Source organism: Leucobacter komagatae (assembly GCF_006716085.1).
In the GTDB taxonomy this organism is placed as follows: Bacteria; Actinomycetota; Actinomycetes; order Actinomycetales; family Microbacteriaceae; genus Leucobacter; species Leucobacter komagatae.
In genome coordinates this window covers 3,046,679-3,162,021 of record NZ_VFON01000001.1, presented here as the reverse complement: position 1 = coordinate 3,162,021, position 115,343 = coordinate 3,046,679, and the positions used below count along the sequence as shown (strand labels likewise).

Annotated in this window: 105 protein-coding genes, 1 tRNA gene and 3 pseudogenes (2 of these 109 running past the window's edge); 56 read left to right on the top strand and 53 right to left on the bottom strand. The window is 64.9% G+C overall.

Annotated elements, in window-relative coordinates; genetic code table 11:
• On the top strand, positions 1-592 hold the 3' portion of the coding sequence (locus tag FB468_RS14290) for a helix-turn-helix domain-containing protein (RefSeq protein WP_170219747.1). 23 nt of this gene lie to the left of the window's left edge; only the last 592 of its 615 coding nucleotides appear in the window; its start codon lies beyond the left edge, outside the window; it ends in the stop codon at positions 590-592.
• Positions 585-1,025, top strand: coding sequence for a RidA family protein (locus FB468_RS14285; protein ID WP_170219746.1), 441 nt, complete (start codon positions 585-587; stop codon positions 1,023-1,025). Before FB468_RS14290 ends, FB468_RS14285 begins: the two co-directional genes overlap by 8 nt.
• A gap of 26 nt (positions 1,026-1,051) precedes the next feature.
• On the opposite strand, the gene FB468_RS14280 is transcribed toward FB468_RS14285, so the two are convergent.
• Positions 1,052-2,668: a serine hydrolase domain-containing protein gene (locus FB468_RS14280; RefSeq protein WP_141887923.1), complete on the bottom strand. Its 1,617-nt coding sequence runs from the start codon at positions 2,666-2,668 to the stop codon at positions 1,052-1,054.
• Entirely contained in the window at positions 2,661-3,386 is a 726-nt protein-coding gene (locus FB468_RS14275; protein WP_141887922.1) for a GNAT family N-acetyltransferase, read from the bottom strand. The genes FB468_RS14280 and FB468_RS14275 overlap by 8 nt, the downstream gene beginning before the upstream one ends.
• 329 nt (positions 3,387-3,715) lie before the next feature.
• On the opposite strand from FB468_RS14275, the gene FB468_RS14270 reads away from it, so the two are divergent.
• The gene (locus FB468_RS14270) at positions 3,716-3,970 is read left to right on the top strand and encodes a hypothetical protein (protein WP_141887921.1); all 255 of its coding nucleotides are present in this window, start codon (positions 3,716-3,718) and stop codon (positions 3,968-3,970) included.
• Positions 3,957-4,328, top strand: a complete 372-nt coding sequence (locus tag FB468_RS14265) for a hypothetical protein (RefSeq protein WP_141887920.1) — start codon at positions 3,957-3,959, stop codon at positions 4,326-4,328. The genes FB468_RS14270 and FB468_RS14265 overlap by 14 nt, the downstream gene beginning before the upstream one ends.
• Here FB468_RS14265 and map read toward each other — a convergent pair.
• Positions 4,325-5,098 (bottom strand): type I methionyl aminopeptidase, encoded by a 774-nt coding sequence (map, locus tag FB468_RS14260; protein ID WP_141887919.1) that lies wholly within the window; start codon positions 5,096-5,098, stop codon positions 4,325-4,327. The genes FB468_RS14265 and map overlap by 4 nt on opposite strands.
• A gap of 66 nt (positions 5,099-5,164) precedes the next feature.
• On the opposite strand from map, the gene FB468_RS14255 reads away from it, so the two are divergent.
• The gene (locus tag FB468_RS14255) at positions 5,165-5,464 is read left to right on the top strand and encodes a helix-turn-helix domain-containing protein (RefSeq protein WP_141887918.1); all 300 of its coding nucleotides are present in this window, start codon (positions 5,165-5,167) and stop codon (positions 5,462-5,464) included.
• Here FB468_RS14255 and FB468_RS14250 read toward each other — a convergent pair.
• The 10 genes from FB468_RS14250 to FB468_RS14205 all read right to left on the bottom strand — a co-directional run bounded on the left by FB468_RS14250 (position 5,461) and on the right by FB468_RS14205 (position 12,467).
• Positions 5,461-5,826: a hypothetical protein gene (locus FB468_RS14250; protein WP_141887917.1), complete on the bottom strand. Its 366-nt coding sequence runs from the start codon at positions 5,824-5,826 to the stop codon at positions 5,461-5,463. The genes FB468_RS14255 and FB468_RS14250 overlap by 4 nt on opposite strands.
• Before the next feature lie 151 nt (positions 5,827-5,977).
• Entirely contained in the window at positions 5,978-6,601 is a 624-nt protein-coding gene (locus FB468_RS14245; protein ID WP_170219745.1) for a class I SAM-dependent methyltransferase, read from the bottom strand.
• A 162-nt stretch (positions 6,602-6,763) separates the two neighbouring features.
• A complete protein-coding gene (locus FB468_RS14240) occupies positions 6,764-7,105 on the bottom strand; it encodes a hypothetical protein (protein WP_141887915.1) in 342 nt (113 codons plus the stop codon).
• Positions 7,106-7,141: 36 nt separating this feature from the next.
• A complete protein-coding gene (locus FB468_RS14235) occupies positions 7,142-7,438 on the bottom strand; it encodes a hypothetical protein (RefSeq protein ID WP_141887914.1) in 297 nt (98 codons plus the stop codon).
• A 280-nt stretch (positions 7,439-7,718) separates the two neighbouring features.
• On the bottom strand, positions 7,719-8,597 hold the full coding sequence (locus tag FB468_RS14230) for a hypothetical protein (protein ID WP_141887913.1): 879 nt from the start codon (positions 8,595-8,597) through the stop codon (positions 7,719-7,721).
• A gap of 318 nt (positions 8,598-8,915) precedes the next feature.
• Complete coding sequence (locus tag FB468_RS14225; protein WP_170219744.1) at positions 8,916-9,104, bottom strand: hypothetical protein; 189 nt, start codon at positions 9,102-9,104, stop codon at positions 8,916-8,918.
• A gap of 218 nt (positions 9,105-9,322) precedes the next feature.
• The gene (locus FB468_RS14220; RefSeq protein ID WP_141887911.1) at positions 9,323-9,691 is read right to left on the bottom strand and encodes a hypothetical protein; all 369 of its coding nucleotides are present in this window, start codon (positions 9,689-9,691) and stop codon (positions 9,323-9,325) included.
• A gap of 287 nt (positions 9,692-9,978) precedes the next feature.
• A complete protein-coding gene (locus FB468_RS14215; RefSeq protein WP_141887910.1) occupies positions 9,979-10,335 on the bottom strand; it encodes a hypothetical protein in 357 nt (118 codons plus the stop codon).
• 169 nt (positions 10,336-10,504) lie between these two features.
• A complete protein-coding gene (locus FB468_RS14210) occupies positions 10,505-11,440 on the bottom strand; it encodes an MBL fold metallo-hydrolase (protein WP_141887909.1) in 936 nt (311 codons plus the stop codon).
• Positions 11,441-11,486: 46 nt separating this feature from the next.
• A complete protein-coding gene (locus tag FB468_RS14205) occupies positions 11,487-12,467 on the bottom strand; it encodes a fumarylacetoacetate hydrolase family protein (RefSeq protein WP_141887908.1) in 981 nt (326 codons plus the stop codon).
• 195 nt (positions 12,468-12,662) lie between these two features.
• On the opposite strand from FB468_RS14205, the gene FB468_RS14200 reads away from it, so the two are divergent.
• The gene (locus FB468_RS14200; protein WP_141887907.1) at positions 12,663-13,424 is read left to right on the top strand and encodes a GntR family transcriptional regulator; all 762 of its coding nucleotides are present in this window, start codon (positions 12,663-12,665) and stop codon (positions 13,422-13,424) included.
• Between the two features lie 165 nt (positions 13,425-13,589).
• Here FB468_RS14200 and FB468_RS14195 read toward each other — a convergent pair.
• A pseudogene (locus FB468_RS14195) lies at positions 13,590-14,707 on the bottom strand (IS3 family transposase).
• Between FB468_RS14195 and FB468_RS17590 the strand changes: the two are divergent.
• The 3 genes and pseudogenes from FB468_RS17590 to FB468_RS17705 all read left to right on the top strand — a co-directional run.
• Positions 14,648-14,779 carry a hypothetical protein gene (locus FB468_RS17590; RefSeq protein ID WP_281290293.1) on the top strand — a complete coding sequence of 44 codons (132 nt, stop codon included), beginning with the start codon at positions 14,648-14,650 and terminating at the stop codon, positions 14,777-14,779. The pseudogene FB468_RS14195 and the gene FB468_RS17590 sit on opposite strands and share 60 nt — an antisense overlap.
• An 826-nt stretch (positions 14,780-15,605) precedes the next feature.
• A complete protein-coding gene (locus tag FB468_RS14185; protein ID WP_141887905.1) occupies positions 15,606-17,090 on the top strand; it encodes an FtsK/SpoIIIE domain-containing protein in 1,485 nt (494 codons plus the stop codon).
• A 342-nt stretch (positions 17,091-17,432) separates the two neighbouring features.
• A pseudogene (locus tag FB468_RS17705) lies at positions 17,433-17,513 on the top strand (hypothetical protein); the annotation flags it as partial.
• A 354-nt stretch (positions 17,514-17,867) separates the two neighbouring features.
• On the opposite strand, the gene FB468_RS14175 reads toward FB468_RS17705, so the two are convergent.
• Positions 17,868-19,547, bottom strand: a complete 1,680-nt coding sequence (locus tag FB468_RS14175) for a DUF262 domain-containing protein (RefSeq protein WP_170219743.1) — start codon at positions 19,545-19,547, stop codon at positions 17,868-17,870.
• 341 nt (positions 19,548-19,888) lie between these two features.
• Here FB468_RS14175 and FB468_RS14170 point away from each other — a divergent pair, with 341 nt between their 5' ends.
• Positions 19,889-20,446: a hypothetical protein gene (locus FB468_RS14170; protein WP_141887903.1), complete on the top strand. Its 558-nt coding sequence runs from the start codon at positions 19,889-19,891 to the stop codon at positions 20,444-20,446.
• A gap of 121 nt (positions 20,447-20,567) precedes the next feature.
• Here the strand turns inward: FB468_RS14170 and FB468_RS14165 are convergent, their stop codons facing one another.
• From FB468_RS14165 to FB468_RS14135, 7 genes and pseudogenes are all read right to left on the bottom strand, one after another.
• Positions 20,568-23,108, bottom strand: coding sequence for a DEAD/DEAH box helicase (locus FB468_RS14165; RefSeq protein WP_141887902.1), 2,541 nt, complete (start codon positions 23,106-23,108; stop codon positions 20,568-20,570).
• Complete coding sequence (locus tag FB468_RS14160; protein WP_170219742.1) at positions 23,105-24,031, bottom strand: HamA C-terminal domain-containing protein; 927 nt, start codon at positions 24,029-24,031, stop codon at positions 23,105-23,107. Before FB468_RS14160 ends, FB468_RS14165 begins: the two co-directional genes overlap by 4 nt.
• A gap of 181 nt (positions 24,032-24,212) precedes the next feature.
• Positions 24,213-25,025, bottom strand: coding sequence for a GIY-YIG nuclease family protein (locus FB468_RS14155; RefSeq protein ID WP_141887900.1), 813 nt, complete (start codon positions 25,023-25,025; stop codon positions 24,213-24,215).
• Entirely contained in the window at positions 25,018-26,181 is a 1,164-nt protein-coding gene (locus FB468_RS14150) for a DNA cytosine methyltransferase (RefSeq protein ID WP_141887899.1), read from the bottom strand. Before FB468_RS14150 ends, FB468_RS14155 begins: the two co-directional genes overlap by 8 nt.
• A 152-nt stretch (positions 26,182-26,333) precedes the next feature.
• Positions 26,334-26,747, bottom strand: a pseudogene (locus FB468_RS14145) (very short patch repair endonuclease); the annotation flags it as partial.
• A 122-nt stretch (positions 26,748-26,869) separates the two neighbouring features.
• The gene (locus FB468_RS14140; RefSeq protein ID WP_141887897.1) at positions 26,870-27,694 is read right to left on the bottom strand and encodes a helix-turn-helix domain-containing protein; all 825 of its coding nucleotides are present in this window, start codon (positions 27,692-27,694) and stop codon (positions 26,870-26,872) included.
• A 24-nt stretch (positions 27,695-27,718) separates the two neighbouring features.
• Positions 27,719-27,922, bottom strand: coding sequence for a hypothetical protein (locus FB468_RS14135; protein ID WP_141887896.1), 204 nt, complete (start codon positions 27,920-27,922; stop codon positions 27,719-27,721).
• A gap of 427 nt (positions 27,923-28,349) precedes the next feature.
• On the opposite strand from FB468_RS14135, the gene FB468_RS14130 reads away from it, so the two are divergent.
• Positions 28,350-29,501 (top strand): IS1249 family transposase, encoded by a 1,152-nt coding sequence (locus FB468_RS14130; protein ID WP_141885794.1) that lies wholly within the window; start codon positions 28,350-28,352, stop codon positions 29,499-29,501.
• Positions 29,502-29,887: 386 nt separating this feature from the next.
• Here FB468_RS14130 and FB468_RS14125 read toward each other — a convergent pair whose 3' ends face one another.
• The 6 genes from FB468_RS14125 to FB468_RS14100 form a co-directional block, all read right to left on the bottom strand.
• Positions 29,888-31,825 carry an ATP-binding protein gene (locus FB468_RS14125; protein WP_125099268.1) on the bottom strand — a complete coding sequence of 646 codons (1,938 nt, stop codon included), beginning with the start codon at positions 31,823-31,825 and terminating at the stop codon, positions 29,888-29,890.
• A complete protein-coding gene (locus FB468_RS14120) occupies positions 31,818-33,062 on the bottom strand; it encodes an SIR2 family protein (RefSeq protein WP_125099267.1) in 1,245 nt (414 codons plus the stop codon). The genes FB468_RS14125 and FB468_RS14120 overlap by 8 nt, the downstream gene beginning before the upstream one ends.
• Before the next feature lie 98 nt (positions 33,063-33,160).
• Positions 33,161-35,575, bottom strand: a complete 2,415-nt coding sequence (locus FB468_RS14115; RefSeq protein ID WP_125099266.1) for a S8 family peptidase — start codon at positions 35,573-35,575, stop codon at positions 33,161-33,163.
• On the bottom strand, positions 35,523-36,680 hold the full coding sequence (locus FB468_RS14110) for an AAA family ATPase (RefSeq protein ID WP_125099265.1): 1,158 nt from the start codon (positions 36,678-36,680) through the stop codon (positions 35,523-35,525). The genes FB468_RS14115 and FB468_RS14110 overlap by 53 nt, the downstream gene beginning before the upstream one ends.
• Positions 36,681-36,812: 132 nt before the next feature.
• Complete coding sequence (locus FB468_RS14105) at positions 36,813-37,994, bottom strand: tyrosine-type recombinase/integrase (RefSeq protein WP_125099264.1); 1,182 nt, start codon at positions 37,992-37,994, stop codon at positions 36,813-36,815.
• 75 nt (positions 37,995-38,069) lie between these two features.
• Entirely contained in the window at positions 38,070-38,315 is a 246-nt protein-coding gene (locus FB468_RS14100; RefSeq protein WP_125099263.1) for a hypothetical protein, read from the bottom strand.
• Between the two features lie 226 nt (positions 38,316-38,541).
• Between FB468_RS14100 and FB468_RS14095 the strand changes: the two genes are divergently transcribed.
• Positions 38,542-39,003, top strand: a complete 462-nt coding sequence (locus tag FB468_RS14095) for a hypothetical protein (protein ID WP_125099262.1) — start codon at positions 38,542-38,544, stop codon at positions 39,001-39,003.
• A 14-nt stretch (positions 39,004-39,017) separates the two neighbouring features.
• Here FB468_RS14095 and FB468_RS14090 read toward each other — a convergent pair whose 3' ends face one another.
• Together FB468_RS14090 and FB468_RS14085 are read right to left on the bottom strand one after the other, a co-directional pair.
• Positions 39,018-41,417: a winged helix-turn-helix domain-containing protein gene (locus tag FB468_RS14090; protein WP_170219741.1), complete on the bottom strand. Its 2,400-nt coding sequence runs from the start codon at positions 41,415-41,417 to the stop codon at positions 39,018-39,020.
• A gap of 278 nt (positions 41,418-41,695) precedes the next feature.
• Positions 41,696-44,863 (bottom strand): DUF5979 domain-containing protein, encoded by a 3,168-nt coding sequence (locus FB468_RS14085; RefSeq protein WP_141887894.1) that lies wholly within the window; start codon positions 44,861-44,863, stop codon positions 41,696-41,698.
• 851 nt (positions 44,864-45,714) lie between these two features.
• Here FB468_RS14085 and FB468_RS14080 point away from each other — a divergent pair.
• Positions 45,715-45,957: a hypothetical protein gene (locus tag FB468_RS14080; protein ID WP_141887893.1), complete on the top strand. Its 243-nt coding sequence runs from the start codon at positions 45,715-45,717 to the stop codon at positions 45,955-45,957.
• Positions 45,958-46,062: 105 nt separating this feature from the next.
• On the opposite strand, the gene FB468_RS14075 is transcribed toward FB468_RS14080, so the two are convergent.
• Both FB468_RS14075 and mobF read right to left on the bottom strand, forming a co-directional pair.
• Complete coding sequence (locus tag FB468_RS14075) at positions 46,063-46,467, bottom strand: hypothetical protein (RefSeq protein ID WP_246055904.1); 405 nt, start codon at positions 46,465-46,467, stop codon at positions 46,063-46,065.
• Positions 46,468-46,617: 150 nt separating this feature from the next.
• The gene (mobF, locus tag FB468_RS14070) at positions 46,618-50,178 is read right to left on the bottom strand and encodes a MobF family relaxase (protein ID WP_141887892.1); all 3,561 of its coding nucleotides are present in this window, start codon (positions 50,176-50,178) and stop codon (positions 46,618-46,620) included.
• Between the two features lie 135 nt (positions 50,179-50,313).
• On the opposite strand from mobF, the gene FB468_RS14065 reads away from it, so the two are divergent.
• From FB468_RS14065 to FB468_RS14055, 3 genes are all read left to right on the top strand, one after another.
• Complete coding sequence (locus FB468_RS14065; protein WP_141887891.1) at positions 50,314-51,915, top strand: ATP-dependent nuclease; 1,602 nt, start codon at positions 50,314-50,316, stop codon at positions 51,913-51,915.
• Entirely contained in the window at positions 51,899-52,933 is a 1,035-nt protein-coding gene (locus FB468_RS14060; RefSeq protein WP_141887890.1) for a UvrD-helicase domain-containing protein, read from the top strand. The genes FB468_RS14065 and FB468_RS14060 overlap by 17 nt, the downstream gene beginning before the upstream one ends.
• A 597-nt stretch (positions 52,934-53,530) precedes the next feature.
• On the top strand, positions 53,531-54,130 hold the full coding sequence (locus FB468_RS14055; protein WP_141887889.1) for a DUF2627 family protein: 600 nt from the start codon (positions 53,531-53,533) through the stop codon (positions 54,128-54,130).
• 194 nt (positions 54,131-54,324) lie between these two features.
• On the opposite strand, the gene FB468_RS14050 is transcribed toward FB468_RS14055, so the two are convergent.
• Entirely contained in the window at positions 54,325-55,014 is a 690-nt protein-coding gene (locus FB468_RS14050) for a hypothetical protein (protein ID WP_141887888.1), read from the bottom strand.
• A gap of 272 nt (positions 55,015-55,286) precedes the next feature.
• On the opposite strand from FB468_RS14050, the gene FB468_RS14045 reads away from it, so the two are divergent.
• From FB468_RS14045 to FB468_RS14035, 3 genes are all read left to right on the top strand, one after another.
• Positions 55,287-56,471, top strand: a complete 1,185-nt coding sequence (locus FB468_RS14045; protein ID WP_246055903.1) for a DNA cytosine methyltransferase — start codon at positions 55,287-55,289, stop codon at positions 56,469-56,471.
• A gap of 139 nt (positions 56,472-56,610) precedes the next feature.
• On the top strand, positions 56,611-57,123 hold the full coding sequence (locus FB468_RS14040) for a hypothetical protein (RefSeq protein ID WP_141887887.1): 513 nt from the start codon (positions 56,611-56,613) through the stop codon (positions 57,121-57,123).
• 203 nt (positions 57,124-57,326) lie between these two features.
• The gene (locus tag FB468_RS14035; protein ID WP_170219740.1) at positions 57,327-58,484 is read left to right on the top strand and encodes a YibE/F family protein; all 1,158 of its coding nucleotides are present in this window, start codon (positions 57,327-57,329) and stop codon (positions 58,482-58,484) included.
• 71 nt (positions 58,485-58,555) lie between these two features.
• Here FB468_RS14035 and FB468_RS14030 read toward each other — a convergent pair whose 3' ends face one another.
• Positions 58,556-58,813, bottom strand: coding sequence for a helix-turn-helix domain-containing protein (locus FB468_RS14030; RefSeq protein WP_141887885.1), 258 nt, complete (start codon positions 58,811-58,813; stop codon positions 58,556-58,558).
• Positions 58,814-59,062: 249 nt separating this feature from the next.
• On the opposite strand from FB468_RS14030, the gene FB468_RS14025 reads away from it, so the two are divergent.
• The 20 genes from FB468_RS14025 (at position 59,063) to FB468_RS13930 (ending at position 80,895) form a co-directional block, all read left to right on the top strand.
• Positions 59,063-59,980 carry a helix-turn-helix domain-containing protein gene (locus FB468_RS14025; RefSeq protein WP_141887884.1) on the top strand — a complete coding sequence of 306 codons (918 nt, stop codon included), beginning with the start codon at positions 59,063-59,065 and terminating at the stop codon, positions 59,978-59,980.
• Between the two features lie 139 nt (positions 59,981-60,119).
• Complete coding sequence (locus FB468_RS14020) at positions 60,120-60,308, top strand: hypothetical protein (RefSeq protein WP_141887883.1); 189 nt, start codon at positions 60,120-60,122, stop codon at positions 60,306-60,308.
• Positions 60,301-63,399 carry a DUF7927 domain-containing protein gene (locus tag FB468_RS14015; protein WP_141887882.1) on the top strand — a complete coding sequence of 1,033 codons (3,099 nt, stop codon included), beginning with the start codon at positions 60,301-60,303 and terminating at the stop codon, positions 63,397-63,399. Before FB468_RS14020 ends, FB468_RS14015 begins: the two co-directional genes overlap by 8 nt.
• A 62-nt stretch (positions 63,400-63,461) precedes the next feature.
• Positions 63,462-65,033, top strand: coding sequence for a SpaH/EbpB family LPXTG-anchored major pilin (locus FB468_RS14010; protein WP_170219739.1), 1,572 nt, complete (start codon positions 63,462-63,464; stop codon positions 65,031-65,033).
• A 286-nt stretch (positions 65,034-65,319) separates the two neighbouring features.
• The gene (locus tag FB468_RS14005; RefSeq protein WP_246055902.1) at positions 65,320-66,261 is read left to right on the top strand and encodes a class C sortase; all 942 of its coding nucleotides are present in this window, start codon (positions 65,320-65,322) and stop codon (positions 66,259-66,261) included.
• A gap of 423 nt (positions 66,262-66,684) precedes the next feature.
• A complete protein-coding gene (locus FB468_RS14000) occupies positions 66,685-67,527 on the top strand; it encodes a helix-turn-helix transcriptional regulator (protein WP_246055901.1) in 843 nt (280 codons plus the stop codon).
• A 217-nt stretch (positions 67,528-67,744) separates the two neighbouring features.
• Positions 67,745-68,851, top strand: coding sequence for an ArdC family protein (locus FB468_RS13995; protein ID WP_141887879.1), 1,107 nt, complete (start codon positions 67,745-67,747; stop codon positions 68,849-68,851).
• Entirely contained in the window at positions 68,851-69,756 is a 906-nt protein-coding gene (locus FB468_RS13990) for a bifunctional DNA primase/polymerase (protein WP_170219788.1), read from the top strand. The genes FB468_RS13995 and FB468_RS13990 overlap by 1 nt, the downstream gene beginning before the upstream one ends.
• On the top strand, positions 69,753-70,595 hold the full coding sequence (locus FB468_RS13985) for a DUF2637 domain-containing protein (RefSeq protein WP_211359140.1): 843 nt from the start codon (positions 69,753-69,755) through the stop codon (positions 70,593-70,595). The genes FB468_RS13990 and FB468_RS13985 overlap by 4 nt, the downstream gene beginning before the upstream one ends.
• On the top strand, positions 70,592-71,077 hold the full coding sequence (locus FB468_RS13980; protein ID WP_246055900.1) for a hypothetical protein: 486 nt from the start codon (positions 70,592-70,594) through the stop codon (positions 71,075-71,077). Before FB468_RS13985 ends, FB468_RS13980 begins: the two co-directional genes overlap by 4 nt.
• A 93-nt stretch (positions 71,078-71,170) precedes the next feature.
• Positions 71,171-72,049, top strand: coding sequence for a hypothetical protein (locus FB468_RS13975; protein ID WP_141888381.1), 879 nt, complete (start codon positions 71,171-71,173; stop codon positions 72,047-72,049).
• Positions 72,036-73,136: a ParB N-terminal domain-containing protein gene (locus FB468_RS13970; RefSeq protein WP_141887877.1), complete on the top strand. Its 1,101-nt coding sequence runs from the start codon at positions 72,036-72,038 to the stop codon at positions 73,134-73,136. The genes FB468_RS13975 and FB468_RS13970 overlap by 14 nt, the downstream gene beginning before the upstream one ends.
• Before the next feature lie 90 nt (positions 73,137-73,226).
• Positions 73,227-73,889, top strand: a complete 663-nt coding sequence (locus tag FB468_RS13965; RefSeq protein WP_141887876.1) for a hypothetical protein — start codon at positions 73,227-73,229, stop codon at positions 73,887-73,889.
• Positions 73,890-73,906: 17 nt separating this feature from the next.
• Positions 73,907-75,082: a M23 family metallopeptidase gene (locus FB468_RS13960; protein ID WP_141888379.1), complete on the top strand. Its 1,176-nt coding sequence runs from the start codon at positions 73,907-73,909 to the stop codon at positions 75,080-75,082.
• The gene (locus FB468_RS13955; RefSeq protein WP_141887875.1) at positions 75,079-75,345 is read left to right on the top strand and encodes a DUF6112 family protein; all 267 of its coding nucleotides are present in this window, start codon (positions 75,079-75,081) and stop codon (positions 75,343-75,345) included. Before FB468_RS13960 ends, FB468_RS13955 begins: the two co-directional genes overlap by 4 nt.
• A gap of 83 nt (positions 75,346-75,428) precedes the next feature.
• Positions 75,429-75,701: a DUF6112 family protein gene (locus FB468_RS13950; RefSeq protein ID WP_053385960.1), complete on the top strand. Its 273-nt coding sequence runs from the start codon at positions 75,429-75,431 to the stop codon at positions 75,699-75,701.
• A 17-nt stretch (positions 75,702-75,718) separates the two neighbouring features.
• Positions 75,719-77,032, top strand: a complete 1,314-nt coding sequence (locus tag FB468_RS13945; protein ID WP_141887874.1) for a TrbL/VirB6 family protein — start codon at positions 75,719-75,721, stop codon at positions 77,030-77,032.
• Between the two features lie 4 nt (positions 77,033-77,036).
• Positions 77,037-78,500 (top strand): SCO6880 family protein, encoded by a 1,464-nt coding sequence (locus tag FB468_RS13940; RefSeq protein WP_141887873.1) that lies wholly within the window; start codon positions 77,037-77,039, stop codon positions 78,498-78,500.
• Positions 78,501-78,559: 59 nt separating this feature from the next.
• Positions 78,560-79,414 (top strand): hypothetical protein, encoded by an 855-nt coding sequence (locus FB468_RS13935; RefSeq protein WP_141887872.1) that lies wholly within the window; start codon positions 78,560-78,562, stop codon positions 79,412-79,414.
• Positions 79,411-80,895, top strand: a complete 1,485-nt coding sequence (locus FB468_RS13930; protein WP_141887871.1) for an ATP-binding protein — start codon at positions 79,411-79,413, stop codon at positions 80,893-80,895. Before FB468_RS13935 ends, FB468_RS13930 begins: the two co-directional genes overlap by 4 nt.
• A 13-nt stretch (positions 80,896-80,908) precedes the next feature.
• On the opposite strand, the gene FB468_RS13925 is transcribed toward FB468_RS13930, so the two are convergent.
• Together FB468_RS13925 and FB468_RS13920 are read right to left on the bottom strand one after the other, a co-directional pair.
• Positions 80,909-81,529 (bottom strand): GNAT family N-acetyltransferase, encoded by a 621-nt coding sequence (locus FB468_RS13925; protein ID WP_141887870.1) that lies wholly within the window; start codon positions 81,527-81,529, stop codon positions 80,909-80,911.
• Positions 81,529-81,882: an ArsR/SmtB family transcription factor gene (locus FB468_RS13920; RefSeq protein WP_130109620.1), complete on the bottom strand. Its 354-nt coding sequence runs from the start codon at positions 81,880-81,882 to the stop codon at positions 81,529-81,531. Before FB468_RS13920 ends, FB468_RS13925 begins: the two co-directional genes overlap by 1 nt.
• A 74-nt stretch (positions 81,883-81,956) precedes the next feature.
• Between FB468_RS13920 and FB468_RS13915 the strand changes: the two genes are divergently transcribed.
• From FB468_RS13915 to FB468_RS13900, 4 genes are read left to right on the top strand one after another with little or no spacing between them, the layout of a single operon-like run.
• Positions 81,957-83,291, top strand: coding sequence for an NAD(P)-binding domain-containing protein (locus FB468_RS13915; protein ID WP_141887869.1), 1,335 nt, complete (start codon positions 81,957-81,959; stop codon positions 83,289-83,291).
• A 36-nt stretch (positions 83,292-83,327) separates the two neighbouring features.
• A complete protein-coding gene (gene cmtR, locus FB468_RS13910) occupies positions 83,328-83,687 on the top strand; it encodes a Cd(II)/Pb(II)-sensing metalloregulatory transcriptional regulator CmtR (protein WP_130109622.1) in 360 nt (119 codons plus the stop codon).
• Positions 83,684-85,603 (top strand): heavy metal translocating P-type ATPase, encoded by a 1,920-nt coding sequence (locus tag FB468_RS13905; protein WP_211359139.1) that lies wholly within the window; start codon positions 83,684-83,686, stop codon positions 85,601-85,603. Before cmtR ends, FB468_RS13905 begins: the two co-directional genes overlap by 4 nt.
• Positions 85,600-85,908: a hypothetical protein gene (locus FB468_RS13900; RefSeq protein ID WP_141887867.1), complete on the top strand. Its 309-nt coding sequence runs from the start codon at positions 85,600-85,602 to the stop codon at positions 85,906-85,908. Before FB468_RS13905 ends, FB468_RS13900 begins: the two co-directional genes overlap by 4 nt.
• A 138-nt stretch (positions 85,909-86,046) precedes the next feature.
• Here the strand turns inward: FB468_RS13900 and FB468_RS13895 are convergent, their stop codons facing one another.
• The 9 genes from FB468_RS13895 to FB468_RS13855 form a co-directional block, all read right to left on the bottom strand.
• A complete protein-coding gene (locus tag FB468_RS13895; RefSeq protein ID WP_130109624.1) occupies positions 86,047-86,451 on the bottom strand; it encodes an arsenate reductase ArsC in 405 nt (134 codons plus the stop codon).
• A 14-nt stretch (positions 86,452-86,465) separates the two neighbouring features.
• Complete coding sequence (locus FB468_RS13890) at positions 86,466-87,470, bottom strand: metalloregulator ArsR/SmtB family transcription factor (protein WP_141887866.1); 1,005 nt, start codon at positions 87,468-87,470, stop codon at positions 86,466-86,468.
• Positions 87,467-88,555 carry an ACR3 family arsenite efflux transporter gene (arsB, locus tag FB468_RS13885; protein WP_141887865.1) on the bottom strand — a complete coding sequence of 363 codons (1,089 nt, stop codon included), beginning with the start codon at positions 88,553-88,555 and terminating at the stop codon, positions 87,467-87,469. Before arsB ends, FB468_RS13890 begins: the two co-directional genes overlap by 4 nt.
• Complete coding sequence (gene trxA / locus FB468_RS13880; RefSeq protein WP_130109627.1) at positions 88,552-88,878, bottom strand: thioredoxin; 327 nt, start codon at positions 88,876-88,878, stop codon at positions 88,552-88,554. The genes arsB and trxA overlap by 4 nt, the downstream gene beginning before the upstream one ends.
• Entirely contained in the window at positions 88,875-89,849 is a 975-nt protein-coding gene (trxB, locus tag FB468_RS13875) for a thioredoxin-disulfide reductase (RefSeq protein WP_141887864.1), read from the bottom strand. The genes trxA and trxB overlap by 4 nt, the downstream gene beginning before the upstream one ends.
• Positions 89,850-89,938: 89 nt before the next feature.
• A complete protein-coding gene (locus tag FB468_RS13870; protein ID WP_141887863.1) occupies positions 89,939-91,693 on the bottom strand; it encodes a hypothetical protein in 1,755 nt (584 codons plus the stop codon).
• Complete coding sequence (locus FB468_RS13865; protein WP_130109630.1) at positions 91,690-92,019, bottom strand: helix-turn-helix domain-containing protein; 330 nt, start codon at positions 92,017-92,019, stop codon at positions 91,690-91,692. The genes FB468_RS13870 and FB468_RS13865 overlap by 4 nt, the downstream gene beginning before the upstream one ends.
• Positions 92,016-93,104, bottom strand: a complete 1,089-nt coding sequence (locus FB468_RS13860) for a tyrosine-type recombinase/integrase (RefSeq protein ID WP_130109631.1) — start codon at positions 93,102-93,104, stop codon at positions 92,016-92,018. The genes FB468_RS13865 and FB468_RS13860 overlap by 4 nt, the downstream gene beginning before the upstream one ends.
• 190 nt (positions 93,105-93,294) lie before the next feature.
• Complete coding sequence (locus FB468_RS13855; RefSeq protein WP_141887862.1) at positions 93,295-94,287, bottom strand: hypothetical protein; 993 nt, start codon at positions 94,285-94,287, stop codon at positions 93,295-93,297.
• Positions 94,288-94,408: 121 nt separating this feature from the next.
• On the opposite strand from FB468_RS13855, the gene FB468_RS17170 reads away from it, so the two are divergent.
• From FB468_RS17170 to FB468_RS13815, 9 genes are all read left to right on the top strand, one after another.
• Entirely contained in the window at positions 94,409-94,552 is a 144-nt protein-coding gene (locus tag FB468_RS17170; protein ID WP_170219738.1) for a hypothetical protein, read from the top strand.
• A 4-nt stretch (positions 94,553-94,556) separates the two neighbouring features.
• On the top strand, positions 94,557-97,199 hold the full coding sequence (locus FB468_RS13850) for a hypothetical protein (protein WP_246055899.1): 2,643 nt from the start codon (positions 94,557-94,559) through the stop codon (positions 97,197-97,199).
• 120 nt (positions 97,200-97,319) lie between these two features.
• Positions 97,320-98,327, top strand: coding sequence for a DNA-processing protein DprA (locus FB468_RS13845; protein ID WP_141887861.1), 1,008 nt, complete (start codon positions 97,320-97,322; stop codon positions 98,325-98,327).
• A gap of 121 nt (positions 98,328-98,448) precedes the next feature.
• The gene (locus tag FB468_RS13840) at positions 98,449-98,988 is read left to right on the top strand and encodes a hypothetical protein (RefSeq protein ID WP_141887860.1); all 540 of its coding nucleotides are present in this window, start codon (positions 98,449-98,451) and stop codon (positions 98,986-98,988) included.
• The gene (locus FB468_RS13835; RefSeq protein ID WP_141887859.1) at positions 98,985-100,817 is read left to right on the top strand and encodes a type IV secretory system conjugative DNA transfer family protein; all 1,833 of its coding nucleotides are present in this window, start codon (positions 98,985-98,987) and stop codon (positions 100,815-100,817) included. The genes FB468_RS13840 and FB468_RS13835 overlap by 4 nt, the downstream gene beginning before the upstream one ends.
• Before the next feature lie 24 nt (positions 100,818-100,841).
• Positions 100,842-101,318: a hypothetical protein gene (locus FB468_RS13830; RefSeq protein WP_141887858.1), complete on the top strand. Its 477-nt coding sequence runs from the start codon at positions 100,842-100,844 to the stop codon at positions 101,316-101,318.
• A 5-nt stretch (positions 101,319-101,323) separates the two neighbouring features.
• Positions 101,324-101,938 carry a hypothetical protein gene (locus FB468_RS13825; protein WP_141888374.1) on the top strand — a complete coding sequence of 205 codons (615 nt, stop codon included), beginning with the start codon at positions 101,324-101,326 and terminating at the stop codon, positions 101,936-101,938.
• A complete protein-coding gene (locus FB468_RS13820; RefSeq protein WP_141887857.1) occupies positions 101,913-102,113 on the top strand; it encodes a helix-turn-helix domain-containing protein in 201 nt (66 codons plus the stop codon). The genes FB468_RS13825 and FB468_RS13820 overlap by 26 nt, the downstream gene beginning before the upstream one ends.
• Positions 102,106-103,305: a tyrosine-type recombinase/integrase gene (locus FB468_RS13815; RefSeq protein ID WP_141887856.1), complete on the top strand. Its 1,200-nt coding sequence runs from the start codon at positions 102,106-102,108 to the stop codon at positions 103,303-103,305. Before FB468_RS13820 ends, FB468_RS13815 begins: the two co-directional genes overlap by 8 nt.
• Before the next feature lie 230 nt (positions 103,306-103,535).
• Here FB468_RS13815 and FB468_RS13810 read toward each other — a convergent pair.
• From FB468_RS13810 to FB468_RS13795, 4 genes are all read right to left on the bottom strand, one after another.
• Positions 103,536-103,609: transfer RNA gene (locus tag FB468_RS13810), tRNA-Pro, on the bottom strand.
• Positions 103,610-103,919: 310 nt separating this feature from the next.
• Positions 103,920-105,122, bottom strand: a complete 1,203-nt coding sequence (locus FB468_RS13805) for an acyl-CoA dehydrogenase family protein (protein WP_141887855.1) — start codon at positions 105,120-105,122, stop codon at positions 103,920-103,922.
• A 40-nt stretch (positions 105,123-105,162) separates the two neighbouring features.
• Positions 105,163-106,440, bottom strand: coding sequence for a beta-ketoacyl-[acyl-carrier-protein] synthase family protein (locus tag FB468_RS13800; protein ID WP_141887854.1), 1,278 nt, complete (start codon positions 106,438-106,440; stop codon positions 105,163-105,165).
• The gene (locus tag FB468_RS13795; RefSeq protein WP_141887853.1) at positions 106,437-107,978 is read right to left on the bottom strand and encodes a class I adenylate-forming enzyme family protein; all 1,542 of its coding nucleotides are present in this window, start codon (positions 107,976-107,978) and stop codon (positions 106,437-106,439) included. The genes FB468_RS13800 and FB468_RS13795 overlap by 4 nt, the downstream gene beginning before the upstream one ends.
• A gap of 151 nt (positions 107,979-108,129) precedes the next feature.
• Here FB468_RS13795 and FB468_RS13790 point away from each other — a divergent pair, with 151 nt between their 5' ends.
• Positions 108,130-108,501 carry a DUF2200 domain-containing protein gene (locus tag FB468_RS13790; protein ID WP_141887852.1) on the top strand — a complete coding sequence of 124 codons (372 nt, stop codon included), beginning with the start codon at positions 108,130-108,132 and terminating at the stop codon, positions 108,499-108,501.
• Between the two features lie 187 nt (positions 108,502-108,688).
• Here the strand turns inward: FB468_RS13790 and arfB are convergent, their stop codons facing one another.
• Both arfB and FB468_RS13780 read right to left on the bottom strand, forming a co-directional pair.
• Positions 108,689-109,111, bottom strand: coding sequence for an alternative ribosome rescue aminoacyl-tRNA hydrolase ArfB (arfB, locus tag FB468_RS13785; RefSeq protein ID WP_141887851.1), 423 nt, complete (start codon positions 109,109-109,111; stop codon positions 108,689-108,691).
• A gap of 45 nt (positions 109,112-109,156) precedes the next feature.
• A complete protein-coding gene (locus tag FB468_RS13780; protein ID WP_170219737.1) occupies positions 109,157-110,269 on the bottom strand; it encodes an acyltransferase family protein in 1,113 nt (370 codons plus the stop codon).
• A 280-nt stretch (positions 110,270-110,549) separates the two neighbouring features.
• On the opposite strand from FB468_RS13780, the gene FB468_RS13775 reads away from it, so the two are divergent.
• Positions 110,550-112,607 carry a hypothetical protein gene (locus FB468_RS13775; RefSeq protein WP_170219736.1) on the top strand — a complete coding sequence of 686 codons (2,058 nt, stop codon included), beginning with the start codon at positions 110,550-110,552 and terminating at the stop codon, positions 112,605-112,607.
• Between the two features lie 47 nt (positions 112,608-112,654).
• Entirely contained in the window at positions 112,655-113,551 is an 897-nt protein-coding gene (locus FB468_RS13770; protein WP_141887848.1) for an NUDIX domain-containing protein, read from the top strand.
• Here FB468_RS13770 and FB468_RS13765 read toward each other — a convergent pair.
• Both FB468_RS13765 and rraA read right to left on the bottom strand, forming a co-directional pair.
• A complete protein-coding gene (locus FB468_RS13765; protein WP_246055898.1) occupies positions 113,528-114,307 on the bottom strand; it encodes a lysoplasmalogenase family protein in 780 nt (259 codons plus the stop codon). The genes FB468_RS13770 and FB468_RS13765 overlap by 24 nt on opposite strands.
• Positions 114,304-114,774 (bottom strand): ribonuclease E activity regulator RraA, encoded by a 471-nt coding sequence (gene rraA, locus FB468_RS13760; RefSeq protein WP_141888372.1) that lies wholly within the window; start codon positions 114,772-114,774, stop codon positions 114,304-114,306. Before rraA ends, FB468_RS13765 begins: the two co-directional genes overlap by 4 nt.
• Before the next feature lie 145 nt (positions 114,775-114,919).
• Between rraA and FB468_RS13755 the strand changes: the two genes are divergently transcribed.
• A protein-coding gene (locus FB468_RS13755; protein ID WP_141887847.1) for a TetR/AcrR family transcriptional regulator crosses the window boundary here: on the top strand, positions 114,920-115,343 show its 5' portion. The gene runs 188 nt beyond the window's last position; 424 of the gene's 612 nt are visible here — the first part of the coding sequence; its start codon is at positions 114,920-114,922; its stop codon lies beyond the right edge, outside the window.

The following is a 115,343-nucleotide window of genomic DNA, read 5'->3' as shown; positions in this document are numbered from 1 at the left end:
CGGAGACGAAGACGCTCAGCTGGGCGCGCGAATCCGTGAGATACGAAAGCTTCGGCGACTGTCACTGACCCAGCTGGGTGAGATGTCGGGCGTCAGCGCGAGCTTCCTCAGCCAGCTCGAGCGGGGAACGTGCCGCGCGAGCTTCGGAACGCTGCGAGACGTGACGGAGGCGCTCGGTACCACCCTCGCGGAGCTGTTCAACGCCGACCAGCCGCCAGGCCCCCGTATCGTCAGGCATGCCGAACGCCCCCAGTTGATCCACGGCGGCGCACGCAAGTTCATGCTGAGCCCGCGCCCGCTGTCGCACATCGAGATGTTTGCCGGCGAGTTCGATCCCGGCGAATCGACCGGAGAAGACCCCTACAGCCACGGCGACTCGCAGGAGTTTCTGACCGTGATTCGCGGATCGGTTGACGTGCAGATCGACGGCAGATCACACCTGCTCGACGCCGGAGACACGATCGAGTACCGAAGCTCCCAACTCCACCGCACCGTCAACGTTGGCGACGGCATTGCCGAGGTGCACTGGATCGTCAGCCCGGTCACCGTGCCGAGCACCACCGGATCGACTGAAGGAACCAATGATGAATAGCACCCGCGACGCCCTCGCTCTCAGCCTCGGCGCGACCGACGGCCCGAGCTCCCCCACCATGGCGCAGTGCGTGAATGCAAACGGCCTGATCTTCACCTCCGGGCACACGAGCTTGACGCTCGGCAAGGTGGGCGCAGATCTCTCTGTCGAGCAGGGTGCGCAGGCCGCGCGCGAAGCCGCACTGCGACTCCTGCATTCGGTGCGCGAGCACTACGGAACACTCGACGGGCTCGTCCTCGCTCAGCTGAACGTATGCGTGAACACCACCCCTGATTTCACGCAGCACGGCGCCGTCGCCGAGGGCGCGAGCAGCCTGCTTCGTGAGGTCTTTGGCGGCAGCGACCTGCCGACCCGAAAAGCCCTCGGCATGGCTTCGCTGCCCCGAGGCGTCGCCGTCGAGATCGACGCAGTCTTCGCCGCTACCGACGCCTAATCACTACAGCGCGTCAAGCAGCCGCGCTACCGCCGCACCAGCTCCGCCGAGAACGTGCCGAGCCCCACGCGCACGCGCCCGCCGGCTTCAAGGTCTGCGATCACCCAGCCGAGCGTCGTCTCGCCGATCCACTCGGCATCGCGTCGCCCAAACGGCTTGACCCGTTCAGGCTCGCGCCCCGGCGGCACGAGCCAGAGTTCGCTGCCGCGTTCCTCGAACACGAACGCCCTGCCGAACGCCCGCTCTGCATACTCGCCGGGGAGGTGCGCGGGGTGCCCGCCTGCGGGGTCCAGGCGCTCGTAGCGCTCCGCGATCCCGAACCACGACGTGACCTCTAGATCGCGGCCGCGCGGCTCGATGCGCGCGAAGTCGTCGTCGCCTTCCCAGACGCGGCCTCCCCGCCAGGTCGCGGTCTCGGGTTCCTCGCCCAGCCCCGTTCTGGCGGCGAGGTCGCCGGCTGACAAGACCTCGATACGGGCCCCCATGAGCGACTGGGTCGCGAACCAGTCGCCGGCGATGTCCCCGAACCCCGACGCAAGGTGCATCGCTTTCCACGCGGCCTCCGAGGCTCTGTACCCGCCGCGGTTCGCGAAGCAGGCGACGCTGAGCCCCGACTTCTCATCGACGATGGAGTACGCCGAGAACGCCCACATCCCGCCGCTGTGCACGTAGCCCGCGGTCTCGGCCTTCGTCTCGTGTTCGATGCCGAAGCCGTACGTCGTTTTGGTGCCGTCGGTGAGCGTCGTTCGCGCGAGCAGTTGGCTACGAATGTCTTCGCCGAGCACGCGCCCGTCGAGCAAGAACGCCTGCCACACACCGAACTCGTTGAGCGATGTGATGACCTCGCCGTCGCCGTTCACGCCACGCACGGGCTCGACTTCGCCGACGCCCATCGTCTCTTTCACGAACTCGCCGGGCCCCTCCTGCGAGAAGCTGAACGCCATCCCAGCGCTGAACTCGCCGAGCACCGTCGTACTGAATGACTTTGTCATCCCGAGCGGCACGAGCACCGATTCGGCGAGCACCTCGGGGAACGGCCGCCCCACCGCGCGCTCCAGGGCCAGGGCAGCGAGCACGTACCCGGTATTCGAGTAAGACTGCCGCTGCCCCGGCGCGAACTCGAGCCCGTCGAGCGTCGTGACCCAGTCGAGAAAGACGCTGAGCGCGGCGATCTCGATCTCGGGCATACCGACCGTGTACGCGACCGCCAGGTAGTCGGGCAGCCCGGCGGTGTGGTTCAGGCAGTTGCGCAGCGTCACCCCCGGCACCCGGAGCTCGGGCACCAGGCCACGCAGGTCAGCGTCGAGGTCGAGCGCACCGTCGCGAGCGGCGATCAGGATCGCGGCAGCAGCCATCTGCTTACTGATCGAGGCGATGTTCATGAGCGTGTCGGCGGTCAGGGCATCGTGGTCCGCCGAGCCGGGGCCCGAGCTTTGGTCCTGGTCTTGGCCTGCGCTCTGGTCTTGGCCCCGGATATCGGCAACGCCCGCGCAGGCGCTCGCGACGAGTACGCCGTCGCGGTAGACGGCGATGACGGCCCCCGGTTCACCCTCTCCGACCTGCCCGTCGAACAGCGCCGCCCGCAGGCGGGCGCTGAGGTCGGGGCGGGCTGGTGCGGGTATGCCGGCCAAGAGGTCACTCATCAGCGTCGTCCGGGAGCGGCAGGTCCCAGGTGCCGATCGAGACGAAGCCCGAGCCCTGAGCGAGCTTTACCGACGCGGTGTTGTCGGTCTGGCAGCGGTACTGGGGCTCGTGGTCGACGGCGAGCGCGCCGCGCGACAGCGCATAGATCACGCTGCGGGCGTGGCCCTTGCCGCGATGCTCGGGGTGCGTCACGACCCCCATGTCGGCGAGCGCAACGTCGTCGGCGAACGGGTAGGAGCTGCCAACGGCCACGAGCGCATCGCCCTCGAAGGCGCCGAAGACCATCCAGTGGTCGAGTTCGACGGAGGCGCCGTCGAGATCCTCCTCCGACACCCCCGCTTCGAAGGCATCGAACGCCGCCCGGTCGGCATCGGTGAGCGCTCGCACGCTGCTCGGGTTCTCCGTGTCGCGCAGCCGCTGCTTGGTAGCGTCGTCGAGAAAGAACAGGTGGTCGGGCCCGTTGAGCGTGATGCCGCCCGCGGTGAGCGCGGCCCGCAGCTCAACCTCGTCACGTGCGTCGCTCACGCCCGGCAGGTCGCGCACCGCGGGCGCCGCGAGCACATACGTGCGGTCGGGGCGGGTGAGAATCTGCACGCGCTCGTCATCGTCGAGCTCGTCGGCAACGGCGAGTCTGTACGCCTCCGCCTCGCGCACGGTTTCGCCGCCCTCGAATGGTGCGATCCACTGCTTGTAGATCTCTGGGTTCATGTCGTCCATCACGTCATTCTCGTTTCATCGCTTCGTGAGCTGGGTCGCGGGCTACGAGCCGCGGGCCGTGAGCCCTGCAGCAGCCCCGGTTTCCACCAGCGCCCTCGCGAATACTGGCACCCAGGAGCACGATAGTCCACGAACCTTGCCGCTTCAGCAATGCGTCCGTTCGGGCAACGACGGCGTTCGAACGAAATATCCGAACCCCGAACTCCGCCGTGACGATTGCGGCGCCCACGGGAGGGCTGTCACAGTTCGTGGACGAGGCGATTGCGTGGGCCGAAGTGGCCGCCCGTCGCACCGCACGTGAACCGCCGAGAGCGAAGGAGCGCACCGCCATGAAGCCCAAGTCTGCAGTACCCGGATACCTCGTCGCGGGCATCGGGCTGGCGCTCATTGCCGTCGGTCTGTACTGGGGCGTCGTCATCGGCTACACCTCGGGCGAGCTTCCGGTACTCCTCGGGCTGCTCGGAGGTGGGGCGCTCATCGCCTGGCTCGGGCAGCGCATGCTCGAGGCCGCGAAACACGACAAGATCGAACGCCGCATCGCCGAACGCGATGCCCAGAGTGAGGAACGAAATGGCAACCATTGATGACAAGGTGAACGCGCTCAATTTCACGGCGCAGACCACGAAGACGGCCGAGCAGATCGCGCAGCTGCTCTCAGACGCGGCCGAGATCGGGGCCGCGGTCGGAGGGAAGATCGCGATCACTCAGGCGGGCCCCGGCGCGTACCGGGGTTCGGTGAAGAACTTCGTGCGCGTCGAACACGCCCAGTTCACGGTGAAGCTCTCGGAGGCCGCGGGCGGATCGGGGCACGACGTCCGTTTCACCGTCGACGACTACCTGCGCACCCGCGACACAGTCGCGTTCATCCCAGTCTCGCCGTGGAGTGCGCCGGCCTACAAGCCGCTGCGCGCCTTCGCGGAGCGGCTGCAGAGCGGGCTCTAAGGGCGCGGCAGGGTCAGGATCTCTGCACCCGCCTCCGTGATCGCGATCGTGTGCTCGCTGTGCGCGGCACGCGATCCGGTCGCGCTCTTCAGCGTCCAGCCGTCGGCGGCCACGACGAGCTCGGCGGTGTCACGCATCACCCAGGGTTCGAGCGCGAGCAGCAACCCCGGTCGTAGCTTGTAGCCGCGGCCGGGCCTGCCGGCGTTCGAGACGTGCGGATCCTGATGCATCGTCGACCCGATCCCGTGACCGCCGAATTCCAGGTTGATCGGGAAGCCCGCGGCCGTGAGCACCCGCTCGATCGCGTGCGAGATGTCGCCGATCCGGGCCCCCGGCCCGGCCGCCTCGATCCCGGCGGCGAGCGCCCGCTCTGTGGCCGCGATCATTTCGACGTCGGCGGGATCCTGATCGTCACCGACTACGAAGCTAATCGCGGCGTCCGCCGAGATGCCGCCCAGCGTGACCGCGAGATCGAGCGTCAGCAGGTCGCCGTCGGCGAGGCTGTAGTCGTGGGGCATGCCGTGCAGCACGGCATCGTTCACGGCCGTGCAGATGTAGTGGCCGAACGGGCCGCTACCGAATGAGGGCGCGTAGTCGACGTAGCAGGAGGTCGCGCCGGCAGCCACGATCATCTCCCGCGCCCACCCGTCGATCGTGAGCAGGTTCACGCCGGGCCGGCACCTGCCCTTGATCGTGTGCAGAATCGTGCCGACGAGCTGCCCCGCCTCGCGAGCCCGGGTCAGCTGAGCCTCGTTCAGAATCTCGATCATTGCGCCCCTCCCATTCTTTCCAATAACTATACCGGCCAAACTATACCGGCAGGGTACGCTTAGGGCATGGTCAGACTTCCCCTCAACCCCGAAGAGAGAGCTCGGGGCGAACGGCTCGGCGCCCTGCTGCGGGAGGCCCGGGGCAACCGCTCGATGCTTGATGTCGCGGTCGCGGCTGGCATCTCCCCCGAGACGCTACGGAAGATCGAGACCGGCAGGGTCGCGACGCCCGCGTTCTCGACCGTGGCGCTCGTGGCCTGCGAGCTCGGGCTGTCGCTTGATGCGGTCTGGGGCGACGTGGGCCGCAGTACGCGGCGCGCCGGGGCAGGGGCTGCGGCTGGGGCTGGGGCAGCCCTGCAGCGCTAAGACAGGGCGATGCCGAGCAAGGCCGCGCCTGCGGCCGCAGCGAACACGCCCACGCCGATGAGCACAGCACCGTTCCTTCGCAGTTGAGCCGGCTTCGACACCCAGGGGCTCTCGGGGTCGTATGCGACGACGCAGGCGCCGCCATAGGGCGGCCGCCACATCACTTTCACGGCGGTCTCCCCCGAGCGGTCGAAGCCGTCGGGCGTGCGGTAACGGTACTGGTGCGGCGAGAACTGAAGCGCGGGGCCGGCCCACTCCCCGCGCACGGTCGGCCAGTGCTTGGGCACGCTACGCAGCACGCGCGCACCCGCGAGCACCACGAACCCCGCGGCGACGATCAGTACGATGCATGCGATGTACATGACGCCTCCCCCTGGCCTCAGTTCGTGTGAGCAAGAGTCACAGCATACCGAGGGAACGCGGCGCGCTACTCGCAGAGCGAGTTTGGCCAGCCCGGCAGCGGAACCGCCCACTCTGCGGGGATCGGCTACCGCGGCGACTGCCGCAAACGGGCTACGCGTGCTGAAGCACCAGGAACTCCTGGCAGCCGGCGATGACCCGGGGGCCGGCGCCTGCCGTGAGACCGCTCGACTGCGCGAGTCGTTGCAGGCCAGCCCCTCGCCCCGTCCTGCGTCCCCGCCCAACGGCCGTGAACGTGGCGATGATTCCGACCGCCGTTCTTGCGCAGTGCGCCGCCAGCGAGGCCACGATGCCGCGCCCGTGCGCCCGGTCGATCCCGTACATGCGGGCTGGTGAGATTCCGTCGGCGGGCCAGCTGAGCACCAGCGTGCCCCCTGGGCGCAGGAGCCGGATCGCCTCCTGTAGAACGTCCTGCGGTTCAGGATGCGCGTGCAGGAGGTTCGTCATCACGACCGCATCGACGGACGCGCTGTCCAGGGGCACCTGCGTCGCGGTACAGTGGACCGCGCTCGAGACTCGGCCGAGCGCGAGCGCCCGGCGAAGCATGTTCTTCGACGCGTCGACGCCCACGACGCTCACGCCCGAAGCGACGAGCCCGTCGACCATGAAGCCCGTCCCGCAGCCGATGTCAGCAACAGAGTCGGCGCCAGCAAGCGCCCTCGCGACCTCCCACCGCAACTGCTCCGTCACCGGCCCCGACCACATCAACTCGTACACCGGGGCTACGAGTTCCCAAAACCAAGAGTCACTGGCCCCGCTGGTCGTCATCCCGCTGATTCGCTTCTCTGGCCCGCTTCGCGATGTATTCACGCAGCATCGACCACGCCACCGGCACCCCGAAGAAGATCAGCACCACGACGACGGGCCCCACCCATTCCACTACCAGATCACCCACTTCTCACCGGGCAGCAGCAGGTAGAGGCCATACGCGGCGACAAGGATCGCAGCCCACCAACTCGACGGGGCGATAACGAGCAGGGCGATTCCGCCCACGAGCAGCAGCAGACCCCACAGCTTCGTGAGCACCAACCCGATCCCTGTCCCGATATCCCCCGCAACATCGGCTGCCTTATCGATGCCAGAGGCGACCTTGTCGGCGGCGTTCCACGCCGAAGCCTGCCGGCCGCCCGACGCCGCGCTCGACCCGACGGCGTTCTCTCGAGGGGTGTGCTCGCTCGCGCCCGCGTCCGGGTTCTCGCCCGGGGGTGTTGCATCAGTCATGACTCGCCTCTCTTCATCGCCAAGCCCTCGCACGGCTCAGCCATCGATGTTCTTGATCGGGTCTGAGTCAGACCCGACGGTGGAGCAGTAGAGCGAGGCAGAGGCCACGTTCAGCAGGATCACGCCGTTCGCTGGCTCATCGCCGTTCTTCGATTTCAAGAACGACGCGATGGCGTCGCTCTTGCCCTGCTGAGAGAGCTTCGAGAACTCCCCGCAGGTGGTGTCGCCGCCCTTGTTTGCGCTGCAGCCCGTCAGCGTGCTCAGCAGCACGATTGACAGCCCAGCGATGCACGCCGCACGCAACACAGCGTTGCCGCCGTTCCTCTTCTTCATCGGGTACCTCTTCCCTGTCAGGCAGTATCGAAGGCTCGACGTCGCCGGTTCAGTCCATGTCCACGGAATGCTCGCACCCCTCTCAGCGGCCGCACCAGGGCCGGGAGGGTTTTCGAGCTTCGGATATTCCGTTCTGACCAAGACAGAACTCGAAAGCACGGTGAACGCGGCTATGCGGCGGCGTTCCCGCGGTTCCGGTGAACATTGTCGGGCGCTACCGTGAAGCCTCCCCGTCGAATGTCGCGGCCCACCACATCTCTAAGCTGCGGCAAGCCACACATCAACGAGCTGCAGGAAGTTGCTTCTCGGCGTTCCAGTTGAGAATCATCCACCGGAGGAATGACTGGGATGGAATTGCGACACGGAGCGAGACCATCACGACGATGCCGTAGAAGAACCAACCCACAGGGTCTCCGCTGGGCCCACTCTCCCAGTTCCACGGCGCGGTCACCCACAAGATCACTACGGCGAGGGTGAGGTACCCGGCTCGCAAGAGCATCATCACACTCCGCCACACCCTCCCGCTGCTCAGATATTCCTCCGGATACTGGCGGGCACCACCGGGCAACCCCGGCATCGCGGTGCTCGAAAAAATACTGTCGCCGACACGGTAATCTGCCTTGATCTGCACCCGGACGAACTGGGAGAAGAACCAGACCCGAAGTATCTCGCCCAGCGCCCCAGCCCCCGCCCGGTGATTGCCCTCGGCGGCCGTAGTGGGTCGTTGCCCTCGTGTTCGACCTCGCTGGCGTCTCTCGCGACTGCGTGGAGCGAGCGTGCGCGTGTTCCAGTTCCGCACCATCCACCGCAGCCACGAATGCGCTTTCATCAACGACCACAGGCTCACAAGCAGGCAAGGTGCCACTATCACTGCGGTAAATAATGTCCCAGGGGGAATCACTCCCTCAAATGCCATCCCGACGAATGCGATAACTAATGCCGCGAAAGCGATCGTGAACAACGCGGCATCGAAGCACCCTCGGACACGATGCGCGATGAGTTTGCTCCGCCACGGCTTGTCTTTCTCCATGTAGAACCGCGCAGTTGGATCACCTGGGCTCGCGCTGAACGGGCTGAACAGCGGGTCAGAGAGGTGATAGTCAGCCCGGACGATTTGGCGTTGGAACAACGCCCACCGGGTCACTTGTGAACGATTCATCGCCTCCATCTTCCAGGTCGGCTTCGCTTTGACGTCGGCGACATCCCGCAGGCCGGGCACAGGGCCCAACGAGGATCGAACGCGAGCGGAGGCTCGATCGGGGCCAAATCTGCAATCTCACGCTGACGACGCCTGCGGAGTTGCTTTTCTTCGATCCATGCCACAGCTGCGAGCCGCGCCTACGCTCCGTCGAACCCCGGCTTGGAGATAGTCGCGGTTCGTGCCTTCCTGACCGCGGCGGCAAGGCCACGCGCGATGGTTGCCACGCGGATCTGAACACTATTTCGCGCCAGCAGTTGGCAGCGCTGACTCGTGTGCCTAGCTTCGCTTGCGCAGTTCTACCTTTTCCCAGGCGTCCAGGTACTTGTCCGGGAGCCAAAGCCGAGAGAACTCTCGCACGACCTCGAATGCTGCCGCAAAAGCTTCCTCAGTGATCTCCACGAAGGTGAGGTCATGGCCAAGAAGCTCTTGCGAGGAATTCTCGCCCGGACCATAGATATGGCTCACCGACAGACTCGAATACGGCTCCCGCGGCATTGCGATACTAAACACCAGCGCGTCGTAGCAGACGAACTGTACGTGAAGGTGTTCACTGGACGCGAAGGTGCAACTCCCAAACTGTCGAATCGTGAGTTGAGTTTTGCGATACAGGTCTCGAACCCGGCGGCTACCCGGCTCAAATCAACTACAACTTAGACCTCTGTGCGAGGAACGAACGGTCAGGTTCAGTTGGATGGCTCTCCGACCTCCCACGCGGCAAGGTACTTGTCTGGCAATCGGAGCCGACAGTAGTGCTCGACGTGGCGGAGCGCCCGCGAAATTGATTCCTCGTCGTTCTCGACGAAGGCAAGGTCGATACCCAGCAGGACGGTTGTAGTTAGCCCCTCCGATGCCTCATAGAAGCAGCTCACCGAGGTATACGGTGCCCCCGAAAAGCCGAAACCAAAAGCAAACGAGTCAAAGAGCAAGAATCGCACGAAGCCATCTTCTCGATCTCGCTCTGGATTATGGCGAACAGTTCCCCGGTATCGCGCCTTCGCCTGAAAATGGGAACCGACCGACTGTTTGAGGGCCGACAGGCTCTGAACGTGCATCGACAACCAGCTCCCTTCGGCATGAGCGAATGCTGCGTTGAGCTTTTCGCGTCCGCAACCCTAACGATACTCCAGCAGACTGGCTGAATCCCCGCTACTGCCCTTGAGGATTATCGATCGGCCAGTTTTCTGAGCGACCCGGCGGACGGTTCAATACAAGCGCGTTCCGGTGCCCCTTGCATCTGCTTCTCGCGGCCCTGCACCAACCCGCACCTTCAGCGCAAGATCTCGCTCCGTGCGGGTGCCCCCAACACGCGAAGCGAGAGCGGGGCCGATACTCATGCACGTCAGTCGTCGAGGGCGACTTCAACGGTTGACCTCGACGCGGGGTTCCAGGTGGTGACCACCCACTCAGCGGGGAGTTCCGCACGAACTCGACGCGCCAGCTCGTATCCCTCCTGCAGAAAATCGTCCGACAGTTCGAAGCTCGCAGGATCATCAGCTGGGAACACGGCATCAGCCCGGTCTCCCCAGTCGCACAAGGCTTGCACGAGCTCGGGGCTCAACCCAATCTCGTGACCAGCCAGGTTTCCGTATCCGTACTTCCCTGACATCCACAGGGCGAACTGAGTCCATTCATAATGCACGTCGACCGCCGGCGGCTCGTTCGGGTTCTCAACCTCAAGTTCAATCCGAAGCCCCATAGGCCCGACACCCCTCCGCCTCACCATCGCGTTGGTGCGCGCGATGGGTCTCACACTACAGCGGCAGGGTCGGTTTCTTGGATCGCAATGCGACGTCCGCGATCCTGCGCACACAGTGTGCGGCTCAGACCGGGTGCGGCGAGCACGTACGCTCGCCGCACCAGACGGTTCAGACGATCTCTCGAAGGCCCGGGCCGAGCGCGGCGCCCGGCGCATCGGTCGGGTGGGCGGCAATCGCCTCGTACATGCGATCAACGCCCCACTCCTGCAGCGTCGTCCCTGCCGCCTGGCGCAACCCGGGAGGCATATCGCCTCGGCCAACGAATGGCTTCTGCAAGAGTTCGACAACGGAGAGCACCCCGCCCCGCTCTGCGACTTCCTGTGGGGTCACACCGTTCGCCAGGTCGGCGCGCGCCTGGTCGAGGGCGGCGAGGAGCTTAGTGCGCCAGTAGTGGAGATCCTCGCGCTTCAGCGGGTCGGAGTGGCCCTGCACATACCAGTCGACGTCAAGCGTCTCGAGCAGGGCGATCGTCGTGAGCCAGGAGACCGGGTTGCCGGACTGGATCGCGGGCGTCGTTCCAGTGTCGGCGATGAACGCGACGCGGTCGTCGATGGCGTGCACAACCGTGGAGCCCATGGTGTGCCCCGGAGCCTCGAACAGGGTGAACCGCTTGCCGCCGAGCTCGAAGTTCATGCGGCCGCGGTACGTGAGGTTCGGGCGCCGCATCTTGAACGCGTCGATGAACTCGGGCGCGGTGTCGGGGTACGACCCCCAGGTGCGCATTGCCTCGCGCGCCGCCTCGTCGGAGTCGAGGCCGAGCGCGGTTGTCTCCGAGGTGATGAGCACCTCGGGCTCCAGCAGCGGCGCGGAGACCGCATGGTCGGAGTGGTGTTCGCAGTAGACCTGGTACTTCAGCGGGCCTTTGCTGTCGATGAACTCCTTCCACAGCACCGAGTTCTGCGGCGACATGGGGCCATCAACGGCGACACAGCCCTCGTCGGTGACGATGAGGCCGGAGTAGGGGTAGGTGCCGAAGACGTACACGTCGTCGCTCAGGCGGATGAGGCGAGGGTCGCCTTCGAGGGCGGGAACTGGGGCGTTCATGGGTGGTGTCCTTTCTGGAACGAGTTTGATCGGGTGTGACGTGTGGCTAGGGCTTCGGGATGACGTACTGGGCGAGCACCCCGATCCGCTCGATCTCGAGCTCGACGAGGGCGGGCCTCGGGAGTCGGCGACCAAGCTCGAAAGATGAGCCGTTGCGCACGGTGCCCGTGCCCCAGACCTCGCCGGCAACGATTGGCTCGCGGGCGCTGATGTGCTCGACGGCCTCGGGGAACGAGTGGATCATCTGTGCCGAGGATCCCTCGCCCCACGTCTCGCCGTTGACCCGCACCGACATGCGGAGGTTCTGTGGGTCCGGGATCTCATCTCGGGTGACCACGCACGGGCCGAAGGGGTTCGACTCCGGGAAGTCCTTCGCATTGCCGTGCGCTCCGGCGCCCGCCAGCGCATTGCGGGCCTGCACATCGCGCAGCGACCAATCGTTGTAGACGGTGTACCCGAAGACATGCTGCTCGGCCTCCTCGGGTGTGATGTACGTGCCGCCCCTGCCGATGACCGCGGCGAGCTCGAGTTCGTAGTCGAGGTAGTCGCTGCCGGCCGGCCACTCGAGCACGGCGTTCGGCGCCGACACAGTCTCGGGGTTCCGCTCTGCGTACTGCACCGGCGTCGCCGGGTCGTACAGCGGGCTGAAGGTGCCGTCGAGCTGACGGTAGAGCGTCGCGTAGGAGCGCGCGTCGTCCGTGTGTTCGGTAATCCAGCGCGCAGTGCGCGAGATGCTCTGGCGCAGGTGGCTGACGATGAGGCCGCAGTCGCGCATCCGCCGCGGGGTGAACGGGGCGAGGAGCGTCATCGCGTCCTGCTCAACGAGCACCGCCTCGTCGAGCTTCTGGTAGGCCTCCCATGCGGCATCGAGACCACGGCCCCCCGCGTCGATGAGCGCGAGCATCGACGCGAACGCCGGGTCTTCCGGGTATCGCGCGGTGAGGTCGGTGTACGTCTCGCCGTCGGTGTTGTCGAGGCCGAGGCGCGGGGTTGGATCCCCCGGGCGGTGGAAGGTGACGAATCTCATTGCGGGCTCCAGCTGGGTTCGGGGGTGGGTGTTTCGAGACGTTCGAGCGCGTACACAGCGTGTGGACGCACCCTTGCGAACTCCCAAACCTGCGATCCTGACATGTCACAGAGTTGGTTTTCACATGTTATGCCCGCTTACCTGAGAGTGCAAGAGGTTGTAGTCTGAGGGTGTTCCACACCGAGAGGCAGCGAAATGGCACAGCCCACGCAGACGGAGACGAGCGCAACCCCCGAGGGCGCCGCCGACCTCCCGCTCGCCGAGATCGCATACAGCCGCATCAAGGGCGACATCATCTCCTGCCGCCTCACACCCGGTCAGAAGGTGACCGAGCGCGGGCTGGTCACGAGCCTCGGCATGAGCATGGCGTCCGTGCGCAACGCGATGACGAGACTTGACCAAGAGGGTCTGCTCATCACCCAGCCACGCAAGGGGTCAGTCGTCGCGCCGCTGACGCTGCACTCGGTCGGCAAACTCTTCGACTTCTGGGCGCTCCTCGCCCCAGAGATCGCCCGCACCGGCATCCCATCGCTGACCGACGGGCAGCTCGCAGAGGTCACCAAGGTCGGCGCACGCCTCAACGCCGAGGTCGTACCCGGCAACGACCGGGCCACGCGCGACAATCTCGTCGCGGCGATCGACGCCGCACTGCAGATCTTCACGCTCATCGCCGAGGCCAGCGATAATCCGTACCTGCTCGCCTCGCACCACCGCATCAATGGCGAGCTCAGCCGCGTCTGGCGCCTCGTCATCGAATCCGAGTTCGCGGAGCTCGGGGGCCGCGTGAGCGCGCTCACCGACGTGGTGCGGTTCATCGAAAAGCGTGACGCTCAGAGCGCGGTCGACTTCCTCGGCCCCCACATCGAGGCGTCACGACGCCGCGTCCTCGACGCCCTCGCGCGCTGGCCCTCGGTGAGCATGTCGGAGATTCGGGTGGGTGCCCAACTGTCTGGTTAGGGTGCTCGGTGCGGGCGCCGCGCACGATGCAGTCGAGCCGCCGCGGGCACGGCATTCATACGCCCAAGCCTGACCGGGCTCGGCGATTGCGAGTGGGCCTGATGCACGTTTAGGTGACAGTTTTGACCTGACCTACGGTTTGGTTTCCAACCCCGGTCGCTAACCTCAGGCGGATGTCAACTGTTTCGAGAAAGCGAGATCGAAGTCCGTGGGCGTTTGACACCCCAACGACGAGTGCCTTCGTTTGCGATTGTAGAACACCTCGATGTACTCGAAAATCGCGTTCGCGAGCTCAATCCGAGTTCTCCATTTCTTCTAGTTCAGCAGCTCTACCTGCATTGATGACCAGAAGGATTCCATCATCGCGTTATCGAGCGCATCACCGACGGACCCGAAAGACGACAGGAGCCCTGCAGAGCGAAACTTCTGGGCGAACGCCCACGATGTGAACTGGACCCCGTGGTCCGCATGGACAATGCCACCCGGATCTGGGGTTCGTGAGCGGAGCGCCATGTCGAGCGCATTCACCACAAGCGTTGAATCCTGCTTGGAATCGATCGCCCAACCAACGATCTTCCTACTACAGACGTCAAGTACCGCCGCGCAGAACACCTTGCCTTCCCGCGTCGGATGCTCCGTGATATCCGCCACCCAAAGCTCGTCCGGCGACAGCCGATGGAGTTTGCGATGCACGAGATCGTCGGCAGTAGCCACTCCCTTCAATCGCTTCACCCGGGCCGGGCCCGGGAGCCCGTAGATGCCGCTCTTGGCCATCAGTACCGAGATCAACCGACTCGAACACGGGATCTCCATCCCGATGGTGAGCTCGGCATGAATGCGACGGTACCCGCACGTTCCGCGCGGAGCCGTGTGGATTTCCCGGATCAGGCCAGTGAGCCACTGCCCGCGCAGCTGCGTGGCGCTGGTCGGGCGTTTCCGGTAGCGGTAGTAGCCCTGCCTGGAGACTCCCAGGAGACGGCAGCAGGTCTCGACGGGTGCCCCGGTATCGATGAGACGATCGATCACCGGGTGCGCCCTTTTGGGTCGACACGTTCCTCCTCAGAAAGCCATTTTGAGGCTCGTTTCACGATCTCGAGTTCTTGCTCGAGCTGCCTGATCCGGGCCCGTGCTGCTCGCAGCTCCGCGCCCTCGCTGGTAGATCTGCCTGGCCTCCGGCCAGTATCGATATCGTCCTGACGAAGCCACGAATGAAGAGTGACCTCGTGAATACCGAGATCGGCGGCGGTTTGCTTGACCGGCCGGCCTTCGCGGACGAGCGCGATCGCACGCTTGCGGAACTCTGGTGGGTACGGGCGTGGCATGTTGGTGAGCCTTTCATGAAGGCCATCGACTAGCGACCCCGAGTGGAAACCAAACCGTAGGTCAGGTCAGAATGTCACCTAAACGTGCAGCAGACCCGCCCGGCAATCTTCCCTGTGGTGGAGTCCGTCCGTTCCTACGCAGAGTTCATTAGCGGGACAGCCCTGTACGCTGCACTGGAGTCCTTCGTAGATAAGACTGACTCTCAGATCGCGCTCACCGAGCGGAGTGATGAGTTCAGCGCTTTGCAGGGCGGAACAGCCGCGGATACCTACTGGCGCGATCGCATCAAGAAAGAAGGTTGGCCGACCCCGGCCTAGTCTTCGATTAGCACACCACTTTCATCAGGAGTAGTCCGGGCCGCCTCTGGAGAGCTCGCCCCGGGATTAGTTGACCAACCGGCGATGAATTGACGGATCGGCCGCTTTCCCCTACTTGACTGGTGTTGTGGCCTTTCATGCGTTGCAGAGCGCGTCATGTTTTGCATGCTTCATGGCACGTTGACCACTGAAACGACCCACTCACTTCGCAGCCGACAGCTCGCACCAGGCTAAGTTCTATGGCGAGATTACGTCGAGCGCAGCTTCTGTGATCTCCGATTGATTCTCAGTGCCATCACTTACTCCGTCTGGGCTCGCTGCCGGATATTGCGGAACGAAACGCATATCGGCAAAGGTAGCTTCTACGCTTCGTTTCGCCCAGCTCACCGAATGAATCCATATCTCCTGCCGACGATGCGGAACCATCTTGTGAAGAACAGGAATCCTCCGATAGAGTCCATCCGCTAGTGCCGCCGAACGAGCGACCAACGCACAGGTATGTTTGAGGTGTATCTATTCGCCCTGACGTCAGGAGGCACATGTGGTAGTTACCCGGAACGTCCTGACTGTATTCATGGCTTCTCCAGGTGACGTTGGGGAAGAACGCAGTGAGCTCGCGCGCGTGGTATATGCGATTAATAAACGCCTCGCCGCGGACCTAGGTTGGCACATAGAGCTCCGGGGCTGGGAGAACACCGTACCCGGCATGGGGCGACCGCAGAGCCGCATTAACCCGGATGTCCAGGCGTGCGACGTGTTTATCGGGATCTTGTGGAAACGCTGGGGTACCCCAACCGGCGAATTCTCCTCAGGCTTTCGGGAGGAATTTGAGATCGCCTACGAACGCCGCTCGAAATCGACCGATCCGGAAATCTTGATGTACTTCCGGGCGGTCGAACCCACCTTTGCAGCGGATCCGGGTGAGCAGTACCGCCAGGTATTGGCCTTCAAGGACAAGCTCACCAGCAGCAGAACACTCCTCTATCAAGGATACTCGGACGTGCAGAACTTCGCGTCCCAAGTCGAAGACCACCTCACCAGCTTGATCCTAAAGCGAGCGCAGGCAGATGGCCGTACACTCCACGCGACTGGAGGTGCAGGAAGAAAACAGCCCGAAGAAGGTGTGCACGAACTCCCGTCGCTTGACACTTCTGAGCCGATTGCACTTCAAGTGATTCTCGGAAATCCGTCCCTCAGTGGCGAGGTTACCCTTGCACGGTGGGACGCGGCACGTCGAATGCGTGATGTCGCGCTTGCACCGTGTGCACTAGGAAACGGGAGGTTCTGGGCTCTTGACCCGTTTGATCCTGGATACGGGCTCTCGCTTATCGTAGGGTCCACGGGATCCGGAAAGAGCAATGCTATTTTGGCGATGGCTTTTGCCCTCGCATTCTCGCTTCCGCCTGAATACCTCCGCTTCTCGATCCTTGACTTAGACAGTTTCCAGTCTGTTCGGGTACTCGAAGATCTTGGCGCGACTGTACTGCCACTGTCACCACATGGTGAGCTCGATCTCGAAGCTGTACTTAAGGAGGCTAAGCGGCGTGAGCAACGGCTCAAGGCACTCGGATATCAGTCTGTGCGGAGTCTATGGAGACGTGATCCTGGCCTTCGTGAGGAGTTTCCTGCCTGGGTAATCTGCGCGGATGAGGCCTACAAGTTCGTTCACGACGACACTACCTTCGAAAAAGTTCTTGCCGCCGCTGGACGAGTAGCCGGTCTCGGCATACACATCATCCTCGGATCGCAGAGGATGGGAGAACTCGGGAATCTCGCGCTCGCTACTCGTGCAAAGCGGATCGCCTTGCAGATGCACGCAGAACAAGATTTCATCGATTTCACCGGAACTCATAACCCGTTTCAGCGGACCTCTTCCAGTGCTCCTGGACTCGCGGTATGTGCTGAAGGCGAGAAACTTGAGTCGGTACGGTTTGCCCATGTGGATGATCGTGAGCTTGCCGACGCATTCGAATCTGCCGCGGACCGATGGAAGGAAACAAGAATGGGGAATCCAGACGCAAAGTAGCTTCTCTCATCCACTGTTTACTTCCCTTGCAGAACGTTCGTCATTAAATTGGCCGCTAGCGTCGCAACTTCGGCATCGCCTCTGAGCCTGGTTTGTGATGAGTTTACGCAGGGTCCAGCATCAAGCGGGTAAGACCTCAATGCATTCCGGTAGACGATACCAGGATGCGCTCACGTCTGAGTCATCGCTGTTAGGTAACGGGTCTGCTGTACGAACCATAAAGGTAGTCGGGATGCTTCACCGAGGTCCCGAAAACCACCGCATACTGTTTGGGCAGCGAGGCGAGCCTGTTCAGACCCAGATGCGCGGAACTCGAAGTCGCTTGAGGACGCCGGCTGGACCGTCATTCGTTTCTGGGAGCACGAGAGTACGGAGAGCAGCTTGGAACGAGTGGTCGATGCGCTGAGATCAGCGGATCGATAACTCATCTGACGCCCCATCGCAGGTTAGTGGGCCAATAGGCAGACGTAACGGCTACTTTCCGCTACTTGACCAGGGGTTCGACGTTCCATGCCTTGCAGAGCCCGTCACGTTTTGCATGCTTTGCAGGACGCTGGCCACTAGATTTGCCCACTAATTTCCTGAGCTTCGCACCCATCGAAAGTTCGCATGTGGTGGGTTTATGTCCGCTGAATCCATAGCACCTTCATTCTCCGACCGACCCCAAGAACTCTTGCAGTCGAAGCCGAAACCAGATGCTCTTCGTTCGGAGCTTGGGGATCGTAAACCAGTTGCTCATACAGAGTTCTGACTTCCTAGGTACCAAGTCGCGTTCGGTTAGATCATGCGCGGCCAAGTCGCCGATGCTTCAGAGGCAAGCTCAACTTGCCTCTTTTCAATCTCGCTTGCAGTCCAGTCGGCCTGCGAACCAATTTCCTTCGTAAGTTCGTAATTGGACGACGCCAAGACTGGCTTCTTAACATTAAAGGGCCGATTGCCAATCGAGTCGTTCGGAGCTTTCTGAAGCAACGCGTGATTCCCGAGTCGATCGACCCATTGTTTCCCCGAGTCGCCAGGGAACGCAGGCCAGTCGGTCTCAGTTGCCTTCTTGGGCAATACGTGCTCAAGGTTGATTTCGGCCTCGTCTGGATTAGCTACGAATTCGGGCTCCGCTTCGCCTCTCCTTCGGGCTTCGAGTGCGCGAAGATAATATCGCGAGAGAGATGCCTTCAAGACACGAACGCTTGAAAAGGCACTATGGAATTCAGCGTCGCTGGGGATAATCACCTCGAGCCTCGACAGAAGTTCTTCCGCTGTCTTCACTTCGCCTTTTCTCACAGCAACGGCGGCATCGCAATAGGCCTTCTCCGTCGATCCCCCTCCGATGCCACCGACGATGAGCCCGCGCACACCCCAATTAACCGAAAGCCGGAGAACACGTTTTGCTTCTTTCATGGTGAAGTGTTGCAGAACAGCGAGAAGCATAGGTCGGATTTGCCCTAATGCCAGAAGGTTAAGTGTCTCAATGTTCAGCCTTGTTGATTTCCCCCAGGCAGACCAGTAGTCGTCATCACTAGATAACAACGCCGCATAAACCCCGGCACCGGACTCGATTTCAGTCGCGAATTCAATGGCTTGCGTAGCCGTCGTGACGTGACTCTTAATCTGCTTATACAAGTAGGCTTCCCGCGTCGCCCCGCGCTTCGAATTCCAGAGGTGCCTAAGATAGGCAATGAAGAGATCTTGATCTGCATCGAGCGCCCCAAATGCGACAAGCCATTTGTCTCGCACAATCTCAAGCCCATTCGCCTGTTTAGATGCTCGCCCAAACAGGTAGTTCTTCAAGAGATCGGAAAGCGTGAGGTTTGCGCCGCGATCATTCAGAGTTTCGAAAATCATGAAGGCGTCAGACTCACTTGGAACCTTTACGTAGATGACGCGGAGGCCCGACTCAATAAATTTCCTCCACCGGACAAAAGTGTCAACCCAGTTCGTTCCGGCTTGCTCTGCTTGCTCTTGCACAAAGGAACGAATTTTCTCGTTGGCATTTTCAAGAAGTCGATGAGAGTCACGTGTGGCCCCCACTGCTTCAGCATCAGGCACAACGAACTGCCTGAAGAAATGGTCATCCTCAGCGTTTAGGACAAGCTTCGGAACATGAGCGCCTTCCTCGTCCGAGAACATATTGAGGTACTCAGAATTGATCGCATTCGCTCGCGCATTCTCACCGTGCTCTTCGTAGTAGTCCCGCATCGCTGCTAGGAAAAGCGTCGTCGTGGCCAGCCGTTGCTGACCATCGATAATGGTCAGCCTGGCACCTTCTTCTGAGGATAAGACGACAGTTCCCATGAAATGCTCTCTCTGAGAAGAACCGAAAGCATTCTTTATGTCGGAGCAAAAATCATTGATCTGATCCGTCCCCCAAGAGTACGAACGCTGGTAGAGAGGCACCTGAAGAATCTCGACCTTGAAGAGGTAGCCTATGCCTTTAAGATCAAAATCTATTTTGTTCGACATTTGCGCCCCTATTTCCTCGGTCTGTCTTCTCTCCTCACCATACCTTCTTGCGGCTCGAAGCGGGGACCCCCAACGCTCCCTGGCCATGCCTGAGGCAGAGTTCCACGCGCTAGCGCTCAGCCCCCAGGCAGACGGATTGGCCAATTCCTATCTTCGACTAAGGTTTAACGTTCCGTTTCTTGCAAAGCTCCTCACATTTTGCATGCGTTGCAGAGGTGGGCCACTAGGTTGGCGCATTCCGCGATGCTCCGAACTGGGAGCCTCTATACCACCCCCCACCGAAGCCGCTCTGGCGGCTTGATAAAGGTCTTACCCTTCTACGGATGCGCTTGAATGGCCTTATGACTGACCCCATTGCAGAACTCGAACAAGCGACACGCGTCGTCGCAGGCCTCTTCACTGGACCCACATGCGTCGAGGCGACTGCGCTCCTCCTCGAGGTAGCGATGCAGCTGGGTCACAAAGTTGAGGCGAGAGCCGTCTCCCTGTTCGCCACCGATCTCGAAACCGGGCACCAGGTGACCGGCCAGCGCGGTCAGGCATTCGGCGAGTCCTTCCTCGCGAGGCGGGGTATCTCGGCTCCGCTCATCGAGACCTTCGCAGGTGGCACCCCCTTCCAGATCTACGCCGGCCACATGATCGTCGTCTCCGAAGAGTTCGGGCTGCTCATGGATCCGACCTTCGACCAGTTCGAGCCGCTTGGCGAACAAGCCACCCCGATTTTCGCTCAGAACGTGAGGCTTCGCAGTAATAGCTACTGGCAAGTTATCTCGGACGATCTCTACGTTCGGTACTTCGCCGCCGATGAATTCGCTGATCTCGACTTCAGCGAGGCCCGTGCGCAGACGACCGGTCGGGCCAAGAAGATTGCTGCGCACATCCGTGGATCTCGAACCTGAGCGTGCCCTGGTAGACGGATTCGGCGGTCTCCAAGCGCCAGGGCAAACAGGAAACGCGGTATTCGATTGGTACCTGCTAGATAGCTAGTCAGCCTCCCGTCGTCACATATCCGTGCTAGAGCTAGATGGTGTTTGCACGCTTGTGCAGAGCATTCAGAACTTCCTCGATGACCAAAACCGGTAGGTCAAGGGATTCGATTTTGCGGGAGGAGATCCATTCGAGGCATTCGGCGGGCGAGAGATTGTCACCGACAATGTGTTCGGAAAGCGCGACAACGCTAGTCCGGGAGAGCCCCAAGCTCATCATTGACACCTCAGTGATACGGGAGACTCCGAGCTCCATCATCATGGCAATGTCTCTTGATCCCTCTGCGCCCGGATCTGGTGGGATAGCTTCGTTCAAGACATCGGAATAGCATGCTAGAAAGAGCGGACCCTCAAACCGTGCGTACTGCTCGACATCTTTGAGCACGTTACGAATCTCTACTGGAAGACTGTGCTTCTTTCCGTTCCGCCGCAAATAGCTCAGGCGGCTAGCTATGAGCACGGCGAGAGGCCGCCCTCGCATCCACTCCACAAAGAGCAGAGCGAGAGAGTAGTGCCGGCCTTCGTTTGAGGTGAAATCGGCTCCGAGGAACGTGAAGCATATCTGGATGGCGCGTATGTAGGAGTTGAGGGCGTCGTAGCTTTCAGGCGGGGCCAGTTCAAACTCATCTCTGCTGCCGACTGATTGGAAATGATCGAATAGACGCTGGATAGAGATCGGGCTGATGCCTGCGTGAGTCTGCAGCGTTTCAGGAGAGACGGTAAGTGATGACAATTTCTCATCGACGAGCTCGGAAAGCGCAGTCTTCTCTTTGGCGTCAACCTGTAGCCAGGGCAAGTCGTTTAGGTCTTGTTCTTGCCTTCGAGCAGCTGCAAGGATGCCGAAGAGCGCCTGCAGGATAGGGTCTGTTCGCGAAATGCCGACCGGAGTGCCTTCCTGGATGTACTGGTGCAGCTCGAGGTATTTGCGCGGGAGTGTGTCGGTGGCCCTCTCCAATGGCTGTCGGGAACGGCGAACTGGAACTTCGCTCCAGATGCTCTCTGACTCGGTATCGATGCAGACGATGTTGCCCTGGAACTCCACACCCCAACGTCCTGCCCGGCCTGCCAGATTCCAGAAATCTGGAGCGGACATGAGGGTATTGTTTCCTTTGCGCGGTGCCCGGACGAAGAGATTTTGGCAGGGCAAGTTGACGCCTTCGAGGAGGGTGGATGTGCAGACGAGATAGCGAATATCTCCAGTGCGGAAGAGGCGTTCTACGGCCTCACGAACCAGAAGTGGCATGTTGCCGTAATGGAACGCCACTCCTTGCTTCAAATAGGCGGCAAGGAGATATTGGGGGTGGATGGTCTTCTCGACCAACTCCACCACGTCGAGGGTGTCTTTCGTCACTTGCCAGCTGGACGAGGAGAGAGCGTCGCATATCTGACCCGCGATCTTCTCTGCTTCTGCGGCTCCATTGGCATAGACGACGTTGCCTGAGTGCTCGCTGCCAAGTGCGACGGCGACGAGGGAGAGCCGCTTACTCTCGGGAACTGGACGAGCGGGCAAGTCGAATTCACCGATCGGCATACGTTCGCCGTTGACGAGTGCGACCATGTCCCAAAGCATTGGGTGGTACCGCCGCTGATTCACATGAATCAATGTCTGGTTCACAGTAACTGTCTCGCTGAGCAAGGCCGTCGAAGTGCCCGGAACTCCTTCTACAAGCAGTTCAGGGTTTGAGGTGAGAGGGCTGGCGAAGATGATCTTCGGCTCGCCGCGTCGCGCCGCTTCGTCCAACGTCCTTTGGAGCAAGACTCCGCGGGTCCCATCGCTCAGTTTCTGAGCTTCGTCTACGAAGATGAGATCGAAAGTCATCCTGGGGTGCTTGTGCAGCAGAATGTGCAATCGCTCCTGGGTCAGAATGAAGAGCTCGTGCGGGCGTTCACCCACTCGTGTGTCCCACGGCATAGTAGTGACCGTGGCGTTATCACCAAGAGCAGTTTCGAGTTCTCGACTGACTTCCTCAATCAGCGCCCGAGTAGGCACCAGATACACCGCACGGTAACGCGAACGATTCGCGATCTGGGTGGCAAGCCATAACCTAACAATGTGAGATTTGCCGGCTGAGGTCGGCGCGGAGACGCTAGTCCACCGGGCCTCCTCAGCGGCGCTCCAGAACTGGCGTTGGAAATGGTTCACCGGCATGCGACGGTCTCCGCCGTCGACGCTGAGCTCTAGTGTTCGTCGGATGAGGTCGAGTGACAGCGGGCTCGCCCCGATGTTGTCCTTCCGATCCTGAGTTAGACCCTTCTCAAGGGCGAGGTCAGCCGCCCGAGCATTGCCGAGGCGTCTCAAGAGATACTCCGCTGCCTCCTTCTGCTGCGTGGACGCATCAACGTCCTGAAGGCACCCTTGCACAATGCGTAGTGCACCCGACTGGATCGATTCAGGAGCTTGGGTCGTCACGAGGCTGGCTGCAAGGAGGTGACGTTCCCAGTCGATGCTCGGAGTCGGGTCGTCGGGGCGTACGTTAGCGAAGACGCTGCGTGTGGATTTGAGGGTGGAAAGACGGACTCCCTCAGCGAAAGCAGTGAGGACCGCGACTTCGCCCCAGTATTCGTCGTCGTTCATCGGTGGCTCAGAAGGTCATTGAATGCGGTTCGAAGCTCCTGCACTGAAGGCAAGGGCATGCAGAAGAACTCGATTTCAAAACCGTGAATGGCGCGATTCTGTACTCTCGTTCCGACGCTCTTCGACCATGCGTCGATACGTTCTTGAACGGCTTCAACGATGGTGGCTTTGTCCTCTCGAAATGGATCTCCATGAGCGTCGTGAGTGAAACCCACGAGGCAAGCGCCGCGCACCTCAAGCCCCAGACGCTCGGGAGCGTCGTCGGTGAAGTACTGCACGAGTTTGAGAGAAAGGTCACGGTCTCCGGCGTCAAGATTTTCGCGCACGAGCACGAGATCGCGATGTGCCGTCCCAGCCCCGTCATCAACGAGAAACGGGGCAATGCTCTCAAGACAATCAGTCATCGCGGATTGCACATCTCCATAGAGTTTGGACTCACCCCAGTAAACTGCGAGGCCGCCGTCCTCCCGAATCGCTGCGTGCACACCGTCCACGCCGTGAATCGGCATCGCTGTGTTCGTCTTCAATGGCATCTTGCACAAAATCTGCGGGATGTTCAGCTCCGCTTCGAGAAGAAAATAGAGCAGGAGCTCGCCTCCCTCGCCAGACGTCTCGGAGTCCATGAACATCCTGCGAGCTTCTTCTTGCAGTGTCATCATCTGAACGTTTCCCCCTTCCCGAGCATCGCGTGCACGGGCTTCCTGAATTCGAGAGCGAGGGATGCAGTAGTCGACGATGCGGTAGTAGAGGTGTCGCGCCAATGCCGTTGTGCGATGCCGGCCGTTTGCGTCTAGCGCGAGCCAGTGGACCCGGTAGTTCACGCGCGTGTCGGGGATGGTTCGTTCCCCTAGGACATGGAAGAACGATCGCGTCTGCTCCGATGTGCCAGCGGCGATGTCGTCCAGTGCAATCAGTTGAGTCATGGTCCCTCCATAGCTCAACATATCGGGAAATGACCTACATCGTCAGGAAGGACTCTCCATCAACGCACAGATCTAGTCTCCAATAAGCACGCATCGAAGAAAGAATGATGTTGCCCCTATCAGGGAGGGCAACGTCACAAGAAGTTTCAGCCGTCAGCCTCTGATGTGCAAAGCTGCGATTTCAGGTGACTCCACCTTCATCGTCATCCCTCTTCTCGCCGTGCGGATCCGAGTGCTCATAGAGCACGCTACCGACGAGTCCTTCAACAGAGATCGCCGCAGGGTCCGGCTCTGGGCGGCCTTCGACTTCAGCCAGCCGCACGGCAGAGAGGTAGGCGAGCCGCACGGCCTGGATCACAAGCACGCGACGCAGGCCGTCAGATACCTCGCCACGTTCATGAGCAACAGCAGCAAGGCGCGCGATGGTCTCAGCGCGGCGGGCGATGCGCACATCCGCATGGCCTCGCTCCCTTCGCGTCTGCTCGGAGATCAACGGGAAAGTGTACGACTCGGGCAGTTCCACCCGCGTGGAGATCGGCGGAATCTTCTCGTTGAGGATTGCTCCGAACTTACTGTCTTCGATCGCAGCTAGATACGCCGAGTACTCATATGCGTCGAGCAGCCTGAGTGCGTCGTTGTCCTTGGCGGAGACTCCTTGGAGTTCCCAGACGGGCCACATTCTCACTTCAGCGACCTCGAAGATGTCAAGGATTCGCATCGCAACGGCGTCAGTGCGCTGGTTCGTCAAGTGACGATTCAGGCGAGTAGCAAGCTGCTCGTGCGTCTGGCCGACGTAAATCGGCTCTCCGTCGTAGTCGAAGAAGGCATAAACGCCCCACTTCGCTGATGAGATCTTCCTGCCTTGATCGTCCTTGGCCTTCTTCGCCTCGTCAAAAAGCTGCCGGAACTCTTGAACAAGCGGTGCTGGAAGATCCTTTTTCCGAGGCTTGGAATGGCCTCCGCTTTGTGGCGACGCTGTGCCCCGGCTAGCCATTCGCGACTGCCTCCTGGATTTCACTCGCAGAAGCGAACTTTCCGCGGATCAGCGGCATCAAGTAGTTCTCCGCGAGCCAGGAGACCGCGGGCACTGCGACAGCGTCTCCGAACCCGAACAGTGCCTGGCTGTTCCTCGCGGCGCTCAGATCGTAGTCGCCGGCCCCCATGAGCCGCGCATACTCGCGAGGAGTCATCCAGCGAACCTGTAGACGCTTACTCCCGAGACGGACAACGGCCTGCTTCGATGAACCGCCGCGCGCAGTTCGCAGGCAACCCGAGATGTCATCCGGGCGAACTTCCCAGACAGCGACGCCATTGCGAGTGCGTCGGTATGCCGTCCGATACTTCACGCCAGGGCTTCGCTTCAACGCCATCACGCGATCACGCTGCATGGGGGAAAGCGACGAAGTGAACGCCTCAGTGCGGTCCGCATCCCACCAACGCTCATCATTCAACGACATGTCTTCCACTACCTCGCCTAGGCCTTCTGTCTTCGGGGCTGGAGGAGTTGGGAGCTTCGCGCGATGGGTGCGGAGAGTCTTATCGCCGTAGACCCATTGGAGCCAGTCTGGTCGCAGATCGGAGTTCGGCTCCGCAACGTCTTCCGGCGGGTTCTGTGCGCCGACGAGGAACAGTCTCGGCCGTGACTGCGGCAGGAAGCGTCGTGCGTCAATGGCAAGCACGTCCACCGAGTAGCCCAGGTCGTTGAACTCTCGAATTGCAGCGGTGAGATCGTCTCCGCCGTGCGATGTCGCGAGACCGACGACGTTTTCCAGAACCACTACCTCAGGTCGGTCGTAGTCAAGCTCTCTGAGTAGCTTCGTGAAGTGCCAGAACGTCCCGGACTGCACGCCCGCGAGTCCTGCTCGAGTGCCGGCGAGCGAGAGGTCAGTGCAAGGAGAGGAGGCCCACGCAAGTTCGGCATCTCGCGGGAGGTCTTTCGCCTTGACCTTGCCGATGTCTCCGAGGGCGAATGAGTGATCCGATGACTCGGCGAATTGGGCGTCGTACATGGCCTTTTTGTCAGGCTCGTAGTCGTTCGCCCATGCAACCTGGAAACCGGCTTCTTCGAGTCCCATACGAGCTAGGCCGATGCCTGCGAAGAACTCAAGCACCCGAGGTCGGGCTGCGCTGATCGGCGTGACATTTCCCATGCGGCTATCGTACTGGCTGCCACTGTCATTCACGTCGAGACACATCGGCACTGGCTTCCAGCGGCCGTGATCAGGGCTCCTCCTCGGCGAGCGATCCAGGTCTTCCTCCTTCGTCATTGACAGCGGGCCCCGCTTCTTCGGCGGAGGCGGATCTAGAGCGGCTGCCTGAGTGCGTGAGCGCGCCGCTTGACCGCGACGGCGGTTGTGATCGCAGCCGCGATCTCCTCCGAGCTCTGGTGCTCCCAGTACCGCAGCACCGTCCAACCCTCCGCTTCGAGCAAGCGGTTCGTCTCGGCGTCGCGGTCTCGATTGCGAGTGATCTTGCCCTCCCAATAGGCGGCGTTGGCCTTCGGCATCACGAAATGGAGTTCACAGCCATGCCAGAAGCAGCCGTCGAGGAAGACGGCGACGCGAAACCGGGTGAAGACGATGTCCGCTTTTCTCCTGAGTGCGCTGATCGGTCGGAAGTCGACTCGATCGCGAAGCCCTTGCGCGTGCAGAATTCGGCGGACGGCAAGTTCAAGCTCCGTATCTCGGGAGCGGTTTGCCTGCATCGCGCGTCGAGCCTGTTCGCTGGACGCCCAGGACTCTGCCGTGCCCTAAGAGTAGGTCTAATCTGCGCTCATCGGTAGGCGATCTGAGCCAATGCCCTTGTCACATTGGTTCCCATTTCGGAACTGAAGTGGCATCAGCCTGCGTAGTAGCCGCGGTGGGTGTTCTCCTTGATGAAGTTCATGAGCGATTCTCGGGAGACGTACTTTCGTGAGCCGATGCGGGTATGTTCCAGCTCGCCTCGGTTCGTGAGCTCGTACACGGCAGAGTACGGGATGCCAAGGGCTGCGCCGGCGTCTTTCAGGGAGAGCAGCATCGGCCCGGTCTCTGAGAGGAGATTCGGGCGGATTACCGTGGTCTGCTCCGCTTCGACGATCTCGACTTCGGAGGCGGTGGTTTTCCAAGCGCCGAAGTAGCCGTAGGGGCGTTCGAATTCTTCTTGCACTTTCTGCGCTGCGTGTTCTTCATCGGTTGCGCGTACCCATCGTTCGGCGACTTGCACCCGGGTCACGACGACTTTGTACTTCATGTAGGTCTCCTGCTTGCTCACTTGCCGCGTCGGAATCTTGCGTGGTTTCGCTGGCTTGGGTTTGCTGATTCTCCGCATGGCTTTCACGGTCGCCCCGGCCCGTTCGTCCGGTTCAGCATGCAGCGTGACTTGCGGTTCAGCGCTTGTAGCCGGCCCCCGTGACTTTGCTTGGGTTTGAAGTTCTCTCGCCTCGATGTCTGCAGGAACGGCAGCGGGCCAGGCCTTGCCTCGGTCAGTGAGCTGAGCGCGCCACTGAGCTCCGTGACCCGAGATCTGCACTAGCCCGCGGCTTTGCAGCGTGCGGGCAGAGATGCGGTGTCCGAAGTCGCCGTCCAGGTAGACCCCGTCGGGGCTTCCTGCTTTGATCCATTTGAGCACCGCGATCTGAGCAGCGTTCAGCACGATCGTGCTGCGTGCCTCTGGATCGTTCATCAGCTGCCCGAGGAGTTCAGGTCCCTAGCGCTTGTCCGCGAACGGGTCAACGATGCTGTGCGCTCCGTGGTCCGGGCAGACGAACATGATGCGGATACCGTACCTGTCTGCGCCGCTCGGCTCGGGAACGCAATCGCCGCCGCATACCCTGCAGGTGCGGTATCCGCTGTCCGGATCCCATACGCGGATTTCCAGGTCATCCGGAATCTCGATGCCGTTGTCCTCCATGTTCCGACCCTACGTGAAGACCTGGGTTCTGGGAACCGCGCCCCACCGATCGTGATCGGGCGCGGTTCCCGCGCGTGCTGGGGCGGCTATCCGCCGAAGCGCGGCTCGCCAACCAGTTCCTCGCGAGACCGCAGATGCGACAGAAGAGAAAGGAGCCGCCCCGCCACACCGGACCCCACCTCTAATAAGCAGCCTGCCGTGCTCGGCTTCGGGGAGGGGCCGAGGTCTCAACCTGCCCAGAAATTGGCCCACTAGATTTCCACTTTTTGACCCACTAGACCCGTCGCGCACTCCTGAGTGGCTGAACGCAGACGGTTCCAACGAACCCACTTTTGGGGCTATAGGACAAAAAGTGTGTAACGAATCCCGATCTACCCGCACCAGCATGCCGTAGTACGAGGTTCGCTATACCCCGGCACCATTAACCGTGCCGAAAACAACCAACTCGTCCACCTGTCTGGTATGCGGCAACGCGCTCGTGAAGAACGGTTTCACGAGCGCGGGAACCAGGTGCTGGAGATGCCTGAACTGCGGCAGCTCCTCAACCAGGAAACGGGCAGACCTCACCCGCCGGCACACCCTCGACCGGTTCCTGTCCTGGCTCCTGGGCAAGGACTCACAAGCCGAAGCCGCGGAACGAGTCTCAGACCGAACCTTCCGCCGGGAGATCGAATGGTGCTGGCAAATCAGGCCAACGCTCCCGACCGTGACGATACCGCCGAGGTGCGTGATCGTGGACGGAACGTACGTTGGTGGATGGTGTCTCCTGGTCGCGCTCGATGAGGACCTCACCCCGCTCGCGTTCCAGTGGTGCTCGACCGAAACCCAGGCCGCGTGGGGTGCGTTGTTCGCGCAGATCCCTGCCCCACTCGTGGTGGTGTGTGATGGCGGGCCAGGCCTGAACGCGGCACTCAAAACAGTGTGGCCGGATACGCGCGTGCAGCGTTGCATCTTCCACGTCCTGATGAACATACGCACCCATCTCACCTGGAGACCCCGCACCGTTGCTGGGCAGACGCTCCTCGCGCTCACAAAACAGCTTTCACAAGTACAAACGCCAGAGGACGCTCTCGGCTGGCTCAAGCGGTTGAACGCCTGGCATTCGATCTACGGACGCCTCACTCGTGAACGCTCGTACGCGAGGCGCAGACTCAAGGACGGGTCATGGGACTCACCCACCGGGAAACAGTGGTGGTACACCCACGACCGGCTTCGGAAGGCGTACCGGCTCCTCACCGAGATCCAACGCCGCGGACACCTGTTCACTTTCGTTCAGATCGATATCCCCAGAACCACGAGCGGCCTCGAGGGAGCCTTCAACTCGGTCCTGAAAACACTCCTCCGATTCCATCGCGGAATGCCCACCGTCCATCAGAAACGCGTCGCGGAATGGTTCGCTCTAAAACAAGCAGGACTGCTCCAGACCGCGCACTCGTTCATCACGCACGAAGTGATCAACCCGCCAGTGAACCCACGCCCCCGGTTCACGGAACCAGACCCGAGCCCCGAGCTCTACGGCACCGGCCTTGACGCCAGCGAAGGCCTCTGGCTACGCAAAGGATGGGGAGGGCGGACCTGACACGCCCAACGGTTTACACACTTTTTGTCCTATAGGCCCACTTTTGGACCCAGTTAGACCTGCGGCGGAGACCATCAGAAACGAGAGAAGCCCTGACGAGAAATAGCTTCTCATCAGGGCTTTTTCGTCGGGTTGACAGGATTTGAACCTGCGACCCCCTGACCCCCAGGTAAGAAGCTGACCGATTTACCCCACTTGACCGGGGTTATTCTCTTTCTCACGTTGCACAGCGCGTCACAGATTTCATGCTTTGCAGGACGTTGGCCACTAGATTGGCCCACTAGAATCGCAGTTCCGGCGACGCCACGAGATGAGTTTATGTGGGGTTTACGTCAGCCGGCTCGGCGACGATCCCTAATTCGGTCCCAGGCGCTCCCCGTTTCGTCTTAGAACGGCGATTCATCGCCACTCGCGTCCGGTGGCGGGAGCGGACTCGACCATGCCGTTGTTATCGACATAGTTCGACTATTGGGAGCAAACCGTGATTCCAGTTCGTCAACACTGACCATCACAGGGATCTGCGCCGCGACACCAGACAGGATGCAGGTGCCAGTTGGAAGAATCGGCATCGATTCGAATGACACCCGATCCAAATAGGACACCGCTTTCTCAATCGCCCGGATGTCCAAGTCATTGACAAGACGATGCAAAAAGTAGTTATGCAATTGCGAAATAATGGTTGGCGAGATGTCATGCGGACGCTGGCTTGCGATAGTTAGGAAGACACCGAATTTTCTGCCTTCTTTGACGATTTCCTCGAAGGTCTCCAAACGATAGTCTCGCCAGGCTTCGTTTTCTCGAGAGGAGTCCAGTGAGAGGATGTTGTGCGCCTCGTCAATGATGAGGTTGAGGTGGCGATCGTTCGCTTGGTCGGTGATCTTCTTAGATTCGTAGAGGTGGCGACAGAGGATCATGGGAATGACCTTGCGCATCTCAAGATTCACGTCACGGAGCGAGACGACGGTAAGCGGCTTCGAGGCTACGGTGTCATCTGAGACTGTGATCAGTCGTTTAATACCGTGGATCTGGCTGTGAAGACGCTTCATGAGCGGGCCAATGTGCTCGCGGTTCACAAACCCGCCAATAACATCCTTATAGAACTGCAGAACGAGTTTGAACCTGACAAGGTCGACGTCGGTCACTGCGGAAAAGTCTTGAGTGACAGCCTTGATCTTGTTGGCGATGAAATCTTCCCAGTCTTGGTCGGAAGACCATTTTGGGTTTGGGCCTCCCCAAAAGAAGTTGTGGTTCCGAGTGAAATAGTTCAGGTTGGTCTTGAAGTCCTGAACCATCGCTTTGAAAGAGCCAGAGGCCGTTACACCCAGGCATTCTTCAATCTCTTCAAGGAAGTTGTGCGGCAGGAGTCGATCCATTGACGGGTCGGTGCTCTTGGTTGCTCTCGCTACAGTGTCTCCAATCACCGCGAGCAGTGCGGATGAATCTGGAAGTAGGCGATCCCAGAAATCCCCTCTCAGAACACGCGACACGAACGGCGCTTGAGTCTTCTCTGTAGCGCCGAGCAAGATCGACCAGAACACGGGATCGTTTACGGCGGACGAGGGAAGCGGCAAGCGATCCCCGGAGGTCGTTCGAGTTGATAAGCGGTATTCAGCCTTGAGTTCGTCCTCGATGATTACCGACGCGCCATGGTCATCGTCACCTTCGGCGTCACGGTTGACGTATTCGCCGTTGAAGTCAATGAGCACGAACTGGGATCTGTATAGGAAACCTGGCTGACTGCCGTACTGCTTGAAGAGCTCGTGATAGAGCTTCGCGAGCGAATATGACTTGCCGCTTCCTGTGTTTCCGAACACTCCGATGTGGCTTGCGAATATCTTGTCAACCCCGATGCTGACTGGCTGCGTAGGCTCCATTGCCAGGACACCCAGCGGGATCGTTGGGGTCTTCGCGTCAGCAAATGTGTGAATAGCCTGGAACTCGTTCTCACTGAGGATGAAGCATTCGTTATCGAGGAGAGGCATCTCTCGGACGCCTCTCTGGAAGCGGCCGTTCTCGAAGTATCCAACCAGGCTCACCTCGAGCTCACGCACAAGGCTGTCGACGTTTCGCTTGTAATCGGGCGAGGCGACTCGCTCTTCTCGTATGCGTTCACCGTCGACCGAGGCTACAAGCTCTCCAAATCCCTTGGCGATCTTGATGTAGCTCCCAACGGCGATGTTCCGTACGATCTCTCCCTGGTAGAGAAGATGCGCACTGTTCTTGAGTTTGTCGACGGCAACACGTATTTGTCGCCCCTCTACGGCGACGACTCGTCCAACACTGAATACGGCATCTCGTTTCAGAGTCGCATTCTCGTCAAACACTGGCCAAATCCCCGGCAGCGGAGTCAAGCTTGAGCTCGATGATGTGGTCTGGAGACGGTGTCTTCTCAATCAGCACTTGCTCAAGGAAGTCCTCCACAACGGTACCGAGTGAGAGCTTCCGCTCATCCTCGCCCTTTTCGGGTTCCGCAGGACGCACGAAAAGGATGTTGCCGTTCTTGACCCGTTCCATGGGGAAGAGTTGTTTGATCTCTTTGTAGGAGTCGCGATCGTAGCAAAAGACAATCACTTGAAGAGTAGGGTTGGTCGCAGCTGCCCGCGTCACTAGATCAAGAAGATGCTCGTCGCGGAACGAGAAACCGTGAACGAACAGGGCGCTGTTTTCCTTCTCAAGCTCGTTCGCAAAGCGACGAAGGAGCTCATAGTAGGTCTTATTCAGAACCGTGCTCGCGAACTTGGTTTTCTCGGGGTTGACGATCTGGAGTCGCGAGTATGCCTTGACGAAATCTTTGACTTCATCGCTACGCACTTTTCCTGCTGCCCGTCTCCTCAGCCTGACCGCGTCTACCTGAGCAGGCCTAGTGATGCGAATCAAGGAGGGCCTCGCCGCCTCATACGCCGCTTGCACCCCTTGCACCAGTTTGAGCTGGTGGTCAAAATAGATGTCGTCGCCTTCGCCTCGCCAGGCGGCCGAACCGTGAATTTTAAAGAGATTGACAGTGGGGATCTCTGATCGGTACTCGAAACGGCCCCCTTGTCTATATCGGAGGGTGCTGTATTCGCCGAGGTCGAGACGTGGTCGAATTTTGCCGGAGAACCCGTCATTGGTATCAATCTCGAGGAGTTCGAGTGCCACTTCTGACGCCATGTCGACGTTGGTCGTAAACAAGTTGACTTGTTTGCCGAGGAGAGTGCTCCGTCGCCGCAACAGGACGCGGTTGAGAACGGCCATGAACCGCGCGTAGGTTTTGATCAGCGACTGCGCGCCGGCGTCAGTACGGGCATTCAGAAGTTTGGCATTCGGGACGAGCACCTTGTGGAAGAAGTATCCCTGCACTGAGGCCCGAGCAAGTCTGGTTTCTTCGTCAGCAGTCCGAAGTGCAGTGAGCGCTTTTTCGACATCTCCGAGAGGTTCGAAAAATGGTGCGGAGGTACCTGCGCCGATAAGAAAATTCAGGTGGGAATCTTGGATGATCGTTCGGAGTCGATCGATCGAGATACCGGTTGTTGCTTCCTTCTCGACCGGAACTCCTGGGCCGATGCGCAGCTGACTCGACATTCACGCACCTTTCTTCATCTCTGGGCTCCAAGCCTACTTATACGTGTTCAGTGTTTCGTTGCCCGGAACGCGATCAGTATCTCCGGCTCAGAGAGGGCTTAGTACCAGTGGGGATCGGCGCCAGATCCTCGGGGCCGAAGCCGCGTGCGTGCACGTTGAGCTGGCCTCAGCGCGGTGAACTGTGCTCGGACAGAATCGTAGATGTCATCGGTTGATGACTCATCAACAACGGATACGATCAAGGCGAACGGAATGGTTGTCGGCGAGTTATCTAGTGCCCCGCTTCGACGTGCGACGTATGACACCTCAAGGCGGGGTAGTTCTACTTCCCCGGGTTTCAGCGTCACGCGGTAGTGTCGCACGGTCTCCCACTTGCCGCTATCACGCAGTTGCGCCTCGGATGCTCCAGCCTTGGCGCTGCCGAGGGTCTTGGTAACCGGTTCCTGACTGGGCGTCCATCCTTGAGTGAGCAGTGCGCGCGCGTCCAGGCCGCTGATGTCAAGAGTCCGACTCTTCGCGTTCGATCCCTTGGGCGGGCGGAACGAATGCATGCGATGGTGTGGTCGCATCACCATTTCGAGTGAGGCACTGGTGTATTCGGTGGGTTGTGTTGGATCGACGGGTGACGCGTATGCGAGAGTGATTTGCAGTTTCACGTCGCTCGAAAGCTGCCCCGCGACCGGGATCTGATAGCCGAGCAAATCGCCTCGCTCGATGTCATCGACGTAGAGAACGTGAGCTTCGTTGGGCCCACATTCCATCAGGTCTTCAAAAGTCAGAGGCTGTCGCCCGTACCCGACCTCGTCGCGAAGCTTCACATGCTGAGTTGGGCGCTCCGCGAAGTGAGTGGCGAATGCGCGCAGGACGCTGCTGTTGACCCTGGGGAGTCGCGTGACGAGGTCTGCGAGCGCGTGCGTGGTCACGGGTGCAGCGAAGCTCGTGCCAGCGGCTTCGAGGAAACTCCCGTCAGCACGAACGATGTTGAACATGCGTTTTTCTGCTCCACCGAACTGGACACCCAGCGGCTGAACGCGAGCGCCGTGGCGCCCTGGCCCCATGGATGAGTAAGGTGCACGCGCCCAGGGCTTCTCCGGAGACGGAGCGTCGCAGGCGCCGACCGCGAGGCCATTGGCCATGTCCGCAGGGACCTGCACCCGGTGCAACCCAAGATCTCGATCCTGGTCACCATCGTTGCCCGCAGCGACCACGAAAAGCACGTCATCGTCCCATGCGAGCTGATCGAGTTCGCTCGTCCAACGGTTCGGTTCCATGTCATCTTCGACAGCCAGAGTAGGGCCCAGGCTCAGGTTGACGAGTCGGTGGCCACCGGCCTTGATCGATTCCTTGATGCGGTCGAGCACCCAGTAGCCTTCGAGATCGCCAGGGATCTGCGGAGCAGGAAGGACACGATAGCTGGCCACGGGCAGCGGCGGTGTGGGCGCTTGATCGCCCGGCTCTACGAGGCCGTACAGAACAGCTCCGGTCACGCCGGTGCCGTGATCGAGTTCGCCTTGGTCGGCCGGCTCAGGGGTGAGGTCTTTGGCTGCAACGGAAAAAAGACCATTGGCGCGTCGAGCGGTGTCAACACCACCATCGAAGACAGCTACAGACACGTCGGTCATCACAGGTTGGCGTGAGGCCGGCGCAGCAAGACGCAGAACACTCCGAGTACCAAAACGGGGCCGAGGTCGGATCGCCGGCATGGGTCGAAGAACACGTAACGGGTTGAAACGAGAGAGATGTTCGGCCCGATCAGCGTCGAGGCTCACCGGGGTGAATGTGAGGCCGCCAACGGTACGAACGAAGTCGCGGTGCACCTCACCGCCTTCGCTACCGATGAGGTCGAACCAGCGCTCGAGTGTGTCGTCCTCCAGCGGTATCGCGTCGCCCAGGCTGGATGCGCGAGGGTGCAGCACGGCCTCCCAGACTCGCCGAAGCGATGATGCATCTGCGCTCTGATCCGGTGTGCGAAGTACATCGGACTGCCGCGGTAAGGAGATTTCGCTTAACTCGCGGATTTGGGCGAAAGCTTGGTTCTCGGTGCGGTTCCGTCCGCCCTGGGTGATGAGTCGGCGAAGCTCACGCAAGCCGTCATCGGAGACAGCGAAGATGAGCCGCCTCGTCTGACTCTTGACTCTCTTCTTCTTGGTGACATACAGCCCGGTATCAGCTCGTGAGCCAACCGGGGTAGCACCGACGTGAGATAGCAACTCGGTCGGAAAATACGAAGCGGCGAGGTAGTTGGGGAGCAGTTTCGCTTCGACATACACGCGGTCGCTTGCTCGCAGGCGAGGAGAGAGGGCTTCCGCCTGCTCTGCTGCCTCGTTGATCTGTGGGATGAGCAGTTCTTGAGCCGCCTCTACGGTCTGAGGTTCGTACTTGTCACCGCCACCTGGGTTGGGGGCCTGAACATCGAGGCGTAGGGCTTCGCCGTTGACGAGTAGTGGACGTGAGATCCCGTCAGTGCTCCGAACGGCCGCCATCGTTGGCTCCTTCTGCTCGCTTGATGCCATTAGCCACGGTGGGGTGGCTAACGCCGGTCAGACTTGCGATCTGCCGGTTCGACACCTTTAGTATGTCGCGCATCGCAAGGAAAAGCCGGTCACGTCCCGCACCCGTGTCTTGGACTTGACGGGCTAGTTCACTAATCAATTCATCTGACAAGTTGGAATCGTTGAGCACGGAACGCCGGTTTGCAAGAGACCAGAACCGAGTGAGGTCGGAGCTGCTTTGGTCAGCGGTGAGTTCCGTCACAAGTTCAAGGATTTCTTGATCGACAGCTTGAGCTGTCGCAGCGAGGTTGGCAAGGATTGCTGCTCGTTCGACCCGACCAGGCAGCGGCAGCGCGAGAGCGCGATCAAATCGGCGTCCGACTGCGGCATCCAGCAGTTGAGGGTGATTCGTAGCTGCGATCAGTAAGCTCGTATCAGGCCACCGATCAAGCTCAACCAGAATGACGTTGACGATTCGTTTGAGTTCCCCAATATCGGAATCATCGTCACGTCTCTTCGCGATCGCGTCGAATTCATCCAGCAGAAGAACGCAGGGACCTGTCTTGGCATAGTCCAGGACAGACTTGATATTCCGTCCGGAAGTCCCAAGATAGCTTGACACGACCGAGGACAGATCGAGCGAGAGCAACGGAAGAGCAAGGGATTGAGCAAGCCAACGCGCTGTCATTGTCTTCCCCACTCCAGGAGGACCGCTCAGCAAAAGCGTTCGAGTGAGTCCCACTCCGGCTCGGCGGAGGTCGTCCGCTCGTTCGCGTTCACGGACTACCTCACGAAGCTGGCTCATCGTGTCGTCGGCGAGCATCAGCCCATCACCATCCGGGAGGAGGTCGATGTCGACCAACGGTTTGGCACTGTCATCCTCGGTCGGTACGGCGCCGGCAACGTACCTCAGCCCGGTACCGTCAACTCCCGCGGAGATCGCGCTGTGCATCGCATCTCGAAACGACTCAACATCCTCAACACCAGGAGGAACCGCACGCATCAGGCGCGATGCAACCTGCCGAACCCCTGCACCATGGCCACGAGTACCGACCCTCACCAGATCAATGACGGCTCGCTCCAGACCGCCCTCCGATTGGTAACCTTTGCGCGATGCATCTGACATGATTACCACCCTATCCTCATTGTGTTCTTAAGACTGGTAGGTGCTCGCGGTAACACCATCGCATGAACCTCAGACATTTACCACGCAAGTCGAGCGGCGCACACTCGCAATGGGCATGCTTCCGACTCTGAACTACGCCCTCCCCCCAAATCGTTCTTCGAGCATCCGGGCGGTGGCGGGGTTCACGAGATCATCACGCACGATGTAGTGCTGGATCGTGATCCGTGAGTCGGTGTGCCCGAGGAGTTCGGCTGCGAGGCCGATACCGCCGGCCTTGTTGATTGCAGTCGCTCCGGTACGACGGAATCGATGCGGGGTCACGCCACTCAGCCCTGCTTTATCCATCACGTCGCGGAGTCGGCGGCGGACGTTGTTCGTTGTGAGTGGGTCGCCGTTGCGGTTGCAGAACAGGAGCGCATCGGGGTCAATCGAGAGCCGTTTCTTGAGCCGTGCGCGGATCGCGGCCACCGCGAACTGCGGCAGTGCGATCGTCCGCACCGAGCGTGAGGTCTTCGGATGATCTTGACGGTGGGTCGGTTCACCCTTCCTGCTGACGATCGTGCCTGTGATCCGTACTGTCGGGATCGCGCCCCGGAGGTTGAGGTCTCGGATACGGATCGCGAGCACTTCGCCGATCCGAACAGAAGTACCGAGGAGCACTTCGATGATCTGCCCGAGCTGTCCGTCTGGCTTCGGGCCAGCCATGATCTTCCGCTCTTCCCAGTCGCGCACAGCCTCGCGGATCAGTTCGATCTCCGAGTCCTCGAACGCATCAGGAGTGCGGGCGGGTCGGCGCAGCCGGGAAACGTGATCCATTGGATTGCGTGGGATCGCTTCGTGCCGCACTGCGAGTCCGAGCGCGAGGCGCAGAACCACGCGAGCCTGACGGGCACGGTTATAGCTTTGCTTCGCGAGTTGTTTCAGGAAGTAGTCGCAACGTGCGACTCCAATCTCGCGTAGCGTGAGCTCAGCGAACGACGGAGCGACGAGGGTTCGCATGTTTCGCTCGTAGAGGTTCCGGGTGGTTCGTGAGAGCCGGTCTTCGACTTCCATGTCCTCAAGCCAGTAGTCCACGAGCTTCGCGAACGTGCTGTCGGCGCTGAGTCCGGCAAACCCTGGTTGGAAGAGCGACCGTTCGGAGAGCTTACGTTTGAGTGCGAGCTCGGCTGCCGCTTTCGTCGTCCCGGTGCACTGCACCGCTCGCAGCTTCCCATCCCAATCGCGGTAGCGTGCTCGGGCTTGGCACACGCCCTTCTTGATCCTGCGGTGGCTGATCTTCCCGAAGGTGCCGATCGGAGTGCGGGGCCTAGCCATGCCGCACCTCGCGCGTGCAGCATGAGGCGGGGACTCTAGGGTGGTGCCGGAAAGTGATTCTCTGGATTGATTGCATCAGTCCAGATTGGCGAAGCTGACTGCTCCGGAACCTGGGTACAGCCGGCGGAGGAGCTGCGGTGCGGGCCTGACTGAACTCGCATGATTGCTGGCGCGTTCGCGGCACTCGGCCAGATACTTTTCCGCCTGATCGGAACGCTCGAATCCCGGAGGCACGACGCGATCTTCCAGGGCTGCTGAGTCGCACGTGGAGCGTTGGGTGGCACGCTTGATCGCAGCCCGATCGATGATCCGCTTCTTCATCTGCCCCTTCCCTCTCGCCTCTCGCGTTGGCTGATCCTCTGCGTGATCCTACCGGCGGGGCGCAGTGTGTGGCTGGAGCGGCAGATCCAGGCTCAGAACCGGGCGGCCCTCACCGCTGAGGAAAGCTGTAGCGCATCCAATAGACGGGTCTGCTACAGGAGCCGTGTTCGCTTGCGTCCTGGCCAATAGCTGGTGCTGGCGGGAGAATCGTGGTGTGAGGTCAGCGATGAACGATCCCCAGGACGCGGTCCTGGAATGGATTGCCGCTGGCCGCCTCGCTGGCGAAGAACCCGTCGAACGCTACAAGCAGACGGCGGCGTCACCGGCTGGGCGAGGCCTGATCCAGCTCGATCGCGGGTACGAGAAGCAGTGGCGGGCCTGTCTCACGCCACCGGGCCGGTACTGGATCGAGCACCGTTCCTATCCGCCCGCGGGCACGGTGCTGGAACCGCTGATCGAGACCGGGCCAGAGCCTGCCGAGGTGAGCGATTCGCTGTCGGATGCGGAGTTCATCAATCGCCGCCTGATCATGAAGGCGAAGGCCGGTTTATCAAGTGCAAGGAGCGCAAAACCGATCTGGCTCATGACAAGCAACGGGATGCCCGCTAGAAGTATCGCATTTGCGCGCAACGTCATGCCACCGGACTACTGGGGCCGTTCAGGGGTCGGGTTTGGCAAGACCGCCTAAGTATGGCTTCGTTGCTATATTTCGCGGTTTTCTCGCCCGTCGAGGAGCCCGCGTTGGTGGGCCTCGTTGATGGCTGCCCGACGGGATTTCACGCCGAGTTTGCGGTAGATGCTCGAGGCCTGGGACTTGATGGTGTGCAAGGTGACGTATTCTTGCTCCGCGATGTCTCGGAGCCGGTCGGGTGAGGCGAGTCGGCGGAGCAGGTTCGATTCGCGTTCGGTCAGGGCGACCTCGGTGAGCGGGAGCTCGAGGGGGTTCGTGCTGTTGACGTTGGCCGGTAGTTCGATGCCGGCCACCGACGCGATTGCCTGGAGTTCCGAGTATGGGGTGAGGGAGTGGATCAGGCGGATCTTCTGTCCCGATGTGATCGTGAGTGCCCGCTTGAGTGCGAGTCCGGCGTGTTGCGCGTCTCCTTGGCGATGGAGGTGAACGGCGAGCAGCAAGAATGCCTGCGCACGCAGTCGCGGCCAGACGTCTTCTTGCTGGGTCAGCTTCTGCAGGTCTGTGACGTTGTCGGGGTTGCGGGTGATGAGTCCGATGCGTGCGGCGGTGAGGCGCCTGGCGATGTCGGCCTCAGCCGGGTTTCCGACCGTTCGGATCGCGCGCTGCACATCGCCTGCGGCTAGTGCGAGGTCTCCCAGCGCCGACTTCAGCAGATCAAGCACTGCGGGCGATGTTGGCTGTCTCCCGTGGATGCGCATGAGACGGTCCAGGTCCTCAATGCCGGCGGTGGGGTCGAGGGCGATGTGCGTGCGGGAGAGCACGATCAGTGCATAGGGCCACTCGAGCACTTCGTGGAGCTTGGGTTCGATGGCACGCAGGGTGGCTTGAGCCTGCCTCGCGTCTCCCTCTTCGAGTTGCACCGCTGCCCGGGTGATCGCTAGCCTGCCCTCCCAGGGTGTGAAGCCTGAGAGCTCGTCGCCGACCTGATCCAGCAGCACGGCTGCGGGCCCGATCTCACCACGATTGGCGTAGATGAATGCTCGCTGCGCGATGCCACGAGTGATGCGCCGTTGGTCCTGATCGGCACCGAGTGCTGGCAGGATCTCCTCCGCCCGTACCAGGTTTCCGGCAAGAGCCAGTGTGACCGTCGAATAGAGCAGCCCCCAATAGGCGGCGTCCCACACGCCGGTGGTGGAGTGCGGGTCGAGCGCACCGACGAGTTCGACGAGTCGGTGCGCTCGTGTAGCGCCAGCGACGTGGCGTTTCGCGGATCTGAGCAGGGCGAGGATAGCGAGCTCGCGGTATACCGCTGACTCGGGGTCGCTGGGCGGGGGCTGGCTCTCCAGGTCGGCGAGAGCCTCATCGACCATGCGGAGTAGCGCGATCGACGGAATGGGTTCCCGCGCGCTCTGGATGACGGCGGTGATGGCAGCGACGGTCGCGTCGGTGCTCAAGGTGCTCGGCAGCATGGAAGACAACGAGGCTCCGGCGCCTTCGGGCACGATGTCGGCGAACGTGGCCGCGAACAACGGCCAGAGTTCGCCGCTCCGGCCCGATTCGGTGAGGAGCGCGAGCGTGCGCCCTACCTGATTCACGTCGTTACTGAGATACCTGGTCGCAGCCGTGCGCAACTCACGAATAGTGGCGTCAGGGAGCACGTTGCGGGCCTGACGTTGCAGCGCTGACCGGATGACTTCGTGGAACTCGAAGTATCCGTGCCGGTCCACATGGCCGAGGCCGTCGCGCGCGAGCATTTCAAGTAGTCGTTGTGGCGGCTCGTGCCCCGTCAGGTGCTGGGTAAGCGCTCCGTCGGCCGCTGGAACGAGCGAGAGCCGCAGTGCGGCGTCCCGATACTCATCGACGACCAGCTCCGAAACCCATGCGTCGATCGCTCTACCCCAGCCCTGCGGCGGGGGCTCGGTGCCCATGTCGAGAAGCAGGCGGACGAGGATCGGGATGCCGCCGGTGAGGTGAAGGAGCGTCGCAGCGTCTCTCTGCTGCATCGCATCGGCAGAAGTATCGCGGCTGGTGATGAGGCTCGCGATCTCCGACTCCGTATAGGCCAGGTCTTGTGCGGTGAACATCGAGATGTGCAGCTGCACGCGGAGCAGAGACAGCAGGTGCGGATCGAGGCTGCGTGTCAGCAGCACGATTCGCCCGGTATGCAGCATGCCTGCGAACTTCATCACTTCGCGCTGCACATCTGGGGTGGCGTACTGGAAGTCATCGATCACCAGCGAGATGTCCGAACCGTCGGCATTGAGTGCGGCGGCCAGCTCGCTCGCGCTGCCCGGCACGGTGCCATCGATCACGCCGAGGGCTCTTCCTGCAGTGGCCCAGAGGAGTCCGGCGGTCGTCGTGTCGCGTTCGACCCGAGTCCATGCCGTCGTGCGATCGTCCGCTCGCAGATTCACCCAGTCGGCCACGAAGTTCGTCTTGCCGCCGCCTGCCGGAGCATGCACCAGGATCACGCTCGATCCGAGAGCAGCATCGAGCTGGGTGATAAGGCGGTCTCGACGCAGATAACCGGGGGCGAGTCTCGGAGCGCGTCCGACGGGTGCGCGTCCTTGAGCCGAGCCCCCCATGCTGTTCATTCTAGTGAGCGCATGGTCGTCGCATCAGGTAAGTTTCCCGGCCACTCCAGCGCGCAACGGATGGGGCGCCGACTGCGGCAGCGCCTTCGCTCCGTACCTTTGAATGACGAGCGCCCCGTCCGAACATGTCCGACGGGGCGCTCAGAGGTGGCTGCTTACGCCGTCGCGTTCTGCTTCCGTCGGCGGACGATTGCGAGGAGCGTGCCGCCGGCTGCGAGCAGCAGGAGTGCCGCAGGCGCCAGCAGGTTGTCCGCACCGGCGCCGGTGGCTGGCAGGCCGCCCGTCGCAGCTTTCTTCGCGATCGTGTTGGTGAGCACGACCTCGGCGACCGTTCCGTCGCCGATGGTGAGGGTGTCAGTGCTGAACGTCGCGCCCGTCCATTTGCCGCCCTGCACGACGCCCGGAGCGTCTTCGGACAGGGTCACTTCGGCGCCGTACGGGATCGGGGCACTCGAGACAGCGGTGCCGTCGGCGGCCACGACGAGCTCGCCTGAGCCGGCGTCGTAGCCGTTCGCGGCAGGGTAGGCGTACTGTACGGTGAACGTCGCGTCGTCACCGACCAGTCCCTTGCCGGTGCCGTCGATCTTCTTCGCGACGCTGAACGCGCCGGTATTCAGATCGATGGCGTTCTCAAGCCCCACCTGGGTGGTCTCGTCCTTCACGATCGTGATGACGTTGCCGTCCGTGAACTGCGCGGGCTGCCAGGTGCCGCCCTCGACACTTGCGGGGGTGGCCTCGGTGAGCGTCACGACCGCGCCGGCGGGGATGCCGGTCACCACTGCGGGCTCACCGGTGGTGACCTCGACCGAGCCGGAACCTGCGTCGAATCCGGGCCCCTCCGGGTAGGAGTAGTCGACGGTGAAGACCGTGCCGCCGGGGACGAGGTGCGCGCCGGACCCGGTAACGCTCTTTTCGATGCTGAACGAGCCGAGATCACGCTCGATCGTGTTGGTCAGCGCGACCGCGAAGGTCGTCTGATCCCCGATGGTGAAGGTCGAATGGTCGAACTCGGCTGCCGTCCAGGTGCCGCCCGCGATCGCCGGCGGAGTCGCCTCTGACAGCGTCACCTCGGTGCCATAGGGCAGGCTGGCGCTCGTCACGGCGGTGCTATCGTTCAGCACGGTGAGGGTGCCAGTTCCGGTGCCCGGCGTGATGCCGAGATCCTCGGGCAGCACGTAGCTGTAATCGATCTCGAAGGCGACATCGTCGCCGACGAGGCCGGCGCCGTCACCCGTCACGGACTTCACGATCGAGAAGTTGCCGTTGTTCCACGTGATGGGGTTGTCGAGCGAGATCTGCACGACCTGATCCTTCACGACCGTGAACTCGGCGACGTCGAACTGCGGTTCGCCCCAGGTGCCGCCGGCCGGGTTGACCGGGGTGACCTCGTCGAGCGTGACGACGGCGCCCTCCGGGATGCCCTCGATGGTCGGCGACGTCTCGCCTGCGCGGACCGTGACGGTGCCGCTTCCGGCGTCGAAGCCGTTGACGGCGGTGTAGGAGTAGTTCACCGTGAACTCGGTGCCCGCAGGCACGAGCGACTCGCCTTCGCCCGACACGCTCTTCGTGACGGCAAAACCGCCAACGTTCTGCGTGATCGTGTTCGTGACGGTGAGGTCGATCGAGCCGTCGAGTGGCAGGTTCACGAGCTCGTTCTCGGTGTATGTCACACCGTTCACCGTGTAGACGGGGTCGGCCCAGGTCGTGCCGGCGGGTGCCGGGGTGAACCACTCGAAGAAGCTGTACCGGACATCTGCGGGCAGGTCGAGCGATATTTCCGTGCCGTCGGCGGGGAGGATGAACTGGCCGCCGGTGAGGTTCTGGATGCCCTTCTCGATGGCGTTCTCGCGGGAGTAGCCGATGCGGAACGAATCGACGCCGGTGGTCACCCCGTCCGGGTTTTCGACGACCTTGCGTGCCGTGATCGGGCTCTTGATGAGGTTCGCCTCGTTCACGAGGCGGATCTCGGTGATCTTCCCGAGGTTGTCGTTGTCGGCTGAGAACGTCAGCTCGGTGATGGGGTTGCCGTCGGCGTCGACAAAGACCGGAGTTTCCCAGGTGACGTTCTGCGGGTCGGTGGGCTGCACTTCGGTGAGCACGATGCGGGTGCCTTTGAAGTATTCGCCGCTGATGTACGACTGGCCGCTCTTGATCTGGAAGCTGCCCTGATCGATCGGTGTGTTCGGGTCTACGGTGTCGTCGTAGGCGACGTAGTTCACGGTGAAGGTCGGGTTGAGGACGGTATCGCCCATGAGCTCCTTGGTGACCTGGAACTTGCCGAAGTTCTGCCCGACTACCGTTGCGCCGCCTGAGTAGCGGGTCGCGGAACCGCTCGTGGAGGCCTCGTCCTCGCCCTCGATCGTGTAGGAGGCGGTGTTGGTGTACTTGCCTGCTTTGCCGCCGTCGAGCGCCTTCACCTTCCACTGCACGGTGTAGAAGGAGCCGGTGGTGCCGACCTCGCCTTCTGCAAGGTCGGGGTCGCCTGCCCAGCCGGGGGCCGACTCGAAGGACACGGTCGTGTGATCGCCGTTCCAGGTGACCTCGCTGGCGGGCTTTGTGATGACGTTGACGGTCTGCCTGCCCCACTCGTTGTAGGAGTAGCTGCCGCCCTCCCGCACGCGCGGGTAGCCGTCTGCGACCACGATCTCGTACTTCGACGTGTCGAGCTGATCGGTGACGGTGATCTGCTTGCCCGGCTCGATGCCGTCTTGCGGGGCGGGGAGCCTGACAGTCCAGATGATCGTGTCGTCAGCATTGTTGTAGGTACCCCACTTGCTGTGGGTCTGCCCCGTGTACTCGCAGTTGTCGGTGCACCAGTTCGGGTTCGCCTCGACGTCGACCGTCTGGCTGAACTCGCCGAAGTCGAAGGTGTGGGTGGTGTCTTCCTTGTTCTTCAGCTGGGTCGACACGTCGAACCAGAACTCACCGGAGACGCTGTAGGGGTTGGCCTGGATGAACGCGTCATCTACTTCGCAGACTACCTGCGCAGCGGTCACGGTGCAGGTGCCGGCGGCCTCCCCGTTCGGGCCGACCATCGTGAAGGAGTCGGCGTAGCCCCTGATCTCTTCCGGAAGGTCGAGCACCAGGGTCGCGGGAGCCGAGGCGTTGTCCGGAAGGCTCCAGTTGATGTGCAGCGCCTGACGGGACCCGTCGGGGAACGAGTCATTCTCGAAGTACACGTTGTCGATGCTCATGGCCGTCGCGGCGTTCGCAGGCGCGGGTGCGTTGACGGCGAGGCCGAGGACGACCATCAGCGAGAGGAGAAGGCCGAGGACCAGTTTCAGGCGAGAAGGGTGCTCAACGGCGATGGCTGATGCGTTCATGCTGCGCCCTCTTCTGCGGCACGCTGCTGCGTGTCCTCGAACGTCGTGTGATGGCATTTGCGCGCCGTAGTGTGCACAGTCAAAGCTCCCCCGTTTTCAAATCAATGTCGTGCATCGGAAGCCGCCTCAACCTACCTGCGCGTGTCCGCCTGGATGCGTACTGCATACCGCCAGGCAACGGATGTCGTCGGCTACGCCGCAGAGCGGGGAGTCGTCGCAACATTCCGGACGCTTCTGAGGAAACTTCCAGTTCCAACTTCTACGAAAGCAGGAGTTCAGGTGAAGGTTGAACTGCACTCGGTGAGTTTCATACCTGGTTTCATACTTTTCCGGCGTGGCTCCCGGGTCACACTTACAGGAATGGTTGCCGAGACTTCTTGCGTGCGGAAAGCTCCGCTGCACGCTCGGGCTGTCCGATTACGCACTTAGGTTTGAGCGGTCGAGATGCGCATCTTTCTCACAGTCGCTGCGCAGTCTTGGTGTGAGGCCTGCGATGAACGATCGCCAGGACGCGGTTCTGGAATGGTTTGCCGCTGGCTGCGTCGCTGGCGAGGAACCCGTCGAACGCTACAAGCAGACGGCGGCGTCACTGGCTGGACGAGGCCTGATCCAGCTCGATCGCGGGTACGGAAAGCAGTGGCGGGCCTGGCTCACGCCCCTCGGCAGGTATGGCAGCTCTGCTGGCGAAGATGGAGTTCCAGCCCATGCCGGTGCCACCATCCTAGCCGCCTCGCAAGAAGAAGACGCCGGTCGTTCCCCACGCCCCGAAGAAGACCCCGCCGGAGATCGATGCGAAGGTCAAGAAGGCGTGCTCGTGTCATCGTGCAGGCTCGGATCTCGCGGGGGTGCTGGTGGCCCGATCCGCAATCGCCCACATGCTCACGGGCCGCGGTGCTCTCGCGCAGTCAGATGATCTTGGCACCGCGCTGCCTCGTCTCGTCAATGCGGGCCGACTGCCACCGGGCACAGCCCGGTCGCGCTTCCTGACGGTCGTCCCAAGCCACCCGACCGTGACGCCCGCGGAAACCAGCGCGCTGCTGAACGTGGTCGTGAGCATCCTCAGCGAGCTCTGCCCTGGCGGACCCGAAATCTGAACCTGCTCATCAGAGACGCAACGGAACTGCGGTCGGAGTCGCAGACCTCCGCTCGGTGTTTTCCACCCAGTCAGCAGAACGTCCGCTTCAAGCCAGAACCCGGAGTCAGAACGCCACCCCATTGTGCGGGGATGAGGGTGCCATATCGGCGCCCTCATCATTCTCCATTTCCGCCTTCGCGCGACGCCGTGCGCTCCGCCGGGCTGCGGCCTCCCGTATCCGCGCTTTCGCGAGGATGATCAGGCTGGCCGGTCCCATCGCCAGGAAGACGAGGCCCATGACGAGGCACCAGAGCATCGGAATGCTGAGCCACGGTTCGCCGCCGCCCTCGATGAGTTCCTTGAAGATGTTCGCAACGAAGAAGTAGGGAGCCGCGAGGAGCATTGCGAGCACGCCCCACTTGTGGCTGTCGCGGCGGTGGATGATCCGCATGATGAGCCGGAGGCTGGGCAGGTACCGGGCCAGGAAGCCGAAAGCGTTGATCACTCCCGCGATGATGCCGCTGAACATGATGGGTTCCTCTCGTTAGCGCAGAGCTATTCAGAAGCGGTGCTAAGAGAAGTTGCCCGAAGGCCTGCCCGGAAGGCGGAAATGTTGATCACAGGGGTGACCGCTCTGCTTCCACTGTACGTCGAAGCGGTGCGAACGGGAACCCTCACATCAGAGAGTGCGTCCTCGTTCCCTCGCGGACGTTCGCCCGCCCGCCTGCGGCCGAGGATGTTCAGCCGCGAGTACACGGGCGCGCTGGATTGCCTGTGCAGCGCGGGCATGGTCGATCTTCTGCGCGACCCCGTCAGGCTCCGGCCCGAGAGCGTTGCTGCTGGTGATCGCGTAGCGGTCACGGTAGGCGGCGACCGTTCGGGCATACCGATTCCAGGCTTCCTGCTTGCGCGGTTCGCCGGGGCGAGCACCGAGAGCACGAGTCCACGCAACATCATCGGTGAGGGCTTGTTCGGCGAGGGTGGCGGCTCGGTTCTCGATGAGCTGGTGCCGCTCTGCGAGCGCCTGCTTCATGTCGGGGTCGGTGATCCCGGCCGCGACGGGGATGAGGCCGGCGATGAGTTTCGGTGCCCGTCGGGTACGCCCCGCGCTCGCGGGCTGGGTGGTGGCGTTTGCGACGCGCCAGTGCAGCACGGAGGCGATGTCGTCGGCGTTCTCGAAGCCGCGCGTGGCTACCAGGCGGGGCATGAGCTGGTCGACGTCGTGATGGTTCGCCTCGGCCCGGCGCAGCTCGGCGGCGAGTGCCCCGAACGCTTCCGACGCGAGCGCGGATTCTGCCTGCATATCGGTGAGGCCGGATTCGTGGATGAGGGTGGCCCAGCGGTCGTGCTGGGCTTCGGTGGCGATCGTCTCGTACTCGGCGGCGAGCTGCAGGATCGACTCCCACCGTTCCTGCTCCGCCTGGATCGTCTCGTGTACGGAGAGCTCGGCCCCGGAGTGATGCAGCACCCCGTAGAGCACACGGCGGGCTGCCTCTTTCATGTCTTCGGCCTCGTGCGGGTGCGCGTGCGCGTCATCCGGGGTGTCGGTCGCGACGTAGGCGAGGTTGGCGTCCTTGCCGCGGGTCAAGGCGACGTACAGGTTCTCGCGGGTCATCGAGGGGTCGACCAGCACATGCGAGGTGTCCACCGTCACGCCCTGCGCCCGGTATGCGGTGACGGCGTAGCCGAGGTCGAGGTGCTGGGCGACGTAGTCGGCGGGGAGCACGATCGACTCGCCACGGCCTGGGCCGGCGGGGCGCACGATCACTGAGCCGTCGCGGCGTATCTTCGTGATCGTCCACCGGTTCCCGTTCTGCACCCAGGAGAAGCGGGTGCGCAGCTTCCGCTCGTTCTTCCGCGTGATCACCGTGTCACCGACAGCGGCCGTGGCGCCGCCTTCCAGGGTGACTTCGCCTCGGAGCGGGTTGACGACATCGGCGAGGATGAGCTCGGTGCGGGCGCGCAGGTTCAGCGCGGCAACGGCTTCGCCGGAGTCGGAGACGAGGATCGAGGCGATCCCGGCTTCTCGGTCTGCGCGCCATGCCTCGTAGGCTCGTGCGGTCATGTCGTCGGTGGTGCCGCCGATGATCCGGTCGGCGTCCTCGTAGACATCGATCACGTTGTGTTCCCCGAGGCGGAGCCTGAGCGATGCTCGCTTCTCCCACTCGTTCGTGAAGCGGTGGATCGTGGAGAGTTCGGGGGTGTCCGTGCGGTCGCCGGTGAGGAGCCCGAACGCGCCGGCCGCGGCCGGGGATTGGAGCTGCCCGTAGTCGCCGACGAGGAGAATCTTCGCTCCGGCTTTCGCGGCGGCCCCGGTGATGCGGTCGAGGGCGAGGGTGCCGGCGAGGCTCGCCTCGTCCACGATCACGAGCTGACCCGCCTGGAAGGTTCGGCCGGTCATGAGGTGCAGCGTCCACCATCTCGCGGTGTTCTCGGTCTTGATCCCGAGATCCCCGGCGAGCACTTCCGCCGCGACCGCCGACGGGGCCAGCCCGACCACCGAGCCCGCGCCGTGCTGCTGTTCCCATGCGGTGCGGAGCGCGAGCATCGCGGTCGTCTTCCCGGTGCCTGCGGGGCCGACGAGGAGATCAAGCTGCCGGCAGGAGACCGCGATCCGGGTGAGCGCATCGGCCTGGTCGGGGCCGAGCATCCGCCCCTCCCGATCCGGCCGCCTCGTGACCTTCTCGATGAGGGTGAGCGGGAGCTCGGGGCTGGTCATGGTGCGGGAGCGTTCGAGGAGCCGCTTCTCCGCATCGAGCAACGCCTCGGAGGAATACAAGGTGCCGTGGCGGGGACGGAACGCGCTTGACCCGTCCGGCCGCTGGAACCGGGCCGGCGTCGACGCGAGTTCCGGCGGCGTCAGGCGCAACGAGGCGCGCTCGGCGGCATCGACGACCATTCCGGTGACAGTCTCCCGATCCCGTGCGGTTGCGAAGCGGTACTCCATCGTCTGCCGTGCGGCCTCGGCGGTCAGGTTCCAGCGGTGCCAGGTCGACCGCTTCTCACCCACGGCCTCCATCACGGCGCGGCCGATCTTCTCGATCTCATCCAAGGGAAGGTCGTCGGCGCGCAGCACCCGTGCGGGTGCTGCCGGGGTCGCCTCTCGCGCCCATTCCGACGCGTCCCGCCCCAGCAGTGTCGTGGCGCGCTTGCGCCACTCGGTTGTGAGGTCTGCGAGGGATCGCACCTGCTTCTCGGGCCTCGTGGACAGCGTGGCTTGAGCGCGGAGCTTGATGATCACCGCGGCCGAGGGCTGCCGACCGTGCTTCTCGACATATTGCACGATGAGGCGGTCTTTCTCGGCGTCGATCTGGCGGGCGCGGGTGGAGAACTCGAGCACGAGTTCTTCCGGCACCGTCGAGATCGCCCAGGCTGGGTTGCGGTCGTGTCCGCGATCCCGCGCCTCCCACTCCACGCCAAGCAGACAGGAGAGATGGTCGGCGATGATCGCCTCGTGCAACTCCGACAGCGCGACGGTCGCGGCGTGCATCGGCCGCCCATCCAGTGACCGCCACCGTCCGTCGAGCCTGGTCTTCACTTTATTCGATATGACAACGTGGGTGTGAAGGTGCGGGTCGGAACTGCGGGAGTCATAGTGGTCGTAAGCGGTCGCGGTGAGTCCGAAGGTATCGACCTGGACGACTGCGCCACCGTCCGCGCCGGTCATGCCGACACGGGTGGTGGCGACTTCTCGTTCCATGAAGTCGATCACTTCGGTGATCGCCGCATGGTGCGCGTCGGCGATGAGCGCCTGGGTACCGGCATCGGCGACAGCCCACAGCACCGACGCCGACTTCGGTAGGGAAAAGGTGTAGTCGTACCCGGCAACAGCCTTTCTGTTACCGCGCCTCTGCTCCTCGGCTTCGATCTCGGCGATCGCTTCCGCGCGCGAGGCCGGGCCGAGGTTCGGGTCTAGGGCTTCGACGTGCTCGGCGATGCGCTCGGCCGGGGTCTTGTAGACCGGGAAGGCGCGGCCGAGCGCATCACCCGTGATGGGGTCGCATCCCATGCCAATGAGGAGATGAAGCTGCTGCTCCGATACCTCTTCTCCGGGAGTGATGCGGCCTTCGCCGAGCTGGGTGAGGCCGGAGCCGAGCCAGCGGCCCGGAGGGTTCCCGACCTCGGCGTAATAGCGAGTCAGCGGCGTCGAAAGACTCCGGTCACCATCGCCCGCAACCACGGAGCGCAGCAGATACTTGTAGCCGTCACCGGCGCTCATCACGCGCATCGAAACCGTCATACAAACGAGGTGAGCCTCGAGTCACGATCACCGACGACTCCAACGTCAGCGAGGGGCGGATACGGTTGAGCTGAAGTACGCAGCTTCGCATATGGGAAGATTGCGCAAAGTAGCTACATTTTCTTAGGAGCGCCGGTGATTGAGAAGCTGATGGTTCGTAACTACCGGATATTTGACTCTTTCGAGCTCGACTTCAACGCTGGAGTGAATCTTCTCGTTGGCGACAACGACGCAGGTAAGTCCACTGTGCTGGAAGCCGTAAACCTCGCATTGACCGGCCGCCTCAATGGTCGACCAATCGCATACGAACTATCTCCCTATCTTTTCAACACCAAGGCAGCCGCCAACTACCTTGCTCAGATTCATGAGGGCAAACAGATTCCTCCGCCTGAGATCATCATCGATCTTTTCCTTTCAGATGATCCCGATTTGGCCCCTCTGAAGGGGTCCAACAACCTCACGGGCAACGAAGCGGTTGGCATTCGAATTCGCATAGCAATGAGCCCGGAGTTCAGTGCCGAGTACAAAAACTTCATCGCCGATCCTGAAAAAATCAAGTTGATCCCGGCGGAGTACTACAGCGTCGAATGGCTCGGATTCTCAGGGAACGGGATCACCACTCGGAGCGCTCCACTCAGCACCTCGTTCATCGATGCCTCCACGATCCGCCTCCAGAACGGCGCCGACTACCACCTTCAATCGATCATCCGAGAGTATCTCGATCCAAAGGAACGTGTCGAACTCTCGCGAAGCTACCGCAGCACTCGTGAGGCCTTCGCAGAGCACGATTCAGTCAAAGAAGTGAACGCCAAACTCGGTGGCACTAAGGGCGACATTACTGATCGAGAACTGACACTGGGAATCGATATATCTCAACGCTATACCTGGGAAAGCAGCTTGGTAGCTCACTTGGATGGCCTGCCCTATCAGTTCGTTGGTGACGGTGAGCGGGCCACACTCAAGATTCTCCTCGCCTTGAACCGTAAGGCAGTAGATGCCGAGATCATCCTCATCGAGGAGCCGGAAAATCACCTTTCGTTCGCCTCTCTCAACATGCTGGTCAGCAAAATTTCTGAAAAGTGCAAGGGCAAGCAAGTCCTAGTAACCACGCACAGCTCGTTTGTACTTAACAAGCTCGGTTTAGAGAACCTCGTCCTTCTCTCGCCAACAGGCGGCGTTCGCCTGGGTCAACTCCCTGACGGCACGCAGGACTACTTCATGAAATTGTCTGGCTACGACACGTTACGGGTAGTTCTTGCACGTCGAGTCATTCTGGTCGAAGGCCCATCCGACGAGTTGGTCGTGCAACGGGCATACAGAGACAGCCATGATGATCGCCTCCCAATCGAAGACGGGGTAGATGTGATCAACGTACGCGGACTCTCATTCATGCGCTTTCTGGACATCACCAAGGCGCTCAAGAAAAACTCTACTGTTGTCACGGATAACGACGGCAAGCTGGCGCTTGACGTCGCGGCGCGTTACGCGAACTATACGGCCGAGCCGTTCATCACCGTTCATGTCGGAACGGATGGCAACGGAAACACGCTCGAACCGCAACTGCTTAGCGCAAACGGAAGAGATGCCTTAAACGCAATTCTTGGCAAGTCGTACGCCACCGACGATGACCTGAAGAACTACATGAAGGAGAACAAGACAACCGTTGCCTTAGCCGTCTTTGACTCCACAGACACAATATCGATGCCGGAGTACATCCGTAATGCCGTCGCGAACTAACACCGCTATCATCGCGGCGGCAGGATCACGCAAGACGCAGTTCATTGTCGAAAACGCTCTGGCGGACCCTAGCGAACGCGCACTGATTGTCACCTACACCAACGAGAATCAACGACAGATCACCCGAAGAATCGAACAGCTCGCTGGGGGTGTCATCCCGAAACATATCACCGTTACCGGATGGTTCTCATTCTTGATCAATCAGTGCATTAGGCCGTATCAAAACGCGGTAACCCACGAGGTCGGGTATCTCCGCTCTCTCAACTTCATCGGTAAACGCCCTGAGTACATCAAGAAAACGCAGTTGGGCTACTTCTTCGACAAGAATCACGACCTATATCGCGACACCGTGGCTGACCTCGCGGTGATCGTTAACAGGCAAAGTGGCGGCAAAGTAATCAAGAGACTCCATGCCTGCTTCGATCACATCTATATCGATGAGGTTCAGGACATGGTCGCTTTTGATTTAGATGTCCTGGACCTTCTGCTCAAATCAGACATATCCGTAACGATGGTTGGAGACCCACGTCAACATATCTACTCCACGAGCGGAGGCACTAGAAACAAGAAGTATCGAGGCCGTGGATTGCTAGATTGGCTCAACGAGCGCAGCAATATCTGTCAGATCGAGACCCGCACGGAGACCTATCGCTCAAACCAGCAAATCTGCGACTTTGCAGACGCGCTTTTCCCAACTCTTCCAGCGACCAGTTCGCACAATATAGATATCACTGGACACGACGGCGTATTCATCATAGATAGAGCCGAGGTAGCTGAGTACGCCGCAACCTACCATCCACAGGTGTTAAGGCACGATAAGCGAACCAATACGGAAAACCTGGGAGGGCTAAATATAGGGAATGCTAAAGGTTCCACCTACGATCGGGTGCTCATATTTCCTGCGTCAACGGCAATCAAGTATTACGACGGAAAGATACCTCTGGACGATTTCAAGGGCGCAGATCGTCTGTATGTGGCCATCACGCGCGCTCGTTTCAGCGCCACGCTGGTGAGATGAGCAAGCTCCACTTCTGATTCATAAGCGTGTCCAGGCCCTTGCCCAGTTCACATCCAAGCCGTCTTGCTGAAGGTGAGCTGAGGTTCCTCCGGAAGCGGCGAGAGCCCCCTCAGCGAAGCGATTGCTGGGATGGCGTCAGAGGGAGCGGAGCGCGTGGCCGGTGGTCCTATCGGTCTTTATGGTCGGGCTCTCTTCTCGCCATTAAGCGCACAGTTTAGCTGCCCAGTTAGGGCGAGTCTTGGTCGCGTCGTTGAGCCAGTTCCTGACGAGGTCTTGGACGTATCGGGACTGGTCGGAACGCCGCCGTTCCAAGATAAGGAGAACCTAGCCTGGGCAGGCCTTCAATTCCGAGATGTGTTTGGCCCAGACTCCTCGCGGGCGGAGGGACTCGCTGGCGAATCTGCGGATTCGTTCTGATTCATCATCGGCCCAGCCGTTCAGGATGGTGACGCTGTCGCTCAGGCCTGGATCATGTCATTTTAGTGCCCCGCGGCGGTGTGTGGCACGGTGAGGGTCTCTGCTGCACGCTGGACCCAGGACAAGCGGAACCGTCAACACCTCCCGGGCCGCGGGAAGTCGTCCACTAGCCTGGGACTTGTGAATGCGAAGTGGTCATTGGTGACAGGTATCGCGACATTGCTCGCACTTTTGCTGTCCGTGCTCTTCTTCGTTGCGACCCAGAGCATCACGGGCCGAGATTGGATCGTGCTCGTGATCGGGACACTCGTCGGTGCTGGTGGAGCTGCCTTCATCGCGACGTTCATCTTTCACAGCGACAGCCGCACGGCGAAGAAGAACGCCGCTGCAGCCGAAGCGCTCGCCGCCACAGAAGCGAAGAAACAACGCGAGCAGAAAGAAACGGAGCTGATGCGGCTGATTCCGAATCGCCGCGATCACCTTGAAGCACTACACGAGCAGAAGCTTGAGTTGGAAGTCGAGATCTCGAACTCGCAAGGTTACGAGGCCATCGGAGTGGTACAAGCCCAGGATGCCGCGAGACACGGATTCACCGATATAGCCCTCGAGAACCAGACTGCCGCCAAAAGTTGGAAACTTAACTACCAGGCCCGCACGGCGCAATTAGCACGGATCGAGGAAGAGATAGCCCGTGTCGAGGCGCTATCGGACGCGGAATGGAAAGCCGAACAAGCTCAGCACCGCTTGGTCACCTCCGAGGACTTTCCTTCGGCTTCCTGACGCCTTGCCGCCCGGGTTCGCTGCGACCCATTTGAGCCGAGGTCGTGCGGATTGCGGAACTGGTGTTGCACGGAGGTTGCATGACAGCCACCATGCAACCCCAGGGGCTGAAGAAGCGCCGGCACCTCGACGACTGCAACCCAATAACGAAGTTGACCTTCTATTGGGGAGAGCTTGCGTCTCGACCCGATACCTCAAACCGCCCGGTCCTTGGGCTCCCGCCAGTTCTTCGGAGTTCGATCATCAGTGATGCCTGGGCTGGGAGACGGTAAGTGTCTCTCATCAATGCTCACTACATAACGGTGCCAGCCCGACGAAACCTGAAACCTCGCCAGCCAGACTTCCCACCTGCCGAGCGGCTGGCCTGGGTCTCGCCGCGCCCGGCCCCGGAACCAGATGTCCGAGATGCCTTCCGGGAGAATGAGGCTGTCAACGTGTTCCGGTGGCTCCTCTTCATATGAGTTTGAGAGCCGGTAGAAGTAGTGATTGACATTGTGTCCTCGACCAAAGAGGAAGAGGTGTCGCTCATCCGCTGGATGGGCCAGGAGTTTGTCGAGATTCTCTATGGCCCACTGCTCTTCTAGCATTTCGCTACATACCTGCGCAAGCTCACCCATGCGCGTCGGAATCGCTCCACTCTCGTTCTGGGATCGTCCTTCTCTCTTCGCGGCCGCCCATTCACTCATCAGATTCGTGGCAGGCGGTGAAGTGATCTCAACAATGGCCCGGCAGTCCTTGCCATCGGGGTAGATCCAGAAACCGTCAGGCTTCTTGTCTCCGGTGCCAGCATCAGCAAGCTTGATCTCGACACCAAGCACTTGTTCCATCGCGAGGAACGCAATTTCTTCTTCCCGACGAGCTTTTTTCTCAGCGGCGTTGCTCATGCCTCGAGCGTAGCCTGATGTGTCTAGTCAGCCTGCCTTGAGAATGTCGTGCCCAACAACCATGAGAGCCGTGACGTTTAAGGCGAAGATGCGCGCTCGAACCTCATCTGCAAGACGCGTGGAGGCTCGGGAGGGAGGCGGAGAGGTGGCTGAGAACGGGGCGGCGGTGAGAGCGGCGGAGGGAAGGAGGTCGGGCGTGGGAGAGGCGCGTAAGTCGGTGGCTGGGATGTCGGGGCGAGTAGGGCGCGGGAAAGGCGGCGTGCACCTGAGAGGTGACCATCCGGCGGCGCGGAACGTGCGGGCCGGGATCGCCGATCACGGGAGTTCCCTTGCGAGAAGAGCCTGCGTCACATTCCGGCCCTGCGCCGCTGCGCGTCGGGTCTCTGTTCTCTGGCTACGGCGGCCTCGACCTTGCCGTCGAACACGTCTTCCGGGCGCAGACGATCTGGTTCTCGGAGATCAGCCCGGTGCAGCACGTGTTCGCTCGCCACTGGCCGGACGCCCCGAACCTCGGCGACATCACCGCGGTCGAGTGGGCGGAGGTCGAGCCCGTGGACATCCTCTGCGGCGGGTTCCCCTGCCAGGATGTCTCGACCGTCGGGAAGATGGCCGGCCTTGCTCCTGGCACTCGATCCGGGCTCTGGGCGTACATGGCCGAAGCAATCGACCAGCTTCGCCCCGAGTTCGTCGTCATCGAGAACGTGCGCGGTCTGCTCTCCGCATCCGCGATCCGTGCAACCCCTGAGAGAGGAAATCGTGCAACCCCTGAACCTGCAACCCTTCGCGATCTGGAACCCGGCTTCTGGGGTGTGGGAGACGACGCAGCTCGACCTCTCCGGGCGGCCGGCGCCGTTCTCGGAGACCTGGCCGACATCGGGTATGACGCGCAATGGATCGGCCTACCCGCTTCCGCCATCGGCGCTCCGCACCCGAGGTTCCGCGTCTTCATCCTCGCGCACGCCCCTGTTCCGCACCCCGCTCGCCTCCGACGCCGCGCGGGGAGGGGAGAACCTGGACCAGGTGCGAGCTCGTCGGGGTACGATCGCGTTGTCTCATCAGGTGATCGATCTGGCATTGCATGGCCCGGGAGGCTCGCCGAGATGGAGAGCAGAATCGGACATGTTGTGGACCCTCATCAACGGCATGTTCAGCGATGGGGAAAGTACGCTACAGCGATCGCCAGATGGGAGCACATCGTAGATGCCCCAGCCCCGAACCCGGCAATGATTCCCGAAGGGGCCGGTATACGACCAGCACCAGATTTCGTTGAGTGGCTGATGGGTATTGAAGCCGGCTGGGTGACAGGTCCGGCACTGGGATTGACGGCGAACCAGCAACTCACCGCGCTTGGCAATGGAGTTCTTCCACTGCATGCGATCTGCGCGCTCCGAGCACTGCGTCAATGGTCAGACGTCGGGGAGCCGCGAGCTGTACCGGATCATCGTCCCGATTCTTGACGCGAGCACCCCAAGAACCCGGGGCACAAAAACGGACATGCGGTTACACCGAAAGCTGCGTAGCTGCGTAATATCGGCATCCTTGTTCTGCCTTCCACAGTGTTGCACAGGCAGAACTTCATCGTGAAGGGAGAACTGGATGTCCGAACCACCACCACAGGCCCCTTCCCATGCTTCCAGTTGCCCACGATCAGAGACAAAGCCGGTAGCGGGTTTGCCTGGATTGGAGAGCGTGCCGTATCGGGCCGTGTTCACAGCTCCATTCGATGAGGAATGGACGCGGGAAGTCCAGGAGCTCGTGCGCGTCCTGGCGCCAGGGCAGCGGGTGCGCGTTCTCCTGCCCGATGACATTCAGATGGAAGACTACGCGCCGGCTTATGAAGTGACGTACGGCCTGGCTGCAGCCGACGTTCTCCGAGACGAAACAACTCGAACCGATGCGGGAGAGTCGACGTTACTGGTGGTGGACTTCGCACCACAACTATGGCCGGACGATGATGCACTGTTGCCCGAGCTCAATGCTGCACTTGCCAGGGAGTGGCCGCCGCATCTTTCCTTAGCGGTAATCACACCGAACAACACCGGACTCGAAGTCAATCGATTCGACGCTTGTCTTGAGCTATCCACTGCATTCGCCGGCACCTCGGCATGAGTCGCGCCGAAGCGGAATCATCCGAGCGCGGGCACGGACTCGGACACTCACACAGCCACGGATTCTCAGGCCCATCCCCGCGCATCAGCGCGCGAATCCAAAGGGCAACGATCATGGTCCTGACGGCACTGGGGGCGCTGACTGCGGTCGGGCTGGCGACATTGTGGCCGGACTACGCGAAAGTGGCCGAAGTTTCGGAGCGGGTGGCTGCACACAATCATCTTCCCGATGGGACGACCTTCGAACGTGGACATATTGTCGGCGCGCCTGAGGATTGCACCCTCCCGCCAAACCCGGCGGCCTTGGCCGACCCCGCGAGCGTTGAGCAGCGCACCACCACAGCATGCCTCTTCATCCAGGTCGAGCTTGCCACGGGCCCGGATGCCGGTCGGATCGTTGACGTGCTCGCGCAGGGCCCGATGGCAACCTCCGGGCTACAGGAAGGCGATCGCGTCGAACTCGTCGCATTCCCCGAATATCAGCCCCAGGGCGCCCAGGTAGCGTCTCATGAGGTGGTGAACAACTATGGCCTGTCGGGCATCATCCGAGGTTGGCCGCTGCTCGTTCTCGCTGCCGTGTTTGTTGGAGTTATCGTCGCAGTCGGGCGGCTCCGCGGAGCGCTGGCGCTCGCCGCGCTAGGCGTGAGTGCCGGTGTGCTCCTGGCGTTCATGTTGCCCGCACTCATCACTGGCCGACCGGGGATTCTCGTCGGCATAGTCGGGGCAAGCGCGATCATGTTTGTCACGCTCTACTTCGTGCACGGTCTGAGCTACCGCACCACCTCCGCGCTTGTCGGCACCCTCGGCGGAGTGCTCATCATTGCCGGGGTTTCGATTCTCGCGATCCACATCACCCGCCTCAGTGGCGTTGATGAAGAGGGTTCCATACTGCTGACTAAGGTGAGCGGAGAGATCGACTTCCGAGCGTTATTGACCTGCGCGATCATCGTCGCGAGCCTCGGCATTCTCAACGATGTCACGATCACCCAGGCCTCCTCAGTCTGGGAACTGCGCGCTGCCGCCCCGCACCTAAAGCGACGCGACGTCTACGCCAGCGCAATGCGGATCGGACGCGATCACATCGCCTCCACCGTGTACACGGTATTCTTCGCCTACACCGGTGCCGCGCTGAGCGTGCTCATGGTGATGTACCTGCACAACCGGCCACTGCAATCACTGCTCACTATCGATACTCTCGCGATCGAGATCGTTCACACCCTCTGCGGTGGGATCGGGCTCGTCCTCGCCGTCCCCATCACTACCGCCGTCGCCGCATTGTTCATTCCTGCGGCGACGGCCGAAGCTTCTACGCCCGCAAAGACTATGCACCATGGCAATGAGAAGGTCGGCGATCGGAACTGACCTTGAAGACTAGTCCACTTCCTGCCTTTGAGCCGCCGACCTCGGTCATCGAGCGCCACCAACGCCGGAGGCTACATGCCGGCTTGCGCAAGTAGCTCAGAGGTATCCATTCCAAGCGTGTTGGCCAGGCCCGTGAGCGTGGATAACCGCGGATTGGAAGGCGACGTCGTATCGGCTCGACCGGACGCCTTTCCCGCTTCGATCAGTTGCACCTGGTTCTTCGTTATCCCTGACTGAAACGCGAGCGTTTCCTGCGAGAGGCGACGCTCCCTGCGCAGCCGCCGCACCGTCTCACCTAACTGCCGTGCACGTTCCTCGTTCCAAACCACCTACCTATTTTTTGTAGAAAACCAAAAGAACAACACCCTATACACAAGACCATGTAAACATGGATATATTAGCGGCCGCGAACGTAGGGTCTAAAGAACGGTGCCTGCTGACGTGGGTTCCTCCGACGTCAACGTGGTCACCAAACCTCTGAGAACGCTTTTTGGCCATTTCGTGCCGCCCCATACATTCACATCTCGGTGCCAAGGGCATCGGTGTCGATGATTTTGGACGTGTAAGGACGGAAGCGATTGGACGAGTACGGGGTCTCGAAGCTACTCGATTCACACCTACGTGAAGCAAACGGGGCTTACACTGTCGATGCCGTCAGCACTCATCAGCGGATCATCCTGAGCCATCATCGGAGCTCGAAGTCGACCTGGCGATGGAACGCTGCCGGGGACGATCTCGGGTTTGTCGTGATCATCATCTCGACCAGCGGGACGCTCAGTCTCACCTCGCCTGACATCACCGGTCGAGCGAGGCCACCGGGTGCGCACGCGAACGGGGTGCGTCCGACGACGGGTGCTGTCGCTGTCGCCAGCACCCACCGCGCCACCTTGTGGTTCGGGGGTAGAGATGCGACCTGCGCGATCATCTGGTTACCGGCCAAGCTGCTCAGCGACGCCGGTATCAGCCTCTCCACGCCTATGATCCTGGGGAACACCATGCTGCTTGACCTGCTGCGGGTTGCGATCACGATGTCCTTGCGCAGGCGTCGCACCGCGCGTCTGTCCGCCCATGAGCACCAGATCATGGAGCGAGTGCTGTTCTCTCTCGCGTTCGGGGTGATTCTCGAAGAGCATACTGAGCGCCCTCCGGCAGAGTTCGGCTCGCATCTCGAGAGGGCTCACTCGATCATGTTGGCCAAGCTCGCCGACCCGAAGTTCGATGTTGCCGCGCTGGCAGATGAGATGAACCTGTCCAGGCGGCAGCTCCAACGGCTCTTCAACCAGTTCGGCACCACGCCGGGACGCGCGCTGCGCACGCTGCGGATCGATGTGGCCATGCGACTCATCAACGACGAGAGGCGGAGATATTCGAAGCAGCAGATCGCGTTTCGCTCTGGGTTCAAATCGGTAGCTGCGCTCCGGCGCGCGCTTGAATCCGTGGAGCTGAGCCCTAATGCGGCGTTCGCGGAGCCGGACGATACTTTCGGCCATCCATGATCCATTTTCGGCCTTCCCTTTTCTCAGTGAAGCTTCAGCCAGGAGATTCTTGAGGCCGAACTTATGAACCGTAGGGGGCGCCGGTCGACGCATGCTTCCTCCGGCAACCGGCAGACACGGCATCGCGAAGGGGGCTCCTGTGACAGACGCTGCTCCGGACGCAACCACGACGTCTGGCGAGTCCGCCTCTGCCCGGCAGATATTGGCCTCATCAACGTGGGACGCGCCGGTCATCGCCGCAACTGTCACCGTCCCGCTCGTCGCTCACTGCGGCGAGGCCCCCGCTCAGAACCTTGCACCGAACGAGGAGCACGCTCGACATGACTAAGTCACGATTTCGCCTACTCCTGACCTCATTGTTCACGGTCGCGATCCTCGCGATGGGCCTGTTCACGGCGCCTACGCTCGCTGCCTGGGCCGAGAACGATCTCCCCGCCGACACGATCGAGGCTGTGCCGGACGAGGCCGCAACCGACGAAACCGGCCCGACCCCAGATGAGCAGGCGCCGAGCCAGCCCGATGGTGCGGAACCGGACGATGCGCCCGCCGATGACCCTGCCGGTGATACCCCAGGCCTTGTCGAAGATCCCCAGAACATGCCGGTCGAGGTGAGCCCGTTTGTACTGCCGGAGACCGCAACCGGACAGACGATTCCGGAGGGCGCGGTGATCGTCGACTTCGGAGGCAACGGCACTTTCGGCCGCACCTACGCGAACCAGCTCCGCCCGTACGGGTTCGTGCAGGATCTGCTGCTGAACTATCAGGTGCCGGTGCTGTGGGTCATCGCCGACGATAAAGCGGCAGATGCGGATGTCGACTTCACCGCGACGACCGAGCGGATCAAGCCCGCAGGCACCACCGAGACCCGCACGTACTCCACGGGCGCGTTCATCATCATGCCCGAGTATGTTCCGTTCATTCAGAACGCGATCAACCAGTGGGGCGCCGGGGTGGACAGCAAAGGCAAACCCACTGACGGAGTCGTGTTCGACCGGGTGACCGAGGGCTTCACCGCCCCGGTATACGGCGAAGTTCAGTCCTGGCCGAAGACCGCTCTCGATGCGAAGAACGGCTCGATCGCCGGCGCCTACTACACGAACGCAGGCATCGGCTTCAACAAGTCAAGCACCAAGCCGGCTGAACTTGATCCTCGCAAACCGTACTTCAAGGAGCCGAGCGAGCTCACCTCCTGCGACGACCTCTACGTGATGCCGCACGCCGACCCTGCGGTTGCCACGCACAGCAATCTGCTCAACTTCAACGAGCAGGGCGGCTACATCTGGGCCGGCTGCCACGCCGTGAGCGTACTCGAGAACATGCAGGGCACCGCGGGAGGCATCACCTACCCGCTGGGCAGCTTCTCCTTCCTGACCACCAACGGCATGGTGCCCTACGGCAACCACGATGACGGATCCGTGCCGTACGAGACGACCACCCAGCGCAGCGATCCCATCATGCAGTTCTGGGGCACCACCGACGGCTCGTCGCAGAACGGCTCCGAGCAGATCTACCTCCCCTCGCTCACCAGCCAGTGGCGGGACACCTCCCGCGTCCTGACCTGGGATCCCGACCAGAAGAACATCCTGCCCGGTAAGGATCAGAGGTCGCTCGGCCCGGCCGCGCAGATGGTATACGGGCGCGGCTTCGGCGATCCGACGAACGGCATGGTCATGTACCAGGGCGGTCACGACCTGACCCGCTCCGGGACAACCGCCGAGAAAACGGCCGCGCAGCGCGCCTTCTTCAACTTCAACCTGATGACCGGCATCGACCGCGGCCCGAAGGTGCAGGCCGCCGCAGACAAGACCACCGTCGCCGCCGGGCAGACCGTGCAGCTCACGGCTGACGCCTCGGGCGGGGAGCCCGCCTACCGCTACCAGTGGACGTCGAGCTGCGGCGGGTCGTTCGACAAAGCGACCGCGCAGAACCCGGTGTTTACGGCACCGACCGGGGCCGATCCGGTGGACTGTCTGTTGAAGGTGCAGGTGCTCGACTCCTGCGACCGATTCGCGGTCGATGCGGTTCTGCTGGCGGTCGAGGCTGAGAAGTCCACGCTCACCGCGTCCAAGAGCGTCGATGTCGGCGAGACCACCCCGGTCATCGCGGGGCAGACTCTCACCTACACGCTGACCTTCTCCAAGGTCGGCAACCCCGCGGCGCACATCGACTATGTCGACAACCTCGCCGGCGTCGTCGATGATGCGGTCATCGATCAGGACTCGCTGGTGCTGTCCCCGCCGTTGCAGGGCAACGCGACCGCGACGTTCAACGCCGCCGGCGATCAGCTCCACGTCGAAGGCACCCTGCCGCAGGCGGTCAACACGGGCACGGTCACGTTCACCGTCACAGTGAAGCCGGACGGCGAGCGCGGCGATTCGAACCTCGGCAACTTCCTGGTTCCGGCAGGGCAGAACCCGCCGACGGACTGCCCTGCCGCGAGCACGACGTGCACGGCGAACCCTGTCCACTCCTGGACGATGGAGAAGGCCGCCGACCCCGAAACGGGTGCCGAAGTCTCGCCGGGCCAGGAGATCACCTACCGGGTGACGGCCGAGAGCGTGAAGGGCGCGATCCACGCGGTGATCCTCACTGACGACCTGAGCGACGTGCTCGCCTACGCCGAGTTCGTGCCGGGCTCCGCGGAGGTGTCCCTCAACGGCGGAACTCCGGAGCCGATGCCCGATCCGGCCGGTACCACCCTGGAATCCGACCCTGTCGAGGTGCCCCCGGGCGGGCGGGCGGTGCTCAGCTACCGAGTGATTGTGAAGGACGATGCGGGATTCGTGACGCTCACGAACCGCGCCCACGGTATCGCGACGCACACCGTGAAGCCGGGCGACCCCGCGTCGCCGACGCTCCCGTTCCCGCCGATGGCGTGCACGGCGGAGCATCCCTGCAGCACCACCCATGCGGTGCTCGCCGGAATCTTCATCGAAAAATGGGGCACGCCCGAGGGTGCCGGTGACGCCGGCCCGATCGACGGCTCGGCGTTCGAGATCCGCACCGATGACAACGGGGCGCCAGCCGACGCCGATCCGGATGCGCCGATCCTCGTGACCCCGGTCGCCGGGGAGACCGGCAGGTTCGCTACCTCCTCGCTGCGTCCCGGTGACACGTACTGGCTGATCGAGACGAAGGCTCCTGCCGGGCACAGCCTCCTGGCGCAGCCGGTCGCGTTCACGCTCGACTCGCAGGGTGCAGTGACGATCCACCAGAGCGTCCTCAACCCGCAGGCCACGGTCGTCGGAAACGCCGCCGACACGATCCGCGTGACCGACATCGCCGCGATCCCGCTGCCGCTCGCGGGCGGCCTGGGCGTGAACCTGCTGGTGTTCGGGCTGCTGCTCGCCGGCGCTGCGGGCGCGGTGGCCTGGGTGATTCGACGCCAGCTCGTGCCCCGTACGGGGCCGGCGGAATGACCCCCTCCTCTGACTCTGCGTTCTCATCGAAGTTTTTTGTCACCCATCGAAAGGATAAGAAAGTGACCAGTCCACGTAAGAGAGGCCTGCTCGCGGGCCTGAGCGCGGTTGCTGCGGCAGCGCTGCTCGTGATCGGCGGAGGGTCGGCCGCGCAGGCCGCCCCGATCGTCGATCTCGATCCGGACGCGACCGCGACGCTCAACATCCACAAGTTCGAGCAGGGCGACGTGCTGGGCGTCGAGGCCAACGGCCTTGAGCAGACCGTCGATATGGAGCCGATGGGTGGCATCACCTTCACCGCGAAGCAGGTGCCCGGCATCGACCTCAGCACCAACGCTGGCTGGGAGGCCGCCGCGAATCTGACCCTCGCGCAGGCGCAGGCCGACACCGCAGCGGTCGCCGGTACCTCGGCGACCACCGACGGCACCGGACTGGCCCAGCTTTCGGGCCTGCCGTTGGGTCTGTACCTCGTGACCGAGACCGGCTACCCGGCCGGCGTCACTCCCTCGGATCCGTTCCTCATCACGCTGCCGCTCACGCACCCCACGAACACCAGCGAGTGGCTGTACGACGTGCACGTGTACCCGAAGAACTCGACCACCGGAATCACCAAGACCGTCGAAGACGCGGACAGCGTGAAGCTCGGTGACACCGTAACTTGGACGATCAACGGCGACATCCCGAAGGTGGCCGAGCTGAGCGGCTACCGCATCGTGGATCCGCTCGACTCGAAGCTTGAGTACGTCTCCCCGGCACGTGTGTCGCTCACCGGCGGCGGAACCCTCGAAACCGGCGACTACAGCATCGACTACTTCGCCGCGACCAACAGTGTCTCCGTCACCCTCACCGACACCGGTCTGGCGAAGCTGGCTGCTGCCTGGCAGGCCGACGCGACTGCCCAGGTGCAGGTTGAGATCGACACCAAGGTCATCGCCTCTGGCGAGATCGCCAACCACGCCGTGCTGTACCCGAACGAGCACAGCTTCACTTGGGATCCCAACGATCCCGGCTACCAGCCCCCGTGCGCTGAAGGCGAGACCGAGAACTGCACGCCTCCGGGTGAGCCCGGTGGTCCGGTTCCGTCGGATCCGGTGGAAACCCGCTTCGGTGGGTTCACGATCCTCAAGCAGGACGCGAAGGACACCACCAAGACTCTTGAGGGTGCGACCTTCCGCGTGTTCACCTCGCGTGCCGCTGCCGAGGCGTTCGCCGCCGATCCGTCTGCGGGTGGCTTCGTGACGATCACGACCGGCACCGGTGCCTCCGCCGTGGAGCAGTCGGAGTTCGTCTCGGACGCCGATGGCCTGGCAGCGATCGATGGTTTGCGCTACAGCAACTTCGCTGATGGTGAAGAGGTCGCTGAGGGCGACGCGGGTTACCAGAGCTACTGGCTGCTTGAGACCGTTGCTCCGGCGGGCTTCGAACTGCTTGCCGAGCCGATCGAGTTCACGGTCACGGATCAGGCGACCGAGATCACCCTGCCGGTGAAGAACGTGCCCCACAACGCCGGCTTCGAGCTCCCGCTCACCGGTGGTGCGGGCACCACCGTGCTCACCGTGCTCGGTCTGCTGCTTCTCGCGGGCGGTGTGACAGCTGCTATGTTGTCGCGTCGCAAGACCGGCCAGCAGAGCTGAGCCACCTGACCGGCCAGGCGTATCGGTCGATTCCCCTGACGCGATAGTTCCCGAGCCTCACCCCCAAACGAGGCCGGCGACAAGCCTGGTCACCTCAGATGCCCACCGCCTTTCCCCAAGGTCGCGCATCTGATCCAACGATCGGGGCGGACACCACTTTCCCTCCCGCCTGCTCACCCCCTGAGCAGTGCCGGAATAGTTCTCTCCCCCTAACGAGAGCCGGTGCCGCCCCGGTCGTTCCTCTATTTCACGCTCCACACCCATGACCGGCCCGTTAGGAGAAGCCATGAAGCTGAGCTCGCAGACGAAGAAACGTCTTCCGATGCAGATCATGATCGTGCTCGGCGTGGCTTTGTTGACGTACCACTCCGCTGCCGACTGGTTCGCAACCCGCAATCACAATGCGGAGCTGTCCGGTTACGTCGATGCCGTCGAGCAGATGCCGAAAGAGAATCGTGACGCTGAACTCGCCCTCGCGCGCTCGTACAACGAGAAGATGCCGCAAGGACCGCTTCGCGATCCCTACGCTTATGATGTGAACCCGGAGCAGGAGGATGCTGCTTTCACGGACTATACGAAGCTTCTGGCGGCAGCGCCATCCGGCGTGATGGGGCGCCTGTCGTATCCTTCGGCGGGGATCAACCTGCCGATCTACCACGGCACAGCAGACTCCGTGCTCTCCCGCGGTGTCGGCCACCTGTACGGTTCCTCCTTGCCGATCGGAGGCGAAGGGACCCATTCGGTACTCACCTCTCATTCGGGACTGGTGAACGCGAAGCTGTTCTCGGAGCTACCGGCTAAGACCCGCGTGGGCGACATCTTTACGGTGACCGTGCTCGGCGAGACCAGTCGCTATCAGGTGGATCAGATCCTTACTGTTCTGCCGGATCAGAGCGATGCGCTGCGCATCGTGCCGGGAGAGGATTACGTCACACTCATCACTTGCACCCCTATCGGCGTCAATAGTCACCGGCTCCTCGTGCGGGGTACTCGGATCGCTGATCTCCCCGAGCAAGAGGATCAACGGCAGGAGGTGGCCGGCGATGGAGTCACCGCGGGATTCCCCTGGTGGATCGTGTGGCTCGTCGGCGGAGTCGGCTTGAGCGTGATCGTATTCCTCCCACTCCCAAGACGCGACCGCATCGACGAGGCGACTGCTCCGGGGCGGGAGCAGACTGACGATGTTGAGGCATTGTCGTCTGAGGAGACGTCGGAGCTGGTGAGGTAAGGGGTTCCGACTTGTCGGCGCACCGCTCGGAGCCTCGGAACAGTGCTTGTGTGCGGGCTGTCTTCGCGAAGAGCGTCCTCGCACATGAACGAGACGAACGCGAACTGCCGCATAGTCGTGGAAGGTCGCTGGGACGAGGACCGTTCTTGATTATCTGCTGCCGTGGCTCTCGGGAAGTTCGAGGATGTTGCAAGGTTGCTGAGGCTGGGCACAGAACCGCCCCAGTCCGTCAGCTTGAGCGGCATGGCGGTCGGGTAGGGGACGGTGAAGTGCTATTCCGGAGAGATCGTGACGACGGCGGGTAGCGGGGGCGCGGGCCCTGTACGCGTAACCCGACGTCTGCATGCTGCAGACCGGTTCCAACCCCTACTTGCGCGCACGCGGATATTCCATCCGCCCATCGACCCGGCCACCTATGATTGCGTGAAGCTCGTCATCGTGCGCGATGGATCTGCGCTCGTGTATAGCGAGTTTGGCGAGAAGCACGCGAGGGTCGGTGATGTGCTGCTGCTCGGGGCGAACGTGCTCTGCGGCGCTCAGCCCGAGGGGCACGTCACGGTGACCGTGATCTATCTTGATCTGGATTTCATTCTGGATCAGTTCTTCTGGCAATACATCGACCTGGTGCAGGATCGCTTCGCATCCCAGAGCGTCGCCGACACGATCTACACCGAACCCGCCCAGTTGATGCGACTCGGGAAGGATCGTGTCGGCCTGCTGATGCCATGGCTTGATGAGTTGGTTGCGCTCAGCGTCGACGGGCAGTACCGCGACCGATTCCACCGGATGCAAGCGCTCTGGCACGCCGTGATCGATCAGGTCTCCCCGCACATCCGCATCTCCTCTACGCGCATTCTTCCGAATCAGCGAGCGCGGACCCGGCCTTCCGTTCCACGAGACCGGCGTTTTGCGCCACTTCGTGTTGAAGCGCGCGCGGCGCGTGAACTATTACATTCCGACATCAGCCATTCGTGGACGATTCCCGAACTGGCGGATGCAGCTCACCTGTCTCAGACACAGCTTGTCCGCGTTTTCACTGACGCCTATGGGAAGACACCACTCGCGTACCTCACAATGCTCCGTGTCGAGGAGATGGCACGGCTTCTCCGCGAATCTGATGCGTCGATCGCGGAGGCCGGGCAGCGAGTCGGGTGGGCGTCTCGGAACCGGGCTGCAACCGCATTCCGGGACTGCACCGGTCTCACCCCTAGCCGTTACCGCGCGATGCTGCACGAGATCGACGTGCCCAGCTTTTCGTCATCTTGAGCGCAGCAAATCGCCAAAATATGCCGAACCAGCACCCTGGCTGCCCTGGTAAGTGCTATCCGTGATACTACGTCAGTTGCCGCACGGGTTCCTGACGGCCAACCTGCCGCTTTGACTGTTCGCTGACCGTCTCGACCCGCCGCCGGCAGCCCCGGCGTACCTCGCTTGCACGGGCGCCCCGTTCTCGGGGCCGCCCCGGTGACGAGAGGAGGCGGTCATGGCTGCGAGGAGAACCCCCGAGGAGGCGCGCGCTGCTCGGGAGGCGAAGCTCGATAAGGTGCGCGAACAGCTCAACGCGCAGGTCGTGAAGCTGGTCACCGGCGAAGACTGGAAACAAGCACTGACGTTCGCGGCGAAGTTCCGTTCCCGTTCGGTGAACAACTCGTGGTTGATCTTCGCCCAGCACCAGGCCGCCTGGGAAGCCGGCCGGGTGCCCGACCCGATGCCGACGTACGTGGCCGGGTTCCGGCAGTGGGAACAGCTTGGCCGCCAGGTCATGAAGGGCCAGAAGGGGTACGCGATCCTCGCCCCGGTCACCGGGAAGTTCGCGTCGAAAAACCCCGCTGATCCGATGTCGTGGCGCAAGCTCGCCCCAAAAGAGCAGCCGAAGCCGGGCGAAGTAGTGCGATCGCGGATGATCGGCGCGAAAGTCGCCTACGTCTTCGACATCTCCCAGACTAGCGGCCCGGACGTGCCGCTCCCGCCTTCGCCGCAGCTCCTCGAAGGCGAAGCCCCGGCTGGGCTCCGTGACGGCCTGATCCGGCAGGTGACCGAGGCCGGGTTCCAGTTCCTGCCGGTGCCACATGAGGGCATGATCGGCGGAGCGAACGGACGGACCCATTTCATCGAGAAATGGGTGGCAGTGCGGACAAACATGGACGATGCCGCCCAGGTGAAGACCCTTGTGCACGAGCTCGCGCACGTGAAGTTGCACGGCCCCGACCAGGAGCAAGCCCGCCAGCATCGCGGGATCGGCGAAGTCGAAGCCGAGTCTGTCGCACTCATGGTGGGAGCCGCACATGGGATGGACACGAGCGCTTACACGATCCCGTATGTGTCGGGGTGGGCGATGGCCGCCGACGGGAAGAACCCCGTCCAGGTGGTGCAGTCGACCGCCGAGGGCGTGCGGAAAGTCGCCGTCGAGATCCTGGATCGGCTCGACACCGAGCAAATCGGCGACGGCACCCCGCCCGGCCTCAACCGCGAGGGCCCCGAGGTCTCGGCAGCGAAGCAGTCTGAGCGTAAGCCGCCTACCCGGTCGTCGGCGCGGAGGCAGCCGGCGGCGCGGTCTGCGCGTTCCTCGTCTCTGGTGCGGGGGCTGTGATGGACGCCGAACAGCTCCTCGTCCCGGTCGCCCGCATGAGTCTCCCGGAGGCCGCCCGTCACTATATCTCGTTGGGGGTGCCGGTGTTTCCGTGCGTGCCGGGTGAGAAGCGGCCGCTCGTCGCGCACGGCTTCAAGGACGCCAGCACCGATCCCGCGCGGGTCGAGGCGTGGTGGCGGCGGTGGCCGGAAGCGAACATCGGCATCCCGACCGGCCCCATCTCGGGGATCGAGGTCGTCGATGTCGACGTGAAGGGCGATCCGCTGCGCGGGCCCGCTTCTTGGCAGCACGCCACCGAGGCCGGTCTGCTCGATGGGTGGGCGGCGCAGGTCGTCACCCCATCGGGCGGGCTGCACGCCTACTACCCAGCAGCCGCCATCGAGCAGCGGTCGTGGGCGTCGGGGGCGGCGCAGCTCGACTTCCGCGGCACCGCCGGCTACATCGTCGCCCCGCCCTCGAGAACGATCATCGACGGCGAGGTGGTCGCGTATCGGCTCCTCGACCTCGCCGCCGGCGAGGTGCATCCCGTCGATGCGGGCGCGCTGCGGGAGTTCCTGGACCCGAAGCCGGTGCGGCTGTCGTGGCCTCAGGCTCCCCTTCGGGGCACACTCGAAGAACGGACACGGCGGATCGCGGGGTGGCTTGCCGGGCAGGGCACCGGCGAACGCAACGTCGGCCTGTACTGGGCGTCCTGCCGTCTCGCGGAGAACGGCGCCACCTTGGCGGAGGCGTTTCAGGCGCTCGGTCCGGTCGCGGAAGGGATCGGCTTGCCGCCGCGGGAGATCGAGCGCACGATCCGCTCCGCCTACCGCACCCCGAACAGCACGCCATCTGCATCCGCGAACAGCGCGTCGCGCTCGGTCGCGCAGCACGCTCGGGCCGGCCGAGGGCGGGTGCTCGCATGAACATGAGGAGGGAGCGCCGGGGTGGCCGGCTCGCGGTGGTGACGGCGGTGGCGGGGACGGTGCTGATCGCGTGCGGGGCGTTCTGGCTCTCCTTCACTGCGCTTGCCGATCTTGCCCGCCGTTCCGGGATCGAGGAGGGGCAGGCGTGGGCGTGGCCGCTGATCGTGGACGGCATCATCGTCGTCGCAACTGTCGCTGTCGTCGCCCTCGCGGGCACTCGCACCGCCTGGTATCCGTGGATGCTGTTGATCTGCGGGGCCGGGTTGTCGGTGACGGCGAACTCGATTCATGCGATCGTCGTCAAAGGTGCCGACGTGCCTGCGGTGCTCGCGGCGTCGGTTGCGGCGGTGCCGCCGCTGGTGCTGCTCGCGATCACGCACCTCACCGTGATCCTCACCCGCCACCAGCCCGAACACGACCCCGAGATGGCTGGCGAGGAAGCCGCGGAACTGCACGCCGAGGCCCCGGAAGTGCCGGGCGGGCCGGTGCCGGTCGCGTCGCTGGAACCGACGCTCCTTGCGCCGGTTCTCGCTGCGGCGCCGACGACCGATGCGGTACGCGGCCCTGATGAGGGCGATCCGCCTATGCCTGAACAGGGGCGGGGTGGGTGGTCGCGGCGTGAGGTGGCGGAGGTGCTGCGGGCGGGCGGCTGGTCGAACAAGAAGATCGCCCGCTACCTCGACGTGCACCCCTCGACCGTCGGCCGCTGGCTCCCGCACGCCAGCACCACGCCAGAAGCCGAGGTCGACGCTGAGCAGCCGGTGCCCGCTGCGCCGACGGCCGATGCAGCAGCCGCACCAGCTGCAGACGACCCCAGAGACGAGGAGGACCCCTCATGAACCCCGAACACGACCCCGAAGTAGCGGAGGCGGCGCGGTCGCGTCTGCATCCCGCGCTCGCTGCGGCGATGAACGCCGAACGAACCCTGCCGGGCGGGCCGGAGCAGGTGGAGGCGGAGCGGTCGATGCTGGCCGTACACCGCGACCCCTCCCTGACCGGGCGCAACGGTGTCGAGCGCGATGCAATGGAGGCCGAGTCCCCGGAGCCGGATGCTGAGGCGAAGCGGCGGACGCAGATCCGGTGGGTGCGGCCGACCGAGCTGGCGATGCAGGGCGGTGCCCGCGCGACCGGGTGGGGGCTCGATCTGCGGGCCGAGCTCGCCCAGCGCCTCCGCGACGCCCGCGCCGACCGCAAGCAGGACCGCGCCGAACAGCGTGCGGTGCGGGGTGAACGATCCTCGCGGCTGCCCGATCTGTCGATCCGGGGCCGCAGGCGCCAGGCACGACCGGAGCCTGCGCGTTCGGGGATGGGGCTGAGGTGATCCGCCATGCACGAGTCAGCATCCCGGTTCGCGCAGGACCTTCCCGGCCCCAGGCAGACGGGGCGCACCTATCTATCAGGAGGTGCCGTCATCATGAACCAGACCCGCACGAAGAGCACCCCTGCCGCACGTCCTGAACGGGATGCGCGGTGGGGGTTCGAGCATTCCGAAGGGCTCCGCGCCCTGCTGATCCGCCTGCACGAGGAGGGCCGGTGGGCGTGGCGGCACGACCCCGAAGTCGCAGCGCTCATGCGGCACGCGGCCGACAAGTACGCGGCGCTCGCGCGCCGGCACGGCCTCGACCCGTGGGAGGCGGCAGCGGCGGCGTTCGATGCGATGCGCTCCGGTGCCGTCAGGCGCGCCGATGACCCCTGGGCTGTCATCACCCGCGCCGTGAAAGTGACCTGCATCGCTGAGGAACGCGCGAACGGGCTGCTGTGCTCGGTACACCAGGCGAGGCGGCCGAAGTTCTCCGCCCACCACGACGCGGAACGCTTCAGTGATCGGGAGAACCCGCTGACCGACTACCATCACAGCCTCACGATCCCCGCCCCCGACAGCATCGAGGAACCCGAGCACGACGAGACCTCGGCCCGGGTGGGGCAGGCCGTCGAGGACGCGGTCGCGCTGTTCCATCTGCTCGGCTGGCCGGCCGAGGCGGCACGGGGCGGGATCGAGTACATCGTCACCCGGCTCGCGGAGTCGGCGTCGCGGGCTTCCGCGTTCGAGTCGCTGCGCCGCGACTACCACGCCCGCGCCCTCCTCGACATCCCCGCCGCCTCGTGGCTGTCCATGTTGCGAGTCGTGCTGGGGACGCCGGACCCGAACCAGGCGCACACCAGCGCCGCCCGCGGCATCCTGCATCGCCTGGTCACCGGCGAACCCCTCCGCGCGCTCCTCGCCGACGACCGGGTGCTGTCGGAGGTGGTGCTGTCCGCCCCGGACGGAGGCGGCTGCGATGGCTGCCAGTAGCCCGGGGCATATCGAGCTGGAACGCGCCCTCGACTCCATCACCGTCGGCCAGCGCCACCGCACCGACCTCGGCGACATTCCGGCGCTTGCCGAGTCCATCCGGGCGGAGGGCCTGTTGCAGCCGATCACCGTCACCCCGGACGGGGTGCTCGTCTGCGGGCGCCGCCGGCTCGAAGCGCTGCGCCTGCTCGGGCACCGTTCCACGAATGTGTGGGTGCGGTCGAATCTCTCCGGCCGCCTCGCCCAGCTCCTCGCGGAGCAGAACGACAACTCGCTGCACAAGCCCCTGTCCCTGATCGAAGCCGAATCCCTCTACCGGGAACTCAAGGTCGTGCTCGCCGAAGACGCCGCCCGCCGGCAGGCCGCAACACGGTTCGGTGCCGAGGGCGGGATTTCGCAGGATTCTGCGGGAGTCTCCGGTGCCGCCGATTCGGCGGTACCGCGGTCGGCCGGTGACGCGCGCGTGCAGGCGGCCCGGATGGTGACCGGTCGGAAGTCGTACTCGATGCTCGAAGAGCTCGGCCGGTTGAAGGATCTCGCCCATGACGAGGCCCGGCCCGCGCACATCCGGGCGCAGGCCGCGGAGGAGGTCGCGCGGATCGAGGCCGGCGGGAAAGTGCACGGCGCGCACCTGCGCATGAACACCGCCCTCTCGCTGGACGAGCTCGACCGGATCGCCGCCGACCCCGCCCAGCCGGAACCCGTGCGGATGCAAGCCGCTGCCTCTGCCGAGGAGGTGCGGGCCGCAGCCGCCCGGGAGGCGCGGACGGCGGAGCTCGCCCAGCTCGCGACCGATGCGATCGCCCGGGTCACCGCCGATGGCCGTAAGAAGGTCAAGAAGCCGGTGCCTGTGGAGCGTCCGAAGCTGGCGCTCGTGGTGCTGCCGCCGCGCGCGTTCGTCGCGCTCTGGGCCGATATGGACGGGTGGACCCAGAAATACGACGCGACCGTCCTAGCCGCAGAGCTGACTGTGGCGGAGTGGGAGCGCGCCGAAGCGGTGCTCGCCGAGACCGTCGCGTTCTTCGCCCTCATCCGCGCCGCACGCAAGAGCGCCATCGCGGGCGGCCCCGGGGCGCACGCCGTCTGAACCCGCAACTCCGCCATGTGGAGCCGACGTCGGGTTGGGGTGTGCACCTTCTGGGTACCGAACTCGCTCGTTCGCCGGAAGGAGCCCCGTATGCGTCAGATCACCGAGCCGGAGCAGGCGTCGCGGCGCCTCCGTATCGCCCTCATCGGCGGCGGCCTTATCCTCGCCTTGCTCGTCGGCATCGGCATCTACGGCCTGCTGCGCGGCCCCGCCCCGGAACCGTCACCCGGCCCCCGTGTCTCGGCCTTCGGCACGCCTGACTCTGACCGGGGACTCTCGCCGCCCGAGCTTCCGGCTGTCTCGGATGCGGAGCGGTTCGCGCGTGAGGTGGCGGTGGGGCTGTTCGGGTGGGATACCGGCCTCGGCCACGCCACGCATGAGTACATGCAGGCGATCGTCGATGTCGCGGACCCGGACGAGGCGCCGGGGCTTGCCGCAGACCTCCGCGCCTACTTCCCAGACGATGACACCTGGGCCGAACTGCGCCACTATGCGACCCGGCAATGGCTCACCATCGACACGATCTCCGTCCCTGAGAACTGGGCGGGCATCGTCGCAGACGCCCGCCCCGGCATCCTCCCGCCGGGTGCAACCGCGTACACGGTCACGGGCACCCGGCACCGGGCCGGCGTCTGGGAAGGGCAGAACGTTACCGACGCGCGCCCGGTGTCGTTCACGATCTTCGCCGCCTGCCCGGACGGCCAGAGCTGCCGGCTGCTGCGGCTCTCCGCCCTCGACACCCCGCTCCGATAGACGAGGACGGCTCGGTGATGGTGAAGAAGGTGCTCGTCCTGCTGCTGGTGCTGTTCTGCGTCGGCCCGTCTACCGCGCTGGTCGGCATGGGGGCGTTCATGGGCCCGTTGGGGTTCTGCCTCTCGGATTCTCTGACGGTCGGCCCGATCCCGGACCGTCTCACCGCGACCACCGCCGACGGCACCCCGGTCACGCTCGAGAAGCGGCAGCTCACCCACGCGGCGACGATCATCACCACCGGGGCGAGCATCCCCGGCGTCGGACAGGCGGGTGTGCGGATCGCGCTCATGGCGGCGCTCACCGAGTCCCGGCTGCGGATGCTCGCCAACACCGGCGCCTACCCCGAATCCGGGAACTATCCGAACGACGGCGACGCCGCCGACCACGACAGCCTGGGGTTGTTTCAGATGAGGCCCGTCGCGGGTTGGGGCACGGTCGCCGAGCTCATGAACCCGACCTATCAGGCAAAGGCGTTCTACGGGGGTGAGCAGGGGCCGAACTTCCCCTCGCCGCGGGGCCTGCTCGACATTCCCGGCTGGCAGCAGATGGACCCAGGCAGTGCGGCGCAGGCCGTCGAAGTGTCGGCGTTCCCGGATCGGTACCGGAACTGGCAGCCCGTCGCCGACACGATCCTCACTGCCCTCACCAAGCCCGCCCCCACCGGCGGCGGAAATGGTGGCGGGGTGGTGCCGGAGACCAGTCGCGTCGTGTTCCCGCTGCCTGAGGGCTCGTACACGAGCACGGACAGCTTCGGGTGGCGCACCGACCCGTTCACTGGAGAGCGGCAGTTCCACTCCGGCTCCGATCTCGCCGCCGCCGACGGTACCCCGATCTACGCGGTCGCCGACGGCCGCGTGACCGTCGCGGAGTTCAGCTCCGGATGGGGCGGCCTGATCATCGTCGAGCACACCGTGAAGGGCGGCCGGGTCGCGTCCTATTACGCGCACATGTGGCAGGACGGCATCTACGTCACCAGCGGCGAGACGGTCGCGGCCGGGCAGAACATCGGCGATGTCGGCTCCTCCGGCCGATCCACCGGCCCCCACCTCCATATCGAGATCCGCCCCGGCGGGCAGGGGCAGCCCCCGGTGAACGCCGTCGAGTGGCTCGCGCAGCACGGCGCTGTCCCGGCAGACGGCACCGGCACGGGCGCGCCCGGATGCCGAGCGAACGCAGGAGGTGGTGCCCGGTGAACGTGTTTCCCGACTTCGGCGCCGTCGGCGCGTCCGGGGAGTTCGCGGCGGTGATCGGCGCGCTCCTCACCTATGTCCTCATCGGCGCCGTGCTCACCCTCCTCGTCTCCGCAACCATCTGGGCCATCGCCGCCCACACCGGCAACCCCTACACGGCGCAGAAAGCCCGCATCGGCGTGTTCGTCGCCCTCGGCACCGCAGCCCTCGCCGGCGCCGGCATCGCCTGGGCCAACTTCCTCCTCACCATCGGCGACCGTCTCTAAGGGCACGGCCGCCGGGGCCGCTGAGTGCACCTGCTTGTCGGACGGTTCGCGTCCATCCCACCGAACGGCAGGAGTGCTCAACCATGATCGACATCGACCCGAACAGCAACGGGCTTCCGGGGATCGCGCAGCTACGCGACATCGTCGGCGCGGTGATGACCGTCGGCCTCATCCTCAGCGTGCTGGCGCTCATCGTCTCGGCGATCGTCTGGGGCTTCGGCGCTAACAGCAGCAACCCGCACCTCGCGAGCAGGGGAAAGACCGGGGTACTGGTGTCGTGCGGTGCGGCGGTGCTCTGTGGTGCGGCGGTGACGCTCATCAACTTCTTCTGGACCGTCGGCCAGGCCGTCAACTAGCCGGGTGGTGGTTCAGGGTGAGTATCTGCGACACCCCCGGCGTCTCCACCGTCTGCACCGCGATCGGCGAGGGCCCCGCCGGCCTCTTCTTCGGATGGATCGCCTCCGCGATGGGGCTCGCCGTGTCCACCCTGTTCCAGGGCATGTGGGACGTGTTCTCCACCACCACCTCCGTCGACGTCACCAGCGACGGATACGTGAAGGTCTACAACATCCTGTTCGGCATCGCCGTGTTCGTGACCCTGCTGTTCTTCTGCTTCCAGCTCATCACCGGCCTTGCCCGCCGCGACCCGTCCGCGCTCACCCGAGCCGCCCTGGGCCTTGCGAAGAGCATCCTGGGGTCGTTCGTGCTCATCACCTGCACCGCACTGCTGCTCGAAATCACCGATCAGCTCTGCGTCGGCATCATCCAGGCCACCGGGCAGACGATCGAGAGCATGGGCGACCGGCTCGCGCTCCTCATCACCGCGGTCACCATCACTTCGGTTGCCGGTGGTGCGGGGGCGCTGCTCACGATCTTCCTCGCCGGCCTCATGATCGCCGCGATCTTCATCCTCTGGTTCAGCCTCCTCATCCGCAAGGCCTTGCTGCTGGTCGCGATCGTGTTCGGCCCGGTCGCGCTCGCCGGCCTCACCTGGGAAGCGTCCCGCGGCTGGTTCGGGAAGTGGGCAACCTTCGTGGTCGCGCTGATCGCGTCGAAGCTCGTGATCGTGGTGATCTTCCTCATCGCCACCACCCAGGTCGCCGCCCCCATCAGCCTCGACCTGAAATCCCTGTCCGAACCCATCGCCGGGATCGTGCTGCTGTTCGTCGCCGCGTTCGCCCCGTACATGGCGTACAAGTTCCTCTCGTTCGTGGGCTTCGACATGTACCAGGCCGCGTCGATGGAGCAGGAAGCGAAGAACGCCCTCAACCGGCCCGTCCCGCTCCCGTCGAAGCCAAACGGCCCCGCCCCGAAACAGGTGCTCGACGGCGCGGACACCGGCAAGGGCGCCGGAACGCCGAAGCCCGCACCCACCCCAGCACCAGCCGCGGCGCCTACCGCGGCCGGCACCGCAGCACCGGCAGCGACCGGTGGCGCGGCCGCCCCAGCCGCGGCTGCTGCGCCGCCGGTCGCGGCGGCCGTCGCCGCAGGAGTCGTCGTGAAAGAGACTGCGACCGCGGGTCCGAAGATCGGCGGCGCGATCAGCGAGGCCGCAGATGGTCATGCCGACAGTGCGTCCGAGCCGGCGGCCCCGCCACCCGCTGCGCCGGTGCAGCAGCCGCCCGCGGTGCTCCCGCCGCCATCGCCGCCGCGAGCCGATCCGCCCGCCCCGACCGGGAAGCAGTAACCCGATGAGCGCAAACACCTCCGAAGCGTCGTTCGAGCTGCGGCCGGTGCAGTTCTCCCGCCTCACCAAGCGCGGCCTGCTCCTCGGCCTCTCCCTGCCACAGCTCCTTGTTCTCGCCTGCGCGCTGGGCATCATCGTCACCGGCCTCTACACCGGCGGCGGCCAGGGCCTTGCCTGGTCGTCGCCGGCGTGGGCATCCCTGGTTGTGATCGCGTGGGTGCCCGTCGGCGGGCGGAAGCTGATCGAGTGGGCGCCGATCGTCACCCGCTGGCTCCTCCGCACCCGCGCGAAGCAAACCACCTACCGGCGCAGGGTGATGAAGCCGCGCCCGGCGGGCACGCTCGCGCTCCCCGGCGACCTCGCCGCGCTCCGGGAATGGGTTGACCCCGAGACGGGGGCGGCGATGATCCACGACCCGCACGCCCAGACCCTCACGGTCGTGTGCGGGGTGGCGCATCCGGCGTTCGTGCTTCTCGACCCTGGCGAGCAGCAGCGCCGCGTCACCGGATGGGGTCGCGTCCTGGCCGCTGCGTGCCGGTCCGGGAGGATCGCCCGCATCCAGGTGCAAGAGCGCACCCTCCCCGATTCCGGGTCGGGACTGACCGAATGGTGGCGCGAGCACGGGAGCGATGACGGCTCCTGGGCGGCGAACACCTATCGGGAGCTCATCGAACGGGCGGGCCCGGCCGGGGAACGCCACGCGACTACCGTGTCGCTCTCCCTCGACATGCGCGCCGCGAACCGGCAGATCCGCTCCGCGGGCGGCGGCATGAAGGGGGCGGCTGTGGTGCTCGGGCAGGAGATGCAGTCGTTCCAGACCGCGCTGCGCGCCGCCGAGCTGCAGCTGACGGGATGGCTCACCCCTGGGGATGTCGCCCTGATCCTCCGCACCGCCTACGACCCCGCCGCCGGCCCCGCCCTCGAACGCCACGGCGCGCTCGGCCGGGAGCTCGCGACCGCGGGCCCGGTCGCGGTGAACGAGTCCTGGGACCGGCTGCGCTCCGACAGCGCGCACCACGCGGTGCTGTGGATCAGCGAATGGCCCAGAGCCCAGACCTTCCCCGGCTTCCTCGCCCCGCTCGTGCTGACCGGCGGGGTGCTGCGCTCTTTGTCGCTGCACTACCTGCCGGTGCGGGCGGATCAGGCCGCCCGTGATTTGCGGCGGAAGAAGACCGAGATGGTGGCCGACGCCGCCCAGCGCCGGAAGATCGGCCAGGTCGAAGACACCCAGGCCACCGCCGAATACGGCGATGTGCTGCAACAAGAGAGCGAGCTGACGGCCGGGCACGGGGTGCTCCGCGTCGTCGGCCTCGTCTCCGTCTCCGCACCCACCGCCGGAGAACTGGGTGCCGCGGTGTCGCAGATCGAGCAGGCCGCGATCCAGGCGTCCTGCGAAACCCGGCGCCTGGTCGGCCAGCAAGCGCAGGCATTCACTGCGGCCGCGCTCCCGCTCTGCCGCCCCATCTGACACCGGCGGCGAACCTTCACGCACCTGGCACATGAACCCTTCACGATTGGAGCCCGGCCATGCCCACCTTCACCGATCCCGTCGCAGGCGCCACGGAAGCCTACGAGGCGATGCGGGCGCTCGCGCACGCCAGCCGCACCTTCGACCAGCCGGAGGACATGTACGGGGTGCTCGGCGATCTCCTCGGCAGCGTCCGATCCCTCGAACAAGTCCTCACCCAGATCGCCACCGCCCACGAGAACCTGTGCGACCGCGCTGCCGACGACGCCGGAGACCGCGCCGCGGGCGTCCGTGACGCGCTCGCGACCGCCGGGGAGCTCCAGCAGGCGGCAGCGCTGATTGGTGAGGCGGAACGACGCCTCGACGCGGCATCCGCGGCAGCGGGTCGGATCGCCTGGCCCCCCACCATAGAGGTGCAGGAGGATGCGGGGCGGGTCATCAACGTGGTCTTCCTGCAAGGCGGCGAAGCAGACCGGCTCCTCGATCTCATCGACCATGGCGGCGCCGATGCCGTGATCCAGGAGCTCGCGGGTTACGACTCCGGTGACGAGACCGTGGATGCCGCACTCGAGAACGGGTACGTCTACGACACGCCCCCGCAAGGGTCCCTCGACCGCACCGTGCAGTTGGACGCCTACACGCTGGTCTACAACCAGGACCACCGGCACCTCGGCCTCTACCGCCAAGCAGATGCCCTCCCGTCCCCGGTGCTCCTCGGCCTCGAAGACCCCCGCCACGCCGCCACCACCGCCGAACTACCGTCATCTGCGACCGCCGCTGCCTCTGGGGTGCGGGCGGGGCCGATCCTCGCGCGCGAGGCCGCGCGGGTAGAATCGCGGCGAGAACGCCTCGGCGCCCCGCACATCCACCGTCAGCAGCCCGGCAGGCAGGCCGGGCGGGGGCTCGGCCGATGAGCAACGACACCGACGCGGGACGTCTGCATACCTCGGTGCTCGTCGGCCCCGAAGGAGAACTCCGCCGGCACCGGAAAGCCCGCGCCCAGGCCGCCGCCCGCATCCACGCCGAAGCCCGCGCCGAAGCCGTGGCGAGGGCGCGGGCGGAGGCGGCAGCAGCACGCGAAGCCCGCCGTGCCACTCGCTACCTGCCGCGTGCCGGAGAGGACGGGGCGGCGTCGTTGCGCACGCCGGGCAGGTTCCGGCTCCCACGCCACCAGGACACCTCAGCGACCTTGTCGGGGCATTACCCGTTTCTCGCCGAAGGCGGGCTCGGCTCGGCCGGCACCTTCATCGGGCAAGACCTCTACTCCGGCGGGTCATTCGTGTACGACCCGTGGGAGCTGTACCGGCAGGGCGTCATCACCGCCCCGAACGTGATCTTGGCCGGGATCGTCGGCAGCGGGAAGTCGTCGCTCGCGAAAGCGCTCTACACGCGGGCGCTGCCGTTCGGGCGGCGCGTCTACGTCCCCGGCGACCCCAAAGGCGAGCACACCCCCGTCGCCCGCGCCGTCGGCGGTCGCGCGATCGTCCTCGGCCCCTCGCTCCCGACCCGCTTGAACCCGCTCGATGAGGGATACCGGGCCGCGGGCATCCCGGACGCCGACTGGGCGGCGCAAGTCGCCGCCCGCCGCCGCGACCTCATCGGCGCGCTCGCGGAAACCGTGCTCGACCGGAGGCTCACCCCGGTCGAGCACACCGCGATCGACATCGCCCTCGCAGACACGGTCAGATCGGCGGAGGTGCCGATCCTCCCGATGGTCGTCGACCGCATCCTCACCCCCTCACCGACAGACGACCCCGACGACCGGCTCGCAGAAGACGGGCGGATGCTCGGGCACGCACTCCGAAGACTGGTCGCAGGGGACCTCAGCGGCCTGTTCGATGGGCCGTCGACGGAGAAGTTTGACCCGACGTTGCCGATGCTCTCCCTCGACCTGTCCCGCGTCTCCGAGAACAGCGCCCTGCTCGCCGTGCTCATGACCTGCTCGGCGGCATGGATGGAATCAGCGCTCCAAGACCCCTCCGGCGGGCAGCGCTTCGTCGTCTACGACGAAGCCTGGCGCCTCATGTCCTACCCAAGCTTGCTTGCCCGCATGGATGCGCAATGGCGGCTCGCCCGCCACTACGGCATCAGCAACCTGCTCATCTTCCACAAGCTCACCGACCTGGAGAACGTCGGCGACCAAGGCTCCCGAATGAGGGCGCTCGCGTCGTCGCTGCTCGCGAACGCCGAAACGAGAATCGTGTACCGGCAAGAATCCGACCAGCTCAGCGTCACCGCGCAGACCCTCGGACTCACCGGCACCGAACGATCCCTCCTCCCAGGACTCGGCATCGGGCAGGGGCTCTGGAAGATCAAAGACCGCAGCTTCGTCGTGCAAGCGCAGTTGCATCCCGCCGAGCTAGAGCTCTTTGACACCCGCGCCCGGATGCTCTAGGTTCCCCGTAAGTTCAGGATTTCTGAAGGCGATTCAGCGTGAAGATGCGGGTCGACGGGCCGCTGGAGTGCGCGTGAGGGTGCATGTTCGTGGAAGATGCACCCTCACCTCGTGCTTCTGCAGGGTCAGCTGTGGTGCGGCGTTCAACGAGGAGGGTGTCACGCCAGCGTCCGGCGTATGGCCCGGCTTCCATGCGGGCGATGCGTTCTCTCCGTCCGACGACGCGGAACCCGGCCCGCTCATGGAGGCGCAAGCTTGCGGTGTTCTCGGGGAAGATCGACGATTGGACCGTCCAGACCCCCACCTGGTCCGCGAGTTCGAGGAACGCGGTCAGGAGAGCTGAGCCGACTCCGTGCCCTGCAGCATCCGGGTGGATGTAGATGGAGTGCTCGACGACGCCCGCGTACACGGCCCGCGCCGAGACGGGTGAGGCGGCGGCCCACCCGAGAACCTGCCCCTCGGAGTCGACGGCGACGAGGCTGAGTTCCGGGCGTTTGCCGGTGGCGAAGGCGGCCCAGGTGTTGGGTGGAGCGGTTTCGAAGGTGGCGTGCCAGGTCGCGATCCCGGCCCGGTAGATGTTCTCGACCTCGGGCCAGTCAGCCTCGACCATCGGCCTGAATTGGAGCGACTCCATCAGGCCGTGAATGCTCGGGCTGCGTCGACAAGGGTGCCGGTCGTGGGCTGGTAGTACGCCCACTTGCCGCGCTGCTCACGGGTGACGAGCCCGGCCTCGACAAGGAGCTTCATGTGGTGCGACACGGTCGGCTGCGACAGCCCGACGGGTTCGGTGAGATCACACACGCACATCTCCCCGCTCGCACTCGCGGTGATGAGCGAGAACAGCTTGATCCGGTTCGGGTCGCCGAGCGCTTTGAACACCTTCGCGAGCTGCTGCGCGGTCGCGTCATCGACCATCGGATATGCCGCAGGGGCGCAGCACGGCCCCTGCGCGGGTGTCGTGTCAATCGTCGAGCGGAGAGCAGCCATGCTTCCATTCTGCCTCACGTATTGACAGATGTCGATGCGTTCGGCAGGCTTGTCACATCGAAGAACATCAATGCATGGAGGTTGATATGGATTCCGTCGTCGTCATCGGCGCGGGCCCGCAGGGACTCGCGGCGGCCGCGCACCTGCTCGAGCGCGGCCTGAACCCGCTCATCCTGGAAGCCGGCACTGGGCCGGCCTCGGCGGTGGCCGAATGGGGGCACGTGCGGCTGTTCTCGCCGTGGACGGAGCTCACCGATGCGGCGTCGCGACGCCTGCTGGAACCCACCGGCTGGATGGCGCCCACTCAGGGGTATCCGACCGGCGCGCAGTGGATCGAGCAGTACCTCGCGCCGCTCGCGGAGACCCTCGGTCATCGCATCCGGTATGGGGCGCGGGTGATCGGCGTGGGGCGCAAGGGCCGCGATCTCTCGGTTGATGCGGGACGCGCTGAGCAGCCCTTCATCGTGCACGTCGAGCCCGCGGACAGCAGCGAGGAGCGGATCGAAGCACGCGCCGTGATCGACGCCTCGGGCACCTGGCGGACGCCCAGTCCCGCCGGCGCCGACGGGCTTCCCGCCCTCGGCGAGCGTGCAGCGATCGAGGCAGGCCTCATGGAGCACCGCATGCCCGCGATCGAGGATGCCAGTGCGCTGGCGGGTCAGCATGTCGTGGTGGTCGGCAACGGGCACTCAGCGGCGACCACGATCGGGATCCTGTCCAGGGTGGCCAAGCGCGAACCCGGAACACGGATCAGCTGGGTGCTGCGCCGCGGCACGGTCGGCAACACCTTCGGCGGCGGCAGCGCCGACGAACTGCCCGAGCGCGGCGCGCTGGGCCAGCGCGCGAAGAAGGCCGTCGAAGACGGCCTCGTGGACCTCGTCACCGGGTTCCGCACTGAACAGGTCGTCATCGACGGCGGCCAGGCAGTACTGGTTGCAGAGGACGGCCGACAGCTCGCGCCTGCGGCGCGGGTGTTCGTCGCCACAGGGTTCCGCCCCGACCTATCCTTCCTCTCCGAGATCCGTCTCGACCTCGACATGCGCCTGCAGGCCCCGACGCGCATCGCCGCGGAGGTCGACCCAAACGTGCACTCCTGCGGCTCCGTCCGGGCCACCGGCGCGGCCGACCTCGAGCAGCCCGAGCCGGGGTTCTACATCGTGGGAGCGAAGTCCTACGGACGCGCGCCGACCTTCCTCGCCCTGACCGGCTTCGAGCAGGTACGCAGCGTCGTCGCCGCGATCGCCGGAGACCGCGAAGCCGCCGAGCGCGTGGAGCTCGCCCTGCCCGACACGGGCGTGTGCGGAGGCTCCGGCCTCTTCGACGCGCCCGACGAGCAGTCCGCGGCCGGGCCCTGCTGCGCGCCTGCGCCGCAGCTCATCCAGCTGGGGGCACCACCCCTGGTCCACTGATACCCAAATAGTCAGCATTCGCTGTATGATCAGTGAATGCTGACCATTGCTTCACGCCTCGACGTCATGAACCGGCTCGGCCGGGCCATGGCGGACCCGACGCGCTCCCGGATTCTGATGACCCTGCTCGACGGGCCGAGCTACCCGGCCGTGCTCTCGCGCGAGCTGGAACTGACCCGCTCGAACGTGTCGAACCACCTGACATGCCTGCGCGACTGCGGGATCGTGGTCGCGGAGCCAGAGGGGCGGCAGACGCGTTACGAGATCGCGGACCCGCACCTGGCGGCGGCGCTGACCGCTTTGGTGGACGTGACGCTCGCGGTGGACGAGCACGCGCCTTGCATGGATGCCCAGTGCACCGTGCCGGGCTGCTGCGGGACGGGAGCAGGCGCATGAGCACTGCGTGCGGCTGCGAGCACGACGAGCCCGAGACCGCGGACGCCGAAGAAGCCGAGGAGGCGGAGCGCCCTTGGTGGCGGGACCGCGGGATCATGGTCCCAGTCTTCTCCGGCACCGCCTTCCTGACCGGCCTGGTCCTGGAGTGGTCCGGGCTCGAGATCCCGGCGCTGGTGGCGTTCTGGATCGGTTTGCTGCTGGGGGCGTCAACGTTCACGCCGGGCGCGATCCGGAAGCTGTTCACGGGCAAGCTCGGCATCGGCCTGCTGATGACGATCAGCGCGGTCGGCGCGGTGATCCTCGGCTATGTCGAGGAAGCCGCAGCTTTGGCGTTCCTCTACTCGATCGCCGAGGCGCTGGAGGACAAGGCGATGGACCGCGCCCGCGGCGGGCTGCGGGCATTGCTCAAGCTCGTCCCCGAGACTGCGACCATCCGCCACGACGGAACAGCCGTCGAAGTCCCGGCGAAGGATCTCCATGTAGGTCAGCTGATGCTGGTGCGGCCGGGCGAGCGGATCGCGACCGACGGGATCGTCCGCACGGGGCGCTCCAGCCTGGACACCTCCGCGATCACCGGGGAGTCGATCCCGGTCGAGGTCGAGCCCGGCGACGCCGTGTCGGCGGGTGCCATCAACACCGCCGGGGCGCTGGAGGTCGAGACGACCGCGGCGGGCACCGACAACTCGCTGACCACGATCGTCGAGCTCGTGGAGCAGGCGCAGGCCGAGAAGGGCGACCGCGCCCGCCTCGCCGACCGCATCGCCCGGCCATTGGTGCCCGGCGTGCTGATCCTCGCCGCGCTCGTGGCAACCCTCGGGTCGCTGCTCGGCGACCCGGAGCTGTGGATCACCCGCGCCCTCGTGGTGCTGGTGGCGGCGTCGCCCTGCGCGCTGGCGATCTCCGTGCCACTGACAGTGGTCGCCGCGATCGGGTCGGCGAGCAAGTTCGGCGTGATCATCAAGTCCGGGGCCGTGTTCGAACGATTCGGCGTGATCCGCCACGTCGCCGTCGACAAGACCGGCACCCTGACCCGCAACGAGCCCGCCGTCACCGCCGTCCTCACCGCCGACGGGATCACCGAGGCGCGGGCGCTTGCCTGGGCGGCCGCGCTGGAGCAGCACAGCACCCACCCGCTCGCGGCCGCGATTACCGCGGCCGCTCCAGATGCCCCTGCGGCCGAGGGCGTGGCGGAGCAGGCCGGGCACGGCATCGAGGGCAAGCTCGACGGCGCGCGGATCACGGTCGGCAGCCCCCGCTGGCTGGACGCCGGGTCGCTCGGCGACCAGGTGGCAGGCCTGGAAGAGCAGGGCATGACGGTCGTGATCGTCCACCGCGACGACGTCCCGGTTGCCGCGATCGGCGTCCGCGACGAGCTGCGCCCCGAGGTCCCCGAGGTCGTGCGCACCCTCGCGACCCAGGGCATCGGGATGACGATGCTCACCGGCGACAACGCCCGCACCGCACGTGCCCTCGCTGCGGAGGCCGGGATCGAGGACGTCCGCGCCGAGCTGCGCCCCGAGGACAAGGCCACCGCGATCAGCGAACTCGGTAAGAAGAACGGCTCGGTCGCGATGATCGGCGACGGCATCAACGACGCCCCCGCCCTGGCCGCCGCAGACATCGGCATCGCGATGGGCGCGACCGGCTCCGATGCCGCGATCGAGTCGGCCGACGTGGCGTTCACCGGCCATGACCTGCGGCTGCTGCCGCGCGCGTTCGACCACGCCCGTCGGGGGCGGCACATCATCAACCAGAACATCATCCTGTCGCTGCTGATCATCACCGCCCTGCTCCCGCTCGCCCTGTTCGGCGTCCTGGGGCTCGCAGCGGTGGTCCTGGTGCACGAGATCGCCGAGGTCGTCGTCATCCTCAACGGCCTGCGCGCCGCCCGGACTCGGAAGGAGCCGACCGCATGAAGGTCGAACTGCTGCACATCGTCGACTGCCCGAACACAGCTGTCGCTGAGGAGCACGCGCGCGCCGCCCTGGACGCTCTCGGGCTCGCGGACGTGCCCGTCGAGCTGGTGACGATTCGAACCGAGGCCGAGGCGGCGGATGCTCCGTTCGGAGGCTCGCCCTCGATCCTCGTCGACGGCGTCGACCTGTTCCCCACGGCCCCGGTTCGCTCGCTCGCGTGCCGGGTCTACGCGACAGGAAGCGGGTACGCCGGAGCGCCCACGCAGGAGCAGATCGAAGCAGCGCTGCGAGGCGCATCCCGGTAGAGCGAGAACGACCGGTGACGCGATCACTGGGTCACACCTCACGGCAAAGCGGTGTTCGCCGCGTGGATCGAGAACCCGGAAACAAAGCGGAGGGGGGTAGGGCCGCTGGCCTCTACCCCCTCCGCTGCTCGCAGTCCCTCAGACGAGCAGTTCGGCGAGGAGGGTTTCGACGCGGCCCTTGATGTCGTCGCGGATCGGCCGCACCGACTCGATGCCCTGACCGGCGGGATCGTCGAGCTTCCAGTCTTCGTACCGCTTGCCCGGGAAGAACGGGCAGGCATCGCCGCAGCCCATCGTGATCACCACGTCGGAGTCCTGCACCGCTTCGGTGGTGAGCACCTTGGGCTGTTCGGCGGTGATGTCGATGCCCTCTTCGCGCATCGCCTCGACCGCGACGGGGTTGATCTGGTCGGCGGGCATGGATCCGGCGGAGCGGACCTCGACGCGGTCGCCCGCGAGCTCGCGGAGCCAGCCTGCGGCCATCTGGGAGCGGCCGGCGTTGTGGACGCAGACGAAGAGGACGGAGGGCTTCTGGTCGGTCATGGTTTTCGCATCTTTCAGTCGGTGAGGGTGGCGAGGAGGCCGCGGACGCGGCCCTCGATGTCGTGGCGTATCGCTTCGACTCCCTCGGGCGAGGCCAGCGCAGGGTCGCCCACGGCCCAGTCCTCGTAGCGGACGCCGGGGATGATCGGGCAGACGTCGCCGCAGCCCATGGTGACCACCACGTCGGCCGCGCGTACGGCGTCGTCGGTGAGGGGCTTCGGGAACGCCGTCTCGGCCTCCTGCTCGCCTTCGATCTCGGTGAGCAGGGAGCGCACGTGCGGGTGCACATCCGAGGCAGGGGTGGAGCCCGCGGAGCGCGCGATCACGCGGCCGTCGGCGAGCTGGTTGACGATCGCGGCGGCGAGTTGGGAGCGGCCCGCGTTCTGCACGCACACGAACAACACCCGCGGCACCCCGGCCGAGCGGTCCCGCGTCAGGTCGGTGAGGCGCTGCCGGGCGAACCGTTCGGTCAGCGGGATCATGTGCGCCGTCAGTTTGGCCGAACGGACCAGGCCGGCGTAGGACTCGCGGACGATCGCGATCACGAGTTCTCGGTTCAGCCCGGTCAGCTCGTCGGCGAGCTCTTCGGCGAGCCGCGTCACGCGGGCGTCCATCTGCTGCAGGGCCGCGACCCGTGCTGCGGTGTCCTCGGGCTCGTCCGTTGTGGCCGCGGCGGGGGCGAACGCGTCGAGGAGGGCCGCGACGGCGCGCTGCTTGCCCGGCGCGATGCGGTAGTACACCCAGGTGCCGCGCCGCTTGGACAGCAGCATCCCGGTCTCTTTCAGCACCTTCAGGTGGTGGGAGACGGTCGGCTGGGACACGTCGGCGAGCTCGGCGAGGTCGCATACGCAGGACTCGCCGCGCGGGTCGGTCGCGATCGCGGAGAGCATCCGCAGCCGCAGCGGGTCAGCGAGCGCCTTCAGCGCCCCGGCCACGGTCGTGGCGGCCTCGGTGCCGATGGCGTGCGCCGTGGACGGCGCGCACGCGTCGGCGTCAGAGATGACGGTCGTGTCGGTCATGACGTCCTCGATTCGGTGGCGTAGGGGTCGGTGTGGAACCAGGCCTTCGCGGCCCAGAGCGAGACGTAGACCAGGCCCACGAGCACCGGCACCTCGATGAGCGGGCCGACGACCCCGGCCAAGGCCTGGCCGGATGCCGCGCCGAAGGTGCCGATCGCGACCGCGATCGCGAGCTCGAAGTTGTTGCCCGCCGCAGTGAACGCGAGCGTCGTCGACCGTGCATACCCCAGGCCGAGCCCCTTGCCGAGCAGGATGCCGGCGAACCACATCAGTACGAAGTAGACCAGCAGCGGCAGCGCGATCCTGGCGACGTCCATCGGGCGCGAGGTGACCTGCTCGCCCTGCAGCGCGAACAGCAGCACGATCGTGAACAGCAGCCCGTACAACGCCCACGGCCCGATCACGGGGAGGAACTTCTCCTCGTACCAGTCGCGCCCCTTGCGCTTCTCGCCGACGAAACGGGACGCGAAGCCCGCGGCGAGCGGAATACCGAGGAACACGAGCACATTCAGCGCGATCTGCCAGACCGAGACATCCAGACCCTGCGCGTCCAGTCCCAGCCAGCCCGGCAGCACGGTCAGGTAGAACCAGCCCAGCACCGAGAACATCACGACCTGGAAGACGGAGTTGATCGCGACCAGCACCGCGGTCGCTTCCCGGTCACCGCACGCGAGGTCGTTCCAGATCACGACCATCGCGATGCAGCGGGCGAGTCCGACGATGATCAGCCCGGTCCGGTACTCCGGCAGGTCCGGCAGGAAGATCCAGGCGAGCGCGAACATCACCGCGGGCCCCACGAGCCAGTTCAGCACGAGCGAGGAGAGGAGCAGCTTCTTGTCCCCGGTGACGGCGGCGACCCTGTCGTAGCGGACCTTCGCGAGCACCGGGTACATCATCACCAGCAGGCCCAGCCCGATGGGGATCGAGATTCCGCCGACCTCCATCGCGGAGAGCGCGTCCGAGAGCGCGGGCACGAAGCGTCCGAGCAGGAGGCCCGCGACCATGGCGAGGCCGATCCAAAGCGGCAGCCACTTGTCGAGAGTGGAGAGCCGCTTCGGGGCGGTGCGGGTCCGGGTGTCGGTCATGCGAGCAGCTCCTCGATCTTCGCGGCGTAGACGGGCTTCGGGTGCGCGCCGATCAGCACGTCCACGCGCTCCCCGTTCCGGTAGAAGCCGAGGGTCGGGATCGAGGTCACCCCGGCCGCGGTCACGGTCTCGGGGTTCTGGTCGGCGTCGACCTTCACGATCCTCACCCGGCCCGCGTACTCGCCGGCGAGCTGGTCCAGGATCGGGGCGATCGCCCTGCACGGGCCGCACCAGGTCGCCCAAATGTCGACCACGACAGGCAGCTCGGACTCGAGCACCTCCGCCCGGAAAGTAGCGTCGGTGACAGGGATGACGGTGCTCATGCGGAGACCTCCAAAGCAAGCTCGGAAACGGTGGCGGGTGCGAGGTTCGACAGGTAGTGCTGGGCGTCCTGCGCGGCCGCGCAGCCGGTGCCCGCGGCGGTGATCGCCTGCCGGTACGTGTGATCGACGAGATCCCCGGCCGCGAACACCCCGGCCAGGTTCGTCCGCGTCGACGGGTGCGCGACCCGCACGTACCCGTCCGCGTCGGTGTCGACCTGCCCGGTCACGAGCTCGGAGCGCGGGTCGTGCCCGATCGCGACGAACACCCCCGTCGCGTCGAGCGTGCGCTCGGCCCCGGTGACGGTGTCGCGCAGCGTGAGCCCGGTGACCTGCTCGTCGCCGAGGATCGCGGCGACCTCGCTGTTCCAGGCGACCTCGATCTTCGGGTCGTCGAGCACGCGCTGCGCCATGATCCTCGACGCGCGGAACTCGTCCCGGCGGTGCACCACGGTCACCTTCGATGCGAACCGGGTGAGGAACAGGGCCTCCTCCATCGCGGAGTCCCCGCCGCCGACCACGACGATCTCCTGCTCCCGGAACAAGAACCCGTCGCAGGTCGCGCACCACGACACACCGTGCCCGGACAGGCGCTCCTCCTCGGGAAGGCCGAGCTTGCGGTACGCGGAACCCATCGTCAGGATCACCGCCCGCGCCCGATACGTCGCCCCGGCACCGGTCTCGATGGTCTTCACGTCGCCGTCGAGTTCGAGGCGGACCGCGTCGTCGTAGACGATCTCGGCGCCGAACCGCTCGGCCTGTGCCCGCATCGACTCCATCAGCTCCGGGCCCTGCACGCCGTCGACGAAGCCCGGGAAGTTCTCCACCTCGGTCGTCGTCATCAGCGCACCGCCCGCGGTCACCGAGCCCGCGATCACGACCGGCGCGAGGCCCGCACGGGCGGCGTAGACCGCCGCGGTGTACCCCGCAGGACCGGACCCGACGATGAGTAGTTCGACCTCTTGAATAGACATGCATCTATATTGACGCATGTCGAAGCAAGCGGCAAGTCTGCGCAGCGCATCTGGGCGGGTGTTTGCCGAAGATTCATCTCCCGCGGCGCCTACGCACTGTCGGCCATGATGTTCTGTGGTCCCGTGCTGGTGTGGGAGTAGCGAAGTGCGGTCTCGACGCTGATGCCGAAGAGGTCACAGATGCGCCTGACGTCGCCGCCGGTCTGCTCGACTTCGTAGAGAATCCGGTCGGTGCGGAGTGCTTGCGCGGTCACGCCGGCTTTCTTCCAGGGGAAGTTCCGGCTGGGCGGTGAGAGACGGGGTGCGGTCTGGGTGGTGACGAGCATGTAGGGGTTCTTCGTCTCGGGCCAGCGTTTGGCTCGGTGATCGAGCCAGGCGGCCAGGCGGACAAGAACGGGCTTGGCGAGCGGGATGAAGCGGCCATCGGGCATCCGCAGACGTCCGTCGATGATGTCGGTGAGCTTGATGTGCTGCACTTGCGAAGTCATCAGAGCGTGGAAGGCGACGAGGGAGACGGCCAGCGCGATCGCGGGGTCGGGATTGGTGAGCGCGTCGCGGATCGCGGTGGGTTCCATCGGCAGCGGGAGGTTGCGTCTGGGGCCGCGCAGCGGAATCGCTTTCGTCGGGACGGTGAAGACCAGCTTGCGACCGTGCAGGATCGTGAACAGGCTGCGGAAGCCGAGCATCATGGCGTGACGGCGCGAGGGGTCGTCAGGAAGGGCGGCGAGGATGTCTTCGGTGCTGATCCCGGCGAGGCTGGTGCGGCCTTCTTCGACCCAGCGAGTGATCGCGGGGAGGATGCCGTACATCTGGCCCTTGACGGTCATCGTGTCGCGGGGCTGACGGCGCGGCGGAGTCTTGGAACCGTCGACCATGATGTCTCGCCAGAGCTCGAGCTGGGATCGCATCGGCTCGGGCAGTGCGTGGGTCTTGCGTTCGAAGAGCTTGGTGAACGAGGGCACCCGGTCGTCAGTGAGGAGCCCGGCGTCTTCGAGGACTTCGATGGTGGAGCGGATGTTGCTGCCGTCGTCGTAGCGGCGCATCGAGAGGATGTCGGAGGCGCGGAAGCGCAGATTCGCGCCGGGGAACACGAGTTGCAGGACTTTCAGGGTGCGCCTGACCTGGTTGGTCTGGCGCTTGCTCCATGCGTACTCTCGGGCTCGGGCGTAGAGGAAGTGGTCGGTGCGGCTGGTGATGTCGCGCAGCCTGATCTCGTTGGAGCGCTGCCGGAGACGTTCGGGGTCGGGGTCGATATGGAACAGCACCGGTTGGTGGCTGGCCGGTTCCGGCGGCGGGGTGCTGATGACCTTGAGCGCTTCGCGGATGCTCATCGCCATCGGCAGGTGGAGTTCCGCGGGCTGACGGGAGTCGTTCACCGAGGCGAGGAAGAGCTGCTGGCCGTACTTGCGTGCCGTGTCGAGGTCGAGCGGTTCGCCGAGTCTCTGGTGGTAGCGGGCGGTTTCCAGGCAGAGCCGGCAGTAGCCCTGTTCACCGATAGTGACCTCGCGGTGGCAGGAGATGCACTCACCTTGCGGGTAGTGGGTGAACCACCAGCGGCACTTCCAGCACCGCCAGTTGTGCCTGCGGTAGACGCCCCAGGCGAGGCAGTCGCGGCAGGAGCCGATGAAGCCGGGGCTGCCGGGGTGGCAGTGAGCGCAGAGGCCTTGGCTGTAATACTCGGCCGATCCGCACTTGCTACAGGCCGGCGGTGTGAACGGGCCGCCGGGGATGCAGTCGTAGCAGAAGTCGATTCGGGGTGTGAGCCACGCGGCCGGCTTGACCCCGCACGCGGTGCAGGGCAGCGGCGGACTCAGGGGTCCGTTCGGGCCGCGTGCCGGGCTCATAGCGGCGGGGCGGGCCGATCGTTCTTCGGGCCGAACCGGGGCGTGACGATGCTCGTGTTCCCGTTAGCTTCTTCCCGTTCGCGGGCGCCGGGCTTGCGGGCGCGGACCTTCTCGGGTTCGGGTACGAGGAGATCGGTCGGCTCGCAGCCGAGGACATGGCAGATGACGTCGAGGTCGTCCAGCCGGATCGTGGTTGGGGTGCCCGTCCACAGCCCCGACATCTTGCCCTGGCTGATCTCTAGCCCGGCGTCGGCGAGCATCCGCCGTAGCTCCGTCGACTTCCAGATGCCGCGCTCGGCGGCCTGGACTCGCAAGTTCCATTTCATCGCGCGGTCATCCCTTCGAATCGGTCTTCCAGCCGTTGGTTCGCTTGCATCCACGAGTTCTCTACGTGCTCGCCCGGGACGTGGATGTACTGCGTCGTGGTCGAGAGCCACTGATGGCCCAGCAGCTCTTGCAGCGCCTTCAGATCCATACCCGCCAGATACAGAGAAGACGCGCAGTAGTGCCGGAGCACATGCGGCGTCATTCGCCCGTCGGCCCAGGCAGGCAGGAACCGCTCAGTGGCTCGGGCCAGGCCTCGTCGGAGCACGTCATCGCTGGCCCGCCAGGAACGGCCGAGTTCGTGATCGAACCGTTCCGACGGGATCATCGGGGCATCCGGGTTGTCCCAATCGGGTCCGAACCGGTGTCGCACATCGCCGAGCCACCAGTCGATGAGCTTGTCCGCCCCGTTGATCGCGGGCACCAGGCGCTGCTTCGACCCGCGTCCGCGCGAGCCTTTGCCGAACCGGACATGCAGCTTGCCCAGCGCCCCGAGATCGGGCCGCCAATCACGGAGGTCGAGCTTCGTGCCCTCGGTGATGCGCACCCCGACCCTGCGCCAGAGCGACGCAGCGAAGTAGTTCCGGGCAGCGGGCAGGTAGCGTCGCTCGTCTTGAAGTGAGGCCGCCCAGCCGCCGAACAGCCGCTCAATCTCCGCGTCCGAGGGCGGCACCCTGACCTTGCCGAGCGACGACCCGGACTGCCGGTTGTACTCGTCGACGGGCTGCTCGATCACCCACTCGGTGAGCGCATGGATGTCGCCTTGATAGCGGGCGATAGCGAAGTCGTAGAACTGCGCGATCGCGCCCGCCTTGCCGGCTCTGGTCGTGACGGCCAGCCCTGCTCGACGTAGCCCGGCCAGGAAAGCGTCCGCGTCAGAAGGCTTGGCCTGCCAGACCGGGGCGTCGAGATGGTGACGGAACTCAAAGACGACCGCCCTGGACTGCGCGATGTACCCGTCACTGAGTCCAGCGGCAGCCATCGCGAGAGCGTGCTGATCGATGATCTCCTGCTCGAAGTCCGCAGCATCTTCCTCGGACCGCCAACCCCTGGCAGTTCCGATGCTCCGCACCGCGGCGAGCTTCATCGCCCCGCAGCTTCACGAATCGTGACCATGCATCAAGAATACAGCGAATTCGTCAGGATTTTGTGATGGATTGTCGAGAATCGTGACGGCTGTGGAGTCCAGCCTGGGGGCTGGGAAGACGCACCTGGCGGGCATGAAACTCAGTCAAGAAGATGCGGGTCTAGAGACAAAAAAGGCGGTGTCAGCGGTGCTAGTAAGCGTCCTCAGTCCAGTACGCGTACATCCTGCCATCGCTGGTAATGCCACGTTCGTAACCAATTGCGCTCGACCAGCGCGATGCGAGATCGCAGAGATCCGTTAGCACCGCGGCAAGTTGTTCTTTCGACATCGGCTCGTGTGCTGGCCGCAGTTCGTGGAATTTGTTGCTCCAAAGGGGCCACGCTGTCCCCAAGTAGCGATCCCACTTCTCAGGGATGATTTCGGGAAACGCCGGTTCTCCGTCCTCGGCAAGTCCGAGTTCTGAAGAAAGGTACGCGATCACACGAATGAACCCGCTCACTGCAATATCACTCCGACGAGCGGCACCGTCGAGGTCCAATGCCCAGGTGGATTTGGCTGCGGTTAGTTCGGACGAGAGATGATCGATCGCGGCTCCAAGGTCATCCTGGTGGCGAAACACTGGCGGCGTAAACTCTCGAGTGTGCCGCTCGATGCGGAAGTCATCCATGTATGCGGCGACGATATCGGCCCAGCCAGCTGCCGTTGGCTCTAGGCGAGTCAGATTTCGGTACTGTTGGTCGTCTTCGTTACGCAGTCGCAGAAGCATATGCCCTGCTTCATGTCGAGCGAGATGTTTCGCCGTCTTCCTGGCATTGTCTACGAGTCCTTCGAGGTCTTCATGATCCCCTGGAGGACTGACAAATATCTGCGCACCAAGAACGATGTCGAAGATGCCATCTTCGCGCGGAAGGGTGATTCCACCTACATGACCGGCTCCGCGATTGGTCGTATACGCGTTTCCCTCGTGTCGGCCTTCGATCGCGTTCACCGTCGCCGCAATGTCGCCCGTGAGCACCAGCCGCCACTTACTGAAGTCGGGTACAAGCGCATAGATCTCCGGGACGATCTCATTGAAGAGGTTGTATTCGTGGATGAGTAGCGATAGTCCGTCGTGCAACAACTGGTCATGGTCTACATGTTCCACGGCTAGAGACAGCTTTCCCTCGCCTTTGCCTGCATCCATTTGATCGCCCTTCGGAACGTCGTCTCAGTCTGCGCTTAGCTCCGCGATCAGTGGACCATGCCCCGACTTCGCAGCCTGATTCGAGGCTACCGTCAGAACAGCTAGCTTCTACACGATTCACTTGCCGAACAGGTCGCCATGTTCCGCATTCGGCTGCTACCGGCAGCTCCCGGCTTCCTGGGGCATCTCGGGCGTGGACGTCCCGCGCACCTTCATGGTGGCTGTCGTCATTCCGGCGGCGGCGTTCACGTTTAATCAGGAGTAACCTCATGTCGCTTCCCATTTCCGCGCCACCCGACACGATGCCCCCGCCGGGCCGCACGAGCACCCGGTTCGCTGCGATGCTGACGATCCTGCTCATGCTCATCAGCGGCCTCTTCTTCATCCCGACCCCGGCGCAGGCCGCGACCCTGGGCGTCGGCTACGGCAACGAGGACCTGTGGCTCGGGTCGTTCTCGTCGCATGGCCGGCAGGCGTACTGCATGGACCTCGACGCGCTCCCACCCTGGGGCAACACGCAGCATCCCGAGCTGAAGACCACCCTCGACTCGCTCTCTGCCACCGAGCTCGCGCGCCTGAACTACGTCATGGGCCGCTGGGGCGAAAGCAGCGACCCGAACATCACTGCGGCAGTGCAGATGTACGTGTGGGATGTTGCCGACCATGGCAACTACGTGGGGCGTGGAGGCGACGGGCACTTCATCACTCGGGTGCCCGCGAATGTGCAGGGCACGGTGCTCGGCAATCTTGCCGCGATGCGGGACGCGGCGGCCGCGAATGCGACCGTGAACCCGTCGGTGCGGATGTCTGTCACGATGGATGACCAGTACCAGGGGCAGCTCACGATCAGCGCGAATCCGGGATCACTGAGCGGAGTGGTGTCGCTGAATCACGCGACGTTCTCTGACGGGTCGACCTCGGCTACGCTCGGTCCGGGCACCCACCGGATCGTCGGCATCCCGCCGGAGGGGGCGCCGGAGTACCGGGTGCAGGCGTCGTTCACTGCGTCTCATGTCGGGCTCGGCGCGGGGGTGGATCTCTTCTACACGCCCGGGGAGCAGCGTATCCTCGCGTCGGCGAGCTTCAAGCCGCTGCTCGTGACTGCGCAGTCGCCGGTGATCCCGCTGGACTTTCAGCCCGTGATCGAGACGGTAGTGGATGCGAAGTTCGTGCAGGCCGGCGACGTGTTCACCGACAAGCTGAACGTCACCGTGACGAAGCATTCGTGGATCAAGGTGAACGGCAGCGCCGTGCCGGTGCTCGCCGAAGGCACTCTCTACGGGCCGTTCGACGCGCAGCCGGCCGAAGCGAACGCACCCCCAGAAGGTGGGCCCGTGCTCGGGACGGAGTCGCTGACGCTCACGCACCCCGGGAACTATGTCTCGCCGGGCACGCTCACGGCCCCGGAGTCGGGGTTCTACACATGGGTGTGGAAGATCGACAAGACCAAGCAGGGTGCGAACGCGAAGTACCTCACCGATTCCTTCGCGGATCGGTTCGGGCGGGTGGCGGAGACCTCGGCCACGCCGTTCCAGCCGGAAGCGGTATCGCAGGCGAACGGGCGGCTGGTGACGCCCGGCGACCGGGTGACGGATACGATCACGGTCTCCTCGACCAATGGCGCCTGGCTGAAGCACAACGGTGAGCCGATCCCAGTGGTCTTCGAGGGCACTGCCTACCAGGTACCCGGCACCCTCCCGCCTGTGCGGGGTGCTGAGGTGCCGGCGGGCGCGGTGCCGATCGGCACCGTGCAGGTGACTGCGACGGGGCCTGGCGAGTATGAGTCTCCCGAAGTGGTGCTGCCGGATGCGGGGTTCGTGACCTGGGTGTGGGAAGTGAAGAAGAGCAGCCAGCCGGAGTGGGTGCGCCTCTACCTCGCCGCGGATTGGCAGGACGAGTACGGCATCAACATCGAATCGCACTCCGTCAGGTGGCCGCTCACGATCACCTCGGAGGTCCGCGAGTACAACGTCCACAAGAACGGGCGCGCGTTCGACCGAATCACCGTCACCGGGTTCCCCGACAATCACCCGGAGTTCACGGGCGACGGTTACTGGGGTCCCGACGAGCAGGAACTCGAGCACACCGTCTACGGCCCGTTCCAGACCGATGCGGAGCTGACCGACGATCTCGATCTGTCGGACACGCCGGTGCTCACGCGGATCACGACGCCCGCGAAGAACGGGGTCTACGACATCGGCTACACCGACGAGGACCGCATCCAGCCGACCGAGGCCGGCTACTACGTCATCGTCACGCGGTTCGCGGGCGACGACCGGGTGCAGCCCTTCACGAGTTCGCCGGCGGATATCTGGGAGCGGTTCTACGTTCCAGGCGACGAGCAGCCGGTGTCGGTGATCACGCAGGCCACCCCTGTCGCGGGGGTCGGTGAGGAGTTCGACGATGCCGCCCTCGTGCAGGGGTCGAAGGTCCCCGCGGGCGCGTACCTCGTGTTCCGCGCCTACGGCCCCCACGACCCGGACGCTGAGCCGGTCTGCGAGGCACCGTTCTTCACCTCGGAGAAGATTCACGTGACCCAGGCCGGCATCTACCGCTCCGGGAAGACGAGCGTCGACCGGGCCGGGCACGTCTACTGGGTCGAAACCCTCTACGACGCCACGGGCAAGGTCATCGCGGAAGGGAAATGCGGTGCACCGGGTGAGACGACGGTCGTGACCGAGACGCCGCCGGAGGTGCCGCCTGTGCCGGAGCAGCCGGGGCTTCCGGAGAAGCCGTCGGAGCTGGCCGTGACTGGGGGCGGGTTCCCGTGGCTGATCGCCGCTGGCGGCGTGGTCGCGCTCCTCGCGGCCGGAGTGACGCTGTGGTTCGGCCGCAGGCTTGCGCTCCTCCGGGAGCGCAACGGATATGTGAGAGAGGAGGACACCGGTATCGAAGACCTCATGAACCAGTAACCCCAGCACCCCCATGATGGGCGGGGCGCAGACCATTCCCCAGGGTCTGCGCCCCGCCCTTTTCGCGTGTCCGCCCGGCGCACCTGTCCTCTGACAGTGACGGCAGTGCAGGAGGCGGCGATGAGCGAGTACACGGCAGACACGATCGCGCGGATCACGCTCGCCGTGCTCACCGAGCCCGGCGATCCGGTCACCGGGCAGCTCGTGCAGGCCATCGGCGTCACGGAGACGCTCGCGCTGATCCGCGACCCCGGCGCAGCGATCCCGTCACAGGTCGACCCCGTGGCCGGGGTGAGGTGGCGGCAGCAGGCCGCCGCTCAGCAGAAGGACGCGCTCACCGGTGAGCTGATCGGCCTGACCGAGCGTCACGGCCTGCGCATCCTCACCCCGCACCGCCCCGGCTGGCCCGCAGCCCTCGCAGACCTCGGCCACGCGGCCCCGCTCATGCTGTGGACGAAGGGCAACCCGGAACTGCTCACCGCCTCCCTCACGTCCCGGGTGACGATCACCGGCGCCCGCGCCGCCACCGGCTACGGGGTGCAGCTGACTCGAGAGTTCGCGGCGCAGCTCGTCGCGTCGCCGCGCATCCTCGTCTCGGGCGGCGCCTACGGCATCGACGCCGAAACCCACCGCGCAGCCCTCGCTGCGCGTTCGGCCTCGACGATCGCGGTGCTCGCGGGCGGCCTGGACCGGCCGTATCCGCGAGCACACGAAGACCTGTTCCGCCGCATCACCGAGCACGGCGGCCTCCTCCTTACCGAGGCCCCGCCCGGATACGCGCCGACGAAGGGCCGGTTCGAGGCACGTTCGCGGTTGCTCGCCGCCCTCTCCGCAGCGACGGTGATCCCGGAGGCCGGGGCACGGTCGGGAAGCCTCCGGGTCGCGGTCGCCGCCTACGAACTCGGCCGGCAGCTCGGCGCGATCCCTGGGCCGATCACGTCCGCGAACTCGGCCGGCTGCCACCGGCTCCTCGCCGAAGGCCTCGCAGAAGTCACCACAAGCGTCGGAGATATCGAAGCGATGCTCGACCCGACGCCAGCGGCGTACCGGCTCCCGCCGGCATATCAGCAGGCCGCCCGCCGCGCCGCCCCCGACCCAGACCGCGGCACGGGCCGGCCCGCGCTCTGAAATCTCTGGCTCGCATCCTTGCCGCCCACGTCGCGCCGTTCCTGGCGTGTTTCTTCCGGCCCGCTGGCGCCCCTTGTCTCGGGTCGATCTCTGCCTGCCCGTCTTGTGAAGGAGACCCTGTATGTCGAAGCGTGATCGTTCGAAGCCCGCCGGCCCGTCCGTGGTGATGGTGCGGATCGTCGTCGCCGAAGACGGCGCCCTGACCGTCACGGTTGACGGGGCGCCGTTTCTCCCGCCGGAGTTCTGCCCGCCGTGGCGGCGGGGATCGTTCCCGGCGATCGTGGACGCGATCCGCGAGCAGACCGGGTGCACGATCCGCGTCGATGTCGTCGAAACCGACGGCCGGACGATGACTGACTTCTACACCCCGCGCCCGCGCCGCACCCCGCCACCGTCGGAGGTCGCGGCACAGTCCGTCGAGCAGGTTCCGCAGTCGGCGGAGCCGATGCCGGTGGTGCCGCGTCTGGTGCAGTTCGCGGGGTCGGGGATGGTGCCCGGCGAGGACGTCGCGGTCGCGATCGTCATCGCGCACACCGAGACCGGTCCCGACGGCATCGCCCGCGCCCTGATCGATTCCCGCTACCTCGACCACGCACCCACCGGCGAAGTGATCCTCCTCGGCCGCATCTCCGCCACCGTCTGCATCGGAGCACCGCAGTGACCTCCCCGATCCGCCCGACCGGGAGCCTCGGCGACGAACTCACCAACGCCGCCCTAACCGGCCTCGCCGCCCTCGCCGTCATCGCCGTGATCCTCCGCGCGGCAGTCAGCGTCACCGCGTTCCTCACCGGCACTCCGCAACCCGAATCCGGGCTCGGCGCGGGCGCCGGGGTGTTCCTGCACCCCGCCGACCCTGGCGCCGCGCTTGGCGCGGCGGGCCTGAGCCCGGTTGTGTACTGGGTGGTCGCCGGCACCATGATCCTCACCGCCGGGGCTGCTGCGTGGTGGGTGTGGGCGGCGATCAGGCAGCACGGTCGCCGGCAGGCGATGGATCCGTACCGGATCGCCGGGATCGCGACCCGCGCCGAGGTCGCGAGAGCCGGTTCCCCGCGCGCGCTCCTTGCCCGTGCGGGGAATCTGCGGCCGTCGTTCGAGAACCCTGAGCCTTTGGAGGTCGGGTATCGGCTCGGGGTGTCGCGCGGGGTCGAGGTGTGGGCGTCGGTCGAAGACTCGATCCTGCTGATCGGGCCGCCCCGCTCCGGGAAAGGCGTGCACATCGTCATCAACTCGATCCTCGATGCTCCCGGCGCGGTCGTCACCACCAGCACGCGCCCGGACAATGTGACCGCCACGATCCGCGCGAGGGAGAAGGTGGGGCCGGTGGCGGTGTTCGATCCGCAGCATCTCGCCGACGGCATCCCCGCCGGGCTCCGCTGGTCGCCCGTCCGCGGCTGCACCGACCCCCTCACCGCGATGATCCGCGCCGCAGGGCTCGCCTCCGCCACCGGGCTCGGGAAAGGCGGGGTCGAGGGCGGCGACTTCTGGGAAGCGAAAACAAGGGTCGCGCTCCAATGCCTGCTCCACGCAGCCGCCCTCGACCAGCGCCAGCCCGCCGACTTGTTCCGGTGGACGCTCGACCCCGCCGCCGCCGGCGACGCCGTGTCGATCCTCGCCACGCACCCGCAAGCTGCCGGCGGGTGGGCGGAAGCGTTGCAGGCGATGATCGACGCAGACCCGCGCACGAGGGATTCGATCTGGCAGGGCGTCTCCCTCGCCCTCGCCGCCCTCGCAGACCCCCGCGTGCTCGATGCCGTCACCCCCGGCCCGGACGAGGTGTTCGACCCCGAAGACTTCCTCGCGAAGAAGGGCACCCTGTACCTGCTGGCGACCGCGGCAGGTGCGAACAACAGCGCCCCGCTGGTCGCGGCGCTCATCGAAGACGTGGTCGAGGCAGCCCGCCGCCTCGCCGCCCGCTCCGCAGGTGCGAGACTCGACCCGCCCTTACTGCTCTGCCTGGACGAGGTCGCGAACCTCAGCCCGTTGCCGTCGTTGCCGACGCTCATGGCCGAAGGCGGCGGCACCGGCATCACCACCATGCCCGTTCTGCAGTCGCTTGCGCAGGCGCGGGAGCAGTGGTCGGAGAACGCGGCCTCCGCGATCTGGGACGCCGCGATCGTGAAGATCATCCTCGGCGGAGCCTCCAACTCGAAAGACCTCCAGGACCTGTCCACGCTCATCGGGGAACGCGACGAGATCACCGACTCCACCACCGTCGGCGACCACGGCTCCCGCTCCGCGCAACGCTCGATCCGCCGCGTCCCGATCATGCCGCCCGACGCGATCCGCCGCCTCCCGTTCGGCACCGGCCTCGTGCTGCTGCGCGCGGCACCGCCGATCGTGACCCGGCTGCGCCGGTGGACCCAGCGCGCAGACGGGAAACACCTCGCAGCCGACCGGCGCGCAGTCGAAACACAACTCCACTACCGGCAGCCCACCACCCAGCCGGGCGCGGACGATCCGTCAGGCGCAGATGGTGCACCTGCTTCGTAGAGATGTCGCGCAGCGAGTGCGACCGTGAACGAGAAGGACAATGCGATGGACCCGCGCACCAAGACCGCTCTCCCCGGATATCTCTCCCGCACCCCGCAGCTCAAACGCCTCTCCGGCGGGCTCGCGCTGTTCATCGGTCAGATCGGGCAGAAACAGTACCGAGAAGAACCCGATGGAAGCCTGACGCTCTTGGGCGCCACGTACACGAAGCTCGTGCTGCTCGGCGAGCATGCGGAGGAAGCGTTCGCCGACTTCGTAGAGGGCGACGACGTAGTCGCCATCGGCAGCTTCAAGACGCGAAGCTACGAGCATCGCGGACAGAAGATCGAGGAGTGCCAGTTCCAGGCAGCCAAGCTCCTCTTCGATACCACGCGCGAACGCTACCGGGTCGAACGCAGGCCACGGCCCCGCGCGGAGGCGGCACGGGAGGCACCGCGGGCAGCGGGCACCGTCGAGTTCCGTGCGCCTCAGCCCGCCCGTGCGCTGACGCTGGGGCGGTGAGCGACATGAACGAAGCTCCCGATGTTCCAGGCGCCGAGGACGAAGCCAGCGAACACCTCGATCCCGAGATCGAAGACGACGACCTATACGACCTGGTGATGGCGCGCACCGTGCTGCCGGAGCCACCGCGGCCGATCAACTGGTATCTCCTCACCTCCGGTGACGCCGAAGCGGAATGGCTGGCATTGAATGAATGGGTCGATCAGCTTCGCCGCACCTACGGGCTGCCCGCCTCGGTGATTCCGCCGTTCTGGTACCGGCACCCCGAACTCGTGTGGGAGCTCTCCGCCTTGCACTTGCACTGGATCGCGAGCTACGACCCGGAGCAGGACGCTTCGGGGCCGATCGCCTGGCACACCGATTTCGCGCTCGCGCGGGAACGGCTCCGCGAGTGGGTATCGACCAGCGGCACCCGCCTTGACCGCGACCGCCCCACCCGGCAGACCACCTGGCCGGGAGAGGAACCCCAAGCGCTCATCGAAGACGAGCTGATCCCGAACCGAGCTATCGATTTCGTCGACTTCGTGGCCGCCGACGTGCAGGCGCGCCAGGACATCGAGGATGAGTTCATTCGCCTGAAGCGAGCGGCTGATCGTGCCCGCGACGACGAGCCAGGTTGAGCCGCTGTGGAACTCGCGAGAAGCAGCCGAGTTCCTGAACGTCTCGCAGGCGACCTTGTCGAGGTGGCGCAGACAGCACGAGGGGCCGCCATTCGTCAGCGTCGGCGGGATCGCCCGCTACAACCCGCCGACCGTGCGAGCCTGGGTACTGGAACGCGAGCGCGAGCATGGCTGACCCGCGCCAGCACAAGATGCCGCCCATCGGGGTGAAACTCTCCACCAGTATCGAGAGCCGCGGCAGCGGGTATCTCGCGCGCGTCCGCTGGACCGACCCGCACACGAAGAAGCGCCCCAGCCGCTCCGCGTTCGTCCCGACGCCCGAAGACGCGGAAGCGTTCTTCGTGACCATGCAGCAAGCGACCGAAACGGGAGCCGATCTGCTCGTCACGTTCGCGGACTACGTCGACTCGATCGGCGATCGCTGGCAGCGCGGCCTCGACACGACTTCCACCGTCGCGGGCTACGACGCCAGCCTCAGGCTCCGCGTCCTACCGGCGCTCGGCCACATCAAGGTCAGCAAGATCACCACCGGGCTGATCGATCGCACCATCGACCAATGGGAGACCGAACATCGCCCCTCCACCATCAAGACCTCCATCGGCGTGCTGGTACGAGTGCTCGACGTTGCCGTGCGAGACGAGGTGATCCCGTCGAACCCGGCGAAGAACCGGGCACGACGCGCGTTCAACCACGTCCCGGCGCTCGAACCCGGTTCCATGCGCGCATTCGCGATCCAGGACGTGGAGACGCTGAACGCTCTCGCCGCGAAATGTGCGGAGGTGCACCAGAGCTATTCGGATCACGTCATGCTCTGCGCGCTGCTCTCCGCTCGTGGCTCCGAAGTCTCAGGGCTCGAGGCCGGAGACATCGACTGGAAGAACCGCATCGTCAAGATCGAGCGGCAGATCTACCCCGGCAAGGGAGGGCTCGTTCGCAAGCAGACCAAGGGTCGCAAAACCCGATTCGTGCCGATCCTCGATGAGCTCGAACCAGTGCTCGCGCGCCTGTCTGGGGGCAAGAAGCCAGAAGACCCTCTCTTGCGTGGGCCTCGCGGCGGCGTGCTCACGACCGCGACCGTCCGAGACGCGACGAACTGGGATCAGATCGTGATCGATCTCGGCCTGCCGAACCTCACCCGGCACGGGCTCCGGCACACTGGCGCGACCTGGCTCGCCGATGCCGGGGTGCCGCTCCACGTGCTGCAGCGCATCCTCGGGCATGCGTCGATCGAGACGACCAAGGGCTACCTGCATCCCGATCACCGGCAGCTGAACGAGGCAGCCCAGCTCGCCAACCAGTTCCTCACGCGTCCGAAGACACGACAGCACAGGAAGGAGCCGCCCCGCCGCAACGGACCCCAGCTCTAACGAACAACCGCCGCACTCGGCTCCGAGCAGGGGCCGGGGCCTCAACCTGCCCGGATTCTGGCCCACTAGATTTCCACTTTTTGGCCCACTAGACCCGAATCTGACCGATGCTCGACCGAATCTCGAGGCGACTCACGGACCTGCTCAGGGACCCGCCCCGAGCTCCGGCGAAGGTCACCAGAAACGAGATAAGCCCTGACAAGAAATAGCTTCTCATCAGGGCTTTTTCGTCGGGTTGACAGGATTTGAACCTGCGACCCCCTGACCCCCAGTCAGGTGCGCTACCAAGCTGCGCCACAACCCGTTGTTTAGTTATTTTGGGCTACGGGAGAGGCTAATGCCTGTAACCCCCAGTCAGGTGCGCTACCAAGCTGCGCCACAACCCGTTGTTTCTTCAAGCGAGTCGGCCGAGGCCGCTCCGCTGCCGAAGCAACCTCTCTATCTTATCCATACTTTTGCGGGGTGAAAAACGCGGCGGGGTGTTTACCGAAGATTCGACAGCTGTCTCTGACGGAAACACCTCTCCGCAGGTAGGCAGGACGGCCCGTAAGGAGCGGCCAGAGTGGAAGCCTAACCCGGAAGAGGCACCGCCCGGCCACCCCGCGCCCCCACCCCTACTCGTCGAGCAGCGCCGCCGCGTACATCGGGCGCGCCGCGTCAGCGCTCGGCGGGTGGAAGAGGCCCGCGGTCGCGTCACGGTAGACGCGGCTGAGCTCGCTGCCGTTGTCGAAGCCCGAGCCGCCCGCGCAGATGAGCGCGGTCTCGGCGTTGCGGCGCGCGGCCGTCGACGCGTTCAGACGGGCCGAGACGAGGCGCAGCGGCCATTCGGAGTCGTAGTCGACAAGCTCGTCGAAGTCGCGCGTGTACGCGTCGAGCTGCGCGGGCACGGCCATGAACTCCATGTGGGCGTCGGCGAGACGCACGCGCGCCTCGGGCACCTCTGCGTGCGAGGTGCCGGCCTTCGCCGAGCGCCGCTTCTTCATCCCTGCTGCGGCGAGGTCGAGCGCCCGGCGCGCGACGCCCGCGTACACGGAGCCGATGAGCAGCTGGAAGTTCGCGGTGATCGCGAACGTGAGCAGGTCGGGGTGGCGGCCTGCCGGGATCTTCCGGGCGACCCGCTCCGGCCTGATGCGCGCGCCGTCGAGGATTGTCGCGCGGCTGTGCGAGGCGCGCATGCCGAGCACGTCCCACTGATCAGACACCGCAATACCGTTGCCACCCCACGCCGCGGCCTCCTCGGCGGTGCGCTCGAGGAACCCGTAGACGAGCGTCTCAGCGTCGGTGTCCGCGGTCGCGGTGTCGAGGCCGTGCACGATGAGCCGCGTCCACACGGGCGACAGCGACGTGAAGATCTTCACGCCCGAGAGCAGGTAGCCGCCGTCTTCCTGCGGCTCCGCCTTAGACTTCGACCCCTGCAGCACCCAGTCGTTCGCGGGCTCGCTGATGCCGAACGCGAAGATCTCGCCGGCCATCGCCTCCTCGAACACGTAGCCGAGCGATCGGTCGCCGCGCTCAAACATCGCCCGGATGACGCCCGTGCACATGAGGTGCATGTTGATCGCGAGCGCCGTGCCGGGGGCCGCGGTCGCGAGCCGCTGTTGCAGCCGCGACACTTCGTTGAGGGTGAGGCCGGGCCCGCCGAATTCCGACGGCACGAACAGCGTCAGGTAGCCGCGCTCGCGCAGCTCGTCGAGGTCTTCGTGGAAGAAGCTGTTCTCGCGGTCGTACACCGCCGCGCGCTCGCGAAACCGCTCGAGCAGTTCCTCGGGCAGGTAGCGCTCGGCAAGCTCCTGATGCCGCGTCTCTCGGTCGCTCATTCTCTCTCCGATCGTTGGTTCTTAGGTAAGCAGTGAGGCGCTACGACCGCTCGATGAGCACGGCCCCGTTGTGCCCGCCGAACCCGAACGAGGTCGACAGCACGCGCGAGACCACGGCCGAACGGGCAGCCCCCGCGACGAAGTCCCAGCCGTCGAACTCGGGGTCGCCAAGGTTCAGGGTCGGTGGCAAGAGCCGTTGGCGCAGAGCCACCACCGAGATAATCGCTTCGACGACGCCGCCCGCGCCGAGCAGGTGCCCGGTGCTCGATTTCGTCGCCGAGATCGGCGTGCGGCGCGCGTGCTCGCCGAGCACCGCCTCAAGGGCGAGGAGCTCGGCGGCGTCGCCCGCGGGGGTGCCGGTTCCGTGCGCGTTGATGTGGTCGACGGCCTCGGGGCCGACGCCCGCATCGGCGAGGCACTCGCGCACGGCCTGCGCGGCGCCGCGGCCCTCAGGGTGCGGCGCGGTCGGGTGGTGGGCGTCGCTCGCCGAGCCGAACCCGGCGAGCACCGCGAGCACCTCGGCGCCGCGCGCGAGCGCGTGCTCCTCCGATTCGATCAGGATCGCCGCAGCCCCCTGCGACATCACAAACCCAGAGCGAGCGCGGTCGAACGGCCGCGACGCGGTCTCGGGCGCCCCTTCGTAGCCTGCGGCGAGCGCGCGCATGTTCGCGTTCGACGAGAGGTTGACGCCGTTCAGGCAGTCCTCCATACCGACGACGAGCACGGCGTCGGCATAGCCGTGGCGGATCCGCCTGAGCCCATCCCCCAGCCCGACCGCGCCGCTCGCGCACGTCGCGGAGACGCCCTGGGCTGGCCCGCGGATCCCGTACCGCTGGCTGAGAAGCGCCGCCGCGGAATCTGGGGCGCCGTGGATCGAGAGGGTGAGCGGCACCGCGCGCGGGCCGCGCTCATCGAGCACCCGCGTCGCCGACTGCATCGCGTCGATGGGGCCGGATCCCGTCGCCGCGATCACGGCGATCCGCTCCGCGTCCCACGGCAGCGCGCCGGAGAGCCCACCACCGCTACCAACAACCGAAGCTGCGTCAACCCCGGCCTGCGCGAGCGCCTCGTCGGCCGCCCCGATCGCCCAGTGCTGCACGGGGCTCAGCCGCTTCGCGAGGCTCCGGTCGAGCACGGTCGAGACGTCGAAGCCGCGTACCTGCCCGCCGATCCGCACGGCGAGGCCGTCAAACTCGGGGCCCTCAAGCAGCGTGATCGCGCTCCGCCCCTGGACAACCGCGTTCCAGAGCTCGGGCACGCCAATGCCGCTCGGGGTCACAGCGCCGAGCCCCGTGATGACGACGCGTCGCCCATTCATAGTCGCTCCCCTTCGCCCGCTTCGATGAGTGCAACGGTCTCAGCCCGACGGATCTTCCCGCCGACCGTGCGCGGCAGCGCGTCCAGACGGTACCACTGGCGCGGCACGAACTGCGGAGCAAGCCGCTCGCGGCCCCACGCGCGCAGCGCATCCTTCCCTGCACCGCCCTCGGCTACACCCTCGACGACGAGCCCGACGACGCTCCCAAGCCGCGGGTGCGGCAGCGCGACCGCACAGACCGCGCCGAGACCGGGCATGCCCTCGAACGCCCTCTCGACCTCGGGGAGCGCGACCTTGTGCCCGCCCGTCACGACAATGTCGCCGGCCCGCCCGGCGAGCTGCAGTCTCCCGTCTACGATGCGCCCCTGGTCGTGTACGGTCGCCCAGCCATCAGCACCGCGCAACACGGCGTCGGTCGTGCCCGCGAGGTAGCCGTCGGAGCAGGCTGCCGCGTCGATCCAGAGAGTGCCGAACTCGCTGTCAGGCACCCGCTCGCCAGCTTCCGAGCGGATCTCGAACCCGATCCCCTCGTACACCTCAATGAGCGTGCCGTCGCCGCCCCGGCTGTCGCCGATGAACCCGATCTCGGCGGCCCCGTAGTAACTGATGAGCCGTACGCCCGGCAACACCGCACCGAGGCCCTCGCGCAGCGACGCCGACAGGTTCGCACCCCCGGTCACGACGAGTTCGAGCGAGGCGAACCTCTCCGGGTCGCGGCGGGCGGCGTCGCTGAGCGACTGCACGAGCGCGGGCACGGCGACGACGCGGGTGATCCGCTCCTCGTGCACGCGCCTCGCCATCGCGATCGCGTCGAACGCGTCGGCCATGTGCGCCGCTCCCCCGGTTGCGAGGCACTCGATGAGCGCGTAGAGGGTGAGGCTGTACGACACCGGGCCCGGCGCGAGCGTGTGCACCCCGGGCAGCGGTTCGAGGTACGCGCTCGACACCGCGACGTTCGCCCGGTACTGGTCGCGCGTCTTGAGAAACCCCTTCGGCGCGCTCGTCGTGCCCGACGAGAACAGCAGCAGGAACGGCTCGTCGCCGTCGCGCACTGTCGGCGCGTCCGCGAGCGGGGTGGCCCCGCGACCAGGATCCCGAACGTCCCGCTCCGCCGCACGAAATTCAGGGAGCGAGATGATCGTTCCGCCCCAGCCGCGCTCCCGAAGCGCCGGTGCGAGGTCATCGGCGTCGCTGATCACGAGCCCAATGCCGGTCGCGAGGACCACGTTCACGCGGTGTTCGAGCGGCCAGCGCGGGTCGATCGTGGCCGAGACTGCCCGGTACCCGGCGAGGCCCGCGACGATGCGCGACGTGTGGAACGCCGACTCGATACTCACCGCGGTGATCGGGATGCCCCGCGTCTCGGGCGCGGGTGCGGGCGGGGCGTCGTGCGCGCGGTGCAGGGCATCGACGACGGCGAAGACGCGGCGCGAGTCCTCGACGAGTTCGGCGTAGCTGAGTCGGCCGTCTTCCCCGGCGATAGCGACCCGCTCCGGGTGCTGGCTCGCGACCTCAAGTATCGACTGCGTGATCGGCACCCGGGACTCCCTGCGCTCGGCTTAGATGGACTCCGTCCAGCATACGCTCCCGCGGCCCGCCGGGCGCGCCCGGTTCGCGACCAGGGAACACCCGACCAGGGCGCCGTCGCCTGAGGGCCACAACTCAGCGAAACCGACGTATCCTTGGCGCATGGCTGGACACCGCATCTTCAAGCTCGCGTTCTCGGATCTCTACCCGAACTACACGCAGAAGGCCGAGCGCAAGGGCCGCACCAAGGCGGAGGTCGACGAGATCATCTGCTGGCTCACCGGCTACTCGCAGGCGCAGCTCGACGAGCTCATCGAGCCGGGCAACCCCGTGAACCTTGAGGAGTTCTTCCGCGACGCCCCGAAGATGAACATCGCCCGCTCACAGATCACGGGCACGATCTGCGGTGTGAAGATCGCCGAGATCGAAGACCCGCTGATGCTCGAGATCCGCTACCTCGACAAGCTCATCGACGAGCTCGCGAAGGGCAAGGCGATGGAGAAGATCCTCCGCACCCTGCCGACCCCGGCGTAGCTCGGGCAGCAACCCCACCCCGCCCACATCATTTTCGCGAAGGCACACCGATTTCGGGGCGATTTACGCGTGTTCTGGTGAAAATGGGGTGCTTGCGCGCGGCGCGGCGGGGCACGAGGCGACACGACGCGACACACGGCAACGCCGCCAGCGCGTACGCCCGACGCAAGGGCCCGGCCATTCGCCCCTAGTCGAAGGCAGGCCGCTGACGGTTGCGCTTCACCTCTGAGCGCTTACCCTTCGCCTGCAGGCGGCGCTCGCGTGAGCCACGGGTGGGCTTCGTCGCGCGGCGCTTCGGCCCGTCGGGGGCGAGCGCGGCAGCGACAACCTCGCCGAGCCTTTCGCGCGCGGTCTCGCGGTTACGCAGCTGCGAGCGCTGCTCTGACGACACGACGGTGATCACGCCCGCGACGAGCCTGTGCTGCAGCTTTTCGAGGAGGCGCTCGCGCTGCTCGTCAGTGAGGGCCTTCGAGGAGGCCACGTCCCAGAAGAGCTCGACGCGGCTATCCGAGGTGTTCACGTGCTGCCCGCCGGGCCCGGAGGATCGCGAAAACCGCCATCCGAGCTCAGCGGCCGGGATGGTCAGCTTGCGCGAGACCTGGATATCCACGGAACAAGGATCGCACACCCGCACCAGCCAAGAACCGGCACCGGCTCACTTCCGCCGCAGGCGCGGCATCTCGAAGAACCACGGGAAGTGCAGCTTTTCCAGCGCCCAGCGCGCGAACAGGGGAAGCACGACACCGGCGACGGTGCCCACGATCATGAACACGGCAGGCGATTCCACGCCGAGTCTGACGAGCACGATCCGCGCCCCCGCCCCGGCGAGGATGTGCGCGAGATAAATCTCGAGGGTGCGGCTGCCCACAACCGACAGGGGCTTGGAGAGCACCGTGCGCGACAGCGCTGTGCAGACGAGCATCATGCCCGCCGCGCACAAGAGGGCGGTAAAAATACTGAGCGGCAGCAGCTCGACCGGCGCTGGCGGGCGCCCCTCCGTTGGCGGCGATAGCGGCAGTCGCGTGAGCGCCCCACCAATGGCGACGCTCACCAGCCCCACGCTCCACAAGAAGCCGCTCCCGAAGCGGTCGAGCCACGCTGCGAGCTTCTTGGGGTCGGTGACGGTGCCCGCCATGTAGAAAACATAGAGCGCGAGGCCGTGCAGGCCGACGTATGAGCTCGCGATACCCCAGGTGAAGACAGAGAGCACGCCGGTCACCACGAGGGTGATCACGGTTCGCCTGGTGCTCAGCCACGGCATGATGAGGGCCCCGAAGAACTCGGCGATCATCATCCACGGCATGAACCAAAGTTGGCCCTCGACCTTCCACACCTGCAGCAGGTCGATCGGAGACACGGTCGTGTTCGCGGCATCGCCGACGACCAGCTTCACCCCCGACTGGAGGAAGAACCAGAGCAGGTAAAGGTAGCCCCACTGAACCACGCGAAGGCGAACGAAGCCCCAGAACCCGTGACGCTCCCTCGACCGCCGCATGAAGAGCCCGGTGAGAAACGGGAAGAGCAGCATGCACCAGGTGGCGAAGAACCGATCCATCCACTGGTAGGCCTCAGAGTCGCCGTCAAGAATGCCGGCGCCGGCGAGGCCGCGATTGACGTGGGTGAAGACCACCACGATGATCGCGATGCCGCGCGCCGCGTCGATGGCGCCGAGCCGAGCCGCTGCGGGTTTGGCCTGCGGAGCTCCGAGAGACTCGGGAGCCGGAGGCGCCGCCGCATCCGCGCCGGGCGCGTCATTCTCATATTTCACCACACTAGTATGCCACACCTTTGCAATTCGACCCCCTACACCCTGCCCGCATCCCAGGAGGGCGCAATCTCGAGCCCGCCCACGCCGCAGAACGCCCCTACGTGCCGCCTCGAGGTTTTGTAGAACATCCAGCATCAAAGCGCCCGATTCTTGTTGCATCCGTCACACAATCACGAATCTGCGCCGCCGCGAACCCAGGCGCCCAACGCGTGATTAGGCTCGCCCTACCATTCAGCAGGTCAACGTGGACCTTCGATGGCCAGATACGGAGCCGATGTATATGACTACCGATTCTCAGCAGACCCCACCGCGCCGCCGGGTCCCGGCGATCCCGATCCTCGCGGGCCTCCTCGGCCTCTCGCTGATCGGCACGGCCGCGTTCGCCCTCACCGCGAGCTCGAGCATCAACGAGGGCGCGACACGGCTCGACGCGGGAGCGACCGAGCTCGCGGCCGGCGCGACCGACCTCACCACTGGGCTCGACGACCTCGCGACGGGCACCGAAAGCCTCGCGGGCAGCGCGATTCAGCTCAGCGACGGCGGCACGCGCCTCCGCTCGGGCGCAGACAATCTCTCGCTCGGCGCGACGCGGCTACACACCGGGGCGGAGAGCGCGAAGGCCGGCAGCGAAACCCTCGCAGCAGGCGCGGAGCGCGCCGCGGCGGGCACCGCCGAACTGCACGACGGCGCCGCAAGGCTCGAGTCGGGCGTCGCCGAGGTTGGCCAGGGGGCTGGTGCGCTCGCCGACGGCACATCGCGGCTCGCCGCCGGGGCCGGCAGCCTCGCCGCAGGGACGGGGCAGGCAGCCGCGGGGACGGGGCAGCTCGACAGCGGCGCGACCCAGCTCGTGCAGGGCATCAAGCAGCTCAACGACAGGGTGCAGAACCGCAAGCCACGCGTGCAAGCCCTCGACGCTGGCGCGACCGCGCTCGAGCGAGGGCTCGGCGAGTACCTCCCCGGCGTCGTCTCGCTGTCGGGCGGGGTACTGCTGCTCTCCGACGGGGTCGACAGCCTCGCGTCCGGGGTCACCGGCCTGCAGGGCGGCTTCGCCGGGCTCAAGCAGGGCGGCGACGCGCTGAGCGCCGGCGTCGCTCAGCTCCCCGCCGGGATCGACGGGATCCGCGCCGTGACCGGTCAGGCGCTGAGCAGCGCGCAGGCCGTTCAGGGGGCGGTCGGCGAGCTCGGTGGCGTGGCGTCCGGCGCCGTCGCCTCGGCGGAAGCCTCGTCAGGGCAGCTCGCGACCGCGAGCGGCGAGACCGCGGCCCTCGCAGACCTCGTCGCAGGGCTGAACCCCGACGAGCCGCTCAGCGCGGAGACCCTTGCGCAACTGCAGAGCGCGGCCGCTTCAGCGAGCGCGGCGACAGTCGCCGCGCAGAGCGCCCAGGGCGAGGCCGTCGCGCAGCTCCAGGGCTTCGCCGGCTCAATCGCGGGCGACAGCGGGAACGCGCTGACCGCCCAGGCAGGCGCGACAGTCGGCCTGCTCGGGGCCCTCGAGCCACAGGCCATCACCCCGCTCGCAGCCGGGGTCGACCGGCTGAGCGGCGGGATCGCCGGCCTGCAGACCGGTCTCGGCCAGTTCGGCGGCGGCCTCGATCAGCTCGCCGCGGGCGTTGCCCCGCTGCCCGAGAGCATGGAACTGCTGAGCGGCGGAGCCCAGCGGCTCATCGACAACACCCCGGCACTCGCGAAGGGCGCCCCCGGCCTCGCCGCGGGTATGAACGAACTGCTCGACGAGTTCCTCGAACTCGCTGACGGCACCCAAGACGCGCACAAGGCGACCCAGCGGGTCAAGGCCGGCACGAGCACCCTCCATCAGGGAGCCCAGCAGCTCAACGCGGGTGCACGCGAACTCGCAAACGGCGCCTCTTCCGCGGCAGACGGTGCCGGCAGGCTGGCGGCCGGGAGCGGCGCGCTCGGTGACGGCGTCTCGCGCCTCCACACCGGCGTCGACACGCTTGCCGACGGCTCCGTGAGCATCAGTGACGGCGCGGGGCGCCTCGACGAGGGGCTGACTGACCTCGTCGACGGCTCGCTCGCCCTCAGCGATGGGGCCCGCACGCTCAACACTGGCGCTAAGACGCTCGACGAGGGTCTCCTCAAGCTCCGCGCGGGGTCGGGCAAGCTCGACGACGGCGCGCAGGCAGCCTCGGCCGGTTCGCAGAAGCTCGCGGGCGGCACGGAGACGCTCGCGGCCGGCACGACCGAGCTGTCAACGAGCGTCGCCCCGCTCGCACCGGGCAGGGTGCTCACGAGCCCGTGGATCCTGCTCGGCGTTGCGCTCCTCGTCGCGGCGACCGTGACCGCGGTGATGCTCGGGAGCCGCAGGAACCACGGATGATTGCCGGGAACGGGGGCGGCTTCGCCCCCGCCCGGTAGTCTGGAACCATGAGCGACCTTCGAGATCCCGGTGACGCATGGGTGACGGCCGCAGACGGAAACCGCTACTGGGGTAAGTTCGGCGCGGCGGGCCTCCTCGCCTATGACCGGGCGCTCGACGCGATCCTCATGCAGCACCGCGTCTCCTGGAGCGACCACGGCAACACCTGGGGCATCCCCGGCGGCGCGATCAACCAGGGCGAAGCGACGATCGACGGCGCGATCCGCGAGGCGCAGGAGGAGGCCGGCGTTCCCGACAACGCCGTGACCCCGCGATACACGCACGTGCTCGACCGGGGCGGCTGGTCGTACACGACCGTCGTCGCCGAGGTGAAGACGCCGTTCACCCCCGAGATCACCGACCCCGAGAGTCACGCGCTCGAGTGGGTGCCTGTCGACGAGGTCGAGCTCAAAGAACTGCACCCCGCGTTCGCGGCGACCTGGCAGCTGCTCAAGCCGATCGTGCGCCGCACCCCGACCATCATCGTCGACGCGGCGAACGTCGTCGGCACGGTGCCCGACGGCTGGTGGAAAGACCGCAAGGGGTCGACGGAGCGCCTCCGCGACCGCATCGAGGCGCTCGCCGTCTCGGGCGAGGGTGTGCGCGCAGCGTTCTTCGACATGCCCGCCGACCTGCACGGCGGGCTCGTCTTCCCGGACTGGGTCTTCATCACCGAGAGCACCGCGCGCGGCATCTCCACGACCGAGAACGTGCGCGTCGTCGACGCGACGACCTCGGGCGACGACGCGATCGTCGAGGAGGCGGCCGCGCTCGCGAACCGGGGCGGACTCGGCATCGTCGTCACGAGCGATAATGAGCTGCGGGTGCGCTCATCGGCGGTGGGGGTCGAGACGACCCGCGGGTCGAAGCAGCTACTCGACCTACTCGACCGGTCGGAGCGCTAGCCGCCGCACGATCCCGTACGCGATGAGGCCCTGCCCGAACGTATAGGTGAGCATCACCGCGCCGTTCGTCCAGTCGGGCATCGCGTCGGGTGTGAAGATGCGAAACGACAGGATCGCGTCAGACATGAGAAACCAGAAGCCACCCCAGGCGACGACGCCACCGCAGCGCGCGGCGAACGCCGCGGTCGCGACGAGCAGCGCGCCGTAGACGAACACGGGCGCCGTGAGCGCTCCGGTGTGCGGCACGAGCAGCGAGACGAGCACAGCGTACGCGGCGACGTAGCCGAGCGTCCAGGCCGGGAACCGCCCCTGCGCTATGCCGCGCCCGCGCCACATGAGCAGCACGTAGCAGACGTGCGCGATACCGAAGCAGGCGAGCATCATCGGCACTTCGTTCTCGAACATCGGGAAGAACGTCGAGGCGCCATCGCCGAGCCACGAGAACACGACGCCGGCGATGAGCAGCGCGAGCGCGCGGCCCGGCCACGGCCGAAGCCCGGCGGAGGCCCAGAGCACCGCGACCGCGAGGAGCGGCATGAGCATGAGCTTGGTGGGCCCGGCGAGCGGGTGGTCGGCGAACCGGAACGCGACGTGGATCACGGAGATCACCGCGTACGGCACGAACGGCAGCGCGAGCTGCTGCAGATGCCCGGCGGCCCCAGAACGCCCGAGGCCCCCGGGGTCCCCGGGGTCCTCACCGGCCGGGTCGGTGCGCTGCCCGGCGGGGCTCAGCCCACCGGGCAGCGCGTCGGTCACTGCTCGACCAGGATGCCGTCGGAGTCGCACCACACCATCGCGCCCGGCGTGAACGTCACACCGCCGAACGTGACGGGCACGTCGGTCTCGCCGCTGCCCGTCTTCGTCGACTTTGCGGGGTTCGACCCGAGGGCCTTCACGCCCAGTGGCAGCGTGCCGATCGCGACGCGGTCACGGATCGCGCCATTCACAATGATGCCGGCCCAGCCGTTGTCTGCGCCGAGGCCCGCGATGATGTCGCCGACGAGTGCGGTCTCGAGCGACCCCTCGCCGTCGATGACAAGCACGGCCCCGTCGCCGGGCGTCGACAGCACGCTCTTCAGGCGGGCGTTGTCTTGGAAGCACTTCACCGTGCGCACGGTGCCGCTGAAGCTCGTCTCGCCGCCGCAATCCTGGAACTGGAGCGATACGGACTGGAGCTCTGCGCCCCGCTCGTCGTAGAGATCTGCGGTGCTGATGGTGTCCATCTTGATGGCCCTCATTCCTGTGTGTCTGCCGCCAACGCCCCCACGCTACCGCGCAAGGGAGTTGACTCGCTACGGAAATGTGCTGTACAAATGTACATGTACAGAAGTACAGGATCGCGTCGAGCAGCACACGGGGGAAGCGACAATGAGTGAGCCACTCGCTCCGGGCAAACGCGACCCCGAAGGGCGCCGCCGCGCCATCCTGCGCGCCGCGACCGAGATCATCGTCACCCGCGGCGCCGCCGCCCTCACGCACCGCGCGGTCGCGAGCCACGCGGGCGTCTCGCTCGGCTCGACGACCCAGTACTTCTCCTCCATCGAGGAGCTGCGCGAGGAGGCCCTGCGCGAACTCGCGCAGGAGGACGACGAGGCGCTCGCGGCGCTCGAGCCGCACCTTGCGACGCTCCAGACCGACCCGTCGGGCGCGGTCACCGAGCTGCTCAGCTACCTGCAGGATCCCCGTGCCGTGAACGCCGATATCGCGCTCTTCTCGAGCGCGACCGCTGACCCGAGCCTCCGCGAGCTCGCGCTGCGGTGGAGCGACAAGCTCATCGAGATGCTCTCGGTGC

Excerpts from the sequence above, each read along its gene's own strand:
- rraA (WP_141888372.1), bottom strand. The coding sequence starts at position 114,774 with ATGGACACCATCAGCACCGCAGATCTCTACGACGAGCGGGGCGCAGAG.
- FB468_RS14230 (WP_141887913.1), bottom strand. The coding sequence starts at position 8,597 with ATGAATCGTTCACAAGTGACCCGGTGGGCGTTGTTCCAACGCCAAATC.
- FB468_RS14165 (WP_141887902.1), bottom strand. The coding sequence starts at position 23,108 with ATGAACGACGACGAATACTGGGGCGAAGTCGCGGTCCTCACTGCTTTC.
- FB468_RS13970 (WP_141887877.1), top strand. The coding sequence starts at position 72,036 with ATGGCTGCCAGTAGCCCGGGGCATATCGAGCTGGAACGCGCCCTCGAC.
- FB468_RS13930 (WP_141887871.1), top strand. The coding sequence starts at position 79,411 with ATGAGCAACGACACCGACGCGGGACGTCTGCATACCTCGGTGCTCGTC.
- FB468_RS14115 (WP_125099266.1), bottom strand. The coding sequence starts at position 35,575 with ATGGCATCAAGCGAGCAGAAGGAGCCAACGATGGCGGCCGTTCGGAGC.
- FB468_RS14150 (WP_141887899.1), bottom strand. The coding sequence starts at position 26,181 with ATGGGAAATGTCACGCCGATCAGCGCAGCCCGACCTCGGGTGCTTGAG.
- arsB (WP_141887865.1), bottom strand. The coding sequence starts at position 88,555 with ATGACCGACACCCGGACCCGCACCGCCCCGAAGCGGCTCTCCACTCTC.
- FB468_RS14255 (WP_141887918.1), top strand. The coding sequence starts at position 5,165 with ATGGTCAGACTTCCCCTCAACCCCGAAGAGAGAGCTCGGGGCGAACGG.
- FB468_RS13975 (WP_141888381.1), top strand. The coding sequence starts at position 71,171 with ATGAACCAGACCCGCACGAAGAGCACCCCTGCCGCACGTCCTGAACGG.
- FB468_RS14250 (WP_141887917.1), bottom strand. The coding sequence starts at position 5,826 with ATGTACATCGCATGCATCGTACTGATCGTCGCCGCGGGGTTCGTGGTG.
- mobF (WP_141887892.1), bottom strand. The coding sequence starts at position 50,178 with ATGACGGTTTCGATGCGCGTGATGAGCGCCGGTGACGGCTACAAGTAT.
- FB468_RS13995 (WP_141887879.1), top strand. The coding sequence starts at position 67,745 with ATGGCTGCGAGGAGAACCCCCGAGGAGGCGCGCGCTGCTCGGGAGGCG.
- FB468_RS13895 (WP_130109624.1), bottom strand. The coding sequence starts at position 86,451 with ATGACCGACCAGAAGCCCTCCGTCCTCTTCGTCTGCGTCCACAACGCC.
- FB468_RS13825 (WP_141888374.1), top strand. The coding sequence starts at position 101,324 with ATGAACGAAGCTCCCGATGTTCCAGGCGCCGAGGACGAAGCCAGCGAA.
- map (WP_141887919.1), bottom strand. The coding sequence starts at position 5,098 with ATGATCGAGATTCTGAACGAGGCTCAGCTGACCCGGGCTCGCGAGGCG.
- FB468_RS13920 (WP_130109620.1), bottom strand. The coding sequence starts at position 81,882 with ATGGCTGCTCTCCGCTCGACGATTGACACGACACCCGCGCAGGGGCCG.
- FB468_RS13985 (WP_211359140.1), top strand. The coding sequence starts at position 69,753 with ATGAACATGAGGAGGGAGCGCCGGGGTGGCCGGCTCGCGGTGGTGACG.
- FB468_RS14235 (WP_141887914.1), bottom strand. The coding sequence starts at position 7,438 with ATGAAGAAGAGGAACGGCGGCAACGCTGTGTTGCGTGCGGCGTGCATC.
- FB468_RS14075 (WP_246055904.1), bottom strand. The coding sequence starts at position 46,467 with ATGTTCAGCGGCATCATCGCGGGAGTGATCAACGCTTTCGGCTTCCTG.
- FB468_RS13800 (WP_141887854.1), bottom strand. The coding sequence starts at position 106,440 with ATGAATGGGCGACGCGTCGTCATCACGGGGCTCGGCGCTGTGACCCCG.
- trxA (WP_130109627.1), bottom strand. The coding sequence starts at position 88,878 with ATGAGCACCGTCATCCCTGTCACCGACGCTACTTTCCGGGCGGAGGTG.
- FB468_RS13960 (WP_141888379.1), top strand. The coding sequence starts at position 73,907 with ATGGTGAAGAAGGTGCTCGTCCTGCTGCTGGTGCTGTTCTGCGTCGGC.
- FB468_RS13850 (WP_246055899.1), top strand. The coding sequence starts at position 94,557 with ATGTCGCTTCCCATTTCCGCGCCACCCGACACGATGCCCCCGCCGGGC.
- FB468_RS13935 (WP_141887872.1), top strand. The coding sequence starts at position 78,560 with ATGCCCACCTTCACCGATCCCGTCGCAGGCGCCACGGAAGCCTACGAG.
- FB468_RS13855 (WP_141887862.1), bottom strand. The coding sequence starts at position 94,287 with ATGGATGCAGGCAAAGGCGAGGGAAAGCTGTCTCTAGCCGTGGAACAT.
- FB468_RS13790 (WP_141887852.1), top strand. The coding sequence starts at position 108,130 with ATGGCTGGACACCGCATCTTCAAGCTCGCGTTCTCGGATCTCTACCCG.
- FB468_RS13900 (WP_141887867.1), top strand. The coding sequence starts at position 85,600 with ATGAAGGTCGAACTGCTGCACATCGTCGACTGCCCGAACACAGCTGTC.
- FB468_RS13770 (WP_141887848.1), top strand. The coding sequence starts at position 112,655 with ATGAGCGACCTTCGAGATCCCGGTGACGCATGGGTGACGGCCGCAGAC.
- FB468_RS14110 (WP_125099265.1), bottom strand. The coding sequence starts at position 36,680 with ATGTCAGATGCATCGCGCAAAGGTTACCAATCGGAGGGCGGTCTGGAG.
- FB468_RS14140 (WP_141887897.1), bottom strand. The coding sequence starts at position 27,694 with ATGAACGATCCAGAGGCACGCAGCACGATCGTGCTGAACGCTGCTCAG.
- FB468_RS13890 (WP_141887866.1), bottom strand. The coding sequence starts at position 87,470 with ATGACCGACACGACCGTCATCTCTGACGCCGACGCGTGCGCGCCGTCC.
- FB468_RS14160 (WP_170219742.1), bottom strand. The coding sequence starts at position 24,031 with ATGACTCAACTGATTGCACTGGACGACATCGCCGCTGGCACATCGGAG.
- FB468_RS14085 (WP_141887894.1), bottom strand. The coding sequence starts at position 44,863 with ATGAACGCATCAGCCATCGCCGTTGAGCACCCTTCTCGCCTGAAACTG.
- FB468_RS14120 (WP_125099267.1), bottom strand. The coding sequence starts at position 33,062 with ATGTCGAGTCAGCTGCGCATCGGCCCAGGAGTTCCGGTCGAGAAGGAA.
- FB468_RS14135 (WP_141887896.1), bottom strand. The coding sequence starts at position 27,922 with ATGGAGGACAACGGCATCGAGATTCCGGATGACCTGGAAATCCGCGTA.
- FB468_RS13980 (WP_246055900.1), top strand. The coding sequence starts at position 70,592 with ATGAACCCCGAACACGACCCCGAAGTAGCGGAGGCGGCGCGGTCGCGT.
- FB468_RS13940 (WP_141887873.1), top strand. The coding sequence starts at position 77,037 with ATGAGCGCAAACACCTCCGAAGCGTCGTTCGAGCTGCGGCCGGTGCAG.
- FB468_RS14005 (WP_246055902.1), top strand. The coding sequence starts at position 65,320 with ATGAAGCTGAGCTCGCAGACGAAGAAACGTCTTCCGATGCAGATCATG.
- cmtR (WP_130109622.1), top strand. The coding sequence starts at position 83,328 with ATGCTGACCATTGCTTCACGCCTCGACGTCATGAACCGGCTCGGCCGG.
- FB468_RS14175 (WP_170219743.1), bottom strand. The coding sequence starts at position 19,547 with ATGTCGAACAAAATAGATTTTGATCTTAAAGGCATAGGCTACCTCTTC.
- FB468_RS14240 (WP_141887915.1), bottom strand. The coding sequence starts at position 7,105 with ATGACTGATGCAACACCCCCGGGCGAGAACCCGGACGCGGGCGCGAGC.
- FB468_RS13990 (WP_170219788.1), top strand. The coding sequence starts at position 68,851 with ATGGACGCCGAACAGCTCCTCGTCCCGGTCGCCCGCATGAGTCTCCCG.
- FB468_RS14215 (WP_141887910.1), bottom strand. The coding sequence starts at position 10,335 with ATGGGGCTTCGGATTGAACTTGAGGTTGAGAACCCGAACGAGCCGCCG.
- FB468_RS14050 (WP_141887888.1), bottom strand. The coding sequence starts at position 55,014 with ATGAGCAACGCCGCTGAGAAAAAAGCTCGTCGGGAAGAAGAAATTGCG.
- FB468_RS14040 (WP_141887887.1), top strand. The coding sequence starts at position 56,611 with ATGTCCGAACCACCACCACAGGCCCCTTCCCATGCTTCCAGTTGCCCA.
- FB468_RS14275 (WP_141887922.1), bottom strand. The coding sequence starts at position 3,386 with ATGGACGACATGAACCCAGAGATCTACAAGCAGTGGATCGCACCATTC.
- trxB (WP_141887864.1), bottom strand. The coding sequence starts at position 89,849 with ATGTCTATTCAAGAGGTCGAACTACTCATCGTCGGGTCCGGTCCTGCG.
- FB468_RS13905 (WP_211359139.1), top strand. The coding sequence starts at position 83,684 with ATGAGCACTGCGTGCGGCTGCGAGCACGACGAGCCCGAGACCGCGGAC.
- FB468_RS14280 (WP_141887923.1), bottom strand. The coding sequence starts at position 2,668 with ATGAGTGACCTCTTGGCCGGCATACCCGCACCAGCCCGCCCCGACCTC.
- FB468_RS13805 (WP_141887855.1), bottom strand. The coding sequence starts at position 105,122 with ATGAGCGACCGAGAGACGCGGCATCAGGAGCTTGCCGAGCGCTACCTG.
- FB468_RS14270 (WP_141887921.1), top strand. The coding sequence starts at position 3,716 with ATGAAGCCCAAGTCTGCAGTACCCGGATACCTCGTCGCGGGCATCGGG.
- FB468_RS13840 (WP_141887860.1), top strand. The coding sequence starts at position 98,449 with ATGTCGAAGCGTGATCGTTCGAAGCCCGCCGGCCCGTCCGTGGTGATG.
- FB468_RS14060 (WP_141887890.1), top strand. The coding sequence starts at position 51,899 with ATGCCGTCGCGAACTAACACCGCTATCATCGCGGCGGCAGGATCACGC.
- FB468_RS14220 (WP_141887911.1), bottom strand. The coding sequence starts at position 9,691 with ATGCACGTTCAGAGCCTGTCGGCCCTCAAACAGTCGGTCGGTTCCCAT.
- FB468_RS13865 (WP_130109630.1), bottom strand. The coding sequence starts at position 92,019 with ATGAAATGGAACTTGCGAGTCCAGGCCGCCGAGCGCGGCATCTGGAAG.
- FB468_RS14200 (WP_141887907.1), top strand. The coding sequence starts at position 12,663 with ATGGCACAGCCCACGCAGACGGAGACGAGCGCAACCCCCGAGGGCGCC.
- FB468_RS13815 (WP_141887856.1), top strand. The coding sequence starts at position 102,106 with ATGGCTGACCCGCGCCAGCACAAGATGCCGCCCATCGGGGTGAAACTC.
- FB468_RS13860 (WP_130109631.1), bottom strand. The coding sequence starts at position 93,104 with ATGAAGCTCGCCGCGGTGCGGAGCATCGGAACTGCCAGGGGTTGGCGG.
- FB468_RS14210 (WP_141887909.1), bottom strand. The coding sequence starts at position 11,440 with ATGAACGCCCCAGTTCCCGCCCTCGAAGGCGACCCTCGCCTCATCCGC.
- FB468_RS14155 (WP_141887900.1), bottom strand. The coding sequence starts at position 25,025 with ATGGCTAGCCGGGGCACAGCGTCGCCACAAAGCGGAGGCCATTCCAAG.
- FB468_RS13925 (WP_141887870.1), bottom strand. The coding sequence starts at position 81,529 with ATGGAGTCGCTCCAATTCAGGCCGATGGTCGAGGCTGACTGGCCCGAG.
- FB468_RS14015 (WP_141887882.1), top strand. The coding sequence starts at position 60,301 with ATGACTAAGTCACGATTTCGCCTACTCCTGACCTCATTGTTCACGGTC.
- FB468_RS14285 (WP_170219746.1), top strand. The coding sequence starts at position 585 with ATGAATAGCACCCGCGACGCCCTCGCTCTCAGCCTCGGCGCGACCGAC.
- FB468_RS14265 (WP_141887920.1), top strand. The coding sequence starts at position 3,957 with ATGGCAACCATTGATGACAAGGTGAACGCGCTCAATTTCACGGCGCAG.
- FB468_RS13775 (WP_170219736.1), top strand. The coding sequence starts at position 110,550 with ATGACTACCGATTCTCAGCAGACCCCACCGCGCCGCCGGGTCCCGGCG.
- FB468_RS14170 (WP_141887903.1), top strand. The coding sequence starts at position 19,889 with ATGACTGACCCCATTGCAGAACTCGAACAAGCGACACGCGTCGTCGCA.
- FB468_RS14095 (WP_125099262.1), top strand. The coding sequence starts at position 38,542 with ATGAACGATCCCCAGGACGCGGTCCTGGAATGGATTGCCGCTGGCCGC.
- FB468_RS13965 (WP_141887876.1), top strand. The coding sequence starts at position 73,227 with ATGCGTCAGATCACCGAGCCGGAGCAGGCGTCGCGGCGCCTCCGTATC.
- FB468_RS13870 (WP_141887863.1), bottom strand. The coding sequence starts at position 91,693 with ATGAGCCCGGCACGCGGCCCGAACGGACCCCTGAGTCCGCCGCTGCCC.
- FB468_RS13845 (WP_141887861.1), top strand. The coding sequence starts at position 97,320 with ATGAGCGAGTACACGGCAGACACGATCGCGCGGATCACGCTCGCCGTG.
- FB468_RS14205 (WP_141887908.1), bottom strand. The coding sequence starts at position 12,467 with ATGAGATTCGTCACCTTCCACCGCCCGGGGGATCCAACCCCGCGCCTC.
- FB468_RS14105 (WP_125099264.1), bottom strand. The coding sequence starts at position 37,994 with ATGGCTAGGCCCCGCACTCCGATCGGCACCTTCGGGAAGATCAGCCAC.
- FB468_RS13950 (WP_053385960.1), top strand. The coding sequence starts at position 75,429 with ATGATCGACATCGACCCGAACAGCAACGGGCTTCCGGGGATCGCGCAG.
- FB468_RS13915 (WP_141887869.1), top strand. The coding sequence starts at position 81,957 with ATGGAGGTTGATATGGATTCCGTCGTCGTCATCGGCGCGGGCCCGCAG.
- FB468_RS14100 (WP_125099263.1), bottom strand. The coding sequence starts at position 38,315 with ATGAAGAAGCGGATCATCGATCGGGCTGCGATCAAGCGTGCCACCCAA.